General features: G+C 70.0%; 102 protein-coding genes and 1 pseudogene (1 of these 103 running past the window's edge). 64 read left to right on the forward strand and 39 right to left on the reverse strand.

The genetic code is table 11. The features are described 5' to 3' along the window. The 20 genes and pseudogenes from tkt to JOD31_RS19530 form a co-directional block, all read left to right on the forward strand. On the forward strand, positions 1-1,462 hold the 3' portion of the coding sequence (tkt, locus tag JOD31_RS13845; protein WP_204950922.1) for a transketolase. 527 nt of this gene lie to the left of the window's left edge; only the last 1,462 of its 1,989 coding nucleotides appear in the window; its start codon lies beyond the left edge, outside the window; the stop codon is at positions 1,460-1,462. A gap of 177 nt (positions 1,463-1,639) precedes the next feature. Further along, entirely contained in the window at positions 1,640-2,650 is a 1,011-nt protein-coding gene (gene gap / locus JOD31_RS13850) for a type I glyceraldehyde-3-phosphate dehydrogenase (RefSeq protein WP_204950923.1), read from the forward strand. 124 nt (positions 2,651-2,774) lie between these two features. Then, on the forward strand, positions 2,775-3,974 hold the full coding sequence (locus tag JOD31_RS13855; protein WP_204950924.1) for a phosphoglycerate kinase: 1,200 nt from the start codon (positions 2,775-2,777) through the stop codon (positions 3,972-3,974). A 51-nt stretch (positions 3,975-4,025) separates the two neighbouring features. Further along, positions 4,026-4,991 (forward strand): class I fructose-bisphosphate aldolase, encoded by a 966-nt coding sequence (locus JOD31_RS13860; protein WP_204950925.1) that lies wholly within the window; start codon positions 4,026-4,028, stop codon positions 4,989-4,991. Between the two features lie 199 nt (positions 4,992-5,190). Next, complete coding sequence (locus tag JOD31_RS13865; RefSeq protein WP_204950926.1) at positions 5,191-5,832, forward strand: thiamine phosphate synthase; 642 nt, start codon at positions 5,191-5,193, stop codon at positions 5,830-5,832. Next, entirely contained in the window at positions 5,829-6,944 is a 1,116-nt protein-coding gene (locus JOD31_RS13870) for a tetratricopeptide repeat protein (RefSeq protein WP_204950927.1), read from the forward strand. The genes JOD31_RS13865 and JOD31_RS13870 overlap by 4 nt, the downstream gene beginning before the upstream one ends. 87 nt (positions 6,945-7,031) lie before the next feature. Continuing rightward, the gene (gene efp / locus JOD31_RS13875) at positions 7,032-7,595 is read left to right on the forward strand and encodes an elongation factor P (protein WP_020186408.1); all 564 of its coding nucleotides are present in this window, start codon (positions 7,032-7,034) and stop codon (positions 7,593-7,595) included. A gap of 146 nt (positions 7,596-7,741) precedes the next feature. Next, complete coding sequence (locus JOD31_RS13880) at positions 7,742-8,320, forward strand: NADPH-dependent FMN reductase (RefSeq protein ID WP_204950928.1); 579 nt, start codon at positions 7,742-7,744, stop codon at positions 8,318-8,320. 54 nt (positions 8,321-8,374) lie between these two features. After that, positions 8,375-9,160 (forward strand): inositol monophosphatase family protein, encoded by a 786-nt coding sequence (locus JOD31_RS13885; protein WP_204950929.1) that lies wholly within the window; start codon positions 8,375-8,377, stop codon positions 9,158-9,160. Between the two features lie 14 nt (positions 9,161-9,174). Continuing rightward, positions 9,175-10,143, forward strand: coding sequence for a bifunctional riboflavin kinase/FAD synthetase (locus JOD31_RS13890; protein ID WP_204950930.1), 969 nt, complete (start codon positions 9,175-9,177; stop codon positions 10,141-10,143). A 364-nt stretch (positions 10,144-10,507) separates the two neighbouring features. Continuing rightward, positions 10,508-13,582: an isoleucine--tRNA ligase gene (gene ileS, locus JOD31_RS13895; protein WP_204950931.1), complete on the forward strand. Its 3,075-nt coding sequence runs from the start codon at positions 10,508-10,510 to the stop codon at positions 13,580-13,582. 193 nt (positions 13,583-13,775) lie between these two features. Further along, complete coding sequence (lspA, locus tag JOD31_RS13900) at positions 13,776-14,273, forward strand: signal peptidase II (RefSeq protein WP_204950932.1); 498 nt, start codon at positions 13,776-13,778, stop codon at positions 14,271-14,273. 55 nt (positions 14,274-14,328) lie between these two features. Further along, the gene (locus JOD31_RS13905) at positions 14,329-14,982 is read left to right on the forward strand and encodes a hypothetical protein (protein ID WP_204950933.1); all 654 of its coding nucleotides are present in this window, start codon (positions 14,329-14,331) and stop codon (positions 14,980-14,982) included. A gap of 289 nt (positions 14,983-15,271) precedes the next feature. Beyond that, complete coding sequence (locus JOD31_RS13910) at positions 15,272-16,663, forward strand: M16 family metallopeptidase (protein WP_204951418.1); 1,392 nt, start codon at positions 15,272-15,274, stop codon at positions 16,661-16,663. 59 nt (positions 16,664-16,722) lie between these two features. Continuing rightward, positions 16,723-18,066, forward strand: coding sequence for a M16 family metallopeptidase (locus JOD31_RS13915; RefSeq protein ID WP_210341493.1), 1,344 nt, complete (start codon positions 16,723-16,725; stop codon positions 18,064-18,066). Positions 18,067-18,140: 74 nt separating this feature from the next. Continuing rightward, the gene (gene mutL, locus JOD31_RS13920; RefSeq protein ID WP_204950935.1) at positions 18,141-19,943 is read left to right on the forward strand and encodes a DNA mismatch repair endonuclease MutL; all 1,803 of its coding nucleotides are present in this window, start codon (positions 18,141-18,143) and stop codon (positions 19,941-19,943) included. Positions 19,944-19,948: 5 nt separating this feature from the next. After that, positions 19,949-20,761: a hypothetical protein gene (locus JOD31_RS13925; protein WP_204950936.1), complete on the forward strand. Its 813-nt coding sequence runs from the start codon at positions 19,949-19,951 to the stop codon at positions 20,759-20,761. Positions 20,762-20,843: 82 nt separating this feature from the next. Next, positions 20,844-21,452, forward strand: a complete 609-nt coding sequence (locus JOD31_RS13930; RefSeq protein WP_204950937.1) for a hypothetical protein — start codon at positions 20,844-20,846, stop codon at positions 21,450-21,452. 22 nt (positions 21,453-21,474) lie between these two features. Further along, on the forward strand, positions 21,475-22,722 hold the full coding sequence (locus JOD31_RS13935; RefSeq protein ID WP_204950938.1) for a sensor domain-containing diguanylate cyclase: 1,248 nt from the start codon (positions 21,475-21,477) through the stop codon (positions 22,720-22,722). 820 nt (positions 22,723-23,542) lie between these two features. Beyond that, positions 23,543-24,019, forward strand: a pseudogene (locus tag JOD31_RS19530) (GGDEF domain-containing protein); the annotation flags it as partial. A 44-nt stretch (positions 24,020-24,063) separates the two neighbouring features. Here the strand turns inward: JOD31_RS19530 and rsmD are convergent. Beyond that, a complete protein-coding gene (gene rsmD / locus JOD31_RS19535) occupies positions 24,064-24,624 on the reverse strand; it encodes a 16S rRNA (guanine(966)-N(2))-methyltransferase RsmD (protein ID WP_204950939.1) in 561 nt (186 codons plus the stop codon). Next, positions 24,605-26,605, reverse strand: a complete 2,001-nt coding sequence (locus JOD31_RS19540) for a pseudouridine synthase (protein WP_204950940.1) — start codon at positions 26,603-26,605, stop codon at positions 24,605-24,607. The genes rsmD and JOD31_RS19540 overlap by 20 nt, the downstream gene beginning before the upstream one ends. A 123-nt stretch (positions 26,606-26,728) precedes the next feature. Between JOD31_RS19540 and JOD31_RS13950 the strand changes: the two genes are divergently transcribed. The 3 genes from JOD31_RS13950 (at position 26,729) to JOD31_RS13960 (ending at position 27,789) form a co-directional block, all read left to right on the forward strand. Continuing rightward, complete coding sequence (locus JOD31_RS13950; protein ID WP_204951419.1) at positions 26,729-27,175, forward strand: nucleoside deaminase; 447 nt, start codon at positions 26,729-26,731, stop codon at positions 27,173-27,175. Between the two features lie 75 nt (positions 27,176-27,250). Further along, a complete protein-coding gene (locus tag JOD31_RS13955; RefSeq protein ID WP_020186423.1) occupies positions 27,251-27,409 on the forward strand; it encodes a YqaE/Pmp3 family membrane protein in 159 nt (52 codons plus the stop codon). Then, positions 27,406-27,789 carry a DUF4112 domain-containing protein gene (locus JOD31_RS13960; protein ID WP_204950941.1) on the forward strand — a complete coding sequence of 128 codons (384 nt, stop codon included), beginning with the start codon at positions 27,406-27,408 and terminating at the stop codon, positions 27,787-27,789. Before JOD31_RS13955 ends, JOD31_RS13960 begins: the two co-directional genes overlap by 4 nt. A gap of 35 nt (positions 27,790-27,824) precedes the next feature. Here the strand turns inward: JOD31_RS13960 and JOD31_RS13965 are convergent, their stop codons facing one another. The 3 genes from JOD31_RS13965 to xseA all read right to left on the reverse strand — a co-directional run bounded on the left by JOD31_RS13965 (position 27,825) and on the right by xseA (position 31,101). Further along, positions 27,825-28,661 carry a patatin-like phospholipase family protein gene (locus JOD31_RS13965; RefSeq protein ID WP_204950942.1) on the reverse strand — a complete coding sequence of 279 codons (837 nt, stop codon included), beginning with the start codon at positions 28,659-28,661 and terminating at the stop codon, positions 27,825-27,827. Then, on the reverse strand, positions 28,658-29,572 hold the full coding sequence (locus JOD31_RS13970) for an alpha/beta fold hydrolase (protein ID WP_204950943.1): 915 nt from the start codon (positions 29,570-29,572) through the stop codon (positions 28,658-28,660). Before JOD31_RS13970 ends, JOD31_RS13965 begins: the two co-directional genes overlap by 4 nt. A gap of 65 nt (positions 29,573-29,637) precedes the next feature. Then, entirely contained in the window at positions 29,638-31,101 is a 1,464-nt protein-coding gene (gene xseA, locus JOD31_RS13975; protein ID WP_204950944.1) for an exodeoxyribonuclease VII large subunit, read from the reverse strand. A 244-nt stretch (positions 31,102-31,345) separates the two neighbouring features. Between xseA and JOD31_RS13980 the strand changes: the two genes are divergently transcribed. The 4 genes from JOD31_RS13980 (at position 31,346) to purD (ending at position 33,970) form a co-directional block, all read left to right on the forward strand. Continuing rightward, positions 31,346-31,708 (forward strand): cupredoxin domain-containing protein, encoded by a 363-nt coding sequence (locus tag JOD31_RS13980; RefSeq protein ID WP_204950945.1) that lies wholly within the window; start codon positions 31,346-31,348, stop codon positions 31,706-31,708. A gap of 283 nt (positions 31,709-31,991) precedes the next feature. Further along, positions 31,992-32,132: a hypothetical protein gene (locus JOD31_RS13985; protein ID WP_204950946.1), complete on the forward strand. Its 141-nt coding sequence runs from the start codon at positions 31,992-31,994 to the stop codon at positions 32,130-32,132. Positions 32,133-32,219: 87 nt separating this feature from the next. Continuing rightward, a complete protein-coding gene (locus tag JOD31_RS13990) occupies positions 32,220-32,591 on the forward strand; it encodes a cupredoxin domain-containing protein (RefSeq protein ID WP_204950947.1) in 372 nt (123 codons plus the stop codon). A 101-nt stretch (positions 32,592-32,692) separates the two neighbouring features. After that, positions 32,693-33,970 (forward strand): phosphoribosylamine--glycine ligase, encoded by a 1,278-nt coding sequence (purD, locus tag JOD31_RS13995; protein ID WP_204950948.1) that lies wholly within the window; start codon positions 32,693-32,695, stop codon positions 33,968-33,970. 122 nt (positions 33,971-34,092) lie between these two features. On the opposite strand, the gene JOD31_RS14000 is transcribed toward purD, so the two are convergent. Both JOD31_RS14000 and JOD31_RS14005 read right to left on the reverse strand, forming a co-directional pair. Further along, entirely contained in the window at positions 34,093-34,962 is an 870-nt protein-coding gene (locus JOD31_RS14000) for a TIGR01459 family HAD-type hydrolase (protein ID WP_204950949.1), read from the reverse strand. A gap of 31 nt (positions 34,963-34,993) precedes the next feature. Beyond that, on the reverse strand, positions 34,994-36,451 hold the full coding sequence (locus JOD31_RS14005) for an EAL domain-containing protein (RefSeq protein WP_204950950.1): 1,458 nt from the start codon (positions 36,449-36,451) through the stop codon (positions 34,994-34,996). Positions 36,452-36,596: 145 nt separating this feature from the next. Here JOD31_RS14005 and JOD31_RS14010 point away from each other — a divergent pair, with 145 nt between their 5' ends. The 3 genes from JOD31_RS14010 to JOD31_RS14020 all read left to right on the forward strand — a co-directional run bounded on the left by JOD31_RS14010 (position 36,597) and on the right by JOD31_RS14020 (position 39,516). Then, entirely contained in the window at positions 36,597-36,803 is a 207-nt protein-coding gene (locus tag JOD31_RS14010) for a heavy-metal-associated domain-containing protein (RefSeq protein WP_204950951.1), read from the forward strand. Positions 36,804-36,907: 104 nt separating this feature from the next. Continuing rightward, the gene (locus JOD31_RS14015; RefSeq protein WP_210341494.1) at positions 36,908-38,305 is read left to right on the forward strand and encodes a sigma-54-dependent transcriptional regulator; all 1,398 of its coding nucleotides are present in this window, start codon (positions 36,908-36,910) and stop codon (positions 38,303-38,305) included. Between the two features lie 83 nt (positions 38,306-38,388). After that, positions 38,389-39,516: a TIGR03364 family FAD-dependent oxidoreductase gene (locus tag JOD31_RS14020; protein WP_204950952.1), complete on the forward strand. Its 1,128-nt coding sequence runs from the start codon at positions 38,389-38,391 to the stop codon at positions 39,514-39,516. Here the strand turns inward: JOD31_RS14020 and JOD31_RS14025 are convergent, their stop codons facing one another. Together JOD31_RS14025 and JOD31_RS14030 are read right to left on the reverse strand one after the other, a co-directional pair. Then, positions 39,517-41,217 carry a TadG family pilus assembly protein gene (locus tag JOD31_RS14025; protein ID WP_204950953.1) on the reverse strand — a complete coding sequence of 567 codons (1,701 nt, stop codon included), beginning with the start codon at positions 41,215-41,217 and terminating at the stop codon, positions 39,517-39,519. Between the two features lies 1 nt (position 41,218). Then, the gene (locus tag JOD31_RS14030; protein WP_246482504.1) at positions 41,219-41,602 is read right to left on the reverse strand and encodes a TadE family protein; all 384 of its coding nucleotides are present in this window, start codon (positions 41,600-41,602) and stop codon (positions 41,219-41,221) included. 391 nt (positions 41,603-41,993) lie between these two features. Here JOD31_RS14030 and hisS point away from each other — a divergent pair, with 391 nt between their 5' ends. Beyond that, complete coding sequence (gene hisS, locus JOD31_RS14035) at positions 41,994-43,475, forward strand: histidine--tRNA ligase (RefSeq protein WP_204950955.1); 1,482 nt, start codon at positions 41,994-41,996, stop codon at positions 43,473-43,475. Between the two features lie 110 nt (positions 43,476-43,585). Here the strand turns inward: hisS and JOD31_RS14040 are convergent, their stop codons facing one another. The 8 genes from JOD31_RS14040 to JOD31_RS14075 all read right to left on the reverse strand — a co-directional run bounded on the left by JOD31_RS14040 (position 43,586) and on the right by JOD31_RS14075 (position 51,870). Next, complete coding sequence (locus JOD31_RS14040) at positions 43,586-43,861, reverse strand: hypothetical protein (RefSeq protein WP_204950956.1); 276 nt, start codon at positions 43,859-43,861, stop codon at positions 43,586-43,588. 105 nt (positions 43,862-43,966) lie between these two features. Beyond that, entirely contained in the window at positions 43,967-44,722 is a 756-nt protein-coding gene (locus JOD31_RS14045) for an aspartate/glutamate racemase family protein (RefSeq protein WP_204950957.1), read from the reverse strand. Beyond that, positions 44,719-45,546 carry an ABC transporter permease gene (locus tag JOD31_RS14050; protein WP_204950958.1) on the reverse strand — a complete coding sequence of 276 codons (828 nt, stop codon included), beginning with the start codon at positions 45,544-45,546 and terminating at the stop codon, positions 44,719-44,721. The genes JOD31_RS14045 and JOD31_RS14050 overlap by 4 nt, the downstream gene beginning before the upstream one ends. Before the next feature lie 127 nt (positions 45,547-45,673). After that, positions 45,674-46,522 (reverse strand): ABC transporter permease, encoded by an 849-nt coding sequence (locus JOD31_RS14055; protein WP_204950959.1) that lies wholly within the window; start codon positions 46,520-46,522, stop codon positions 45,674-45,676. A gap of 100 nt (positions 46,523-46,622) precedes the next feature. Then, positions 46,623-47,924: an ABC transporter substrate-binding protein gene (locus JOD31_RS14060; RefSeq protein WP_204950960.1), complete on the reverse strand. Its 1,302-nt coding sequence runs from the start codon at positions 47,922-47,924 to the stop codon at positions 46,623-46,625. Between the two features lie 31 nt (positions 47,925-47,955). Beyond that, positions 47,956-49,050 (reverse strand): ABC transporter ATP-binding protein, encoded by a 1,095-nt coding sequence (locus tag JOD31_RS14065; RefSeq protein WP_204950961.1) that lies wholly within the window; start codon positions 49,048-49,050, stop codon positions 47,956-47,958. A 151-nt stretch (positions 49,051-49,201) separates the two neighbouring features. After that, on the reverse strand, positions 49,202-50,164 hold the full coding sequence (locus tag JOD31_RS14070; RefSeq protein WP_204950962.1) for a GntR family transcriptional regulator: 963 nt from the start codon (positions 50,162-50,164) through the stop codon (positions 49,202-49,204). A gap of 161 nt (positions 50,165-50,325) precedes the next feature. Continuing rightward, a complete protein-coding gene (locus tag JOD31_RS14075) occupies positions 50,326-51,870 on the reverse strand; it encodes a UxaA family hydrolase (RefSeq protein ID WP_204950963.1) in 1,545 nt (514 codons plus the stop codon). A 278-nt stretch (positions 51,871-52,148) separates the two neighbouring features. On the opposite strand from JOD31_RS14075, the gene JOD31_RS14080 reads away from it, so the two are divergent. From JOD31_RS14080 to JOD31_RS14105, 6 genes are all read left to right on the forward strand, one after another. Further along, positions 52,149-52,832: an amino acid ABC transporter permease gene (locus tag JOD31_RS14080; protein WP_204950964.1), complete on the forward strand. Its 684-nt coding sequence runs from the start codon at positions 52,149-52,151 to the stop codon at positions 52,830-52,832. Positions 52,833-52,845: 13 nt separating this feature from the next. Then, positions 52,846-53,490 (forward strand): amino acid ABC transporter permease, encoded by a 645-nt coding sequence (locus JOD31_RS14085; protein ID WP_204950965.1) that lies wholly within the window; start codon positions 52,846-52,848, stop codon positions 53,488-53,490. A 13-nt stretch (positions 53,491-53,503) separates the two neighbouring features. After that, complete coding sequence (locus JOD31_RS14090; RefSeq protein WP_204950966.1) at positions 53,504-54,232, forward strand: amino acid ABC transporter ATP-binding protein; 729 nt, start codon at positions 53,504-53,506, stop codon at positions 54,230-54,232. Positions 54,233-54,312: 80 nt separating this feature from the next. Continuing rightward, positions 54,313-55,119 carry a transporter substrate-binding domain-containing protein gene (locus JOD31_RS14095; RefSeq protein WP_204950967.1) on the forward strand — a complete coding sequence of 269 codons (807 nt, stop codon included), beginning with the start codon at positions 54,313-54,315 and terminating at the stop codon, positions 55,117-55,119. Positions 55,120-55,398: 279 nt separating this feature from the next. Next, the gene (locus JOD31_RS14100; RefSeq protein WP_204950968.1) at positions 55,399-56,322 is read left to right on the forward strand and encodes a dihydrodipicolinate synthase family protein; all 924 of its coding nucleotides are present in this window, start codon (positions 55,399-55,401) and stop codon (positions 56,320-56,322) included. A 52-nt stretch (positions 56,323-56,374) separates the two neighbouring features. Beyond that, positions 56,375-57,952: an aldehyde dehydrogenase (NADP(+)) gene (locus JOD31_RS14105; protein WP_204950969.1), complete on the forward strand. Its 1,578-nt coding sequence runs from the start codon at positions 56,375-56,377 to the stop codon at positions 57,950-57,952. A 60-nt stretch (positions 57,953-58,012) separates the two neighbouring features. Here JOD31_RS14105 and JOD31_RS14110 read toward each other — a convergent pair whose 3' ends face one another. Continuing rightward, positions 58,013-58,699 (reverse strand): GntR family transcriptional regulator, encoded by a 687-nt coding sequence (locus tag JOD31_RS14110; RefSeq protein ID WP_204950970.1) that lies wholly within the window; start codon positions 58,697-58,699, stop codon positions 58,013-58,015. 112 nt (positions 58,700-58,811) lie between these two features. On the opposite strand from JOD31_RS14110, the gene JOD31_RS14115 reads away from it, so the two are divergent. From JOD31_RS14115 to uxuA, 6 genes are all read left to right on the forward strand, one after another. Further along, positions 58,812-60,332: a mannitol dehydrogenase family protein gene (locus JOD31_RS14115; RefSeq protein WP_204950971.1), complete on the forward strand. Its 1,521-nt coding sequence runs from the start codon at positions 58,812-58,814 to the stop codon at positions 60,330-60,332. Positions 60,333-60,399: 67 nt separating this feature from the next. Next, on the forward strand, positions 60,400-61,374 hold the full coding sequence (locus JOD31_RS14120) for a sialic acid TRAP transporter substrate-binding protein SiaP (protein ID WP_204950972.1): 975 nt from the start codon (positions 60,400-60,402) through the stop codon (positions 61,372-61,374). A gap of 157 nt (positions 61,375-61,531) precedes the next feature. Next, a complete protein-coding gene (locus JOD31_RS14125; RefSeq protein WP_204950973.1) occupies positions 61,532-62,113 on the forward strand; it encodes a TRAP transporter small permease in 582 nt (193 codons plus the stop codon). A 4-nt stretch (positions 62,114-62,117) separates the two neighbouring features. After that, on the forward strand, positions 62,118-63,524 hold the full coding sequence (locus JOD31_RS14130; RefSeq protein WP_204950974.1) for a TRAP transporter large permease: 1,407 nt from the start codon (positions 62,118-62,120) through the stop codon (positions 63,522-63,524). Next, complete coding sequence (locus JOD31_RS14135) at positions 63,521-64,573, forward strand: L-idonate 5-dehydrogenase (protein ID WP_204950975.1); 1,053 nt, start codon at positions 63,521-63,523, stop codon at positions 64,571-64,573. Before JOD31_RS14130 ends, JOD31_RS14135 begins: the two co-directional genes overlap by 4 nt. Positions 64,574-64,577: 4 nt before the next feature. After that, complete coding sequence (gene uxuA, locus JOD31_RS14140; RefSeq protein ID WP_204950976.1) at positions 64,578-65,756, forward strand: mannonate dehydratase; 1,179 nt, start codon at positions 64,578-64,580, stop codon at positions 65,754-65,756. 12 nt (positions 65,757-65,768) lie between these two features. Here the strand turns inward: uxuA and JOD31_RS14145 are convergent, their stop codons facing one another. Then, positions 65,769-66,494 (reverse strand): GntR family transcriptional regulator, encoded by a 726-nt coding sequence (locus tag JOD31_RS14145; protein WP_204950977.1) that lies wholly within the window; start codon positions 66,492-66,494, stop codon positions 65,769-65,771. 199 nt (positions 66,495-66,693) lie between these two features. Between JOD31_RS14145 and JOD31_RS14150 the strand changes: the two genes are divergently transcribed. From JOD31_RS14150 to JOD31_RS14190, 9 genes are all read left to right on the forward strand, one after another. Beyond that, positions 66,694-67,716, forward strand: coding sequence for a 4-hydroxythreonine-4-phosphate dehydrogenase PdxA (locus JOD31_RS14150; protein ID WP_204951421.1), 1,023 nt, complete (start codon positions 66,694-66,696; stop codon positions 67,714-67,716). A 196-nt stretch (positions 67,717-67,912) separates the two neighbouring features. Beyond that, complete coding sequence (locus JOD31_RS14155) at positions 67,913-68,413, forward strand: tripartite tricarboxylate transporter TctB family protein (RefSeq protein WP_204950978.1); 501 nt, start codon at positions 67,913-67,915, stop codon at positions 68,411-68,413. 12 nt (positions 68,414-68,425) lie between these two features. After that, entirely contained in the window at positions 68,426-69,964 is a 1,539-nt protein-coding gene (locus JOD31_RS14160) for a tripartite tricarboxylate transporter permease (protein ID WP_204950979.1), read from the forward strand. After that, complete coding sequence (locus JOD31_RS14165; protein ID WP_204950980.1) at positions 69,961-70,863, forward strand: NAD(P)-dependent oxidoreductase; 903 nt, start codon at positions 69,961-69,963, stop codon at positions 70,861-70,863. The genes JOD31_RS14160 and JOD31_RS14165 overlap by 4 nt, the downstream gene beginning before the upstream one ends. 67 nt (positions 70,864-70,930) lie before the next feature. Then, positions 70,931-71,926, forward strand: a complete 996-nt coding sequence (locus tag JOD31_RS14170) for a Bug family tripartite tricarboxylate transporter substrate binding protein (RefSeq protein WP_204950981.1) — start codon at positions 70,931-70,933, stop codon at positions 71,924-71,926. A gap of 114 nt (positions 71,927-72,040) precedes the next feature. Further along, positions 72,041-72,925 carry a helix-turn-helix domain-containing protein gene (locus JOD31_RS14175; protein WP_204950982.1) on the forward strand — a complete coding sequence of 295 codons (885 nt, stop codon included), beginning with the start codon at positions 72,041-72,043 and terminating at the stop codon, positions 72,923-72,925. Between the two features lie 188 nt (positions 72,926-73,113). Next, positions 73,114-73,767 (forward strand): aldehyde dehydrogenase iron-sulfur subunit PaoA, encoded by a 654-nt coding sequence (gene paoA / locus JOD31_RS14180; protein WP_204950983.1) that lies wholly within the window; start codon positions 73,114-73,116, stop codon positions 73,765-73,767. Continuing rightward, positions 73,764-74,753, forward strand: a complete 990-nt coding sequence (locus JOD31_RS14185; protein WP_204950984.1) for an FAD binding domain-containing protein — start codon at positions 73,764-73,766, stop codon at positions 74,751-74,753. The genes paoA and JOD31_RS14185 overlap by 4 nt, the downstream gene beginning before the upstream one ends. An 11-nt stretch (positions 74,754-74,764) precedes the next feature. Beyond that, positions 74,765-76,885, forward strand: a complete 2,121-nt coding sequence (locus tag JOD31_RS14190; RefSeq protein ID WP_204950985.1) for a xanthine dehydrogenase family protein molybdopterin-binding subunit — start codon at positions 74,765-74,767, stop codon at positions 76,883-76,885. Positions 76,886-76,912: 27 nt separating this feature from the next. Here JOD31_RS14190 and fhuB read toward each other — a convergent pair whose 3' ends face one another. The 3 genes from fhuB to JOD31_RS14205 form a co-directional block, all read right to left on the reverse strand. Continuing rightward, a complete protein-coding gene (gene fhuB / locus JOD31_RS14195; RefSeq protein ID WP_204950986.1) occupies positions 76,913-78,856 on the reverse strand; it encodes a Fe(3+)-hydroxamate ABC transporter permease FhuB in 1,944 nt (647 codons plus the stop codon). Then, a complete protein-coding gene (locus JOD31_RS14200) occupies positions 78,849-79,748 on the reverse strand; it encodes an ABC transporter substrate-binding protein (protein WP_204950988.1) in 900 nt (299 codons plus the stop codon). Before JOD31_RS14200 ends, fhuB begins: the two co-directional genes overlap by 8 nt. A 70-nt stretch (positions 79,749-79,818) precedes the next feature. Then, the gene (locus tag JOD31_RS14205) at positions 79,819-82,071 is read right to left on the reverse strand and encodes a TonB-dependent siderophore receptor (protein WP_309299053.1); all 2,253 of its coding nucleotides are present in this window, start codon (positions 82,069-82,071) and stop codon (positions 79,819-79,821) included. Between the two features lie 248 nt (positions 82,072-82,319). Between JOD31_RS14205 and JOD31_RS14210 the strand changes: the two genes are divergently transcribed. Then, a complete protein-coding gene (locus JOD31_RS14210; RefSeq protein ID WP_204950992.1) occupies positions 82,320-83,180 on the forward strand; it encodes an AraC family transcriptional regulator in 861 nt (286 codons plus the stop codon). 144 nt (positions 83,181-83,324) lie between these two features. Here JOD31_RS14210 and JOD31_RS14215 read toward each other — a convergent pair whose 3' ends face one another. The 13 genes from JOD31_RS14215 to JOD31_RS14275 all read right to left on the reverse strand — a co-directional run bounded on the left by JOD31_RS14215 (position 83,325) and on the right by JOD31_RS14275 (position 97,335). Next, a complete protein-coding gene (locus tag JOD31_RS14215) occupies positions 83,325-84,515 on the reverse strand; it encodes a calcium-binding protein (protein ID WP_204950993.1) in 1,191 nt (396 codons plus the stop codon). Positions 84,516-85,213: 698 nt separating this feature from the next. Then, positions 85,214-85,534, reverse strand: a complete 321-nt coding sequence (locus JOD31_RS14220) for a hypothetical protein (protein ID WP_204950995.1) — start codon at positions 85,532-85,534, stop codon at positions 85,214-85,216. A 165-nt stretch (positions 85,535-85,699) separates the two neighbouring features. Beyond that, positions 85,700-86,158: a Ros/MucR family transcriptional regulator gene (locus tag JOD31_RS14225; RefSeq protein ID WP_020186491.1), complete on the reverse strand. Its 459-nt coding sequence runs from the start codon at positions 86,156-86,158 to the stop codon at positions 85,700-85,702. 274 nt (positions 86,159-86,432) lie between these two features. After that, a complete protein-coding gene (locus JOD31_RS14230; protein WP_271206189.1) occupies positions 86,433-87,740 on the reverse strand; it encodes an MFS transporter in 1,308 nt (435 codons plus the stop codon). 34 nt (positions 87,741-87,774) lie between these two features. Further along, positions 87,775-88,575 (reverse strand): aldolase, encoded by an 801-nt coding sequence (locus JOD31_RS14235; RefSeq protein WP_204950997.1) that lies wholly within the window; start codon positions 88,573-88,575, stop codon positions 87,775-87,777. A gap of 99 nt (positions 88,576-88,674) precedes the next feature. Then, positions 88,675-90,150 carry an aldehyde dehydrogenase family protein gene (locus tag JOD31_RS14240; protein ID WP_204950999.1) on the reverse strand — a complete coding sequence of 492 codons (1,476 nt, stop codon included), beginning with the start codon at positions 90,148-90,150 and terminating at the stop codon, positions 88,675-88,677. A 58-nt stretch (positions 90,151-90,208) separates the two neighbouring features. Then, positions 90,209-90,943, reverse strand: a complete 735-nt coding sequence (locus tag JOD31_RS14245) for an alpha/beta fold hydrolase (protein WP_204951009.1) — start codon at positions 90,941-90,943, stop codon at positions 90,209-90,211. 2 nt (positions 90,944-90,945) lie between these two features. Beyond that, a complete protein-coding gene (locus JOD31_RS14250) occupies positions 90,946-91,764 on the reverse strand; it encodes a carbohydrate ABC transporter permease (protein ID WP_204951011.1) in 819 nt (272 codons plus the stop codon). A gap of 14 nt (positions 91,765-91,778) precedes the next feature. Continuing rightward, the gene (locus JOD31_RS14255) at positions 91,779-92,702 is read right to left on the reverse strand and encodes a carbohydrate ABC transporter permease (RefSeq protein WP_246482505.1); all 924 of its coding nucleotides are present in this window, start codon (positions 92,700-92,702) and stop codon (positions 91,779-91,781) included. Between the two features lie 70 nt (positions 92,703-92,772). Beyond that, positions 92,773-94,155, reverse strand: coding sequence for an extracellular solute-binding protein (locus tag JOD31_RS14260; RefSeq protein ID WP_204951029.1), 1,383 nt, complete (start codon positions 94,153-94,155; stop codon positions 92,773-92,775). 14 nt (positions 94,156-94,169) lie between these two features. Beyond that, positions 94,170-95,369, reverse strand: coding sequence for an ABC transporter ATP-binding protein (locus tag JOD31_RS14265; protein ID WP_246482506.1), 1,200 nt, complete (start codon positions 95,367-95,369; stop codon positions 94,170-94,172). Continuing rightward, complete coding sequence (locus JOD31_RS14270) at positions 95,369-96,469, reverse strand: ABC transporter ATP-binding protein (protein WP_204951037.1); 1,101 nt, start codon at positions 96,467-96,469, stop codon at positions 95,369-95,371. Before JOD31_RS14270 ends, JOD31_RS14265 begins: the two co-directional genes overlap by 1 nt. A 371-nt stretch (positions 96,470-96,840) precedes the next feature. Beyond that, positions 96,841-97,335, reverse strand: coding sequence for a MarR family winged helix-turn-helix transcriptional regulator (locus JOD31_RS14275; RefSeq protein ID WP_210341496.1), 495 nt, complete (start codon positions 97,333-97,335; stop codon positions 96,841-96,843). A 132-nt stretch (positions 97,336-97,467) separates the two neighbouring features. Here JOD31_RS14275 and JOD31_RS14280 point away from each other — a divergent pair, with 132 nt between their 5' ends. The 8 genes from JOD31_RS14280 (at position 97,468) to JOD31_RS14315 (ending at position 105,951) form a co-directional block, all read left to right on the forward strand. After that, complete coding sequence (locus JOD31_RS14280) at positions 97,468-99,036, forward strand: GMC family oxidoreductase (RefSeq protein ID WP_204951042.1); 1,569 nt, start codon at positions 97,468-97,470, stop codon at positions 99,034-99,036. Positions 99,037-99,142: 106 nt separating this feature from the next. After that, positions 99,143-99,802, forward strand: coding sequence for a hydrolase (locus JOD31_RS14285; protein WP_204951044.1), 660 nt, complete (start codon positions 99,143-99,145; stop codon positions 99,800-99,802). Between the two features lie 25 nt (positions 99,803-99,827). Continuing rightward, positions 99,828-100,112 (forward strand): XapX domain-containing protein, encoded by a 285-nt coding sequence (locus tag JOD31_RS14290; RefSeq protein ID WP_204951046.1) that lies wholly within the window; start codon positions 99,828-99,830, stop codon positions 100,110-100,112. Between the two features lie 101 nt (positions 100,113-100,213). Then, complete coding sequence (locus JOD31_RS14295; protein WP_246482541.1) at positions 100,214-102,085, forward strand: amidohydrolase; 1,872 nt, start codon at positions 100,214-100,216, stop codon at positions 102,083-102,085. 27 nt (positions 102,086-102,112) lie between these two features. After that, a complete protein-coding gene (locus JOD31_RS14300) occupies positions 102,113-102,949 on the forward strand; it encodes an alpha/beta fold hydrolase (protein WP_204951051.1) in 837 nt (278 codons plus the stop codon). Positions 102,950-103,053: 104 nt separating this feature from the next. Continuing rightward, positions 103,054-104,652 (forward strand): MFS transporter, encoded by a 1,599-nt coding sequence (locus tag JOD31_RS14305; RefSeq protein WP_204951053.1) that lies wholly within the window; start codon positions 103,054-103,056, stop codon positions 104,650-104,652. Between the two features lie 210 nt (positions 104,653-104,862). Continuing rightward, positions 104,863-105,324 carry a helix-turn-helix domain-containing protein gene (locus tag JOD31_RS19835; RefSeq protein WP_204951056.1) on the forward strand — a complete coding sequence of 154 codons (462 nt, stop codon included), beginning with the start codon at positions 104,863-104,865 and terminating at the stop codon, positions 105,322-105,324. A 96-nt stretch (positions 105,325-105,420) separates the two neighbouring features. Further along, a complete protein-coding gene (locus JOD31_RS14315; protein WP_246482507.1) occupies positions 105,421-105,951 on the forward strand; it encodes a flavin reductase in 531 nt (176 codons plus the stop codon). Between the two features lie 24 nt (positions 105,952-105,975). Here the strand turns inward: JOD31_RS14315 and JOD31_RS14320 are convergent, their stop codons facing one another. From JOD31_RS14320 to JOD31_RS14335, 4 genes are read right to left on the reverse strand one after another with little or no spacing between them, the layout of a single operon-like run. Further along, positions 105,976-106,776, reverse strand: coding sequence for a hypothetical protein (locus tag JOD31_RS14320; RefSeq protein ID WP_204951059.1), 801 nt, complete (start codon positions 106,774-106,776; stop codon positions 105,976-105,978). Between the two features lie 50 nt (positions 106,777-106,826). Next, a complete protein-coding gene (gene glpK, locus JOD31_RS14325; RefSeq protein WP_204951070.1) occupies positions 106,827-108,326 on the reverse strand; it encodes a glycerol kinase GlpK in 1,500 nt (499 codons plus the stop codon). Then, a complete protein-coding gene (glpD, locus tag JOD31_RS14330; protein WP_204951073.1) occupies positions 108,323-109,837 on the reverse strand; it encodes a glycerol-3-phosphate dehydrogenase in 1,515 nt (504 codons plus the stop codon). Before glpD ends, glpK begins: the two co-directional genes overlap by 4 nt. Beyond that, the gene (locus tag JOD31_RS14335; protein WP_204951076.1) at positions 109,834-110,631 is read right to left on the reverse strand and encodes a DeoR/GlpR family DNA-binding transcription regulator; all 798 of its coding nucleotides are present in this window, start codon (positions 110,629-110,631) and stop codon (positions 109,834-109,836) included. Before JOD31_RS14335 ends, glpD begins: the two co-directional genes overlap by 4 nt. A 242-nt stretch (positions 110,632-110,873) precedes the next feature. Here JOD31_RS14335 and JOD31_RS14340 point away from each other — a divergent pair, with 242 nt between their 5' ends. The 3 genes from JOD31_RS14340 (at position 110,874) to JOD31_RS14350 (ending at position 113,884) form a co-directional block, all read left to right on the forward strand. Next, the gene (locus tag JOD31_RS14340; RefSeq protein WP_204951077.1) at positions 110,874-111,920 is read left to right on the forward strand and encodes a GntR family transcriptional regulator; all 1,047 of its coding nucleotides are present in this window, start codon (positions 110,874-110,876) and stop codon (positions 111,918-111,920) included. A 111-nt stretch (positions 111,921-112,031) separates the two neighbouring features. Further along, positions 112,032-112,868 carry a MipA/OmpV family protein gene (locus tag JOD31_RS14345; RefSeq protein WP_204951087.1) on the forward strand — a complete coding sequence of 279 codons (837 nt, stop codon included), beginning with the start codon at positions 112,032-112,034 and terminating at the stop codon, positions 112,866-112,868. A gap of 377 nt (positions 112,869-113,245) precedes the next feature. Next, positions 113,246-113,884 (forward strand): TetR family transcriptional regulator, encoded by a 639-nt coding sequence (locus tag JOD31_RS14350; protein ID WP_204951089.1) that lies wholly within the window; start codon positions 113,246-113,248, stop codon positions 113,882-113,884. Positions 113,885-113,932: the final 48 nt, after the last annotated feature.

The raw sequence follows: 113,932 nt of genomic DNA on the forward strand, positions 1-113,932 counted from the left end.
CAAGCTTGTGTTCCTTTACGACGACAACGGCATCTCGATCGACGGCGAGACCTCGCTGTCCGACTCGGTCGACCAGATCGCCCGCTTCCAGGCCTGCGGCTGGAACGCCGTCCGCATCGACGGCCACGACGCCGAGGCGATCGAGGCTGCGATCAAGGCGACCGAAGGGTCGGACAAGCCGACGCTCATCGCCTGCAAGACCACGATCGGCTTCGGCGCGCCCAACAAGGGCGGCACGGAGAAGGTCCACGGCTCGCCGCTCGGCGCGGAGGAGATCGCCGCCGCCCGTAAGGAGCTCGGCTGGGAGTATCCCCCGTTCGTGATCCCGGACGACGTGAAGCAGGCCTGGGAAAAGGCCGGCTCGCGCGGCGCCGGCGCCCGCGCCGAATGGGAAAAGCGTCTCGCGGCGCTCGGCGCCGACGAGAAGGCCGAGTTCCTGCGCCGCCAGCGCGCGGAGCTTCCCGCGGGCTTTGCGAAGGCGATGGCCGACTACAAGGCGAAGCTCTACGCCGAGCCCAAGGAGATGGCGACGCGCAAGGCCGGCGAGGCCGCGCTGACCGTCGTCTCGCAGGCGCTGCCGGAGTTGGTCTCCGGCTCGGCCGATCTTACGCCGTCGAACAACACCTTCACCAAGAACATGACGGTGGTCTCCCCCGGGTCCTACGGCGGCACCTTCGTGCACTGGGGCATCCGCGAGCACGGCATGGCGGGCGCCATCAACGGCATGGCGATCCACGGCGGCCTGCTGCCGGTGGGCTCGACCTTCCTCGTGTTCTCCGACTATTGCCGCCCGTCGCTGCGCCTCGCCGCGCTGATGAAGCTGCGCGTGGTGCAGGTGTTCACCCACGACTCGATCGGCGTCGGCGAAGACGGCCCGACCCATCAGCCGGTGGAGCACGTCGCCTCCCTGCGCGCGATCCCGAACCTCAACGTGTTCCGCCCGGCGGACACGATCGAGACGGCGGAGGCTTGGGAGCTTGCGGTCTCGAGCCTGGAGCGCCCGAGCCTGCTGGTGTTGACGCGCCAGAACCTGCCGCAGCTCCGGCTCGAGGATAAGGGCAACCTGACCGCCAAGGGCGGCTACGAGCTCGCCGCCGCCGACGGCCCGGCGAAGGTCAGCCTGTTCGCCACCGGCTCGGAGGTCAGCCTCGCGATGGAGGCCAAGGCCAAGCTCGACGCCGCGGGCGTTCCGACCCGCGTGGTGTCGATCCCCTGCTTCGAGCTGTTCTTCGACCAGCCGGGCGCCTACCGCGCCGAAGTGATCGGCACGGCGCCGGTCAAGATCGCGATCGAGGCCGCCATCCGGCAGGGCTGGGACGCGATCGTCGGCTCCGACGGCGGCTTCGTCGGCATGTCGAGCTTCGGCGAGAGCGGCCCCTACAAGGAGGTCTACGCGCACTTCGGCATCACGACCGAGGCCGTCGTGGCGCTCGCCAACGCGATGGCCGAGACCTCCGCATAATCACGGGCGTGAATGGCGGTCTACGCCAAAACTCATGCGCATTTTTTCCCGCGAGGCCCCATATAGGGGCCCGCGGCGGCCCGCGATCCCTCAGGATCGCAGGCCCGCGTCGACAGGGATGACAATCGGGGCGTCGGGCGGACAAGCGCGGCGCGACAGGGAAGGGAAGACACGACAATGGCGGTGAAGGTCGCGATCAACGGCTTCGGGCGCATCGGACGGCTGGTGCTCCGGGCGATCGTTGAGTCCGGGCGCAAGGACATCCAGGTGGTCGCGATCAACGACCTGGGGCCGGTGGAGACCAACGCGCACCTGCTGCGCTACGACTCGGTCCACGGCCGCTTTCCCGCCGAGGTGACCGTCAACGGCGACGTCATCACCGTCGCGGGCCACGGCGACATCAAGGTCACCGCGATCCGCAACCCGGCCGAGCTGCCGCACGCCGAGCTCGGCGTCGAGATCGCGCTCGAGTGCACGGGGCTGTTCACGGCGAAGGACAAGGCCGCAGCGCACCTGCAGGCCGGCGCGAAGCGCGTCATCGTCTCGGCTCCCGGCGACGGCGTCGACCTGACGGTCGTGTTCGGCGTCAACGAAGACAAGCTGACGAAGGACCATCTGATCGTCTCGAACGCGTCCTGCACCACGAACTGCCTGGCGCCCGTCGCCAAGGTGCTGAACGACGCGATCGGCATCGACCACGGGTTCATGACGACGATCCATTCCTACACCGGCGACCAGCCGACGCTCGACACCATGCACAAGGACCTCTACCGCGCCCGCGCGGCGGCCCTCAGCATGATCCCGACCTCGACCGGCGCCGCGAAGGCCGTCGGCCTCGTGCTGCCGGAGCTCAAGGGCAAGCTCGACGGCGTCTCGATCCGCGTGCCGACCCCGAACGTCTCGGTCATCGACTTCAAGTTCGTGGCCAAGCGTCCGACCAGCGTGCAGGAGGTCAACGACGCCGTGAAGGCGGCGGCCGCCGGCAAGCTCAAGGGCATTCTCGACGTGGTCGACGCGCCGCTGGTGTCGTCGGACTTCAACCACAACCCGCACTCGTCGAGCTTCGCGCTCGACCAGACCAAGGTGCTCGAAGGCACCTTCGTCCGCGTGCTGAGCTGGTACGACAACGAGTGGGGCTTCTCGTCCCGCATGTCGGACACCGCGACCGCGCTCGCGAAGTTCCTCTGAGGCCCGACGCGGCCGAACCGCCGCCGTGCGTCCCGGCCCTCGGCCGGGGCGCACGTTCGAGGACTTGCCCGGGTTCTCTGACGACCAATAAAGGCCGAACGGCCGCGCTGGGGGACACAGCCTGATGACCGACTTCAAGACCCTCGACGACGTCGACGTCGCCGGAAAGCGCGTGCTCGTGCGCGTCGACCTGAACGTGCCGATGGACGGGGCGCGGGTGACCGACGACACCCGGCTGCGGGCGATCCAGCCCACGCTGAACGAGCTCGCCCAGAAGGGCGCCAAGACCGTCCTGCTCGCCCACTTCGGCCGGCCGAAGGGCAAGCGCGACGACAGCCAGTCGCTGAAGGTCGTGATCCCAGCGCTCGAAACGGCGCTGATGCAGGACGTCGGCTTCGTGGACGACTGCGTGGGCGAGGCCGCGGAAGCGGCCGTCGCGCGCATGACGCCGGGCGACGTGCTGCTGCTGGAGAACGTCCGGTTCCACCCGGGCGAGGAAAAGAACGACCCGGCCTTCGCCGCCGAACTCGCCAAGCTCGGCGACATCTACGTCAACGACGCCTTCTCCGCCGCGCACCGCGCGCACGCCTCGACCGAAGCCCTCGCGAAGCTGCTGCCGGCCTACGCCGGCCGCTCCATGCAGGCCGAGCTCGACGCGCTGACCAAGGCGCTCGGCGCGCCTCAGCGCCCCGTGGTCGCAGTCGTCGGCGGCGCCAAGGTCTCGACCAAGCTCGACCTGCTCGGCAACCTCGTCGCCAAGGTCGACTACCTCGTGATCGGCGGCGGCATGGCCAACACCTTCCTCGCGGCCGACGGGGTCGACGTCGGCAAGTCGCTGTGCGAGCGCGACCTGCTCGACACCGCGCGCGAGATCACGGCCAAGGCCGCCGCGGCGGGCTGCCGGATCGTGCTGGCGAGCGACGGGCGGCTGTCGAAGGAGTTCAAGGCCAACGCCGAAAACCGCGTCGCGCCGGTGACCGACGTCGCCGCCGACGAGATGATCCTCGACATCGGGCCGGACGGCGTGGCGGAGGTGTCCGCCGTGCTGGAGACGGCCAAGACGCTGGTGTGGAACGGCCCGTTCGGCGCCTTCGAGATCGCGCCGTTCGACGAAGGCACGGTCGCGGTCGCCCGCAAGGCCGCGGAGCTGACCGACGAAGGCCGTCTTCTGTCCGTCGCCGGCGGCGGCGACACTGTGGCCGCCCTCAACCACGCGGGCGCCGCGGAAAGCTTCACCTACGTGTCGACCGCGGGCGGCGCCTTCCTCGAATGGCTCGAGGGCAAAGATCTGCCGGGCGTGAAGGCGCTCGCCGCGACAAAATAAGCGTTCTGTTCTATATCAGGCGCAAACCGCGAACCGAACTTCGAGAGGCCCATGAACGCTCAGACCAAGATCACCCCCGCGACCCATTCGCTCATCACGCCGCGGGTCAAGGAAATCCTGTCCTGGTACGAGAGCGACAACCCGGGCACGAAGGCCAACCTCTACAGGCTGCTGATGACCGGCCGCCTCGCCGGCACCGGCAAGCTGGTGATCCTGCCCGTCGACCAGGGCTTCGAGCATGGCCCGGCGCGGTCCTTCGCGCCGAACCCGGCGGGCTATGACCCGCACTACCACTACCAGCTCGCGATCGACGCCGGCCTCAACGCCTACGCTGCGCCGCTCGGCATGCTGGAGGCGGGCGCCTCCACCTTCGCCGGCCAGATCCCGACCATCCTCAAGATGAACAGCGCGAACTCGCTGTCGCGCCTCAACGAAGACGCCGACCAGGCGGTGACCGCGTCGGTCGCGGACGCTGTGCGCCTCGGCTGCTCGGCGATCGGCTTCACGATCTATCCCGGCTCCGACGCGGCCTACGACCAGTTCGAGGAGATCCGCGAGCTGTCGGCCGAGGCCAAGTCGGTCGGCCTCGCGGTCGTGGTGTGGTCCTACGCCCGCGGCGGCACGCTGACGAAGAAGGGCGAGACCGCCGCCGACGTCATCGCCTACGCCGCCCACATGGCGGCGCTGCTCGGCGCCCACATCATCAAGGTCAAGCCGCCAACGGACCACCTCGAGCTCGACGCCGCGAAGAAGGCCTACGAGAAGGCCAAGATCCCGGTCTCGACGCTGTCCGAGCGCATCCAGGACGTGGTCAAGAGCTGCTTCGGCGGCCGCCGCATCGTCATCTTCTCGGGCGGCGAGACCAAGAACGACACCAACGCGCTGCTCTCCGAGATCAGCCAGATCGCGGCCGGCGGCGCCTTCGGCTCGATCATGGGCCGCAACGCCTTCCAGCGCCCGCGCGACGAGGCGATCGAGCTGCTCGGCAAGATCATCGACATCTACGCCAAGGCGTGATCGACGTCTGACCTCATCCCGGACGTCGCGGCGCGAGCCGCGGCGATCCGGGATCGTCTTTTCGGGATGGCGTTCGTCCGTCCGACGATCCCGGCTCCGCGCCGACGACGCGCGGTCCGGGATGACGACGCCCCGCCCCGCTTTCGCCACGCTCGGGCGTGAGACAGCGTCCACGCCATTCCCCGCCCGTCCGAGCCCCATGACCCTTCCCCATCGCACCCGCCTGATGCTCGTGACCCCGGAGCTCGCCGAGACCGAGGCCTTCGCGCCCGTCTTCGCCGCGGCGCTGGCGGCCGGCGACGTCGCCGCCGTCGTGGTCCGGCTCGCGGCCGCCGACGACCGCACCCGGATCGCGCGCGCGAAGCCCCTGATCGCGACGGCCCAGGAGGCCGGGGCCGCGGTGCTGCTCGCCGGCGACGGCGTCGAGGACATCATCGGCAAGGCCGGCGCGGACGGCGTTCATCTCGTCTCCTCGGCGCTGCTGCCCGACATGGTCGAGCGCTTCAGCCCGGAGAAGATCGTCGGCTTCGCCGCCCCGCGCTCCCGCGACGCCGCAATGGAGGCGGGCGAGGCCGGAGTGGACTACCTGCTGATCGGCCTCGACGGCGCTGAGCCGTGGGACGCCGAGACCACCCGCGACCGCACCGAATGGTGGGCCGAGATCTTCGAGGTGCCCTGCGCCGGGTTCGCCGCCACGATCGATGACGTCGCGGCGATCGCCGCCGCGGGCGCCGAGTTCGTCGCGCTGGGCGACGCGGTGTGGCGCCACGTGGACGGCCCGGCGGCCGGCGTCGCCGCGGCCGGCGCGCAGATCACGCTCGGCCGGGCCCCGACGCCGTGAGCCCGCGCGCCGCAGGTCTCGCGGCGCTGCTGACGGCTTGTCTCGGGGCCGTCGGGCCCGCGATCGCGCAGCAAAAGCCGCGGCAGGGCGAGGTCCCCGCGCCGGCCGAGCTTCCGGTGCCCAGCCTGCGCGACATGATGATCACGACGCCGACCCCCTCGGGCGTGCCGAACGCGCCCGAGGCGAAGAAGGCGCCGGAGCCGCCGGTCGACCCGAACGCCGATCTCGCCTACGGCGCGTTCCAGCGCGGGCATTACATCGCCGCCATGGCGGAGGCGCGCAAACGCGTCGAGGGGCGCCGCCTCGACCCCGCCGCGATGACGCTGATCGGGAAGCTCTACGCCGACGGCCTCGGCGTCGGCCGCAACGAAGCCGAGGCCGCGCGCTGGTTCGAGCGCGCCGCGTCGCTCGGCGACCGCGAGGCGATGTTCGCGCTCGGTCTCGCGCGGCTCCAGGGCGTCGGCGGCGAGAAAGACCCCAAGGAGGCCGCCGACTGGTTCGAAAAGGCGGGCGAGATCGGGCAGTCCGAGGCGCTCTACAATCTCGGCGTGATGCGCCTGCAGGGCGAGAACGGACGTCCCGACTTCAAGGGCGCCGCCGAGGCGTTCAAGGCGGCGGGCGACGCCGGCCAGGCCGACGCCCAGTACGCCTACGCCGCGCTCCTGAAGGAAGGCCGCGGCGTCGACAAGAACGTCGAGGAGTCCGTGCGCTGGCTCGCCCGCGCTGCGGCGCAGGACCAGATCGCCGCGCTGGTCGAGTACGGCATCGCGCGCTTCAACGGCTCGGGCGTGGAGAAGGACGAGGCCGACGCCGCCCGGCTGTTCGAGCGGGCGGCCGAGCGCGGCAACGCCATCGCCCAGAACCGTCTCGCCCGGCTCTACGCCTACGGCCGGGGCGTCGGCCGCGACCCCGCCCGCGCCGCGGCGTGGCATCGGATGGCCCGCGCCCAGGGCCTGAGCGACGCCTGGCTGGAAGGCTTCGTCCAGACGCTGTCGGAGGCCGACCAGGCCAAGGCCGACGAGTTGTCGAAGCGCTGGGAGGCGAGGCTCGGCCCCCTGCCGGCGGCGGAGGCGGCGGTTGTGGGCTCCGGGTCCCCCGCCCCCAAACCTTGACGGCGGGCGTCCGCGGGGGCAAACGAGCGCAACCTTTTTTAAACGCCGCGTCCCACGCGCCGCGGCGCTCGTCCGGAAGACAGCTCCATGAAGATCAACGGCAACCAGATCACCCCCGGCATGGTGCTCGAGCACCAGGGCGGCCTCTGGGCCGCGGTGAAGACCAACGCCGTCAAGCCCGGCAAGGGCGGCGCCTTCAACCAGGTCGAGATGAAGAACCTGATCGACGGCCGCAAGCTCAACGAGCGCTTCCGCGCCGACGAGACGGTGGAGCGCGTCCGCCTCGAGCAGAAGGACTTCCAGTTCCTCTACGCCGAGGGCGAGGACCTGGTGTTCATGGACACCAGCACCTACGAGCAGATCACGCTCGCGACCGAGTTCGTCGGCGAGCGCGCGGCCTTCCTGCAGGACGGCATGCAGGTGACAGTGGAGATGCACGAGGAGCGCCCGATCGGCATCAAGCTGCCCGACCAGGTGACGCTCGAGATCGTCGAAGCCGATCCGGTGGTGAAGGGGCAGACCGCCGCCTCCTCCTACAAGCCGGCCAAGCTTGAGAACGGCCTGCGCGTGATGGTGCCGCCCTTCATCGGCTCCGGCGAGCGCATCGTGGTCGACACCAACGAAGTGACCTACCTGCGCCGGGCCGACTGACGGGCGCCAAGGGCCGCGTCGTCCCGGACAAGCGCCGCCAGGCGCGCAGATCCGGGACCGCACCCAATCGTCCATCCGAGGCGCGATCCCGGCTCAGCGCTTCGCTGCGGCCGGGATGACGGCTTGAGACCAAGGAGCCCCAGAGCATGCCCCTGACGCTTCCCGTGCTCTACGGCTCCGTCCGGACGGAACGCCAGGGCGTCGTTCTCGCCCGCTGGATCGCCGAGGCGCTGCGGGCGCGCGGGCATGACGCGCCTCTGATCGATCCGATGGAGCGGCGCCTGCCGCTGCTCGACCGGATGTACAAGGAATACAAGCCCGACGAGGCGCCGCCCGTGCTTCGGGAGCTCGCCGATCTCTACGGGCAGGCCGACGGCTTCGTGCTGGTCACCGGCGAGTACAACCACGGCGTCCCGCCGGCGCTGAAGAACCTGCTCGACCACTTCCTCGAGGAGTACTTCTGGCGGCCGTCGGCGATCGTCAGCTACTCGGCCGGCGGCTTCGGCGGCGTCCGCGCCGCGATGCAGCTCAGGGCGATCGTCGGCGAACTCGGCATGCCGTCGATCCCCTCCATCTACGCCGTGCCGAAGATCGGCCAGGCCTTCGACGACGCAGGCCAGCCGACGGACGCGAAAGTCGCGACGCGGTTCGACCGCTTCGCCCGAGAACTCGAATGGTACGCCGAGGCGCTGAAGACCAAGCGCGCCGGCGGCGTGCCGTACTGACCTGACCATCCCAGCGCCCTCCCCGGCGGCGCCGACCTGAAAGCGAACTTCCCCATGGCCCGCTCGCCCGTCCTCAACGTCATGGTCCAGGCCGTCATGAAGGCCGGCCGCTCCATGCGCCGCGACTTCGGCGAGGTCGAGCAGCTGCAGGTCTCCGCCAAGGGCCCGGGCGACTTCGTCACCGCCGCCGACCGCAAGGCCGAAGACATGCTGCGCACCGAGCTGCAGCGCGTGCGGCCGGGCTACAGCCTGGTGATGGAGGAGAGCGGCGTGATCGAGGGCACCGACCCCGACCACCGCTGGATCGTCGACCCGCTCGACGGCACCACCAACTTCCTCCACGGCATCCCGATCTTCGCGATCTCGGTGGCGCTGGAGCGCGCCGGCCAGCTGGTCGCAGGCGTCGTGTTTAACCCGATCACCGACGAGCTGTTCACCGCCGAGCGCGGCGGCGGCGCCTACCTCAACGACCACCGGCTGCGCGTGGCCGCCCGCCGCGACATCGTCGAGGCCGTGATCGGCTGCGGCGTGCCGCACCTCGGCCGGCCGAAGCACGACCTGTTCCGCGAGGAGCTGTCGCGCGTGCAGGGCCGCGTCTCGGGCGTGCGCCGCTTCGGCGCCGCCTCGCTCGACCTCGCCTATGTGGCGGCGGGCCGTCTCGACGGCTTCTGGGAGCGCGACCTGAAGTCCTGGGACATCGCGGCCGGCATACTGCTCGTGAAGGAGGCTGGCGGCTTCGTGACCGACGCGACCGGCGGCGACGCCATGCTGAAGAACGGCTCGGTGGTCTGCGGCAACGAGCACATACATCCCGAGCTGCTCAAGCTCGTGAAGGGCTGAGCGGCGCGGCGGCGATGACCGGTCGGACGCCAGAGCCGCTGATCGACCCCGCGACGCTGCCGGAGCCTTTGCGTGACGGCCACGTCGTCGTCGGCAATTTCGACGGCGTCCACCGCGGCCACGCCGCGGTGATCGCTCAGGCCGCCGAACCCGCCCATGCCGCGGGCCGCCCCGTGGTGGCGCTGACCTTCGAGCCGCACCCGCGCACCTTCTTCCAGCCCGACCGCCCGCTGTTCCGGCTGACCGACTCCCGCGAGAAGGCGCGCCTGCTGGCGCGCGCAGGCGCCGACGCCACCGTCGTGCTGACCTTCGACGAGCGCCTCTCGCAGATCGAGGCGGAGGACTTCGTCGCCGAGGTGCTGGCGCGCCGGCTCGGCGCCCACACCGTCGTCGTCGGCTGGGATTTCCATTTCGGCCGCGGCCGGCTGGGCTCGCCCGCCTTTCTCGCGGAAGCGGGTCCCCGGCACGGCATGTTCGTGGAGGTGGTCCCGCCCCACGGCGGCGCGACGCCGGTCTCCTCCAGCGCGATCCGCGACCTGCTGGCGGCCGGCGACCTCGCCGCCGCGAACCGCCTGCTCGGGCGCCGCTGGACGGTCGAGACCGAGGTCGTTCACGGCGACAAGCGCGGCCGCGAGCTGGGCTTCCCGACCGCCAACCTCGTGCTGCCGCCGGAGACCCGGCTGGCCTACGGCATCTACGCCGTGCGCGCGCTGGTCGACGGCGCGATCGTCAACGGCGTCGCGAGCTTCGGCAGCCGCCCCCAGTTCGACGACGGCGCGCCGCGGCTGGAGGTGTTCCTGCTCGACTTCTCCGGCGATCTCTACGGCAAGCGCCTGCGCGTCGAGCTCGTCGCCTGGCAGCGCGCCGAGGCGAAATTCGAAAGCGTGGAGGCCCTGATCGCCCAGATGGAGCGCGACAAGGCCGAGGCCCGCCGTCTGCTGACGCAACCGGAAGACCCGCTCGCGCCGAGCGCGCTGGTCTGACGTCGAGCGCTGCGGCGCCCCGGCCTCCGAGCCGGGGCCGAGATGCGCCTGGAGCGGAATGCCGGGCGTCCGTCCCGACCAGCCTATGCTTGCTCCGTCGGCGGCTATTGGTCCCGGCTCGGAGGCCGAGACAAGAACGAGCGCCTTCCGCCCACCCTTCACTTGTCAGCAAGCCCGACCCTGCTACAAGGCGCGCAACCTCTTCGCCTGAGGCTTGGATCCATGCGCCTGCGTCTGTCTCCCACCTTCCGAATTACCGGCCCGGCCTTCGCCTGAGCCGCGCGGGTCGCGCGTTGCTCACGCGACGGGCCGGGAGACGACACGCCGCCTGACCGACGCCTCACGAGACACCCGGACGCGCCCCATGCCCTCCGACGTTAAGTCCTCCGACACGACGCCCCGCGACTACTCCGAAACCCTGTACCTGCCGCAGACCGATTTCCCCATGCGCGCCGGCCTCCCCCAGAAGGAGCCGGAGCTGCTGAAGCGCTGGGAGCGCATCGGGCTCTACGAAAAGCTGCGCGCGTCCAGCGCCGGACGGAAGAAGTACGTCCTGCACGACGGCCCGCCCTACGCCAACGGCCACCTGCACATCGGCCACGCGCTCAACAAGATCCTGAAGGACGTGGTGGTGCGCACCCGCCAGATGGCGGGCTTCGACTCGAACTACGTGCCGGGCTGGGACTGCCACGGCCTGCCGATCGAGTGGAAGGTCGAGGAGGTCTACCGCGCCAAGGGCCTGAACAAGGACGAGGTGCCGGTCATCGAGTTCCGCAAGGAGTGCCGGGAGTACGCGCAGAACTGGATCGGGATCCAGTCCGCGGAGTTCCAGCGCCTCGGCGTCACCGGCGACTGGAAGGACCCCTACACCACCATGAAGTTCTCGGCCGAGGCGCAGATCGCCCGCGAGATCATGACCTTCGCCAAGTCCGGCCAGCTCTACCGCGGCTCGAAGCCGGTGATGTGGTCGGTGGTGGAGCGGACCGCGCTCGCCGAGGCCGAGATCGAGTACCAGGAGTTCACCAGCGACACGGTGTTCGTGGCGTTTCCGCTGTCTTCCCCCTCCCCCCTTGCGGGGGAGGGTCGGGGTGGGGGGTGGTCCAGAACGGAGCGCGACGGCGACGCCGCGAGCGGCGCCATGGGCGCCACGTCCGGCGCCACCCCCACCCCTAACCCCTCCCCACAAGGGGGAGGGGAACTGGAGAACGCCTCCGTCGTCATCTGGACGACCACGCCCTGGACCCTGCCCGGCAACCGCGCCGTCGCGTACTCGCACAAGATCGCCTACGGCCTCTATGAGGTGACCGAGGCGGCCGAGGACAACTGGGCGAAGGTCGGCGCGCGCTACCTCCTCGCCGACGCGCTGGCCGAGGGCGTGTTCAAGGCCGCCAAGGTCACCGGGTTCTCGAAGGTCCGCGAAGTTTCGGCCGAAGAGCTCGAGGGCCTCGTCGCCGCGCATCCGCTCAAAGAGCACGGCTACGACTTCGCCGTCCCCCTGCTGCCCGGCGACCACGTCACCGACGACGCCGGCACGGGCTTCGTGCACACGGCGCCCGGCCACGGCCGCGAGGACTTCGAGCTCTGGATGGACCATCGCTTCGATCTGGAGAAGCGCGGCATCAGCTCGAAGATCCCCTACACGGTCGACGCCGAGGGCTTCCTCACCAAAGACGCGCCGGGCTTCACCGGCCGCTCGGTCATCACCCACAGGGGCGACAAGGGCGACGCCAACCAGGCGGTGATCGACGCGCTGGTCGCGGGCGGCCGCCTCGTCGCGCGCGGCAAGCTGCGGCACCAGTACCCGCACTCCTGGCGCTCCAAGAAGCCGGTGATCTTCCGCAACACCCCGCAGTGGTTCATCCACATGGACCGCGACATCGCCGGCCCCGCGGACACGCTGCGCTCGCGGGCGCTGGCCGCGATCGAGGCGACGGCGTTCTACCCGCCCCAGGGCAAGAACCGCCTGCGCGGCATGATCGAGGGTCGGCCGGACTGGGTGGTCTCGCGCCAGCGCGCCTGGGGCGTGCCGATCACCGTGTTCGTGCACAAGGAGACCGGCGAGATCCTGCAGGATCCGCGCGTCGACGCCCGCATCGCGGAGGCCTTCGAGGCCGAGGGCGCCGACGCCTGGTTCGCCGACGACGGCTCGCGCTTCCTCGGCAACGACCACGCGCTGTCGGACTACGACAAGGTGCCCGACATCCTCGACGTCTGGTTCGATTCGGGCTCGACCCACGCCTATGTGCTGGACCGTCGGCCCGACCTCAGCCCGACGCGCATCGTCGACGGCGGCGAGGACCAGGTGCTCTACCTCGAGGGCTCGGACCAGCACCGTGGCTGGTTCCACTCGTCGCTGCTGGAAAGCTGCGGCACGCGTGGGCGGGCGCCCTACGACGCGCTGCTGACCCACGGCTTCGTGCTCGACGAGCAGGGCCGCAAGATGTCGAAGTCGCTCGGCAACATTGTCGCGCCGCAGAAGATCATCGAGCAGTCCGGCGCCGACATCCTGCGCCTCTGGGTCGTGCTGTCGGACTACGCCGACGACCTGCGCATCGGCCAGGAGATCCTGAAGACCGCGAGCGACGCCTACCGCAAGCTGCGCAACACGCTGCGCTGGATGCTCGGCGCGCTGGCGCACTTCCAGGACGGCGACGTCGTCGCGGTCGAGGACATGCCGGAGCTGGAGCGCTACGTGCTGCACCGGCTGGCGGAGGTCGACACCGAGGTCGAGGCCGCCTACGAGGCCTTCGACTTCAAGCGCGGCTTCGCGAGCCTGTTCACCTTCCTGACCAACGACCTCTCGGCGTTCTACTTCGACGTCCGCAAGGACGCTCTCTACTGCGACCCGGCGTCGTCGGTGACCCGCCGCGCCTGCCTCACAGTGATCGACCGCGTGTTCCGCACGCTGGCGACGCGGCTCGCGCCGCTGCTGCCGTTCACCGCCGAGGAGACCTGGCTGTCGCGCTTCCCCAGCGAGGACGGCTCCGTTCATCTCGAGCTCTACGCGCTGGCCGACAACGCCTGGCGCGACGAGGCGCTGGCGGCGAAATGGGAAAACGTCCGCAAGGTCCGCCGCGTGGTGACCGGGGCGCTGGAGATCGAGCGCGCGGCGAAGCGCATCGGCTCGTCGCTGGAAGCCGCGCCGGTGGTTCACGTGACCGATCCGGAGCTCGCCCTGGCGCTGAAGGGCGTCGACCTCGCCGAGGTCGCGATCACCAGCGCCATCAAGGTCGTCTCCGACGAGGCGCCGGCCGACGCGTTCCGTCTTGCGGACGTGGCCGGCGTCGCCGTCGTCCCGGCGCGGGCGGAAGGCCGGAAATGCGCCCGCTCGTGGAAGGTGACGCCCGACGTCGGCGCGGACGCCGACTACCCCGACGTCACCCCCCGCGACGCCCAGGCGCTGCGCGAGTGGGAAGCCGCCCGGAGCCGCGCGGCGTGAGGCGCGTCAAGCTCCTATCCCTCCCCTGGGACAGGGGAGGGTGGCCCCGCCGCACGGCGGGGTCGGGCGGGGTGGGCCGCAGGGTGGAGCCCCACCCCCAAGGCCCCACCCGACCCTTTGCTCCGCAAAGGGCCACCCTCCCCACGCCTTCGGCGCGAGGAGGGATCCCCGCGCCCCGTCCGGCGATCGCAGCATGACCCTCGCCTCCCCCGCCCGCCGCGCCTATGCGCTCGCGATCGTCGTCTTCGTGCTCGACCAGGCGCTGAAGCTCTGGGCGCTGTTCGTGTTCGACCTCGCCGCCAAGGGCCGCGTCGCCGTCGCGCCGCTGTTCGACCTGGTGCTCGTCTGGAACACCGGCGTCTCCTACGGCCTGCTGCAGCAGGACAGCGATTTCGGCCGCTGGGCGCTGGTCGCGCTCCACGTGGTCGCCTCGATCGCGATCACGATCTGGATAGCGCGCGAGAAGGACGCGCTGTCCGCCTGGGCGCTCGCGCTCATCCTTGGCGGCGCGGTGGGCAACGGCGTCGACCGGGTCGCCTACGGCGCCGTGGTCGATTACGCGCTGCTGCACTGGGGCGAGGTCACCTGGTACGTGTTCAATCTGGCCGATGCGGCCATCGTTGCGGGGGTCCTGCTGCTTCTGTATGGTGCGCTCCGCGGCTCGAAGGGCGCCACGGGGGTAACTTCGTAGAGCGTCACGTCCTCAGGACAGGAGCCGCCCGGGTCTCGGCTGCAAGGACACGTCGATGAAGCGTCAGATCAAAGCCCTCGTCGCGCCTGCCGCGTTTGCGGTCGCCGCGCTCGGCTTGGCTCATCCCGCCCAGGCGGCGGACGACATGGGCTCCAACCCCATCACCGAACTGTTCGACGCGTTCGGCATGGGCGACAAGGAAAAGCCCGACATCGACTACCGCGAGCGTCCGGCGCTGGTGCCGCCGCCGGCGGTGGGCCAGTTGCCCCCGCCGCAGGCGAAGGGCGCCGTCGCCCAGTCGACCGGCCAGTGGCCGCTCGATCCCGACGCCGAGCGCCGCGCCCAGCGCAAGGCCCTCGCCGACGTGCCGCGCACCGAAGAGCGGGACTACCTGCTCGACCGCAATTCGCGCCTGTCGCCGAGCGAGCTGAACCGCAAGCGCACGGCCGAGCCGGACGCCGCGGGCGTCGCCGGCTATTCGTCGCCGACCTACGACAACACGAACGACCGTCTGAGCCCGAGCGAGCTCAAGGCGCGCAAGACGCAGACCGCCGAGGCGGTCCCCGCCGGCGCCGAGCCGAAGCGCGCGCGGCTGACCGACCCGCCCTCGGGCTACCGCACCCCGGCCTCGACCGCGCCCTACAAGGCGCCGGAGGCCGAGGCCTCCTGGTACAAGAAGATCAATCCGTTCTCGAGCGAGGGCCACTGAGGCCTCTCCTCGTTCCGACCGGAAAAAGGCCGGCCGCTCCTGCGGGCCGGCCTTTTTGTTACGGCGATTTAACCGCCTCATCGGGTCGTGACGTCGACCGCCGCTCGTGGCGGATCGCCGGTTCGTCTATATATGCAGGCGACGCGCCTGCGTCGTCGCGGGCCTCCCGCGGCGATCTCGCGCCCCGGACGCCAACTCTCCCCGGCCGCTTCGCCCGACAAAGGACGCCGCCCGCCTGATGACCGGCCCCCGCCCGTTCACCCGCTTCTTCGGAGGTTTCGCCGCAACCATGGCCGCTGCAACGCTCGTCGCCTCCCTCGCCGGGCTCAAGCCCTCCGCCGCCGCGGCGGACCCCGCCCGCGCGTCTGGTCCCGAGGTCTCGACCTTCGCCCTCGCCAACGGCCTCGAGGTGGTGGTGATCCCGGACCACCGGACGCCGGTCGTCACGCACATGGTCTGGTACAAGGTCGGCTCGGCGGACGAGCCCGCGGGCGTCTCCGGCATCGCGCACTTCCTCGAGCACCTGATGTTCAAGGGCACGGCGAAGCACCCCGCCGGCGCGTTCTCGAAAGTGGTCGCCGAGCTCGGCGGCCAGGAGAACGCCTTCACCTCCTACGACTACACCGCCTATTTCCAGCGCGTCGCCAAGGAGCACCTCAAGGAGGTGATGTCCTTCGAGGCCGACCGCATGACCGGGCTGCAGCTCACCGACGAGGTGGTGAACCCGGAGCGCGACGTGATCCTCGAGGAGCGTCGCTCGCGCGTCGACGGCGATCCCTCGTCGCAGCTCTCCGAGGCCGTCGCCGCGGCGCTGTTCGTGAACCACCCCTACGGGACGCCCATCATCGGCTGGGAGCATGAGATGGAGACGCTGTCCCGCGCGGACGCGATCGCCTTCTACGAGCGCTTCTACACGCCGAACAACGCCATCCTGGTGGTCGCGGGCGACGTGGAGCCCGCTGAGGTCAAGGCCATGGCCGAAGAGACCTACGGCAAGGCCCCCCGCCGCGCCGACCCCGGCGCGCGCAAGCGCCCGACCGAGCCGGAGCCGCGCGCGGCGCGCCGTGTTTCGCTGTCCGACCCGCGGGTGACGCAGCCCTCGATCTCGAAGCAGTTCCTCGCGCCCTCCTACGAGACCGCGAAGGGCGACCAGGCCTACGCGCTCGATCTGCTGGCGCAGCTGCTCGGCGGCGGCCCCACTAGCCGCCTCTACAAGGCGCTCGTCGTGGAGAAGGGCGTCGCCGCCAACGCCGGCGCCTGGTACCAGGGCGACGCGCTCGACGACGGCCGCTTCGCGGTCTACGGCAGCCCGCGCGGCGGCGCCTCGCTCAAGGAGATCGAGACGGCGCTCGACGAGGAGATCGCCAAGATCGTGGCCGACGGCCCGACGCCGGAGGAGCTGGTCCGCGCCAAGACCCGCCTCGTCGCCGACACGATCTACGCGCAGGACAACCAGGCGACGCTCGCCCGGATCTACGGCGCCTCGCTCGCCACCGGCGGCACGGTCGCCGAGGTGCAGGGCTGGCCCGACAAGATCCGCGCCGTGACCGCCGATCAGGTGCGGGACGCCGCGCGCGCCGTGCTGCAGCCGCGCCGGGGCGTCACCGGCGAGCTTCTGACCGCAAAGCCCGCCGCCGTTCCCGTCACCGCCGAGACGGCCGCGCCGGGGGCGCGCCCGTGACGGGCGGCCTCGCCGCCCCTCGCCTGTCCCGCCGCCTGTCCGGAGTCTTCGCCGCCGTCATGACCGCAGCCGCCATCGCTCTGCCGACCGCCCCCGCCCGCGCCACCGAGATCCAGCGGGTCCAGACGCCGGCGGGCGCGGAGGCCTGGCTCGTCGAGGAGAACACGGTCCCGGTGGTCGCCGTTGAGCTCGCCTTCAAGGGCGGCGCGGCGCAGGACCCCGAGGGCAAGGCCGGCCTCGCCCACCTGATGTCGGCGCTGCTTGACGAAGGCGCGGGCGACCTCGATTCCGAAGCCTTCCAGCAGACGCTGGAGGACAAGGCGATCGAGCTCAACTTCTCCTCGAACCGCGACGGCGTGACCGCGAGCCTGCGCACGCTGCCGGAGAACATCGACGAGGCGTTCCGGCTGCTCGGCCTCGCGCTGTCGAAGCCGCGCTTCGAGACGGCGGACGTCGACCGCATGCGCGGCCAGCTCTCCGCGCAGATCCGCCGCGCCGTGCTCGACCCCGACGACATGGCCGGCCGCACCTTTTTCGCGGAGGCGTTCCCCGGCCATCCCTACGGCGTTCCGCCGCGCGGCACGGTCGAGACCCTCGGGGCGATCAGCCGCGACGACCTCGTCGCCGGCCATGCGCGCCTGATCGCCCGCGACAACGTCGCGATCGGCGTCGTGGGAGCGATCACGCCCGAGCGTCTCGCCGGACTGATCGACGGCGTGCTCTCGGGTCTCCCCGCGAAGGCCGGCCTCGTCCCGGTTCCGACCGTGCAGCCCAAGGGCGTCGGCCGCACCGAGGTGGTCGAGCTGGACGTGCCGCAGACCTCCATCATCTTCGGCCGCGCCGGCCCGCTCCGGAACGACGACGACTTCATCCCGGCCTATGTGGTCAACCACATCCTCGGCGGCGGCTCGTTCTCGTCGCGGCTGTTCACCGAGGTGCGCGAGAAGCGCGGCCTGGCCTACGGCGTCTACAGCTACCTCGCGCCCTACGATCACGCCGGCATGGTGCTCGGCGGCGTCGCGACCCGGAACGACCGGGCTGGGCAGTCGGTCGACCTGATCCGCGCCGAGATCACGCGCATCGCCAAGGACGGACCGACGGCGGAGGAGTTGGCGAGCGCCAAGAAGTACCTGATCGGCTCCTACGCGCTGCGCTTCGACACCTCGGCCAAGATCGCGAACCAGCTGGTCCAGCTGCAGCTCGACGACCTCGGCATCGACTACATCACGCGCCGCAACGCGCTGGTGGAGGCGATCACGCCCGAGCAGGTGAAGACGGCGGCGGCGAAGCTGTTCGGCGACGGTTCGCTGCTGATCATCGCGGTCGGCAAGCCGCAGGGCCTCGGCGACGTCAACGTGCGCGCGCCGGAAGCCGCCCCGGCCACCCCAGGCGCTCCAGGCTGAGACCCATCGCCCGCCGCGCGCCGTTCCGCGCACGATGCTAGAGTGACGGCCCGACTCGCGAGCCGTCACATCTGATGCCCGTCCGCCTCCTCACCGACACGGTCGCGAACCGGATCGCCGCCGGCGAAGTGGTCGAGCGCCCCGCCTCCGTGGTGAAGGAGCTCGCCGAAAACGCGCTCGACGCCGGCGCGCGGCGGATCGAGGTGGTGCTCGAGGGCGGCGGCGCCCGGCTCATCCGCGTCTCCGACGACGGCTGCGGCATGGACCGCAACGACCTCGTCCTTGCGGTCGAGCGTTTCGCGACCTCCAAGATCGCGTCCGACGACGATCTCGTCGGCGTCGCCACCATGGGCTTCCGCGGCGAGGCGCTGCCCTCGATCGGCGCGATCGCCCGGCTCGATATCGCGACCCGCACGGCGGACGCGCCGCACGGCTGGCGGCTGACGGTCGAGGGCGGCGCGAAGGGCGAGGTCGAGCCCGCGGCCCTGCCGCACGGCACGCGCATCGAGGTGCGCGACCTGTTCTTCGCGACCCCCGCCCGCGCCAAGTTCCTGAAGTCCGAGCGCGCGGAGGCGCAGGCCGCGGCCGAGGTGGTGCGCCGGCTGGCGCTCGCCGCGCCGCAGGTCGACTTCACGCTGGTGGTGGCCGAGCGCACCCTGCGCTTTCCGGCGGTCGCGCCGGACGCCGCCGGCTTCGCGGAGCGCCTCGCGCAGGTGCTCGGAGCCGAGGTCGCCGAGGCGGTGATCCCGATCGACGGCCTGCGCGAGAGCGCGCGCCTCGTCGGCCATGTCGGCCTCAGCCACCTGCACCGGGCGACGGCAGGCGCGATCTACCTCTCCGTCAACGGCCGCCCCGTCCGCGACCGCCTGCTGGTGGGCGCGCTCAAGGCCGCCTACCAGGACGTCATGCCGCGCGACCGCCATCCCGTGGCGGCGCTCGACGTCCGGGTCGGCCCCGGCGAGGTCGACGTCAACGTGCATCCGGCCAAGGCGGAGGTGCGGTTCCGCGATTCCGGCCTGATCCGGGCGCTGCTGGTCTCGACCGTCCGCAGCGCGCTCGCGGCCCACGGCCCCGCGCCTTATGCCGCGGGCGGCGCCGAGATCGCGCGCTTCGTCACGCGCGGCCCCGCGCCGTCGCCCGCCTATCGGCCGACCGCAGCGCCCGCGCCGCGGTGGAGCGCGCCCGCCCGCGGCTTCGGCGAAAGCGCGCAGGCGGCGTTCTCGGTCGACCTCGTCGACCTCCCCCCGCAGGCCGCACCGCACGTGGCCGACGCCGCGCCCGACGGCGCCCGTGACCGCCCGCTCGGCGCCGCCAAGGCTCACCTCCACGACACCTACGTGCTGGCCGAGACTCGAGATGGCGTGGTCCTGGTCGACGCCCACGCCGCGCACGAGCGCCTGGTCTACGAGGAGCTGAAGCGGTTGCGGGCGACCTCGGGCGTGCCGCGGCAGGAGCTGCTGGTCCCCGACGTGGTCGATCTCGACCCGGCGGACGCGGAGCGCGTGCTCGCGCACGCCGAGACGCTCGCGACGCTCGGCCTCAGCGTCGAAGGCTTCGGCCCCGGCGCGCTGCTGGTGCGCGCGACGCCCGCCCCGCTCGGCCCCTGCGACGGCGCCGCGCTGCTGCGCGACGTGGCGGAGGCGCTGGCCGAAGGCGACGCCGAGGCCGCGCCGCTCGCCCGCAGGCTCGATCACATCCTGGCGACCGTCGCCTGCCACGGCTCAGTGCGCTCGGGCCGCAAGCTCAAGCCCGACGAGATGAACGCGCTGCTGCGCGCGATCGAGGCCGAGCCCGCCGCCTCCACCTGCAACCACGGCCGCCCCACCTTCGTGCGGCTCAGCACCGCCGATCTCGAAAAGCTGTTCGGACGGCGGTGAGCGGAATGAGCGCCCCTGCCGTTCGCGCTGTCCTCATCGGAGTTCTCATCAGCGTTGCGGCGGCGACCTGGTTCGATCTGACGTATCCCCCTGTTCTGGGGCGGCTTAAGAACGCCAGCGGTTGGCAAACCTTCAAGGTTTGGTCGTTCTCGTTCCTTCTCCTCGCTGCGCTTCCGCTCTCTGCGCTCGCGCTCGTGGTTCGGCGTCGTTGGACGGCTCAAACCTTGGGCGTGCATCTGGCGATGTTCGCGGGACTACTTTTCCTGGCGACGATCGCCAGAAGTCCGAGCCGAAGCTCTCCGGCCGACCTGATAGCGTGCTTGTCCGCGCTAGTGAGCTTCGGAGTTCTTGTTCTCGAGGTTCTCGCCTTCGTGTGGGCTCTGGCGCTTGGAAAGCGGGCTGGAAGAGCGGCGCCCGCCGTCTCGAGCGTCTGGCTGCTGTCGGCAATTCTGGGCGGCGCCGCGTCAGGAGCGACGCTTTGGTCACTTCTCCTTCCCCCAACCATCATCGCCGCCGCCGAGGCTGCCGCAGGAGACGATCCGTATTGTGTAATCAATCGCGTCGGCGCTGCAGGCAGCAACCGCGATCTCACTGGTTTTAGTATGGTGTCTCAGGACGGCTTTGATCCCCACGCGATGCTGGTGATCCGCCGGAGCGACGGCGACGAGATACGGCACTGGTCCTATCGTCTGGGGCGCTTCGAGCCATTGCCGGAGACGATCAGCCGAAACGTCCTGGTGTCCGAACGCGCGGCATGTCGCCCGCGGTCTCACGCCACACGGGATTTTGGCTGGGTTCGTTCGCTCGGAAGCGATTGATCCGGCGCAAGCGGGTTGATCCTCCGGTTACGGTCACGCACACAGGACGCGTCGACGATCAGATCGAAACGGACAGGCCGCCATGCTTCAACAGACCGCCACCGATCTCGCCCTGCGGCTCGCCGCGGTCTATGCGCTGGTCGGCGTGTTCGTCGCGCTCACGCTCATCGTCGCGCTGACCATGGCGCGGATCGTGAAGACGCCGCGGGTCATGCGCACCGGCCTCTACGGGCTCTATCTGCTGTCGATCCTCGGCCTGATCACGGCCTACGCCGCCGGCGCGCTGACCCCGCCTGGCGACGCCGCGAGCCGCATCGCCGCGACCGCGGAGAGCGCGAAGGCCTTCGACGCCCGCAACGCCGCGATCACGCCCGGAGACGCCGAGGCGGCGACGGCGCCTTCGACCGTCGGCACGGTCTACATCCAGGCGCCCGACATGGACTCCCGCTTCGCCGCCGAGGACCTTTGGCGCGACCTGCGAGCGGCCGGCTTCCAGTCGCCCGGCATCGAACTGGCGCCGGGCCGCGCGCCCTCGACGCCGGAGGTGCGCTACTTCAATGACGCCGACCGCCCGCTGGCCGAGCAGGTGGCGGCGATCGCGGCCAAGCGTGGGCTTCAGGGTTCGGTGGTGAAGACCATCGCGTCCTACAAGGCGCCTCCGGGCCAGATGGAGTTCTGGTACCCTCGCTGAACGAGGTGAGGGGGGAGCGACGATGGCGGCGATCCGTCGACCGCTTTCGATCCGGGAGAGACGTCTTCTCGACGCGATCGCGAGCCCGGTGCTCGTGGTCGCAGGCGACGACGTCCCCGTTCTGGTCGCCATAAACCCGGCCGCCTGCCGCCTGCTCGGGCGATCCTCCGCGGGACGGCCGACTTTGGAGAGCGCGATCGGCCCCGAAGCCGCGGCGACGCTCGCCAAGGCGATCGCGTCGATGGCGCTGGGCGGGCCGGGGCCCAGCGTCACGCTCGCCTGCGGCGCGGCGGGGATGATCCGCTTCGATCTCGGCCGGGATCCCCACGACCCCGGCCTGGTCATGATCGCGCTGCGCAGCGCGACCGATCCCCTGAGCGCGATCGAGGAGCTGGCCCAGATGCGCTCCGTGCTGGAGTCGCTCCCGGTCGGGGTGGAGATTTACGACCGCGACTTCAACGCGCTGTTCTACAACGGCGCCTCCGACGCGCTGTTCGACTACGAGGGCGCGGCGGTGCTCAGCCACGACGCCTGGTGGCGGCACGCCTTTCCGGACCCCGCCTTGAGGCGCGCCGCGCGGGAGGACTGGCGGCGCACCGTCGCCGCCGCCAAGGCCGACCCGTCGCGCGCCCATATGCGGGAGTGGACGGTGCGGGCCCGGGATGGCTCGATCCGGACGGTGCAGTTCTACTACCGGTTCCTCGGCGACCGCTTCGCGCTCGTGCTGTGGGACGTCACCGAGCAGCGCCGGCTGGAGTCGGAGCTGCGCGCGGCGGCCCGCACCGACGCGCTGACGGGGGTCGCGAACCGGCGCCGCTTCGCGGAGAGGCTCGCCTACGACATCGCGGCGGCGCGCTCCAGCGGCAAGCCTCTGGCGCTGATCGCGCTCGACATCGACCACTTCAAGGCGATCAACGATCGGTTCGGGCACGCCGTCGGCGACGAGGTCCTGAAAGCGGTGGCGAAGCGGGCGTCGGGCGCGCTTCGCCACGACGACATGATCGCGCGGGTCGGCGGCGAGGAGTTCGCCGCCCTGCTGCCGAGGACGACCGGCGAGGAAGCGAAGCTGATCGCGGACCGCCTGCACAGGGCGATCGTCGGTTCGCCGATCGTCCTCGAAGAGCTGACGCTCGGGGTAACGATCAGCCTCGGCGGCGCCCTGCTGCGGGCCGAAGACGCCACCCCGGAAACACTGATGGCCCGCGCGGACGCAGCGCTCTATGCGGCCAAGGCCCGCGGCCGCAACCGCGTGTCGTTCGAAGGCGACTGACGACCCCGAGGCGCGGCGCCAGAGAGCCACAGGCGCCTTCGCCCGACGGTCCGCATCGCCAAGCCGAACGGCGCCGGCGCAAAAGAGGCCGCTGGCGTTTTCCGCCACGTTTGCTGGTATACGTAATTTTCCAAATGTCCCAGAGCAGAGCCGTCACCGCTTGATGCGCCTCGACGTTCCAACGATGATCGCCTGCTCGGCGGTGGTCCTCGCTCTGCTGGGCGCGTCCCTGCTGTTGTCCTGGGCGGGCTCCGGGCGGCCCAAGCGGCTGTGGTGGTGGGCCCTGCCGTTCCTGTTCGCCGTCGCTTCGGCCGCCCTGCTGGTGGGCGACGGCTTTCTCCTCAACGAGTGGCAGGAGCGGATCGCCGTCGCGGGCGTCCTCCTCGCGCACGGTTTCGCCTGGCAGGCCGCGCGCGCCTTCGATCGGCGCTCCAACGTCGTCGGAACGGCGTTGGCCATCGCCCTCGGCTGGATCAGCGTCGACGTCGCGGCGCAGGCCCTCGGCCTGCCGGCCGCCGGCGGCGTGACCCGCACGCTGTGCGTCGCGGCGCTGAACGGGTTGATCGCGTGGGAGTTCTGGCGCGGGCGCGACGAGGCCCTGCCGTCGCGGCGCCTCATCGTGTCGCTGATGGCGCTCTTCGCCGGCCTCAGCGCGGTCCGCGCCCCGTTCGTCCCGTTCCTTCCCGCGCCGCTCGGCCTCGGCTCGCCGGAGGTGTGGGCGGTCGTGATCTACAACGCCGCCGTCGTGGCGCAGGCCTCCGCGACCGTCGCCCTCGTCGTCGCCATGTCCCGGGAGCGCGTCGCGCTCGCAAACTACGAGATGGCGCTGCGCGACCACCTGACCGGCGCGCTGAACCGGCGCGCCTTCGACCAGGAGTTGCTGCTGCTCGAGAACGAACGCTCCTCCGAGGCCGTGGGCGTCGCGGCGCTGGTGTTCGACATCGACAACTTCAAGGCGATCAACGACCGCTACGGCCATGACGTCGGCGACGTCGTCATCGTGCAGGCGGCGGCGGCGGCGCAACGCTCGATCCGCGCGCGCGACGCGCTGTTCCGGATCGGCGGCGAGGAGTTCGTCTGCCTGCTGCCCGGCGCGACGCTGGCGCAGGCGGAGACGGTCGCCGAGCGGCTGCGGCGGTCGTTCGCCGAAACCCGGATCAGGGCCGGCGAGCACGTGGTCCGCGCCACTTTGAGCGTCGGCGTGTCCTCGACCGAGCTCGACTGCGTCCATGTGGCCGAGATCGTCTCCTTCGCCGACGAGGCGATGTACGCCGCGAAGAGCGCGGGGCGGAACCGCACGATCGTCTCCGATCGGCCGAAGATCCGGCGCAGCGACCTGCGTCAGGCCGCGCGCAGCAACGCGATCCGGGTGTCGCCGTACGTGCGGATCTCAAGCGGATCGAATCCGGCCAGCGCGATGGCCGCCACGTCCGCCGCCTCTTCCCAGACGACCAGCGCGCCGGGCGCCAGCCAGCCGCCGTCACGCGCCGAGGACAAGGCGCGCTCGCCCAACCCGCGCCCATAGGGCGGATCGGCGAAGACCAGATCGAACGGAGCCGTCGCGCCGACCGGGCCCATGCGGGTGGCGTCGCGGCGCGCGATGCGCGTCTGCCCGCCGAGGCCGAGCGTCTCCACATTGGCGCGCAGGCAGGCGCGGGCCTCGGCCCCCTCGTCCACGAACAGCGCGAACCGCGCCCCGCGCGACAGCGCCTCGAAGCCGAGCGCTCCGGTGCCCGCGAACAGGTCCAGCACGCGCGCGCCGTCGGCCGGATCGCCATAGGCGTGGGCGAGCACGTTGAACACGGCCTCGCGAAGCCGGTCCGTCGTGGGACGGATCGCGCGCGAGTCCGCGGCCGGGCCCTTCAGGGCGCGGCCCTTGAATTTACCCCCGACGATCCGCACCGCCCGGCCGTCCCCTGCCGCCGCCACCGCCCGACGGCTTGAAGCCGCCCGGCTTGCCGCCGGGGCGTCCGCCAGGCTTGCCCGACGAACCGCCCGGCTTACCCCCGAAGCCGCCCGGCTTGCCGCCCGACCTGCCGGCCGGCTTGCCGCCAGCGCCGCGCGGAGCGTCGCTGCGAGGCGGCCTGCTTCCCTGCGGGCGGTCGCCCTGAGGGCGCTCGCCGCGGGGCTTGTCGCCGTACGGCCGGTCGCCGTCGCGGCGCGGCGGACGATCGCCGAACGCCTTTCCGGCGCCGGACCGCTCCGTCCGCGGGCGGTCGCCCTGCGGACGCGCGCCCTGGGGGCGATCACCTTGGGGACGATCACCCTGGGGCCGGTCGCCGCGAGGCCGCTCGCTGCGCGGGGCGTCCTCGGAGCGCCAGCGCGGCTCGGACCGGCGGCCGCCCTCTGCGGTCGCCGCAGGCCGCGGCCGGTCGCCGGAGGGCGCACGCGCAGGCCGATCTCCAAAGCTCCGCGCCGGGCGCTCGCCACGGTCGGGACGATCGCCGGACGGCGCACGCGCGGGGCGATCGCCAAAGCTGCGCGCCGGGCGCTCGCCGCGGTCAGGACGATCGCCGGATGGGGCGCGGGCCGGGCGGTCTCCAAAGCTGCGCTGCGGACGATCGCCACGGTCGGGGCGGTCGCCGCGCGAAGGTCCGCGGCGCTCGCCGTCGGCGCGCGGGCCGCGGGGGCCACGGGCTTCGTCGCCCTCACGCGGCTTGAAGCTCCGGCCGGCGGGCTTGCCGTCGCGGGCTCCGGGCTTCGCACCGGGACGCGGTGGCCGCGGGGCGCGGCCGGGCGCACCGAAACGTTCGGCGGCCTCGGGATCGGCCTTGCGGGCGCGCCGGGGCGCGGGCTCGTTCTCGGCGCGGGCCACCCGCTCGACCTTGACGGCGCGGCCCTTGCGATCGGCGACGGCCGGGGCGCGCTTGGTGCGCGTCGGCCGCTCCTCGGTCTCGCCCTCGGCGAGGGTCGGCGGCGCCGGCACGTCGCGCGGACGCGCCAGCGGGGCCTTGCGGCCGACGCGCTGCGACGGATCCTTGAGACGGCTCTGGTCGGCGGCGGCGCGCTTGTCCGGCGTCTTGCGCCCGGCGCCGCGACCGCCGGTGACCACCGGCGCGTCCTCGCCATGGCTGACCGCCTCGGCCTCGAAGTCGCATCCGGCCTCGTCGATCAGACGCTTGCCGAGCTGATCCTGAAGCACGCGCGTGCGCACCTCCTCGACCGCGCCTTCGCCGAGGTCGCCGAGCTGGAACGGACCGAAGGACACCCGGATCAGCCGGTTCACGGCGAGGCCGAGATGCTCGGCGACGCGCTTGACCTCGCGGTTCTTGCCCTCGCGCAGCCCGATCATCAGCCAGACGTTGTCGCTCTGCTGGCGCTCGATGGTCGCTTCGATGCCGCCGTAGGCAAAGCCGTCGATCGTCACGCCGTCCTTCAGCGCGTCGAGCTTGTCCTGGGTGGTCCGGCCGAAGGCGCGCACGCGGTAGCGGCGCAGCCAGCCGGTCTCCGGCAGCTCCAGAACGCGGGCGAGGCCGCCGTCGTTGGTCAGCAGCAGCAGGCCTTCGGTGTTGATGTCGAGCCGGCCGATGGTGACCACCCGCGGCATCGCCGGCGGCAGGATCTCGAACACCGTCTCGCGGCCTTCGGGGTCGTGGGTGGTCGTCACGTAGCCGCGGGGCTTGTGGTAGAGCCAGAGCCTCGTGCGCTCGCGGGCCGGGAGCGGGCGGCCGTCGACGGTGACGGCGTCCTCCCCGGTGACGTTGCGCGCGGCGCTGTCGATGGTCTGGCCGTTGACCGCGACGCGGCCGGCCTCGATCCAGGCTTCCGCCTCGCGGCGGGAGCCAAGGCCGGCGCGGGCGATGACCTTCGCCACGCGCTCGCCCGGAGGGGGCGTCGCGGCGTCGTCGGGACTGGCGTCGGGGCGGTCGGTCGAGTCTGTCATGATCGCCGGGCGATAGCACGCGCAGGCGCGGTTTACGAGCGGTTATCGTCCTGTCGACAGCGGGCGCCCGCGGAGGTTACCTCTCGTGCGCACGCGAACCCGCAGGAGACGTCCGTGACCCCGATGGAGCGCGCCCTCGCCGAGGCGCGGGCCGCCGCCGCCCGCGGCGAAGTGCCCGTGGGCGCCGTCGTCACCCGCGACGGCCAGGTGATCGCCGCGGCCGGCAACCTGACCCGCGCGCGCAACGACCCGACCGCCCACGCTGAAATCGTCGCGATCCGCCTCGCCTGTGAGGCGCTCGGCGCGGAGCGCCTCACAGGCTGCGACCTGCACGTGACGCTTGAGCCCTGCCCGATGTGCGCCGGCGCGATCTCCTTCGCCCGCATCCGCCGGCTGTATTTCGGCGCGGAGGACCCCAAGGGCGGCGCCGTGACCTCCGGGGTGCGGCTCTACGACCAGCCGACCTGCCACCACGCGCCCGAGGTCTACCCCGGCATCGCGGAGCGCGACGCGGCCGACCTGCTAAGGGTCTTTTTTCAGGGCCTGCGCGATCCCATCTCGGACAGGTGAACGAAACGCCGCCCGCGGCGTTTCCGACCCGAAGCCGTCGGCCGTTCCGACGCGCGAGACCCGAGGTGAAACCGCATGGACGTCGTCCGCATCCTGATCGCCATCCTGCTGCCGCCGCTCGGCGTGTTCCTGCAGGTCGGCATCGGCCTGCATTTCTGGCTGAACATCCTGCTGACGCTCTGCGGCTACATCCCGGGCATCATTCACGCCATCTGGGTGATCATCCGCAAATGACCGCCAAGGCCGCCGCCGGCTTCGCCGGGCGCATGGAGCCGCCGTCGCGTCAGACGTCGCTGGACGATCTCGACCGGCTCGCCGATCTGCTCGACACGCGCTGGCGCATCCCCGGCACCAACTGGCGCTTCGGGGTCGACGCGATCGCCAGCATCGTGCCGGTGGCGGGCGACCTGTCGACGGCGGTGGTCTCGGCCTACATGATCAAGCGCGCCCACGACCTCGGCGCGCCGAACCACATTCTGGCGCGGATGGTCGGCAATGTCGCGATCGACACGGTCGTCGGCAGCGTGCCGTTGATCGGCACGGTGTTCGACTTCGCCTTCAAAGCGAACCGCCGCAACATGACGTTGCTGAAGAAGCACTTCGCGGGGCGGTAGACCGCGATCGGCCGCGCTGAAGTCGGGTGGCCGCCTTACCCCAACACAGCCTCGATCGCCCGCTTGGTCTCGTCCTTGGCGGCCTCGCTCGCGCGCAGCACCGCGGTGGTCTTCAGGAAATCCAGCAGCGTGATCGCCTCGACGTTGGGGCGGATCAACGCCTCGGGCGGCCGGCGCATGAGCTTTCCCGCGACGATGGTCGTCTGCATGATCTGAAGCGAGCCCAGCGTCGTCTCGAACGCGTTCGGGACGCGGCCTTCGCTCGCGACGGGGCCGCCGGTGACGTCGACGGCGATGACCGCGTCGAGATCTTCCAGAACGTCGAACGGCAGCGGGTTGGTCATCGCGCCGTCGATCAGCGTCCGGTCGCGATGGACCACCGGTCGGAACAGCCCAGGGATCGCGATCGACGCCGCGACGGCCGGCCGCAACGGCCCGTCGTCGAAGCGGATCTCAGCGCGTCCGAAGAAATCGGTGGCGACAGCGGTGAAGGGGATCTGCAGCGCCTCGAAGGTCTCGGGCACGCTCTCCGGCAGGAACTGCGCGAGCAGCCGTTCGGCGTCGACCAGCACCGGGTTCCGCGAACCGGCGCCGAACAGGTCGGACAGCCGGCCGACCCGCGCCTTCATCAGCTTCGAGAACACCGAGCCGCGGTCGCGCAGCATGGCGGCGGTATGGGCGCGAAGCTCCGCGGCGGACAGGCCCGCAGCGTAGGCGGAGCCATAGATCGCACCGATGGAGACGCCGGCGATCGCGGCCGGCCGCACGCCCAGTTCGTCGAAGGCCTCGAGCGCATGAAGATGGGCGAGGCCGCGGGCGCCGCCGCCCCCAAGCGCGAGGCCGATCCTCCGGCCCGTCGGACTGTCCGTCACGCGTGATCTCCAAAGAAGGTCAGGAGCGCCTTGGCGGTGGCCTGCGGCGCCTCCTCCGGCAGGAAGTGGCCGCAGGCCAGCGCCTCCCCGCGCACGTCGTCGGCCCAGTCCCGCCAGACGTCGATCGGCCGCCCGCCGCCCTGGCCGGGAAAGCCGGTCTCGCCCCACAGCGCCAGGACGGGCGCCACGATGCGTCGACCCGCGGCGTGGTCGGCCTCGTCGGCGGCGACGTCGAGCGTCGCGCCGGCGCGGTAGTCCGCGCAGGTCGCCGCGACGCGGCCGGGGTCGGCGAAGAACGCGCGGTAGTGATTGAGCGCCTCGCAGCCGAAGGCGTCGAGCGTCTTCGCCGCAGTCCAGCTCGCGAGCGTCCATTCCAGGAAATAGCTGGGGTCGGCGGCGATCAGCGTCTCGGGAAACGGCGCCGGCTGGGCGAGGAAGGCCCAGTGGTAGGCCGACAGCGCCCGCGCGCGGCCGAAGCCGGCCCACATCCGCTCGGTCGGCACGATGTCGAGCACGGCGAGCGTCGCGACGCGCTCGGGGTGGTCGAGCGCCAGGCGATAGCCGACGCGGCCGCCGCGGTCGTGGCCCGCGACGGCGAAACGCTCGTGGCCGAGCGCCCGCATCAGGCCGACCATATCCTCCCCCATCACGCGCTTGGCGTAGTTCTCCGGCGTCGGGGGCGGAACGGAGGACCAGCCGTAGCCGCGCAGGTCCGGCAGCACCACGGTGAAGCGCTCCGCGAGCAGGGGCGCGACATTGCGCCAGCACACATGCGTCTGGGGGTAGCCGTGCAGCAGCAGAAGCGGCGGCCCCTCCCCGCCGACGCGCGCGAACAGCCGGACGTCGTCCGCGACGTCGACCCAGCGCGGCGCAAAGCCTGGAAACAGGTCGGCGAGCGCGGCCTTGGCCATCGTCCCCTCCTCCAACACCCCATCCTCCAGTCTAGCGCGTCGCCCGCGCCGTCAGCCGCCCGCTTTCAGCCGAACAGGTCCGACTGCGGCGCGGGCGCGGGCTTGCGCGGCTTCGGCTCCTTGCGCGGAGCGGGTTGCGCCGCCGGGGCGGTGGGCGGAGGCGGCGTGGCGCCCTCGCCGGCGGTCGCGGCGCGCTCGCCGTCCTGGAACTTCAGGCGCACATGCTCGCCGTCGCCCACCTCGGCGGCGCGGCGCAGCACATGGCCCTCGGCGTTCAGCACCAGTGCGTAGCCGCGCTCCAGCACGCCCTCGTAGCTGAGGCTGCGCACGAGCTTCCAGACCGAGGCCAGCCGGTCGCGACGCTTCTCTGCGAGCGCCGTCGCCGCACGCTCCAGCCGGGCTGAAAGGCCTTCCGCCCGTTCGCGCCCCAGATGCACGCGCTGGGTCAGGGCCGCTGGCTGGAGCCGCGCCGAGGCGGCGGCGAAGCGGGCGCGGTGGCGGCCGGCGTTGGCGGTGAGCGCCGGGCGCAGCCGGGCCGCGGCGTGGTCCAGCCGTTGGCGCGGGATCTGGATCAGCGTCTCAAGCGTCGGCAGGGCGCGCGCGGCCGAGCGCAGCTCGGTCCGGCGCGCCTCCATGCCGCGCAGCGTCGCGGCGCGCAGCCGCGCCCCGCGCTCGGCGGTCGCGGCCAAGAGCTCGGCGCGCACCGGCGTCACCATCTCGGCGGCGGCGGTCGGCGTCGGCGCGCGGCGGTCGGAGACGTAGTCGATCAGCGTGGTGTCGGTCTCGTGCCCGACGGCGGAGACCAGCGGAATGGCGCTTTCGGCCGCCGCGCGCACCACGATCTCCTCGTTGAAGCCCCAGAGATCCTCGAGGCTGCCGCCGCCGCGGGCGACGATCAGCACGTCCGGCCGCGGGATCGGGCCGCCCGCGCCAAGCGCGTTGAAGCCGCGGATCGCGGCCGCGACCTCGGCCGCGGCGGTCTCGCCCTGGACCCGGACCGGCCACACGATCACCCGCCGCGGAAACCGGTCGGACACCCGGTGGAGGATGTCGCGGATCACGGCGCCGGTCGGCGAGGTGACGACGCCGATCACCTCCGGCAGATAGGGGATCGGCCGCTTGCGCTCGGCCGCGAACAGTCCCTCGGCCTGGAACTTGCGCTTGCGCTCCTCCAAGAGCGCCATCAGCGCGCCGACGCCCGCGGGCTCCAGCGTGTCGATGACGATCTGGTAGGCCGACTTGCCGGGATAGGTGGTGAGGCGGCCGGTGGCGATCACCTCCATGCCCTCCTCCGGCTTGAACCGGAGCTTGCCGAACGACCCGCGCCAGACCACGGCGTCGATCTTCGCGCCCTCGTCCTTCAGCGCGAAATAGGCGTGGCCCGACGAATGCGGCCCCCGATAGCCGGAGATCTCGCCGCGCACGCGGACATAGCCGAAGGTGTCCTCGACCGTCCGCTTGAGCTGCTGGGACAGTTCGGAGACCGAGACTTCGAGGGCGTTGCTGGCGGCGGCGTCGGGCGGGGGCATGGGCCTCGTTGGGATCGGAGCGGTCGAGAGCGTGCGCGACGTTAGCCGCGTTCGGCGCACAAGGCGACGGCGGCGGTCACGTCTGCGTCAGCCCGGCAAAACTTCCTTGTCTGTCTTGCCGGCCCTTCTACCTGCCGATCATCGCACGCGGCGTGGGCCTATCCGAGGCCTTCCGCCGCGCGAGGACGGGGCCGCGCCGCGGCGGCCGCCGACCGCCAAAAGCATCCGCGGCTGAGGACGCCCCATGCGCACGCTCCTGCTCGCCGCCGCCCTGTCCCTCGCCCTGCCCGCCGGCGCCGCCTTCGCCCAGGCCATCACCGTCGTCGAGCAGGCGCCCGCCGACGCCGTCAAGGTTTCGATCGCCAGCATGGCCTTCGCGAACGAGGAGGTGAAGGTGAAGAAGGGCGGCAGCGTCACCTGGACGAACGACGACGAGATCGCCCACAACGTCCACTTCCGCAACGGCCCGGCCAAGGGCGACCCGAAGGCCCAGGGCAAGATGCTGAACAAGGGCGAGAGCTACACCGTGACCTTCGGCGAAGCCGGGACCTATGACTACATCTGCACGCCGCACCCGATGATGAAGGCGAAGGTCATCGTCGAGTAAGCCGCATCCGCCGCCCCAACCGCGCCGTTCCTTGCGCCCCGTCGCCGCCCGAGAGCCTCTCGGCGCGGCGGTGGGGCGCTCTCGTTTCAGCCGCCCGGCCATGTCGTTCACGGCCTGCCGATCCGATGACTGCAGATTGGCCCTCTAATAAGAACTAATACAAATAGTAGAACGATCCTATTTTATCATTGAACAAGACCACCTAAGTCCTTATTCGCTTATTTCATGATCTCGTGAGCGTTCACCACGAGATTTACATTAGAGTGATTAAGGATTGAATATCATGATTGAGATGGACGCGCTGTTCATGCTGCCGCTCGTCCCCGCCGGCGGCTTCGTGGCGTGGAAAGCCTGCTCGGCCGTCCGTCGCACGGTCGCGTCCTGCGGTCATCGCCTGCAGGCCGACTGGATCGGCCTCGGCTGAGCCTCGAGCCGCGGCGCTCGAGGCCTTCCGCGGAGCGCCCGCGGCCCCCGTCTCTCCCCGCGGAAGATGTTTCGAGGACATCCCCACATGCGCGCACTTCTGCTCGCGGCGCTTTGCGTCGCGTTTCCGCTCGCCTACGCCCACGCCGCGGCGCTGGAGCTCGTGGCCGACCCGGCGGCCGCCAACGGCCCGGTGACCGAGGTCGACATCAAGGACATGGCGTTCGCGACCCCCGAACTGACCGTGAAGGCCGGCTCCACCGTCCGCTGGAAGAACCTCGATCCCATCGCCCACAACGTCCACTTCCGCGGCGGCCCGGCCAAGGGCTGGGACAAGGCGCAGGGCCCGATGCTGAACGAGAACGAGTCCTACGCGATCAAGTTCAACGATCCGGGGACCTACAACTACATCTGCACGCCGCACTCGATGGTGATGAAGGGCAAGGTCGTCGTCGAGTAAGGTGTCGGCGGAGGTCGGCCCCTCGGCGGGGCCGTGACCTCCGCGCCCGCCTCCGCTAGAAGGGCGCCGACCTCCCCCGTCGACGCCCCTGCGAGGCCTTTATGATCGTCCTTCTCCTCGGCTCCGGCGGCCGCGAGCACGCGCTGGCCGCGACGCTCGCCAAGAGCCCGAAGCTCACGCGGCTGATCGCGGCCCCGGGCAATCCCGGCATCGCCCGGTACGCCGAGCTGCGCGACGTCTCCGTCGACGACCTCGACGGCGTCGTGCGGCTCGCGACCGACGAAAAGGTCGATCTCGTGGTTGTGGGCCCCGAGGCGCCGCTGGTGGCGGGCGTCGTGGACCGGCTGAAGGCGGCCGGGATCAAGGCCTTCGGCCCGAGCGCCGCGGCGGCCCGGCTCGAGGGCTCCAAGGCCTTCACCAAGGAGCTGTGCGCCGCGCAAGGCATCCCGACCGCAGGCTTCCGGCGCTGCCGTTCCGGCGAGGAAGGCCACGCCGCGATCGACGCCTTCGGGGCGCCTGTGGTGATCAAGGCGGACGGCCTCGCCGCCGGCAAGGGCGTCACGGTCGCCATGACGCTCGAGGAGGCGCACGCCGCCGTCGACGACGTGTTCGCGGGCGGCTTCGGGGAAGCCGGCGCCGAAGCCGTGGTCGAGGAGTTCATGGAGGGCGAGGAGGCCAGCCTGTTCGCGCTCTGCGACGGGACCACCGCCCTCGTGTTCGGCGAGGCCCAGGACCACAAGCGCGCCTATGACGGCGACGAGGGCCCGAACACCGGCGGCATGGGCGCCTACTCGCCCACGCCGATCCTGACGCCGGCGCTGGTCGAGAAGGCCATGGCGCAGATCGTGCGCCCGACGGTGAAGGCGATGGCCGAGGCCGGCGCGCCCTTCACCGGCTTCCTCTACGCCGGGCTGATGATCGAGGCCAACGCGCCGAGGCTCGTCGAATACAACGTCCGCTTCGGCGATCCAGAGGCCCAGGTGGTGCTGCCGCGGCTGAAGGAGGACCTGCTCGACCTGCTGGTGGCGGCGGTCGACGGCCAGCTCGCGGGCCGGAAGGCCACCTTCAAGAGCGACGCGGCGCTCACCGTGGTGATGGCCGCGAACGGCTATCCCGGCGCTTACGAGAAGGGCTCGGAGATCCGCCACCTGGCCGAGGCCGAGGCGCGCCACGACGTCACCGTGTTCCACGCCGGCACCACGACCGACGGCGAGCGGCTGCTCGCGAACGGCGGCCGTGTGCTCGCCGTCACCGCGACCGGCGCCGACGTGCGCGAGGCCCAGGCCCGCGCCTACACCGCGATCGACGACATCGACTGGCCCGGCGGCTTCTGCCGCCGCGACATCGGCTGGCGCGCGGTGGCGCGGCTGGAGGAGTAGGTCCGCAAACGGACGTCATCCCGGACGGCCGAAGGCCGAGCCGGGATCGTGATCCGGGGAGAGCGCCGTTCAGAACGATCCCGGCTCTGCGCGGCTGCGCCGCTTGGCCGGGATGACGCTCCTCACCACGTCAGCTTGGGCGTGACCGCGACCGGCGTGTCGCCATGCTCGGCGAACAGCGCCGCGAGCTTCTCCGGGTCGGGAGCGCCGGGGCCGAGCTCCTCGGCGTGGATGCCGTCCGCCACGAACAGGCAGTCGATGCCCGCCGCCGCGGCGCCCGCGAGGTCGGTGCGCACGGCGTCGCCGATCGCGATGATGCGGGAGCGGTCGACAGCGCGCTTGCGGATGTCGGAGGCGACGGCGATCGCGGCGTCGTAGATCGGGGCGTAGGGCTTGCCGGCGTAGTGGGTCTCGCCGCCCAAGTCGCGGTACATGTCGGCGATCGCGCCGGCGCACCAGATCAGGTCGTCGCCGATCTGCACCACCAGGTCGGGGTTGGCGCAGATCAGCGGCATGCCGCGGTCCTTCAGCTCCTCGAGCAGCGGGCGGTAGTCCTCCGGCTCCTCGGTCCGGTCGTCGAACAGGCCGGTCACCACAGCGAGCGGCGCCTCCTCCACGCTCACGCGCGCGATGCGCTCGTCGCCGAACAGCGGCACGTCGCGCATCGGCCCGATGTGATGGACCTTCGCCACGCCCCGCTCCGCCAACATGTGGTGGGTGACGTCGCCCGAGGTGATCACCGCGTCCCAGGCGCTGCGCGGCACGCCGTAGCCGTCGAGGTGGTCGATCACCCACTCGCTGTCGCGGGGCGCGTTCGAGATCAGCACCACGACGCCGCCCTGCGCGCGGAACCGCGTCAGCGCGTCGCCGGCCTCCGCATGGGCCGCGACGCCGTTGTGCAGCACGCCCCAGACGTCGCACAGCGCGACGTCGTAGGCGGAGGCGAGCGGCGCGAACCGCGCGAAGACGGGGGAGTCGGAGATGTCGGTCATGAGGGCGCCCTAGAGCCGCGGCGGAGCGCCGTCAAGCGCGGCGGGGAAAGGCATGAGGGGTGAACGCGCGGGTGACGCCGTCCGATCCCGCCTCGCCAGCCTCTCCGCCCTCGCCGCGCACTGGCCGCGGCACGCCGAACAGGAAGCCCTGCGCGGCCTTCACGTCGAGGTCGAGCAGCTCCGGCGTCGTGCGCTCCTCCTCCACATGGGTCGCGATCAGGTCGACGCCGTCGCGGGCGAGCAGGTTGGGCAGGTCGGCGGGGTGCACCGGCAGGTTCCGCGCCGTGTCCGGGTCGAGCAGCGTCGCCGCCGGAACCTTGACGAAGCGCACGCCGCGGGCGGCGAGGTCGCGGCCGTCGAGCCGCAGGTTCGAGACCTGGTCGATGGAGAAGCGCACGCCCTTCGCCGCCAGCGCGTCCCGGTTCTCGCGCTCGAGCGCCCCGAGCCCGTCGAAGGCGGACTGGGTGAGCTCCAGCACGAGCAGCCGCGTGAGCTCCGGCGAGCCGTCGATGTAGGTGGCGACGTCGCGGGCCACGCGGTCGTCGGCCAGCGTCTCGGCGGCGATGTTGACGAAGATGCGCACGCCCCGCCCGCGGGCGTTGAGGCGGTGGGCGACGCGGGCGGCGCGCTCGATCGCGCGGCGGTCGATCTCGACCAGCCTTCCTTCCGCGGCCGCCGCCGGCAGGAACTCCTCGGGCAGCACCAGCCCGTCCGGCTCCCGCAGCCGGGAGAAGCCCTCATAGTGCAGGATCCGGCGGTTCGGCAGCGCCACCACGGGCTGGAGGTAGAAGTCGACGCGGTCGTCCCGCAGCGCCAGCTCGACGCGCGCCGCGAGGCCGCGGTCGGCCGCGCCGGCGTAGCCCTGGGTCTCGTCCTCGGCTTCGGCGGGGTCGAACGGGTCCGGGGCCTGCGGCTTCGAGGGCGGGGCCGCAGCCTCCGTCCGGCGCGCCTTGCGCGGCGGCGCGGGCGGCGGCGGGATCAGCGGGCGGCCCTCGGCGAGGGGATGAGCCGCCGGCTCGGAAACCCGGGCCGGCTGCGCGGGAAGCGCCTCGGCGGGCGTCGCGAGGGTGGCGACCGGCGCCGGCCGCGGCGTCTTCAGCCGCAGCAGCGCCGCATCGTGCTTGGCGACCTCCTTGGCGACCGAGGTCACCAGGCCGCCCAGCGCCGCGATCTCCTCCACCAGCGGCCGGGTCGCGGCCTTGGCGCGGTCGGCGACCGCCGCGTCGAGGGTCGAGAGCCGCACGTCGAGGGTCTCGATCCGGCTCTGGAGCTCGGTCACCACGCGGTCGAGGTCGTCGATGCGCTCGAGCTCCGCCCCCGGCGCCCGCGCGAAGGCCATGTGGAGCACGGCCATCCCGGCCAGCGCCGCGAGCCCGACGAGCATGCCCTCGGCGAGGCCGAAACCGAGGCCGAAACTCGCCATGACGGCGACGCACGCCGCCGTCACCGTCATGGCGACGGCGACGAAGACATCGGCGGGCTTGAACATTGGCGTCATCCGGGCAAAAGGCCGTGGCGACCATTGCAGATTCGCGATTCCGCAGCCAACCCGTCGTCGCCCGGGAGGCGGTTCCCCACATGATGTGGCGAAGACGGCCGACGGCGTCGGCCAAACGCCCCGAGAGGAGAGACCCATGATCGTTTTGGATGTGTCCGGCATGACCTGCGACGGCTGCGCGAAGTCCGTCCAGTCCGCGCTCTCGGCGCGCGATCCCGACGCGGTCGTGGTCGTCCACCGCGTGGCCGGCCGGGTGTCCGCCGACACCACCCTCAGCGCGGAGGAGGCGATCGCCGCCATCGAGGCCGCCGGCTACGACGCGCAGCTCGCCGTCACAGGCTGAAACGTGGCTCGCGCTCACCTTTCGTTTACCCTGTTTCGCCAAGGTGACGCATCGGCGCGCCGCTTCGTGCGCGCTCCAGCGGATCGAGGTTTGCAGGGCATGGCATGGCTGAGCCGCGCTTAAGCGACTGGAGCGGCGGCCGCCCTCAGGCTCGGCCCGAGGTGCTGCTCGTCGACGACGACGCGGCCTCGCTGCGGGTCGCCACCGTCGCGGTCGCCACCGCCGGCGGCGAGGTGACCGCCGCGATCGGCGCGCGGGATCTGCCCGCCGCCCCCGGACGCCGGGCGCCCGCCTACGCCGTCGTCGACCTTCCGAACCGCGACGCGCTCGACGTCATCGACGCCCTGGTGGCGAGCGGCGTGACGGTGATCGCGACCAGCTGCGCGGGCTCCGTCAGCCTCGCCGTCGAGGCCATGCGCCGCGGCGCGGTCGACTTCGTCCTCAAGCCCTACACGCCCGACGGCTTCGCCCGCAGGCTCGCCCTGCGCTTCGCCGAGCGCAAGGAGGCGCCGCCGCCGGCGGCCGCCGTTCCGCAGACCGCCCACGGCTTCGTCGGGCAATCGCCCGCCATGCGGGAGATCTACGGCCAGATCGATCGCATCGCGCCCTCCCGCGCGCCGGTGTTCATCCTCGGCGAGAGCGGCGTCGGCAAGGAGCTCTGCGCCGAGGCGATCCACGCCCGCTCCGGCCGCGCGCAGAAGCCCTTCGTGGCGCTGAACTGCGGCGCGATCCCGCGCGAGCTGATGGAGTCGGAAGTCTTCGGCCATGTCCGCGGGGCCTTCACCGGCGCGACCGAGGACCGGATCGGCGCGGCCGAGGCCGCCAGCGGCGGAACGCTGTTCCTCGACGAGATCGGCGAGATGGAGATGGCGCTGCAGGCCAAGCTCCTGCGCGTGCTGCAGACCGGAGAGTTCCGCCGCGTCGGCGAGGCCCGGGCGCGCCGCGTCGACATCCGCATCGTCTGCGCCACCCACCGCGACCCGCACGTCGAAATCGCGGCCGGCCGATTCCGGCAGGACCTGTTCTACCGGCTGCACGTGCTGCCGATACGCATGCCGGCCCTGCGCGAGCGCGGCGACGACGTCGCGCTTCTCGCGGAGACCTTCCTCGCGCGCTTCGCCGCGGAAGAGAGCCGCCGCTTCACGGGATTCGCCCCCGAGGCGCTCGACCTCATCCGCGCCTATCCCTGGCCCGGCAACGTCCGCGAACTGCAAAACGTCGTCCGCCGCGCCGTGGTGCTGGACGACGGCGACATGGTGACGCCCGACATGCTGCCGGCCGAGGTGCGGGCGGCGACGCCCCTGCGCGCGTCGGCCTCCGCCGGGCCGGTGGCCGACGCGCCGATCGAGCCGTTCCACATCACCGAGCGCCGGATCATCGAGCGCGCGATCGACGTCTGCGGCGGCAATCTCGCCAAGGCCGCGGCCGCCCTCGAGCTCAGCCCCTCCACGATCTACCGCAAGCGCGAGCGCTGGGCGGCCGAGGGTCAGGCTCCGGCGTAAGAGGCGGGTCGGCGCCCGGCGCCGGCTTGACGCGCGATCCGGGATGGGGCCAGCGTCGCCGGCGTCTCACCGGATCCCCACCAATGCCCGACACATTCGATCTCGCCGTCGTCGGCGGCGGCGTTCTCGGCCTCGCCCACGCGCTCGCGGCCGCCCGCAGCGGCCGGCGCGTCGTCGTCGTCGACCGCGAAGGCCGCGCCAACGGCGCCTCCGTGCGCATGCCGGGCATCGTCGGCGTCACCGGCCAGCCCTCGGGCGCCGCGTGGCGGCGGGCGAAGCGCTCCCGCGACGTCTGGGCCGACGTCGCGGCCCAGGCCAGCGTCCGCATCGAGCACGAGGGCCTGGCCATCGTGGCGCGGCGTCCTGAGGCCGCCTCGGCGCTCGAGGCGTTCATGGCGACCGAGATGGGCGAGGACTGCACGCTCTACACCGCCGAGGACGGCCATGCGCTGTTCCCGCAGTTCAAGGGCGCGATGTCGGCGGTGTTCTGGAGCCCGCACGAGCTCCGCGTGGAGGCCAAGAGCGCGATGCCCAAGATCGCGGCGTGGCTGGCGGAGGCCCATGACGTCGCCTTCCGCTGGGAAACGGCTGTGACGGCGATCGAGGGAACGCGGCTCACGACCTCGCGCGGGACGATCGAGGCCGAGGCGATCGTGGTGTGCCCCGGCGACGACTTCCGGTCGCTGTTCGGCGAGACGCTGGCCAAGGCCGGCCTCGTGCGCGCCAAGAGCCACATGCTGCGGGTGCGCCCCGAGGAGGGTTTCGAACTGCCCGGCGCGGTCGCGACCGACCTCAGCCTCATCCGCCTGCCCGGCTTCGCCGAACTGCCGGAAGCCTCCGCCCTGCGCGCGCGGCTCGAGACCGAACAGCCCGAGCATCTGGCGCACGGCGTCGCCCTGATCGCGACCCAGTCGGCCGACGACACGCTGGTTCTCGGCGCGAGCCGCCAGGTGGACGCGACGCCCGACCCGTTCCAGACCCAGGCGATCGACGAGCTGATCCTCGAGGAGTTCGCAGCGGTGTTCGGCAAGCGCCCGAAGGCGGTGCTGTCGCGCTGGACCGGCACCTACGCCTTCAACCCCGAGCGCCCCGTGGTCGTCGAGGCGCCGGCGCCGAACGTGCGCGTCGTGGTGGCGGCCTCCGGCGCGGGGGCGACCGGGGCCTTCGCGATCGGCGAAGAGACGATCGCCGACCTGTTCGGCAAGGGCTGATCAGCCGACCAGCGTCGAGCCGTCGCAACGGACCCCGCGCACCTGCACGTCCGCCTCCCCGACCGACACGCCGAGCAGGTCGAGCACCGTGTTCAGAACGGGGTCGACCAGCCCCGCGACCGGCGCGAGAAGGCCTTTGAGCAGCGTCTTCACGGAGGATTCCGAGCCGAAGGGCGACAGCCCGATCCCGAGGAGTTTGACCGTGGGATCGAGGCTGGTGATCAGGCTCGACAGCGTCGACTTCGCGACGTCGGTCGTCTTCACCGTCTTCACGGTCTGCGCCGCGATCGCTTTCGCGTCGAACGGGACCGCCGTCTCGCTGAGGTTGGTCGCCGCCACATGAGCCGAACCGGTGACGCTGAGCAGCAGCAGCACGTTGACGAGCGTCGCCTCGCCGATCGCCGGCGGCTTCAGCGCGTTCCAGTTCGACAGACTCGTCGGCTCCCCGACCCAGAGATCCGCGGCCGAGGGCGTGACGCCCAGCGTGACCGTCGCGTCGGTCGCCGGGTTGGCGCCGCAGGACACCGTCGACAGTCGGGCCTTGCCCGAGGCGATGTCGACGGCGATCGGAAGCCGCACCCCGACGCCAAGGAGGCCGCCGCCGACCTGCGCGATGAGCCGCAGGCGCGTCTGCGCCGTGCTGACCGTCACGTCCTTCTGCCCAATCGAGAGCCAGGGCGAGGACTGCGGCCGCTCCCCCATGACGAGCGAGGCGGTGAGGCCGAGAAGCCCCGGAACCTGCGCCCCGAGGTCGAGGTCGACCACGTTCGTCCCGTTCGCGATCTGGGCGGAGGTCGAGAGGAGGTCAAGCAGCGAGACGCTCGTCGCCAGCGCGGACGCTGCGCCGGAGCCCACGGCGAGCGACCCCAGCGGGCCCAGCGACGCCAGCTGGTTCAGCTTGACCACGGCCGAAATCTTCGCGTTGGCGAGCCGCGTCAGAGTCGCCTTGGTCGTGACGCCGCCGCCTCCCACGTCGGCGAGCGCGCCCGCCACCTGGCTGATCGTGGCGTTGGCGGCGAGAACCTTGTCGTAGGACCCCGCGGTCGCTCCCGTGCGGATGGCGAGGGCGTCGAGGAAGGTCAACAGGTCGACCTTCGCCGTCGCCAGCGCGTTGTAGTCCATCACGCTGAGCGAGACCGACCCGCCGACCAGCGACGACAGCAGCGCGTTCGCCACGCCGCCGTTGAGCGAGGCCAGTCGCGAACCGATGGAGAAGGAAGCGTACTGCGTGCTCGCCGCGACCGCGGAGGCGCGCACGCGCAGCGCCGAGGCCTTGACGAGCCCCCTGCCGAAGAACAGCCGCGCGTCCGCGCCGAGATCGACTTTGGCGGCGTTGATCGGAGCGACATTGGGCCGGAAGCGCTTCTCCGGAGGCAGGGCGGCGTCGGGCGTGTAATTGCCGAGCGTGACCGAGAGCGTCTGCGGGACGACCTTGTTCGCAGCGAGCGTAGCCCGCGCCGCGCTCTCGGGCCGGTCGAGGTTCTGGGCGGCGGCGATGGCGGCGAGATCGACCGCGCCCTGCGCCGTCCGCCGGTCGAGATAGACGCTCGCGAGATCGATCCCGATCGCGAGCGAGGCGACGGCCGCGAGGCCGAAGGCGCCGGCGAGGATCGCGGCGACGCCGCGTTCGTCCCCGCGGAACGCGCGCAGACGCGCCGCGGCGCGTCGCGCCAGATCCTTCGCCGAAGCCCGCCGGGCCATGTCAGAAGCCCCCACGCTGCACCGCCGCGGTGCGGGTGATCGTCTTCGACGGCAGCGGCAGCAGCCCGTCCAGTCCCCAGATCGTGAGCCGGCTGGCGTCGTAGGACACCGCAACCTCGAACAGGTTCGGATCGGAGGTCGACGGTTTGGCGGTCACGCTGGTCCTTGACGCGTCGATCAGCACGAAGCTCGGCGCGGCGGCGATCACATGCTGGCGGGCGATCGCCACGCGCTCCGCGTCGCTCAGCCCTGCAATCGAGGCGCGCGCCGCATCCGCGGCAAGCTGTTGGACGCTGTTCGCCGCGCCGAAATAGACGCCATAGAACACCACGCCAGCAACGATCGAGATAAAAACCGGCGCGATGAGCGCGAACTCGACGGCCATCGACCCGCCCGACTCCCGACCGAACCGGCGAACGGCATGCTGATCTGCGCTCATAGGCCCCCACCCACAGCGAACATTTACCCGCGGCCGCGCAGCGCGCGCTGTTCATCCACCGTGACAGGTTGATTACAATTCTATAACGAAACCTTTCTTTGCATGATAAATTTTAGCGTACCGCGATTTTTACTGACACGAAAAAGGTCGTGGACTGAGTATTCCCCGCTGATCCGGCAATATCGACCCGCGAGGTATCGTGAGACCTATTGCACCGTCAAGTTGTTCGGCGGTGCAACCTGCTCCGCCGCGGCCGAACCTCGTCCGTTGCCGCCGGACCCAGGCTGCGCTAGGGAGCGGGTCCGTTTCGCGCCCTTCGCCTTGCTGGACACGCCCGATGAACGCCCGCCGCACCGACCTCACCCAGGCGCGCACCCCGCGCGGCTTCGCCGACCGCGGCGCGGCCGAGCTTGCGGCGACCCGCGCCATGGCGGACCGCATCCGCGAGACCTATGAGCTCTGGGGCTTCGAGGAGGTGGAGACGCCGTTCTTCGAATACACCGATGCGCTGGGCAAGTTCCTGCCGGACCAGGACCGCCCCAACGCCGGCGTGTTCTCGCTGCAGGACGACGACGAGCAGTGGATGTCGCTGCGCTACGACCTGACGGCGCCGCTCGCCCGCCACGTGGCCGAGAACTTCCAGAAGCTCGCCAAGCCCTACCGCAGCTATCGCTTCGGCCCCGTGTTCCGCAACGAGAAGCCGGGCCCGGGCCGCTTCCGCCAGTTCCTGCAGTTCGACGCCGACATCGTCGGCGCGCCGTCGGTCTCGGCCGACGCCGAAATGTGCATGATGATGGCGGACGCGCTCGAAGCCGTCGGCGTCAAGCGCGGCGACTACGTCATCAAGGTCAACAACCGCAAGATCCTCGACGGCGTGATGGAGGCGATCGGCCTCGGCGGCGAGGAGAACGCCGGCCGGCGGCTCACCGTGCTGCGCGCGATCGACAAGCTCGACCGGCTGGGTCCGGACGGCGTGCGGGCTCTGCTCGGAGACGGCCGCAAGGACGAGAGCGGCGACTTCACCAAGGGCGCCGGGCTGGATGAGGCAGGCGCCGCGCGGGTGCTGTCGATCCTCGAGGCCAAGCGCTCGACCAACGCCGAGACGGCGGAAGCGCTCGCCGCCGAGTTCGCCGCCACACCTGTCGGCGCCAAGGGCGCGACGGAGCTGAAGGCGATCGCCGATCTTCTCGCCGCCGCTGGCTACGACGGCCGCGTCTCGGTCGATCCCTCCGTCGTCCGCGGCCTCGAATACTACACCGGCCCGGTCTACGAGGCGGAGCTGACGTTCCAGATCGCCGGCGACGACGGCAAGCCGATCCAGTTCGGATCGGTCGGCGGCGGCGGGCGCTACGACGGGCTGGTGGGCCGCTTCATGGCCGAGAACACGCCGGCGACCGGCTTCTCCATCGGCGTCTCCCGCCTGCAGGCGGCGCTCCGCGCTCTGAAGGGCGAGACCGCGGAGGCCTCGACCGGCCCCGTCGTCGTGCTGGCGTTCGACCGTGACCGCATCGGCGACTCGATGGCGCTCGCCGCCCGGCTGCGGGCCGCGGGGATCAAGGCCGAGGCCTACCTCGGCGGCTCCGGCATGAAGGCGCAGATGAAATACGCCGACCGCCGCAAGAGCCCCTGCGTCGTCATCCAGGGCTCGGACGAGCGTGACAAGGGCGAGGTCACGCTGAAGGACCTCGTCGAGGGAGCCAAGGCCGCCGCCGCCATCGCCGACCGCGCCGAGTGGACCGAAAGCCGCCCGGCGCAGGTGACCGTGCCCGAGGCGCGGCTGGTTGAGGAAGTCCAGGCGATCCTCGCCCGCCACCGCTGAGCGGCGGAAGGCTCGACGCTCACATCAGCCTGCGGAAGCAGCGGGTCTCCGCGCTATTGGAATGGCTCGTTCCCCTCCCCCTTGCGGGGAGGGGAACGAGCGAACGTCCCCTACGCCGTCCCCTTCGCGAGCGCCGCGGCCACGTCCTCTGCGGTCGCCTGCGCCATCGGCATCATGAGCTTCACGGCTTCGGTCTTGGCGCCGGCGCGCATGATGAGGATGACGGTCTCGGCGCCGCCGCAGGCGGGATCCCCGCAGGCGATCTCGCTCACCGTCACCGCGTCGTCCTCGCCGAGCCCCAACGCCTCGCGGGCGTAGGCGGCCACGCGGCGGGAGGCGTCGGCGCGGGCGGGATCCTCGGCGCGGGAGCGGAAGAACAGGGCCATGGCCGCCTTCTACGCCAGGCGCTCATCCGCGGCCAGAGCCGAAACGGAAGGAGCGGCCTTGCGGGCCGCCCCGCCCGCTCAATGCCGCAGGGGCGCCTAGAGGATCTAATCGGAACCTAAGATCTCGCGCGCCGCCGGCGGGGCGAACGGCGACATGACGCCCGCATAGGGCTTGGAGCGCGGCGTCGCGTAGGCGCCGCGCCTGCTCGTCCTGAGGCCGAGCGCCACGAGAGCCTCGGCCTGTTTCACAGCGGCCGCCACCCCGTCGACCACGGGCGCGCCGAAGCGCTCCGACAGGGCGGCCGCGAGGTCGGCCATTCCCGCGCAGCCGAGCACGATCGCGTCCGCGCCGAGGCCGAGCGCGCGGTCGATCTCCGCCTCGAGCCTCGCGCGGGCGTCCGAGCCTGCGTCCTCGAGCGCCAGCACCTCCACGTCGCAGGCCGAGACGCGCGCGCGGGCAGCGTAGCCGTAGCGGGCGACGATCTCCTCCAGCGGCACGACCGAACGCTCCAGCGTGGTCACGACCGCGATGCGCTTCGCGATCTGGCCGGCCGTGACGAGGGCGGCTTCGCAGATGCCGACCACGGGGATCGCGACCGCCGCCCGGGCGGCGTCGAGCCCGGTGTCGTCGAAGCAGGCGATGATCGCGGCGTCCGCGCCGGCGCCTTCGCCCTCCCGGATCGCCGCGATCAGGCCGGGAACCGCGAAGGCCTCGTCGTAGTAGCCCTCGATGGACGCCGGCCCCATGGCGGAGGTGGCGGCGACGATCTCCGTGCCCGTGGCCGCCGCTGTGCGGGCCGCGGCCGCGATCTTGGCCGTCATCGAGGCGGTGGTGTTGGGGTTGACGACGAGCAGCTTCATAGCGGCTTCAAGGTCTTGCGCCGCCGCGCCATGGCCGTCACGGCGACAAGCGCGGCCGCGATCGCGGTGAACGAGACCAGCGTGGTGACCGCGCCCAGCGCGTAGAGCACCGGCGTCGTGACGTTGGTGGTCATGCCGTAGATCTCGAGCGGAAGGGTGTTGAAGCTGCCGGCGGTCATCAGGGTGCGGGCGAACTCGTCATAGGACAGCGTGAAGCCGAACAGGCCGACGCCGACGAGGCTCGGGGCGATGATCGGCAGCACCACATGGACGAAGGTCTGCCAGTTCGAGGCGCCGAGGTCGCGCGCGGCCTCCTCGTAGGCTGGCGAGAAGCGGTTGAACACCGCGAACATGATCAGCACGCCGAAGGGCAAGGTCCAGGTGAGATGGGCGCCGAAGGCCGAGGTCCACCACGTCGGCTGCACGCCGGCCACCTGGAACGCCAGGCCGATGCCGAGGCTGACGAGGATCGACGGCACGACGAGGCTCGCGACCGTCAGGTAGAACAGCGCGGTCGAGCCGAGGAACCGGCGGCGGAAGGCGAGGCCGGCGCACAGCGACACCGCGACAGTCGTCAGCGTCGTCATCACGCCGAGCGCCAGCGAGCGCGCGAAGGAGCCGCCGAAGTCGCCCACCGCCTGTTGCTCGAACAGGTTCTCGAACCAGCGCGTGGAGACGCCGTTCATTGGAAAGGTCAGGCCGCCGCCCGGCCCCTGGAACGACAGGATCAGGATGGTCGACAGCGGGCCGTAGAGGAACAGGACGAACAGCGCGAAGAACGCCGCCAGCGCATAGAATTCCAGACCGCGCTTTTCGGCGTTCATCGCGCCCGCCCCTCGCGATCCGTCATGCCCCGGCTTGTCCGGGGCATCCAGCAGCCCGCGGGGCGGCGCCCAACGATCTGGCCTGGATCCCCCGGCCGCGCGTTTTCCAAACGGGTCCGGACCATCCTCACAGCTCCTTGCGGATGTCGACGATGCGCAGCATCGCGGCCACCATCAGCAGCACGAGCACGAGCACGGCCACGGCGTTCGCCGCCGCCGCGGGGTACTGCAGCAGCGAGATCTCGTTGGCGATCATCAGCCCGACCGAGGCCGACTGCCCGCCCGACATGAAGCGCACGGTGACGAAGTCGCCGAGCACCAGCGTCACCACGAAGATCGAGCCGATCGCGATCCCGGGCTTGGCGAGCGGGATCACGACGTTGGTCAGCGTCTGCCAGCCGTTGGCGCCGGCGTCGCGCGCGGCCTCGATCAGCGCGCGGTCGATGCGCATCAGCGAGTTGAAGATCGGCGTGACCATGAACAGCACGTAGAGGTGCGCCATCGCGAGCACGACGGCGAACTCCGAGAACAGCAGGAACTCCAGCGGCGCCGGGACGATCCCGAGTTCGATGAGCGTCGTGTTCAGCAGTCCGTTGCGGCCGAGAAACGGCACCCAGGAGATCATGCGGATGATGTTCGAGGTCAGGAACGGCACCGTGCAGATCAGGAACAGGACCATCTGCATGGTCGTGCTGCGGACATGGAACGCGAGGAAATAGGCGACCAGGAAGCCGACGACGGTCGTGATCGCCCAGACGATCGCCACGAATTTCAGCGTGTTCAGATAGGTCTTCCACGTCACCCAGGAGCCGAGCGTCTCGGCGTAGTTGAGGGTGATGAAATCCGGGTAGATCTGGACGCTGTCGTAGTCCCAGAAGCTCACCGCGACGATGGCGGCGAGCGGCAGCAGCAGGAAGGCGCCGAGGATCAGCGCGAGCGGCGCGGCCTGCAGGTAGGGGGCGAGACGGCCGGTCATGAGCGCGCGTCGGGGCGCGCGCGGACGGCGCCCCGCGGTCGAGCCTGGCCTTGCGTGGTCCCGGCGTTCCCCGGAACGCGAGGGCTGCGCGGCGCGGCGCTCACGCGGCGATGAACTCGTTCCACTTGCGGACCATGTAGCGATCCTTGTCCATCACGGCGTTCCAGCACGCGACCTTGCCCATCCGCTCCTCGAACGAACCGCCGTCGCGCACCGCGCCGGCCTTCTCCAGCACCTTGCCGTCGGGCGACAGGATGTCGGAGACCGCGGGCTTGCCTTCCATCCAGAAGCCCCACTCGTCCGCCGACATGTGCTGCTTCGCGGTCGACAGGCAGGCGGAGTAGTAGCCCTGGCGGTTGAGATAGGCGCCGCACCAGCCGGACAGGTACCAGTTGATGTATTCGTAGGCCGCGTCGAGCACGAGGCCCTTGACGTTCTTGCCGATGCCGAGGCCGCCGCCCCAGGCGCGATAGCCTTCGGCGAGCGGCTGGTAGACGCAGGGCACGCCCTTCGACCGCACGGCGGTGACGGCCGGCGACCACATCGACTGGATGACGACCTCGCCGGAGGTCATCAGGTTCACGCTCTCGTCGAAGGTCTTCCAGAACGCGCGGAACTGGCCGGCCTTCTTGGCCTCGATCAGGGTGGCGATCGTCGTGTCGATCTCCGCCTCGGTCATGTTGCCCTTGTCGCCGTATTTGAGGATGCCCGCGCTCTCGCAGATCATCGCAGCGTCCATGATGCCGATCGAGGGGATATTGAGGATCGACGTCTTGCCCTTGAACTTCGGGTCGAGAATGTCCTTCCAATTCGTGATCGGCCGGCCGACGAGGTCGGGCCGGATGCCGAGCGTGTCGGCGTTGTAGATCGTCGGGATCAGCGTCATCCACTCGGTGGGCGCTTTCGCGAAGGTCTTCGCGCCGGGGCCTTCCACGAAACCGACCGTGCTGGGCGCCGTCCCTTGGGCGACCACGCTGTCGGGCGTCAGCTTGCCGGTGGTGAAGATCGGGACGATCTGGTCGTAGTACTTGATCTTCTTGACCTCCATCGGCTGCAGCGCGCCGCTCGGAAACACCTTCTTGGCGATCCAGTACTCGATGTCGGCGATGTCGTAGCTGTCGGGCTGGGTCACCGCGCGCTGGGTGACGCTGTCGCTGTCGAGCGCGGTCATGCGCAGGGTGAAGCCGAGGTCCTTCTTCACCTGGTCGGCGATGGCATTGAGGTTCGAGACGCCGGTGCCGAACTGGCGCAGCGTCACGTCCTTGATGTTCTGGGCCCAGATCGCCGGGAACCCGGTCACCACGCCGGAGCCGGCGGCGGCGCCGACCGCGGCCGCCGCGCCTTTCAGAACGGCGCGACGGTCGAAGCCGGTCGTCGGATCGATGGTCTTAGGATCAGTCATGGGCCGGTCCTTGCGTCATGCGGGGTCGGGATCACTGCAGCGAGGGGCGGAGCACGTGGACGTCGGCGAGGCTCCAGGCGAGCGGCGCGGCCTGACCGATCTCGTGCGGCGCGGCGTCGAAGGCGACCTCGTCGGCGTAGACGGTGAAGTCCTCCACCCCCGGGGCGTCGAGGGTCATCTTCATGGACCCGCCGCGGTACTCGACGTTGCGGACATGGCCGGTGAAGCCGAGGCCGAGAGCCGCCGCCTCGCCGATCCGGATGCGGTCGCGTCGCACCGCGGCCTGCGCGGGGCCGCCGAGCTCCAGATGCGCGGCCGCGGGCAGCCGGAACGCCGCGCCGCCCGAACAGGTGAGGGTCGCGCCGACCTCGTCGAGGGCGGTGACCTTGCCGGACAGCACGTTGTGCTCGCCCATGAAGCTCGCCACGAAGGCGGTGGCGGGCCGATGGAAGATCTCGCGCGGGGCCGCCGCCTGCTCGATCCGGCCGTTCGACATCACCACCACCAGATCGGCGAGCGCCATCGCCTCCTCCTGGCTGTGGGTGACGTGGACGAAGGTGACGCCGAGGTCGCGCTGCAGGCGCTTCAGCTCGGCGCGCATGCGGACCTTGAGGAAGGGGTCGAGCGCCGACAGCGGCTCGTCGAGCAGCAGCGCCTGCGGGCTGGTGATCAGCGCCCGGGCGAGCGCGACGCGCTGCTGCTGGCCGCCGGAGAGCTGCGCGGGCCGCCGCGAGGCGTACTGATCCATGTGCATCAGCTTGAGCATGCCGAGCGCCCTCTCCCGCCGCTCGGCCTTCGCCACGCCCTTCATCTTCAGCGAGAAGGCGACGTTGTCGACGAGGTCGAGGTGCGGGAACAGCGCGTAGGACTGGAACATCATCGAGGTCGCGCGCCGGGCGGGCGGCAGATCCGTCACCACGACGCCGCCGAGGCGGATGTCGCCCGAGGTGACGCTCTCGTGGCCGGCGATCATGCGCAGCGTCGAGGTCTTGCCGCAGCCTGAGGGACCGAGCAGGCAGCAGTAGGTCCCGGCCTTGATCTTCAGGCTGATCGCGTCGACTGCGACGGCGTCGTCGCCGTAACGCTTGGTGATCGAGGCGAGGTCGATCTCGGCGGCTTGCGGCATCTGGGCTCCGGGCTGGGCCGCAGACGAGCAACGGCCGTGCCAGACGCGCATCGCTCGGACCGGACGGGGCCTGCCGCCCGGCAGAGGGACGAGCAGCCTAAAACGGCGTCAACCGCCCAATCGACAAGCAGACGTCGACGGCCACTTGCGCTCACGCCATCAGGAACGCCGGCGCGGAGGGGCCGCCTTGCGCCCGGAACGCCTCGATGCGCTCCGCCGCCTTGCGCATGCTGGAAAGCAGATGGTCGCTGAGCGCCGCGGCGGCGCGGTCGCCGTCGTTCGCCTCCAGCGCCGCGAGGATGGCGAGATGCTCGTCCATGAACGGATCGATGCGCGGCGCCTTGGCGATCGCGGCCTGGATGTGCTTGCCGACGACGAGCAGGCAGCGCGTGCGCTCGAGCGCGGCCCGCGCCTCCGCGTTGCGGCCGAAGCCGAGGCACGTGACGTGGATGTCCGCCTCGAGCGCGTCGAGTTCGGCGACGCCGTAGTCCGGCGCCGCCCGGTTCGCGGCGGCGTGCCGCGTCATCATCTCGCGGAGCTGGGCGCCCGGAACGCGGCCGGCGGCGCTCTTGATCAGGGGCGGCTCCAGCATCAGCCGGAGCTCGTAGAGATCGCTGATGCGGGCTTCGTCCATCGGCACGATCTGCCAGTGGCCGCTGTCGGTCTTGACCGCGATCCCCGCGCCCTGCGCCCGCAGCAGCAGGTTGCGCGCGACCGTCCGCCCGACGCCGAAGTGGCGCGCCAGCGCGAGCTCGTTGATGCGGAAGCGGCCGAAGACGGAGGCCTCGATGACCGCCCGCTCCAGCGCGTAGTACAGCGTGTCCCACGCGTCGTCGCGCGCGGCGCCCGTCGCAAGCCCCAGGATCTCGGCGGTGAGCGCGACCCGCTTCGGCGGCCCGTCCCCGACGAGAACGCCGCGCCCGTCGAACCGCCGCACCAGCTTTTCCGCCTCGAGCTGCGCGAAGGCCTGCTTCACCGGCGAGCGGCTGGCGCCGAACAGGCTCGCCAGCACGCCCTCGGCGAGCACCGCGCCTGCCGGCAGCCGCCCCGCGACGATGGCCTCGCGCAGCGTGTCCGCGATCAGGACGTAAGCCGGGCGCTTGCGTTCGAACATGTTCCTACCGACTCACGGGACGATATAGATCGCGCGCGGAACCGTCGCGTCATGCCCGCCTTCGGGCATCCCCGACGTCCTTCCCATGCGCCCCACGTCCAAATCGTGGATGCCCGCGAAGACGGGCATGACGACGCCGTTCGACGTTTTAACGTCCAGCTTCAGGTCACGGCGCCGAGCGGCCAGGGGACGAACTCGTTGTCGCCGTAGTCGAAGGTCTCGCTCAAGGACGGCTCGCCGGAGGCCACGGCGATGATCTTCTCGAAGATGCGTTCGCCCGCCGCTTCGATGGTGTCGGCGCCGGTGACGATCCCCCCGCAGTTCACGTCCATGTCCTCTTCCATGTGCTCGTACATGGCGTCGTTGGTCGCGATCTTGATGCAGGGCGCCGGCTTGAAGCCCGAGACCGAGCCGCGCCCGGTGGTGAAGCAGATGACATTGCAGCCGCCCGCGACCTGGCCCGTGACCGCCACTGGGTCGTAGCCCGGCGTGTCCATGAACACGAAGCCCGTGCGGTCGATCGGCTCGGCGTATTCGTAGACGGCTTCGAGCGGCATGGTGCCGCCCTTGGCGACCGCGCCGAGCGACTTCTCAAGAATGGTCGTCAGGCCGCCAGCCTTGTTGCCGTGCGAGGGGTTGTTGTTGAGCTCCGCGTCGTTCTTCGCGGTGTAGTCGCGCCACCACTCGATGCGGTCCATCAGCTTCTGGGCGACCGCGGGCGTCTGCGCCCGGCGCGTCAGCAGATGCTCGGCGCCGTAGATCTCGGGCGTTTCCGAGAGAACCGCCGTGCCGCCGTGCCGAACGATCAGGTCCGCGGCGTGGCCGAGCGCCGGGTTCGCCGAGATCCCGGAGTAGCCGTCCGAACCGCCGCACTGGAGCGCGAGCTTGAGCTTCGACAGCGGCTGCGGGGTGCGCTCGGCCGCGTTCACGGTGTCGAGCATGCCACGGATCGCCTCCGAGGCCGCCTCGATCGACTTGCGCGTGCCACCCGTGCGCTGGATCGTCATGGTCTTGAGGAACGGCCCTTCCGCGAGGCCCGAACGCTCCAGCAGCATGTCGATCTGGTTGGTCTCGCAGCCGAGCCCGATCATCAGGATGCCGCCGAAGTTCGGGTTGCGGGCGTAGCCCGCGAGCGTCCGGATCAGGAAGCGGTAGCCCTCGGAGGCGGTGTTGATCGCGCAGCCGCCGCCGTGGGTCAGCGCGACGACGCCGTCGACGTTGGGATGAGCTGAAAGCCCGCCCTTGTTGTTGAAGTGGTCGGCGACCGCCTTGGCGACGGTCGCGGAGCAGTTCACGGAGCTCACGATCCCGATGTAGTTGCGGGTGCCGACGTCGCCGTTCGCGCGGCCGAAGCCCAGAAAGGTGCGCCGCTCGCCCTCCGGCAACAGCGGCGTCGGACGGGCGTCGGCGGCGAAGTGGTGCACCACCTCGCTGTCGTGCATCGCCATATTGTGCAGATGCACATGATCGCCCGCCGCGATGTCGCGCGTCGCGTAGCCGATGGTCTGGCCGTACTTGATGACCTCCGCGCCGCTGGCGATGAACCCCACGGCGACCTTGTGGCCGCGCGGCACCTCGCCCGAGGCCACGACGCCGGCGACGCCGACGGGCGTTCCCGCCGCGACGCCGGAGCGGACCACGGCGACGTTGTCAGCGGGATTCAGACGGATGGCCTGGGCCTGACGATCAAGGGTTTCCACCGGCATGTGCGCGCCTCCTCGGGACGATGCGCCGACCCTGGGTCGCGCCGGGTCGATCAATTTATTGGCTATTGCGTGCAATGTACGACCATGATAGGCGATGAAAGTCAACAGCGACGTCAGAGCGCTGATCATGAGGAAACCGGACGGATCGATCATTTCGACCGTCTTCACGTTCTTTCGGCTCGTATTCGCGCCCCTCTGACACAAGACTACGTCGCCATGCGACTTGTCCTGAAGACGAACCGTGGATTGACGACAGCCAGTCTGGAACGGATCAAGGAATGGGCTACGAGTTCGACTTCAGTTTTCTGAGCGAGTACGCCCCCGACCTGTGGCGCGGGGTGTGGCTCACGCTCTGGATGACGGTCGTCTCGATCGTTCCCGGCTTCGTCATCGGAACCCTGTGCGCCATCGGCCGGATCTACGGCTCCACGCCGGTGCGGCGCGTGGCGACGGTCTACGTCGAGGCGATCCGCAACACCCCGCTCGTCATCCAGGTGTTCTGGCTGTTCTTCGGCCTCGCGGTGCTCGGCGCACGTCTCGACGCCTTCACCGCCGCGATCATCGCGCTCTCGATCAACGTCGGCGCCTACACCGCCGAGATCATGCGGGCGGGCTTCGAGAGCATCCCGCGCGGCCAGCGCGAGGCCGCCTCCTGCCTCGCGCTCAGCGGCCCCCAGCGGGTGCTCTACGTCGAGCTGCCCCAGGCGGTGGAGCGGGTCTACCCCGCGCTCGTCAGCCAGTTCATCCTGATGATGCTCGCGACCTCGATCATGTCGCAGATCTCGGCCGAAGAACTGACTGGCGTCGCCTACCAGATCCAGTCCTTCACCTTCCGCGGCTTCGAGGCCTACCTCGTCACCGCCGTGATCTACCTCGCCCTCGTCACCACGCTTCGCCTCACCCTGCACGGGGTCGCGCTCGCCGCGTTCCCGCGGCGGCGGCGGCTTGGCACGCCGCTTTAGAGGGATCGGCACGATGCTCGGACTGACCATCGACCAACTGCTCTTCCTCGTCCGCGGCGCCGGCTGGACCCTGGTGCTGTCTCTGCTGGGTTTCGTCGGAGGCACGATCCTCGGGCTGCCGGTGGCGCTCGCCCGCTCGTCGAAGCTCAGAGCGCTACGGATGGTCGCGAGCGCCTATGTCCAGCTGATCCAGGGCATTCCGCTGCCGGTGATCATGTTCGTGGTCTACTTCGGGCTGTCGATCGGCGGCTTCGAAGTGCCGGCGCTGGTCGCCGCCGGGCTCGCGATGACCGCCTACTCCAGCGCCTATCTCGGCGAGATCTGGAAGGGCTGCATCCAGTCGGTGCCGAAGACCCAGTGGGAGGCGGCGGAGTGCCTCGCCCTGACGGGCACGCAGCGCTTCGTCCACGTGATCCTGCCCCAGGCGCTCAAGATCGCGGTGCCCCCCACCGTCGGCTTCCTCGTCCAGATCGTCAAGAACACGTCGTATTCGGTCGTGATCGGTTTCTTCGACCTGACCTACTCGGCCAAGGTCCTGAACAACTCGACCTACAAGCCGTTCCTCGTCTTCTCGATCGCCGCCGCGCTCTACTTCGTCATCTGCTACCCGCTGTCGCTGCTCGCCGGTCGGTTCGAGCGCAAGCTGAAACGCGTCTGAGGAGACAACTTCCATGGAGCCCATGGTCCGCTTCCAGGACGTCCACAAATCCTTCGGCGCGGTCGAGGTGCTGAAGGGGATCACGCTCGACGTCCCCCGCGGCGACGTCGTCGTGCTCGTCGGGCGCTCCGGCTCCGGCAAGAGCACCGCGCTCCGCTGCATCAACGGGCTCGAGACCGTGAACGGCGGCGAGCTGCACGTCTGCGGCGAGAAGCTCCACGACGGCAAGACCGACCTGCGCAAGCTGCGCCAGGAGGTCGGGATCGTGTTCCAGAGCTACAACCTGTTCCCGCATCTCACCGTCGAGCAGAACGTCACGCTCGCCCCGCGCAAGGTGATGAAGGTCGGCGCGAAAGAGGCGAAGGAGCTCGCCGCCCATGTGCTGGCCCAGGTCGGCCTGTCGGAAAAGGCGCAGAGCTATCCCGAACAGCTGTCCGGCGGCCAGCAGCAGCGCGTCGCGATCGCCCGCTCGCTCGCCATGAAGCCGAAGCTGATGCTGTTCGACGAGGTCACCTCGGCGCTCGATCCCGAACTCACCGGCGAGGTGCTGCGCGTGATCGAGCGGCTCGCCAAGGACGGCATGACCATGGTGCTGGTGACCCACGAGATGGGCTTCGCCCGCGGCGTCGCCGACCAGATCGTCTTCATGCACCACGGCAAGGTCTGGGAGCGCGGCGGCGCGGAGATGCTGCGCGCGCCCCAGACCGCCGAACTGCAGCAGTTCGTCGCCACCGACCTCTGACGTCTCGCGACGTCTTTGACGCGTCGCGCCTTCATTCAATCGGCCGCGGTAAGACGGCCCACCCTCGAGAGGAACCACCCATGACCTTCGCCACCGTCTCTCGCCGCTCCGCGCTCGCGCTGGCGCTCGGCCTCGCGGCGTTCGCCGCCCCCGCCCACGCCGGCACGCTCGAGACCATCAAGGAGCGCGGCGCGCTCCTGGTCGCGATCGATGTGAGCCACCCGCCCTACGGCATGCTCGACTCCTCCGCCAAGGAGACCGGCTCCGACGTCGAGACCGCGAAGCTGCTCGCCGACGACCTCGGCGTGAAGCTGCAGGTCGTCCAGGTGTCCGGCGCCAACCGCGTGCCCTTCCTGCTCTCCGGCAAGGCGGACGTCGTGATCGCCTCGTTCTCGATCACCGAGGAGCGGAAGAAGGTCGTGGCCTATTCGAAGCCCTACGGCGTCGTGCCCGTCGTCGTCTCCGCGCCGAAGGACGCGACGATCGCAAAGCCCGAGGACCTCGACGGCAAGACCATCGCGGTCGCCCGCGGCACCACCGCCGACATCGAACTGACCAAGGTGACGAAGGCCTCGGCCCCCGGCGCCCGCGTCGTCCGCTACGAGGACGAGGCCACGGCCAACGCGGCGGTCGCCACCGGCCAGCAGGACATCCTGGCGGCGGCGCTCTCGACCGCGAACGCCGTGCGCGACGCCAACCCGGGCAAGAACCTCGAGGTGAAGCTGACCATGGCCGCCTACCCGATGGCGATCGGCCTGCGCAAGAACGACGAGGCGTTCCAGGCCAAGCTCGACGAGTGGGTGTCGGCGAACCTCAAGAACGGCAAGCTTAACGGCATCTACCAGAAGTACTTCGGCATGGCGCTGCCGGCCGAGTTCACCAACTGATTTCATGACGCCCTGAACCCCGCGTCATTCCGGGCGAAGTCCCGGACTCCATCAGCCCGCCGGCGAAGACCGATCTCGACCGGCGGGCTGATGGGCCCCGGGACAAGCCCGGGGCGACCATGGAGAGCGGATGACCGCGGGCTCACTGCGCGGCGGCTCCAGCGCAGGGTTATCGCCGGCCGGGGGCGGCCGTCCCTGCAATCACACGTCCGGCTTCCCCTCTCCGGCGCATTCCGCTATCTCACCCTCGAACAAATGTTCGATTGAGGATCATTTGATATGGCCAGCTCCGCTCCCTATCGCGGCGTGTTCCCCGTCGCCCCGACCGTGTTCGACGCCGACGGGCGGCTCGATCTCGACGGCCAGCGCCGCGCGGTCGACTGCATGATCGACGCAGGGTCGGACGGCCTCTGCATCCTCGCCAACTTCTCCGAGCAGTTTGTGCTGACCGACGCTGAGCGCGACCAGGTGCTGGACTGCGTGCTCGAGCACGTCGCCGGCCGCGTGCCGGTGATCGTCACCACGACGCATTTCGGCTCCCACGTCTGCGCCGAGCGCTCGAAGCGCGCGCAGGACGCGGGCGCCGCGATGGTCATGGTGATGCCGCCCTACCACGGCGCCACCTTCCGGGTGCCGGAGCCGCAGATCTACGCCTTCTTCAAGACCGTCTCGGACGCGATCGACATCCCGATCATGGTGCAGGACGCGCCGGTGGCCGGCACGCCGCTTTCTGTGCCGTTCCTCGCGAAGATGGCGAAGGAGATCGAGCACCTCTCCTATTTCAAGATCGAAGTCCCCTTCGCCGCCGCGAAGCTCCGCGCGCTGATCGAAGAGGGCGGCGACGCCATCGTCGGCCCGTGGGACGGCGAGGAGGCGATCACCCTGATGGCCGACCTCGACGCCGGCGCGACTGGGGCGATGACCGGCGGCGCCTACGCCGACGGCATCCGCCAAATCATCGACCCCTATGTCGCCGGCGACCGCGAGGCGGCCGCGACGGCCTACGAACGCTGGCTGCCGCTGATCAACTACGAGAACCGCCAGTGCGGGCTCGCCGCCTGCAAAGCGCTCATGAAGGAGGGCGGCGTCATCAGGCACGAGACCTTGCGCGCGCCGCTTCCGCCGTTACATCCCGCCACGCGGGCCGGCCTGATCGAGATCGCGAGGCGCCTCGACCCGGTGGTGCTGCGCTGGGGCAAGTGACGCCGGTCTCCTGAACGATCGCGCGCTCCCGAAACGTCCGAAGGAAAACCACATGTCCATCACCGGCGAGAACCTGATCGGCGCGAGCGCCGTCCGCGGAACAGGCGAGAGCTTCCAGGCGATCGAGGCCGCGACCGGCGAGCCGATCGCGCCGGCGTTCGGCGGGGCCTCGCTGGAGGATCTCGACCGGGCGCTGACGCTCGCGAGCGAGGCGTTCGGGACCTACTCCGAGACGGATCTCGAGACGCGCGCGAAATTCCTCGAGACCATCGCCGACGAGATCCTCGCGATCGGCGACGAGCTGGTCGAGCGCGCCATGGCGGAGAGCGGCCTGCCGCGCCCGCGGCTCGAAGGCGAGCGCGGCCGCACCGTCGGCCAGCTCAAGATGTTCGCCGGCGTCGTGCGCGACGGCGCGTTCCTCGACCTCCGGATCGACCCCGCCCTGCCCGAGCGCAAGCCGATGCCCCGGCCGGACCTGCGCCTGCGCAACATCCCCGTAGGCCCCGTCGCGGTGTTCGGCGCGTCGAACTTCCCGCTCGCCTTCTCGGTCGCCGGCGGCGACACCGCCTCGGCGCTCGCCGCGGGCTGCCCCGTGGTGGTGAAGGCGCATCCCGCGCATCCCGGCACGTCGGAGCTGGTCGGCCGCGCGGTGCAGAAGGCGGTCGCAGCCTGCGGGCTGCCGGAGGGCGTGTTCTCGCTGCTGTTCGACGCCGGCCGGATCATCGGCCAGGCGCTCGTCGCCGACGCACGCGTCGCGGCGGTGGGCTTCACCGGCTCCCGCGCCGGCGGTCTCGCGCTGATGAAGATCGCCTCGACGCGCGACGTGCCGATCCCGGTCTACGCCGAGATGAGCAGCATCAACCCGGTCGTGCTGTTCCCCGGCGCGCTCGCCGCCCGCGGCGACGCGATCGCCAAGGCCTTCGCCGGATCGGTCACGCTTGGCGCCGGCCAGTTCTGCACCAATCCCGGGCTGATCCTGGGACTTGAGGGCGACGCGCTCGACGGTTTCGTCGCAGCAGCGGGCGCGGCGCTGTCGGAGACGCCGGCCTCCACCATGCTGACGCCCGGAATCCATGCGGCCTACGAGAAGGGCGTGGCGAAGCTCGCCGGCCATGCGGCGGTGAAGGAGATCGCGCGCGGCAAACCCGGCGCCCCGACGGCGGGACAGGCCGGCCTCTACGAGGTCGACGCCGAGACCTTCCTGGCCGACCCGGCGCTGCAGGAGGAGATCTTCGGCGCGACCGGTCTCGTGGTGCGCTGCGCAGACCTCGATCAGCTCAGCCGCGTGCTTGCGAGCCTCGAAGGCCAGCTCACGGCTGCGATCCACATCGACGAGACGGACCACGACGCCGCCCGTTCGCTGCTGCCGCTGCTGGAGCGCAAGGTCGGCCGCATCCTGGTCAACGGCTTCGGCACGGGCGTCGAGGTGGCGCACGCCATGGTGCATGGCGGGCCCTTCCCCGCGACCTCCGACGGCCGCACGACCTCGGTCGGCAGCCTCGCCATCAACCGCTTCCTGCGGCCGGTGAGCTACCAGGACCTGCCCGACGATCTGCTGCCGGCTCCGCTGAAGAGCGACAACCCGCTCGGCGCGCCGCGCCGCGTCGACGGCGGCGCCCCGGCGCGCTGACCGCCGACGACGAGACCGACGCGACCGTTCGCCCGCCGTCCACCGGCGGGCGAACGCGCGTCAGGGCTCGAACAGCTCCGCATGGGCCGCCGCCAGCCGCGGCATCGACTCGAGGATGAGCGTGAGGTGCGCGCGCATCGCGCTCTCCGCCGCGTCCGGATCGGCCGCGATGACCGCCTCGGCGATCGCCGTATGGTGCGCCGCCACGATCGCCATCGGGACGGCCTCGGCCATGTCGATGAAGCGGACGCGGTCCATCTGGGCCTTGACGTCCTCCAGGACGTCCCAGGCCGCGGTGCGGCCGGCGATGTCCGCCAGCAGGCGGTGAAAATCCTCGTCCAACGCGAACAGGGCCGCGCCGTCGCCCGCCGCGACCGCGGAACCCTGCCGTTTCAGGCTCGCCTTGAGCAGGGCGCGCGCCTCCCGGTCGACGCGTTGGGCCGCCTCCCTCACCACGGCGCATTCGATCGCCTCGCGCACGAAGCGCGCGTTCTCTACGGCCATGCGCGAGATCTTCACCACCAGCGTTCCGCGCTGCGGACGGATTCTCAGCAGCCCTGCGTCCCCGAGCCGGATGAAGGCTTCCCGAACCGGCGACCGGCTCACGCCGTATCGGGTCGCGATCTCCTGCTCCGAAATCATCTCGCCCGGCCGCAGCCGCATGGTCACGATCGCGCTGCGCAGCGCGCGGGTGAGCTGCCGGGTCACGGGCACGGCGTCGTCGAAGGCGAAGCCCAGAGCGTTCATCACAGGGCCTGGGATAGATAAGTTCGAGAGGCGAACATTTGCATCCGGTGGTGGTTGCCGTTGATAAACTACCATACTAGCATAGCGAAAAGCTCTCTCTGGGAGGAGCGTCATGACGCCGAATACGGCGCATAAAATCGACGGCGGCGCTGCGCCGAAGGCGCGGCTGAACGCCGACGCGCTCGCCCTGCTGCCGGCGCAGGTTGGGCGGCCCTCCTACGAACGCCGCGCCGTGTCGACAGGCATCGTCCATCTCGGCGTCGGCGCGTTCCACCGCGCGCACCAGGCGGTTTATACGGACGACCTGCTGGCGCGGGATCCGAACTGGGGCATCACCGCCGCAAGCCTGCGCAATCCCGACACCCGCGACGCCCTTGGGCCCCAGGACGGGCTCTACACGCTGCTGGTCCGCGACGGGGCGGGCGACGCGCCGCGGGTGATCGGGTCGATCACCCGCCTGCTCGCCGCTCCCGACGACCGCGAGGAGCTGCTCCGGACCATGGCCGACCCCGGCGTCCGGATCGTCAGCCTGACCGTCACCGAGAAGGGCTACTGCCATCGGCCCTCCACGGGAGAACTCAACGAAGACCACGCCGACATCCGCCACGATCTCGAAAATCCGCACGCGCCGCGCTCGGCGCCGGGGATCATCGTCGAGGCGCTGCTGCGGCGGCGGAAGGCGGGCGCGGCCCCGTTCACGGTGCTCGCCTGCGACAACCTTCCGTCGAACGGGCGCGTGGCGAAGCGCGTGATCGCGCGGCTCGCGGCCTTGCGCGACGCCGGTCTCGGCGCCTGGGTCGAGAGCGAACTCGCCGCGCCCTGCACCATGGTCGACCGCATCGTGCCCGCAACGACGGACGCGGACCGCGCTCGCGTGGCCGAGGCGCTCGGGGTCGAGGACGCCTGGCCGGTCACGGCCGAGCCGTTCTCGCAGTGGGTGATCGAAGACCGCTTTCCGACGGGGCGCCCGGCGTGGGAGACGGTGGGCGCGGAGATCGTCGCCGACGTCGAGCCCTACGAGAACATGAAGCTGCGGCTGCTCAACGGCAGTCATTCGATCATGGCCTACCTCGGCTACCTCATGGGCTACGAGACCATCGCGGAGGCCGCATCCGACGAGACCCTCGCGGCCCTCGTCGGCGCCTACATGGACAACGAGGCGACGCCGACGATCGCCGTGCCCGCCGAGGCGGACGTCGAGGCCTACAAGCGGGCGCTTTTCAAGCGCTGGCGCAATCCGGCGCTCCGGCACCGCACCTGGCAGGTCGCCATGGACGGCTCGCAGAAGCTGCCGCAGCGGCTTGTCGCCGTGGCGCGCGAGCGCCTCGCGGCGGGCGCGCCGATCGACGCCTCCGCCCTCGGGCTCGCCGCCTGGATGCGCTACGCGACCGGCGTCGACGAGCGGGGCGCGCCGATCGACGTGCAGGACCCGCTCGGGCCCCGGCTCCGCGCCATCGCCGACGCTGCGGGTCCGGTCGCGGAACGGCTCGCGCCCGCGATGATCGGCGTGCGCGAGGTGTTCGGCGACGACCTGCCACGCGATCCACGCTTCGTCGAGGCCGTCACCCGCGCCTTGGCCCGGCTCTACGACCGCGGCGCCGCCGCGACCGTCGCGGCTTACGGAGGCGCCTGACCTTCCAGCTTCGCTTCACGCGTCAACGAACGCGGCAGACCAAAAAAGAACACCTGAGGGAACGCCAATGATGAAACGCACGCTCGCCGCGCTCGGCGCGGCCTTCGCCATGCTATCGGCCGGGCCGGCCACGGCCCAGACCGCGCTGAAATGGGCGCATGTCTACGAGTCCACGGAGCCGTTCCAGACCGAGTCGGTCTGGGCCGCGGAGGAAATCAAGAAGCGCACCAACGGGCGCTACACGATTACGGTCTATCCCGCTTCTCAGCTTGGCAAGGAAGCAGACATCAACCAGGGCCTCACGCTCGGCACTGTCGATATCATCATCTCCGGCTCGAGCTTTGCCGCCAAGGAGTACAAGCCGATCGGGGTGACCTACTACCCCTACATCTTCCGCGATCCGGCCCATCTCATCGCCTACACGAAGAGCGACGTCTTCCGGAAGCTCGCCGCGGGCTACGAGGAAGCGACCGGCCACCACATCCTGGCCGCCACCTACTACGGCACACGCCAGACGACGACCTCGAGCCGGGTGGTCAAGACCTGCGCGGACCTCAAAGGCCTGAAGATCCGCGTGCCGGACGCGCCGGCCTACCTCGCCATGCCGCGGGCCTGCGGCGCCAACACCGCGCCGATCGCCTTCGCCGAGGTCTACCTCGCGCTGCAGAACGGCACGGTCGAAGGGCAGGAGAACCCGCTGACCGCGATCGACGCCAAGAAGTTCTATGAGGTCCAGAAGAACGTCATCCTGACTGGCCACATCACCGATCACCTCAACATCATCATCTCCCAGAGCCGCTGGGCTTCGCTCTCGGACGAAGACAAGAAAATCTTCACCGAGGTGACGCAGCAGGCGGCGGAGCGGGCGACCAAGATCGTCGAGGAGCGCGAGGCCAAGCTGCTGACCGCCTTCAAGGAGCGCGGCCTCAACATCGTCGAAGTCGACAAGAAGGACTTCGAGAAGACGGTGCTCGAGAAGGCGCCGGTCGAGATGTACGGCTACCGGAAGGAAGACTACGACGCGATCCGCGCTGTGAAGTGAGGGGCGTCCCCCCACCTCCGTCATGCCCGTCTTCGGGCATCCACGACTTTCTTGAGCGCCCGCTCGACGCCGAAGTCGTGGATACCCGCGAAGACGCGGGCATGACGGATTCATGCATCCGCCTACGCCGAGCCTTCTGCCCTCCCGGATCCCGCCCATGTCAGCCGATCTCGCCCAGCCTCACACGCCCGTCACGGCGGAAGAGCTCGCCCACGCCTTCGAGGACCAGCCGGCCGTCGTCGATCTCTCGAAGTACGCCTTCGAGGACTGGCTGACGCTGGCCCTGTTCGTCGGCATGGCGGGCTGCGTCGTGCTGCAGTTCGTCACCCGCTACGTGCTGAACGACAGCCTCGCCTGGACGGAGGAGATCGCGATCAACGCGCTCGTCCTCGTGGTCTTCCTCGGCTCGGTGATGTGCGTGCGCATGTCCCGGCACATCCAGGTCGACGTGCTCTACCACTACGTCGGCGCGACGACCGGCCGGGTGCTGGCGACCGGCGTCGATCTCGTCCGGATCGGCTTCTTCGCCTACGGCACGTACCTGATGTTCCGCTACGCCCGGCTCGTGGCGCGCGAGCGGATGACCACGATCGACCTGCCGCGCAGCGTCGTCTTCTACCTGATCCTCGCAGCCTTCGCGCTGATGCTGGCCCGCGCGATCCAGGTCGCGATCGCCAACTGGCGCCGCGGCTATTCCGTGCTCGAGCGCCCCGGCGCCTTCGACGGCTTCGGAGACTGACCCGATGCTCCTCCTCCTCGGCTGCTTTCTCGTGCTGATGATCGTCGGCGTCCCCGTCGCGATCGCCATGGCGGTCTCGTCGGTGCTCTACATCGTCGTCTTCGGCGCCGCGCCCGACATCATCGTCGCCCAGCGCATGATCGCTGGCGTCGAGAGCTTCCCGCTGCTCGCGGTGCCGTTCTTCATCCTCGCCGGCAACCTGATGAACATCGCCGGCGTCACCGGACGCATCTACTCCTTCGCGGTCGCGCTCGTGGGCTGGATGAAGGGCGGACTGGCGCAGGTGAACATCATCGGTTCGGTGATCTTCTCCGGCATGTCCGGCACGGCGCTCGCCGACGCGGCCGGCATCGGTACCATCGAGATCAAGGCGATGAAGGACCACGGCTATCCGACCGAGGTCGCGGTCGGCGTCACCGCCGCCTCCGCCACGCTGGGGCCGATCTTCCCGCCGTCGCTGCCCTTCGTGATCTACGGCATGATGGCGAACGTCTCGATCGGCGCGCTGTTCATGGCCGGCATCCTGCCGGGCATCGTCATGACGCTGCTGATGATGATCACCGTCGCGGTCTTCGCCTACAAATACGGCTGGGGCTCCGACACGCCGTTCGCGATCAGGAAGCTGTTTTCGGCGACGGTCGAGATCGTCGTGGTGTTTGCGTTCCCGTTCGCGATCTACCTGATGACGCTCGCCGGCGTGTCGCTCAACGTCGCCGTCCTGGTCGCGCTGGCGGCGCTGCTCGCGCTCGACTGGTGGTTCGACTTCGAGGCGGTGATGGCGCTGATGACGCCGGTCATCCTGATCGGCGGCATGACGCTCGGCTGGTTCACGCCGACCGAAGCCGCGGTCGCGGCGGTGATCTGGTCGCTGTTCCTCGGCCTCGTGCGCTACCGCACCATGACCTTCAGGACGCTGGCGAAGGCCGGCTTCGACACGATCGAGACCACGGCCTCGGTGCTGTTCATCGTGACCGCCGCTTCGGTGTTCGCGTGGCTGCTGACGGTGAGCCAGGCCGCGGCCCTGCTCTCGGAGGCGTTCCTGTCGATCACCGAGAACAAGTGGGTGTTCCTGATCCTGGTAAACCTGCTGGTGCTGTTCGTCGGCTGCTTCCTCGACACCATCGCGGCGATCACCATCCTTGTGCCGATCCTGCTGCCGATCGTGCTGAAGCTCGGGATCGATCCCGTGCATTTCGGCCTGATCATCACGCTCAACCTGATGATCGGCCTGCTGCACCCGCCGCTCGGCATGGTGCTGTTCGTGCTGTCGCGGGTGGCGAAACTCTCGGTCGAGCGCACCACCATGGCGATCCTGCCGTGGCTGGTCCCGCTGTTCGCGGCCCTGCTCGCGATCACCTTCATCCCCGAGCTCAGCCTCTGGCTGCCTCGGCATATGGGACTGCTGAAATGACCGCCGCCACAGCGCTCGCCGCCACCCTCTACGCCCCCGAAGACCTCCGCATGGTCGACCGGCCGCTGGATGACCTCGCGCCCGGGATGGTCCGCATCCGCTTCGGCGCCGGCGGGATCTGCGGCTCCGACATGCACTACTTCCGCCACGCCCGGACCGGCGATTTCGTCGTGACCTCGCCGCTCGTGCTGGGCCATGAGGTCGCTGGCGAGATCGTGGAGATCGCAGGCGACGCGCCGGGGCTTGCGGTCGGGGACCACGTGGCGGTCAACCCGTCGCGCTGGTGCGGAACCTGCGTCCGTTGCCAGGAGGGCCGGCCGAACCTCTGCGAGAACATCTATTTCATGGGCTCGGCGTCCAAGACGCCGCACATGCAGGGCGGCTTCGCGAGCCTGTTCGACGCGACGCCGGCGCAATGCGTGAAGGTGCCTGTCGACTTACCCTTCGCGGCCGCAGCGCTCGCAGAACCGCTGGCCGTGTGCCTGCACGCCGTCCGCCGCGCGGGCGATGTGGCGGGCCGCAACGTGGTGATCTTCGGGGCGGGACCGATCGGCCTGCTGACGCTGCTGGCGGCCAGGCGCGCCGGGGCAGCGGAGGTCGCCATGGTCGACATGGCCGCGGCCCCGCTCGCGTTCGCAACGAGGCTCGGCGCCGACCACGCCATCGATCTGTCGAAGGGCGACGCGGCGCTCGACCCGTTGGCGAGGGACAAGGCGTTCGACGTCGCGATCGAGGCCTCCGGCACGGCCGCAGGCCTCGCCTCCGCCATCAAGGCGGTGCGGCGCGGAGCGACGATCGTCCAACTCGGCAATCTGCCGGGAGGCAAGATCGAGATACCCGCCAACGCCATCATGGCGAAGGAGCTCGACCTCAAGGGCACGTTCCGCTTCGATGCGGAGTTCGCGGAGGCGGTCGACCTCATCGTCGCCGGCGACGTCGACGTCATGGCGCTGGTGACCGCCGAGCGCCCGCTCTCCGACGCTCCCCAGGCGTTCCGCCTCGCGCTTGACCGCTCGCAGAGCGTCAAGGTCGTGCTGACGGCGGGGTGACGCGATGCGGGAATCCTGGCGCTGGTTCGGACCGGACGACCCGGTCAGTCTCGACGACATCCGGCAGGCTGGCGCGCGCGAGGTTGTCACCGCGCTCCATCAGGTCCCGATCGGCGAGGCCTGGACCGTGGCGGAGGTCGAAGAGCGCAAGCGGATCATCGAGAGCGGTCCGCGGTCGCGGCTGGACTGGACGGTGGTGGAGTCGATCCCGATCCCCGACGACGTCAAGCGAACCGGCGCCGCCGCGACGCGCTCGATCGCGGCGTGGATCGCGAGCCTGGAGGCGCTCGCTGCCTGCGGCATAAGGATCGTCTGCTACAATTTCATGCCCGTCGTCGACTGGTGCCGCACCGATCTCGAATGGGAGCTCGCGAACGGCGCCAAAGCGATGCGGTTCGACCTCGCGCGGTTCGCAGCCTTCGAGCTGCACATTCTCAAACGCCCGGGGGCTGAGCGCGACTTCGACACGGCGACGCGCGCGCGGGCGAACGCCGTGTTCGATGCCATGAGCGAGGACGACGTCGCGGAGCTGGTCGCCAACATTGCGAGCGCCCTGCCCGGCTCCACCACCGAGCCGCTGACGATCCCCGCCTTCCGGGACAAGCTCGCGGCCTACGGCCGCGTCGACGCCGCGGTTCTGCGCCGGCATCTGGTCGAGTTCCTGGAGGCGGTCACGCCGCGCGCCGAGGAGCTGGGCGTCACGCTGACGCTGCACCCCGACGACCCGCCGCGCCCGCTGTTCGGCTTGCCGAGGATCGCATCCTCAGGGGAGGATTACGCCGCGCTGTTCGACGCCGTCTCGTCGCCGGCGAACGGCATGTGCTTCTGCACGGGATCGCTGGGCGCGGGTCCCGCGAACGACCTTCCCGCCATCGCCCGGCGCTTCGGCCCGCGCATCGCCTTCGCCCACCTCCGCGCGACGCGGCGCGAGGCGGACGGCTCGTTCTTCGAGGCCGACCATCTCGACGGCGACGTGGACATGGTCGCGGTGCTGAAAGCGCTGCTCGCCGAGGACCGTTCGCGCGCCCCGGACCGAAAGATCGTGTTCCGTTCCGATCACGGGCACCGGATGCTGGACGATCTCGGCCCGAGCAAGCGCACCAATCCGGGCTACACCGCGATCGGCCGCCTGCGGGGCCTCGCCGAGCTTCGCGGCGCCATCCGCGCGCTCGAGGCGGACTGACCCGTCAGCCGCTTAGGACGCGAGCGGCTCCTCCGCGGGGGCCGCGGACGCGCGCTCGGGCAGAGCGTCCTGCACGCGCACCCAGGTGCGGTCGATGTGGCGACCGATGACCTCCGCAAGCGCGTCGCCGTCGTGGGCTTCGAGCGCGACGATCATCTCCTCGTGCTCGGCGACCGCCGCCGCCCACTTGTCCTCGCTGCCGTTGCCGACGAAGCGGATGCGCTTCATGCGCGCCTGAATCGACTCGTGCGCCCAGAGCAGCGTGGCGTTGCCGGAGATGCGGGCGAAGCCGGAGTGGATGTCCTGGTTGAGCTTGAAGTAGTTCAGCCGGCTCCGGACGGCGTAGAGCTGCATCATCCGGTCGTGCACCGCGCGGAGGGAGGCGATGTCGGCGTCGCTCGCCCGAGCGCAGGCGAGGCGTCCGGCCTCCTGCTCGATGATCTTCAGCGCCTCGAGCATGTCGAACACGTCGTCGCGGGTGAACGCGCGCACCACTGCGCCGCGGCCGGGCACATTCTCGATCAGCCCCTCGGCCGCGAGCGTCTTCAGCGCCTCGCGCATGGGCGTCCGCGACACGCCGAGACGGCGGCCGACGTCGCCTTCGTTCACCCGATCCCCAGGCGCGAGCCGGCCGTCGATGATCATGTCGCGCAGCCGGGCGACGGTCTCGTCGTGCAGCGACCGCCGAAGGATCGGCGACTCCGCCGCGCGGTCGTCGAAGGAGGTCTCATCGGTCAACGGTCTGGTCCTCCGCCTCGCCCGCCCGGCGCAAGAGTGACCGGCGGCGCGGCGCGTCGGCAGCATGGCCAAGCCCGTTCCGGAGGTCAATTCTGCATCATGCAACATGCTGTATGCAGCATACTTGATCTTGCCCGGAAGCGCGGCTACCGTTCCCGCAACAACGAAAAGGAACGAGGGAGCGACCGTGACCGCCGCCATGCAGACCTCACAGAAGCCGCTTATCGCGCTCGCCATGGGCGATCCCGCTGGAATCTCGCCGGAGTTGGCCGCCAAGGCGCTCGCCCTCCCCGAGGTGCGCGACGCCGCCGACTTCATCGTGTTCGGCGATCTGCGCGTCCTGCAGCAAGGCGCCCGTGTCGCCGGCGTCGATCTCGATCTCGATCTCGCCGACGCGCCGCGCCCGCCTGAAGGCAAGCCGGTGTTCGTCGACCTCAAGAACCTCGACCCGGCGAGCGTCGCCCTGGGCAAGGTCTCGCTCGCAGGCGGCGAGTTCGCCTCGCAGAATTTCCGCGCCGCGCTCAAGCTCGGCCGCGAGGGCGTGGCGGACGCCGTCGCCTTCACCCCGTTCAACAAGCAGGCGATGCGGCTCGCGAACCCGGGCTACGACGACGAGATCAAGTTCTCGGCGACCGAACTCGGCGTCGACGTGGTCGCGAGCGAGTTCAACGTCCTGCCCGAATTCTGGAACGCGCGCGTCACCAGCCACGTGCCGCTGTCGGGCGTCTCCGAGCGCATCACGAAAGAGGCGGTCCTGAAGGGCCTGATCCTCACCGACGCCTCGCTCAAGGCCTCCGGGATCGCCCGTCCGCGCATCGCGGTCGCGGGCCTCAACCCGCATGCAGGCGACGGCGGCAACTTCGGCTCCGAGGAGATCGAGCAGATCGAGCCGGCGGTGCGCGAAGGCAAGGCGCGGGGCATCGCCTGCGAGGGCCCCTACCCCTCCGACACGGTGTTCGTCCGCGCGTTGGCCGGCCACTTCGACGCGGTCCTGACGATGTACCATGACCAGGGCCAGATCGCGATGAAGCTCATCGGCTTCGACAAGGGCGTGACGCTGCTCGGCGGCTTCCCTGTGCCGATCTGCACCCCGGCGCACGGCACGGCCTACGAGATCGCGGGTCAGGGCGTCGCCAACATCGGCGCGACCCGCGAGGCGCTGCTGCTCGCCGCCCGCATGGGCGCGACGCGAAAGGCCGCGAAAGACCAGAAGGCGGCGTGAGGACGACCGTCGTCCCGGCCGAAGCGTCGCGTAGGACCGGGATCGCGCTCGGCGTGACGCGCTGCCGGGACATCCGCGGATGACGATCCCGGATCGCCAGCTCCGCCGCCGGCCGGGATGACTCTGTGAGACTAAGCGGAGAGCCGCCGCAAGACGCGGCCCCGCTCCTGAGGAAACGGCTCGAGGAGGGGCGTCCATGTCCGCCGAAGACCGCACGATCGTGTCGCGTTTCACCATGGAAGTGGCGACGGCGCTCGGCGCAGCCGCCATCGGCGCCTTGGTGATCTACGGCGCGAACGAGCACTCGATCGGCTGGGGCGACGCGGGCCCCGAGCCCGGCTACGTGCCGTTCTGGCTCGGTCTCATCATCGTGGTCGCGAGCCTCGCCGTGCTGGTCCAGACGCTGGTCCAGCGGGTCGGGGCCGGTGAGACCTTCATCACGCGCGAGCAGGGCAAGCGCGTCGCCGCCTTCGCCGTTCCGGTCGCGCTGTTCGTGCCGGTCAGCCTGTTCCTCGGGCTCTACGTGGCGACCGCGATCTACCTGCTGGCGACCACGACGCTGCAGGGCCGCTTCCCGCTCGTGAAGGCGATCCCGATCGCGATCGGCGCGCCGGTCGTGATGTTCATCCTGTTCGAACGCTGGTTCCAGACCCCCTTGCTGAAGGGTCCGCTCGAAGCGGCCCTCGGCCTTTACTGAGGAGCGGCTGGCATGTTCGACAACGTTCCGCTGCTGCTCCACGGTTTCGAGATCGCGCTGAGCTGGCATCACGTCGCGCTGATGATTGGCGGCGTGCTGCTCGGCATCCTGGTCGGCGTTCTTCCCGGCCTCGGCGCGCCGAACGGCGTGACGCTGCTGCTGCCTCTGACCTTCTCGATGGACCCGGTCTCGGCCATCATCCTGCTGACATCGATGTACTGGGGCGCGCTGTTCGGCGGCTCGACCACCTCGATCCTGTTCAACATTCCAGGCGAGCCCTCCTCCGTCGCGACCACCTTCGACGGCCACCCCATGGCCAAGAACGGCCAGGCGACCGAGGCGCTCACCTACGCCTTCATGTCCGCCGGCTTCGGCGCGATGGTCGGCGTCATCGTCATCACGCTGCTGTCGAGCGCGGTCGCGGACTTCGCGCTCAAGTTCTCGTCGCCGGAGTTCTTCGCGGTCTATCTGCTCGCCTTCGCGAGCTTCGTCGGCCTCGGCGGCGGCAACCCGTTCAAGACGATCGTGTCGCTGACCCTCGGCCTGGCTTTCGCGACCGTCGGGCAGGACACGATCTCGGGCTCGCTCCGCCTCACCTTCGGCTTCGACGAACTGCTGCGCGGCATCTCCTTCCTCGTCGCCGTGATTGGCCTGTTCGGCCTCGGCGAACTGGTGCTGACCATGGAGGAAGGGCTGCGCTTCAACGCCGTCGCCTCCCGCATCTCGCCGAAGAAGGTGTTCCAGACGATCGCCAAGATGCCGCGCTACTGGTTCGCGCTGCTGCGCGGCAGCCTGATCGGCGTGTGGATGGGTGTAACGCCCGGTGGCCCGACCGCGGCCTCGTTCATGAGCTACGGCGTCGCCCGCCGCTTCTCCCGGCGCTCGGCCAACTTCGGCAAGGGCGAGCCGGAGGGCGTGGTGGCGCCCGAGACCGCCGACCACGCCGCCGGCTCCTCCGCCATGCTGCCCATGCTCGCGCTCGGCATCCCGGGTTCGGCGACGGCGGCGGTCATGCTTGGCGGCCTCATGATCTGGGGCCTGACGCCCGGCCCGACACTGTTCGTGGAGCGTCCCGACTTCGTGTGGGGCCTGATCGCCAGCATGTACCTCGGCAACGTCGTCGCCGTGGTGCTGGTGCTTGCCACCGTGCCGCTGTTCGCCGCGATCCTGCGGATTCCGTTCGCGGTGGTCGCGCCGCTGATCGTCTCGGTGTGCTTCATCGGCGTCTGGACGGTCGCCTCCGCGGAGTTCGACCTCTGGCTCGTGCTGGCCTTCGGCGTGATCGGCTACCTCTTCAAGAAGCTCGAATACCCGATCGCTCCGCTCGTGCTCGCGATGGTGCTCGGCGACAAGGCCGAGGACGCCTTCCGGCAATCGATGCTGATGTCGGGCGGCTCGCTGGGGGTGTTCTTCTCGAACCCGCTCGCCGGCACGCTCACCGCCATCGCCCTCATCCTGCTGGCCTGGCCGATCGTCGCGATGATCCTTGGCCGTCGCCGCGCCAGCGCGGCGGCCGTCGCAGCCGCCCACGTCGAACGGAGCCCGTCATGACCGCCGCCAAACCCGCCGTCGCGTTCCTCGGCATCGGCTTGATGGGGCGCCATCAGGCCGCGAACCTTCTGAAGGCCGGCTACCAGGTGACGGCCTGGAACCGCTCCCGCGCCAAGGCCGAGACGCTCGAAGCCCTGGGCGCGCGCGTCGCCGACAGCCCCGCGGAGGCGGTCGCCGACGCCGACGTCGTGGTGGCCATGCTGGAGAACGGCCCGATCGTCGCCGAAGTGCTGTTCGCCTCCGGCGCGGACGCGGCGTTGAAATCCGGCGCGGTCGTGGTCGACATGAGCTCGATCAAGCCCGCGGAGGCGCAGGACCATGCGACGCGGCTCGCCCGCCGCGGCGTGGCGCATGTGGACGCGCCGGTCTCGGGCGGCACGGTCGGCGCCGAAGCCGGCACGCTCGCCATCATGGCCGGCGGCGAGCCCGAGGCCTTCGCCCGCGTCGAGACGCTGCTCAAGGCCATGGGCCGGCCGGTTCACGTCGGGCCCTCGGGCGCGGGACAGCTCGCGAAGCTCGCCAACCAGATCATCGTCGGCGTCGCCATCGGCGCCGTCGGCGAAGCGCTGATGCTGGCCGCCAAGGGCGGGGCCGATCCCGCCAAGGTCCGCGAGGCGCTCCGCGGCGGTTTCGCCGAGAGCCGCGTGCTGGACCTGCACGGCCAGCGGATGGTCGAGCGCGACTTCGTCACAAAGGGACGCTCGATCACCCATCTCAAGGACATCGACAACGCGCTTTCGGCCGCCGAAGGGCTCGGGCTCGACCTGCCGTTCTCAGGGCTGCTGGCGGACCTGTTCCGCGGCCTGCTCGCGAACGCCGGCGACCTCGATCACTCCGGCCTGCTGGTCGAACTCGAGCGCCGCAACGGACTGGACGGCGCGGACAACCGCGCCGCCTGACATCGCAGATCCGATCAACGCCCACGCCAGAGGGGCGCGACGGACTTCAGGACTGGAGGAAAAGCTGATGCCTGCATTCGCCGCCAAGATCGCTCTCGGCCTGCTCGCCACCGCCGCCGTCGTCGCGCCCGCCGCAGCCGAATGGAAGCCGGTGAAACCCGTCGAATTCGTCGTCGCCTCCGGCGCCGGCGGCGGCACCGACCAGTTCGCCCGGCTGATCCAGTCGATCATCCAGAAGCACGAGCTGATGCCCGTGAACATGATCGTCACCAACAAGGGCGGCGGCGCGGGCACCGAGGCCTTCGTCTATGGCAAGCTCGCCGGCGCCGACCCTCACAAGCTGGTCTTCGGCACCAACAACGAGTGGCTGCTGCCGCTTGTGACGAAGTCGGGCTACCAGCCGGACGACCTGCGCCCCGTCGCCGCCATGGCGGTCGACGAGTTCCTGCTCTGGACGCACAAGGACGCGCCCTACAAGGACGCGGCCGCCTTCGTCGCCGCGGCCAAGGAGAAGCCTCTTCAGGTCGGCGGCAGCCAGTCGAAGGACACCGACCAGATCCTCTCGAAGAAGATCGAGTACGCGACCGACGCGAAGTTCACCTACATCCCGTTCAAGTCCGGCGGCGAGGCCGCGACCCAGCTCGCCGGCGCGCACATCGAGGCGAACTTCAACAATCCGCAGGAGAACGTGGGCCAGTGGAAGGGCGGCCAGGTCCGGCCGCTCTGCGTGTTCTCGCCCCAGCGCATGTCCTACGACCAGAAGGTCACGGCCGACATGTCCTGGGCCGACATCCCGACCTGCAAGGAAGCCGGGATCACCGTCGAGCAGTACCAGATGCCGCGCACGGTGTGGCTGAACGCCAAGGCGACGGACGAGCAAGCGGCGTACTACGCCGGCGTGATGGCCAAGGTGCGCGAGACGCAGGAGTGGAAGGAGTGGCTCGCCCGCACCTCCCAGACCGACCGCTTCGTCACCGGCCAGGCCTTCGCCGACCAGGTGAAGAAGGAGCAGGCCGAGGCCCGCACGCTGTTCGAGAAGGCGGGCTGGCTCGTCACCAACTGAGGCCGGACAGAAGGGCCGCGCGTCGGCGCCCCCCGGCGCGCGGCCCGGCTCCGCTTCTCGCTCGCGCTTCGGCGCCCTACCTTCGGCCCGACGATCCGGCGGAAGGGTAGGACGATGCGGCCTCTGGTCGGCCACGGCAGGGTGACGGAACGGGGCGGCGCGGTCAGCGCGCCGGTCGAGCGACGCTGGGCCGGCGGCGCCGTCGCCTTCGACCGCCGCGCCTGGGTCTGCGACGACGCCACGTTGGACTGGACCTCGCCCTCGCACCTTATCGTCCTCACCGAAGCGGGCGGCACCGGCGCGACCGAAGTGCGCGTCGACGGCGGCGGCCCCTACGCCGGCCGCGACGCCCCGGGCGCCCTGAGTTTCGTGCCGGCGGGCGTGCGCCGTCGCGGGTCCTACCGGCGGGCGGACCTGTCCTACGCCGCGCTCTGGATCGACCCCGCCCTCGGCGAAACCCTGTCGGGCTGCGCAGGGCTCTCCGCGCCGCAGGCCTTCGTCAACGGCGAGGATCCGGTGATCGCCGCGCTGCTCACGGGTCTCCGCGACGCCGTCGGTGATGGGATCGATCCGGGAGCCGCCTACGTCGAGCACATGACGGCGCTGATCTTGCTGCGCCTGTCCGCGCTTGGCGGCGGCCCTCCCCCGACCGACGCCGGCGCCGCGCTCTCCCGCCGGGCGCTGGCCCGGATCGTCGACCACGTCGAAGACCATCTCGGCGACGACATCGCGCTCGTCGACCTCGCCGGGCTGCTCGACATGCCGGTGGACCGGTTCGCCCGCCGCTTCCGCGCCGCGATGGGCGTCGCGCCCTACGCCTATGTGCTGGAGCGGCGCGTGCGACGCGCGGAGAGACTGCTGGGCGAACGGCGGCGGAGCCTGGCGGAGATCGCCCTCGCCTGCGGTTTCTCCAGCCAGAGCCATTTCGCGACCGCCTTCCGGGAGCGCACCGGCCGCACGCCGGGCGCCTACCGCGCGGAGATCGCCGCGCGATCCTGAAATTTGCGCCCGGATCCTGGAAGCCGGCGCGGACCGTCCGATTTAGAACCGTTATGGACAGCGCCCGCACCCCGATGGGGGTCGGAACGCGACCGCATCCGCACAGGCGTCGCACGCGGCGTTCGCCCGGATGATTCCGATCGCGCTTCGCGCGGGCGGCCCGCACCGATCCGCGAGGACGCCGCAAGATGACCGAGACCGATTTCCTCCGCCTGTCACGCCGGGAGGTGCTGGAGGCGTCCGTGGCCGCCGCCGCCCTGGGCGTCTGCACGTCGGCGGCCGCCGCCCCTCCCGAGGCCGCGCCGGCGTTGGAAGGGGCGGCGCAGCCGACCTTCGAGGTGCGCTTCACTGTCAACGGGACGCCGAAGACGCTGAGCCTCGATCCCCGCACGACGCTGCTCGACGCGCTGCGCGAGCACCTCCACCTCACCGGCTCCAAGAAGGGCTGCGACCATGGCCAGTGCGGCGCCTGCACCGTGATGGTCGGCGGGCAGCGCATCAATTCCTGCCTGACGCTCGCGGTGATGCACGAGGGCGACGAAGTGACCACCATCGAGGGCCTTGGGGCCGCCGCCGACCTGCACCCGATGCAGGCCGCCTTCCTCCGCCACGACGGCTTCCAGTGCGGTTACTGCACGCCCGGCCAGATCTGCTCCAGCGTCGCAATGCTGAAGGAGGTCGAGGCGGGCTGGCCGAGCCACGTCACCGAGGACCTGGGCATCGCGATCGACCTCACCGACGCCGAGATCCGCGAGCGCATGAGCGGCAACCTCTGCCGTTGCGCCGCCTATCCCAACATCGTCGCCGCGATCCGCGACGCATCCGAGGGAGGCGCCCTGTGACGCCCTTCACTTACGAACGCGCCATCGACGCGGCGGCCGCCGCGAGGGCGGTCGCGGAGCGTCCCGACGCGGCCTTCATCGCCGGCGGCACCAACCTCGTGGACCTGATGAAGCTCGGCGTGGCGCGGCCAAAGCACCTCGTCGACGTCTCGCGGCTGAAACTCGACACGATCGCCGAGTCCGAGGACGGCGGCCTCTTCATCGGCGCGCAGGTGAAGAACTCCGCGCTCGCCGCGGACGCCCGGGTGCGCGGGGCCTATCCCCTGCTGTCGCGCGCGCTGTTGGCCGGCGCTTCAGGACAGCTGCGGAACGCAGCCTCGACCGGCGGCAACCTGCTGCAACGGACGCGCTGCCCCTACTTCACCAACACGGCGACGCCCTGTAACAAGCGCTCGCCCGGCTCCGGCTGTTCGGCGCTCGGCGGCTTCAACCGCATCCACGCCGTGCTCGGCGCGAGCGACGCCTGCATCGCCACGCACCCCTCCGACATGGCGGTGGCGATGACCGCGCTCGACGCGCAGGTGCGTACGGTGACCGGCGACGGCGCCACGCGCGAGATCCCGATGTCCGGGCTTTATCGCGACCCGGCGCAGGGGCCCGAGGCGGAGACGGTGCTGACGCACGGCGAACTCATCACGGCGGTCAGGCTGCCCCCGCCGCCGCCCGGCCGGCAGGTCTACCGGAAGGTTCGCGACCGGGCGTCCTACGCCTTCGCGCTGGTGTCGGTGGCGGCGGTCGTCGACGCCCGCGACGGCCAGGTGCTGGGCGGCCGGCTCGCCCTCGGCGGCGTGGCGCACAAGCCGTGGCGCGTCTCCGAGGCCGAGCAGACGCTCGGCGCCGAGAGCCGGCCCGAGGCGAGCTTCGCTGCGGCGGCGGACGCGGCGCTGAAGGGCGCGCACGGCTACGGCGCGAACGACTTCAAGATCGATCTTGCGAAGCGGACGATCCGGCGCACCCTCGCCGACGCCGCCGGCGTGTCGTCGTGAGGAGGCCGGACATGGCTCTCGATATCTCCGCCAATCCCATCGGCCAGCCCGTCGACCGCATCGACGGCCGCCTGAAGGTTACGGGCGGCGCGCCCTACGCCTACGAGCACAGGCTCGAGCGGGCGCCGGCCTATGGCGTCATCGTCCCCGCGACCATCGCCAAGGGACGCGTCCGCGCGATCGACGCGGCGGGCGCGGAAGCTGCGCCCGGGGTGCTGCTGGTGATGACCCACCGCAACGCGCCGAAGCAGCCGGCGTTCGGCCCGCCGCGGGCGTCCGCGCGCTTCGCCCGCGCCAGGCCCTATCTCGGCGACGACCGCGTCCGGCACTGGGGCGAGCCGGTCGCCTTCGTCGTGGCCGAGACCTTCGAAGCCGCCCGCGCCGCGGCCGCGCTGGTGACGGTCGAGTACGAGGCCGAGACGCCCGCTCTGGGGCTGGAGCGGCATCTGAAGGCGGCCTATGCGCCGGAGACCATCAATGTCGGCATGAAGACCGACACGTCCGAGGGCGACTTCGAGGCGGCCTTCGCCGCCGGCCCCGTCACTGTGGACGCCACCTATCACGTCGCCCAACAGCACCACATGGCGCTGGAGCCGCACGCCGCGATCGCCTCCTGGGACGGGGACGAGGTGACGGTGCGGACCTCGGCCCAGAACGTCGCCAACACCCGCAAGGCGCTCGCGGCCACGCTCGAGATCCCGCTCGAGAAGGTGCGGATCATGAGCCCCTACGTCGGCGGCGGCTTCGGCGGCAAACTCGGCATGCGCGCCGAGGTCGTGCTCGCGGCCTTCGGCGCGCGGGCGCTGAAGCGGCCGGTGAAGGTGGCGCAGACCCGCCAGCAGGTGTTCTCGAACGTCGGCCATCGCCCGGAAGCCATCCAGAAGGTACGCCTGTCGGCGACGCGGGACGGCAGGCTGACGGGGGTGTCCCATGAGGTCTGGATGCAGTCCTCGCCGATCGAGGAGTTCGCCGAACAGACCGCGAGCTCCACCCGGGCGCTCTACGGCGCGCCGTCGATCCTGACGCGCCACCGGCTGGTCAATCTCGACATGCAGGGCGGCGAGCCGGTGCGGGCGCCGGGCGAGGCGCCCGGCCTCCTGGCGCTCGAAAGCGCCGTCGACGAACTCGCCCACAAGCTCGGCCTCGACCCGGTCGAGATGCGCATCCTGAACGACACGCAGATCGACCCGGAGAAGAAGGTCCCGTTCTCGTCGCGCAAGCTGGTCGAGTGCCTGCGCGAGGGCGCGGCCCGCTTCGGCTGGAGCGACCGTCCCAAGGCGCCGCGCGAACGCCGCGACGGGCCGACGCTGATCGGCTACGGCGTCGCGGCCGCGATCCGCCCGAACTACCTCGGCCCCTGCGCCGCGACCGTGCGCGTCGCCGAGGACCGCACCGTCCGGGTGCGCACCGACATGACCGACATCGGCACCGGCACCTACACGATCCTGGCGCAGGTGGCGGCCGAAGAGCTCGGCGTGCCGCTCAAGGCGGTGACGGTCGAATTGGGCGACAGCCGCTTCCCCGTGAGCCCCGGCTCCGGCGGCTCCTGGGGCGCGGCGAGCTCCGCCTCCGCGGTGCTGGACGCAGCGCGCAAGGTCAAGGCCGAGATGGCGCGCACCGACGAGGCGCGGGTGTTCGAGGCGACGGGCTCGGTGAAGGGCATGCGCGAGACCCAGTCCTACAAGGACTTCTCACAGTACTGCTTCGGAGCGCATTTCGCTGAGGTCGCGGTCGATGAGGACACCGGCGAGATCCGTCTGCGGCGGATGCTCGGCGCCTTCGCGGCCGGCCGGATCCTGAACGCCAAGACCGCCCGCTCCCAGATGATCGGCGGGATGATCTGGGGCGTGTCCTCGGCGCTGTTCGAAGAGGCGGTGGTCGATCCGCGCTTCGGCCACGTCGTCAACGGCGATCTCGGCGAGTACCACGTCGCCGCCCACGCCGACGTGCCGAACGTCGACGCCTTCTTCGTCGACGAGCACGACGACAAGGCGAACCCGCTGGGCGCCAAGGGCGTGGGCGAACTCGGCATCTGCGGCGCGGGGGCGGCCGTCGCGAACGCGGTGTTCAACGCCACCGGCGTGCGGGTGCGGGAGTTCCCGATCACGCTGGACAAGGTGCTTATCGGCTGACCGGGGCGAAGGCTGGATGCGCCGGCCTCACCGCGTGCGCAGCAGCCAGACGAGATAGGCGCCGCCGAGCAGCGACGCAAAGAGCCCGAGCGGCAGCTGGTAGGGGAAGATCACCGTGCGGGCCAGAAGGTCGGCCGTCACCATCAGGATCGCGCCGTTGAGCGCGCCGCCGGCGAGATGGGCGCTCGGCCGCGTCAGGCCGCTGGCGTAGGCCGCATGGGGCGCGACCAGCCCGACGAAGCTCAGCGGCCCGACGATGAGCGCCGCCGCGGCGGCGAGCAGGGCTGCGAGCGCGGTGAGCGCGAGGCGGGCGGGCTGCAGGCCGAGCCCGAGACTGCGGGCGACCGGCGCCCCGAGCGGCAGCACGTCGAGCCAGCGGCCGACGAAGGCGAGCGGCAGCGCGAGCGCAACCGCCGCCGCGCAGGCGACCAGCGCCTCATCCGGCCCGATGGCGCTGGTCGAGCCGGAGATCCAGCCGAGCAGCGCGAAGGCGCGGGTCGACGCCGTGGCGATCACCGCGTTCAACGCCGCGAGGCAGAGCGCGGAGAGGGTCGCGCCCGCGAGCAGGAAGCGCTCCGCCCCGACGCCCCGCGCTCCGGACATCGCCAGCATCAGCACGAGCGCCGCCAGCGCGCCGCAGGCGGAGCCCGCGAACCGCAGCGGCAACGCCGTGCTGGTGGCGAGCAGCATCACCACGGCGAGGCCAAGCCCGGCGCCGGCGCTGACGCCCAGCACCTCGGGGCTCGCCAGCGGGTTTCCCGTCATGCGCTGCACGATCACGCCCGCGGCCCCCAGCATGGCGCCGGCCGCCGCCGCCGCGGCCGTGCGCGGCCAACGGAACGGCCAGAGTTCGGCGAAGCCCGCGCCGGTCGCCGCATGCCAGCCGTCCGGCGCGCGGCCGAGGGCCACGGCGGCGAGCAGCACGAGGGCCGCGAGCGCGAGGAGCACGGCGAAGGTGCGCGCAGCCGGCCGGGACGACGCGCGCACGGGCCTTTGCGGGCGGTCGGCCATCTTGAGGCGCGGCAGCAGCCGCAGCATCAGCGGCGCGCCGAGCAGCGCGGTCGCGGCCCCGGTGGGGATCTGGTCGAAGCCGGCGGGCAGGCTCTGCACCGCGCCGTCCGCAAGCCACAGCAGCATGGCGCCCACGGCCGGCGAGGCGAGCAGGACGGCTTTTGTCGTCCGCGCCCCGGACAGCCGGGCGAGCGCCGGGCCGGCAAGCCCCACGAAGGCGATCAGCCCGACCTCCGCCGCGACCGTCGTCGCCAGCGCCACGCCAACGCCGAGCGCCGCAAGCCGGATCGCCGCGACCGGCGCGCCGAGGCCGCGCGCGCCGGCGTCCCCCGTCGCGATCACGCCGAGCGGCCGCGCCAGAAGCGCCGCGGGAAGGGCCGCGAGGGCGAGCGCCGCCGTGATCGCGCCGGCCGGGCCCCAGCTCTGCTGGCTGAGCGAACCGCCGCCCCAGATCAGCAGCGCGAACAGGTATTCGCCCTGCGACAGGATCAGCGCGGCGCTGAGCGAACTCGCGATCATCGCGACGATCATGCCGGTGAGGACGACGGAAACCGGATCGAGGCCGCGCCGCCAGGTCAGCGCCAGCACGGCCGCCACCGCTCCCGCGCCCCCCGCGAAGGCCGCCGCCTCGCGGCCCAGGCCGCCGAGCCCCGGCGCCAGCAGCGCGGCCAGCGTCAGCGCGAGCTGCGCGCCGGCGGAGACGCCGAGCGTCGCGGGCTCCGCCAGCGGATTGTCGAGCGCGGACTGCAGCAGCGCGCCGGCGAGCCCGAGCGCGGCGCCGGCGAGCAGCGCCGTCGCGGCCCGCGGGATCAGGCTGTAGAGCAGCAACAGGCGGTCGAGCTCGCTCGACGGCGTAAGTCCGGCGCCGAGATGCCGGCCGAGCGTCGCCGCCCACAGGGCCGCCGCGACGAGGCCGAGCAGGAGCCAGGGCGCCCATCCCCGGAGGCCCGCCTCACGCATGGTCGCGGCCCGCCAGAGCCTCGTCGAGCAGGCGCGCGAACCGGAGCGCCGCGGGCAGCGCGCCGAACGGATTGACCGGGCCGAGATCGATCACGCGCCCGCCCGCGACCTGGGGCATCGCGCGCCAGAACGCGCTCCCGTTGAGGCTCCTCAGAACGTCGGGCGGCGTCGGCCCGACGATGACGATCCAGGCCTCGGGCATGGCGGCGAGCGCTTCCAGTCCGACGCTCGCGACCGCCCCATAGGCGCTGCCACCCGCCCAGGCGGAGCGCAGGCCGAGCCGCGCCAGCACGTCGGCGAACAGGCTGTCGGCTCCGAAGGCGCGGAAATGCCTGATGTCACCGAAGTTCGTCATCAGGAATGGACGGTCGGCGAAGGGCGCGAGCCGCGCCCTTCGTTCGCCAAGCGCGGCGTCGGCCCGAGCGACCAGCGCCTCCGCTTCGGCCGCGCGGGACAGCCGCGCGCCCAGCGCCCGGCTTGCGGCTTCCGCCGCGGCGTAGGGCGACCGTCCGGGCTCGTAGATGGAAAAGCTCTCGACCGGCGCGACGCGCTCAAGCTGGGCGCGGTACTTCTCGTACCAGGGCGAGCTCAGGATCAGCTCCGGCCGCGCGTAAAGCAGCATCTCGGCGTTGATCTCGCCCCGCAGCCCGAGGTCCGCCACCTCGGCGGGCACGGCGGGTTCGATCGCGGCCCGGCGGAACAGCTTCAGTTCGGTCGCCGCGACGGGCGTGACGCCAAGCGCCAGCGCCGTCTCAAGCATCGCCCAATCGATCGCCGCCACTCGGAGGTTCGCGGCGCCGGCGGGAGCGACGAGGGAGCCGGCCAGACCCGTCGCCGCGAGCGACGTGATCAGCGCGCGCCGCGTGAGGCCTAAGGAGTATGGTCCGTTCAAGCGCCAAGCTCTTTCAAACGCACGAAGGGGCCGGCGAGCCGGCCCCTTCCACAGATAGCAGACGTTCAGCTCACCACGTGTAGCTCGCCTTGACCAACGCCCGGCGGCCCTCGCCATAGGAGCAGACGTTGATGCCCTGGCACCCCGACACGTAACGTTTGTCGAACAGGTTCGTCACGTTGAGGCTGACCTTGTAGGCGTCCCACTCGTAACGCGCCGCGACGTCGAACAGCGTGGCGGACGGGACCTTCACCGTGTTCGGCTGGGTGGCCTCCGACTTGCCGAGGTAGCGAACGCCGCCGCCCAGGCTCACGCCCTTCATCGCGCCAGTTGTGAAGGTGTAGTCGAGGAAGGCGGAGCCGATGATTTCGGGGACGAGATAGGGCTGTTCGCCCTTGAGCGACGTGCCTGTGTCTGACTGGCCCTTTAAGATTTTCAGCTGATAAGCCGTAAATGCGCCGATAAACTTCCAGTTCTCAGTCAGGTTCGCCTGCGCCTCGATCTCAAAACCGCGCGAGCGGACCTTACCAAGCTGGGTCTGCGCTTGGAACGGCCCGTTGACGACGTTCTCTTTCTCAAGGTCGAAGATCGCTGCGCTGACGAAGATCGGCAAAGTGCTCGGCGCATACTTTACGCCGACCTCATACTGCACGCCGGTTTCGGGCTTGAACAGCGTGCGGCGCGTTCCGCCAGTCACTGCGGTGATGTTCGAGCCAAGCAGTGGATTGAAGGTGCTTGCGACACTGACGTACGGGACGAGACCGCTGGAGAACTCATAGCCAAGCCCCGCACGCCCGCTGAACCGGCCCTTTTCGTAGGTCTTGTCCTCGCCAGTGTCGTTTAAGCCGCCGAAGGGCGAAGGCAGCCTTTTGAAGTTCGCGTCGGTCCAGATGCGATCATAGCGACCGTTCAGGGTCGCGATGAAGCCGCCGCCGAAACGGACTTGATCCTGCGCATAGACGCCGACTTGATGAAGGCTGGTGTTCTCATCGATGTAAGGGAAGGTACCGGGCTGAGCGTCGTTCAGATCGGGATTATGAACGTCGACCGACGTCGCAAAGGAGTTCGACGCCTGCACTTGGTCGATGTGATAGAACTTATAGTCGACGCCGAAGAGGAAGGTGTGATCGAGGCCGCCGGTCTCGAACTTGGCTGTCGCGCTATTGTCGGCGGTAAAGCTGACGGCCTCCGTATCGTGGTCAAAGCGGATGCGAGCGAGCTGCGTATTGCCGGCGCTAGGCCGATCGGCGAAGCCGTAGCCGAAGGGGTAGAGCTGGTCTTCCTTGACATGACCGTAGGCGAACCGAGCCTTGGAGTTCACGGTCCAAGTCGGATTCACCTCATGTCGGAGGTCGTAACCAAGCATAACTTGGCGGCGATCGAACCGGTCGATATCGGGATCGGAGTAGTTTTCCTTCCGGTTGATTCGTCCGAGGTCAATCGCGCCATCCAGGGAAGTTGCCCGCTTTACAGTCCCATAGTACGGCAAGAAATCGCCGCCGCCGTGGTTCTGGTCCATGTGCTGGTAGTTAGCATATACGGTCAGATCCGTGCCGGCATCAGGCGAATAGGTCGCGGAGCCTTGAATGACGCCGCGGATGCCGTCCTCATGCTTGCTGTAGCCGTCGCCGCCCTCCAGTTTGCCCGTGACACGGTACTTCCACACCGGCGGCAGCGGCGCGATCTTGCTTACGATTTCGTTCGGAATGGCTCTGTTGACGTCGAAGGCGACGAAGCCGGTAGGGTAGTTGTCGATCCCGACTTCGACCTCGTTGAAGTCGTAGTCCAGGGGGCGCTTGCTGACGTAGTTGATGATGCCGCCGATGTTGCCGCCGCCGTAGAGCGAAGACGACGCGCCGCGCAGCACTTCGACCCGCTCCAGTAGATAGCTGTCGGTGTAGAAATTGCCGAAGGCGAAGTTGGACAATTGCATGCCGTCGCGATAGACGCCGGTCTGCGTCGCGTCGAAGCCGCGGATGTAGAACCAGTTGTTGTCGCTGTCTTCGCCGAAAGGCTGGGCAAACACGCCGGCTGAATAGCGCACCGCCTCATCGGCCTTCTGGGTGCCAAGATCGTCCATCTGGCTACGTCCGACCACGCCGATCGACTGCGGGATCAGCTGAATCGGGGTGTCGGTCTTCGACCCCGTCGTCGTTGCGCGCGGGACGTAGCCGTCGACCGGGCCGGTTCCCGTCTGCACGCCGCGGCCGGTGACGGTAAGTTCGTCGAGGGCGACCGTCCCGCCGTCGGCGGCCTGCTGCGCGACGGCGGGAGCAACGAGGAGCGCGGACGCTGCAACCCCGATCAACAGTGCGCTCTTCAATCCAGCGCCGCGGCTCTTTCTCATCGTACGCCCATGTATTGTTAGTTTAGAGCGACTATAAAGAGCTAGATTAGAACTCTTAAAACAGATGCCGCCCATGGAGATTGTGTCCTAACAGCGGCATCTAGATTTTTATTGATCGTTTTTGCTTGAACGTTGTCGCCTTTTGGGCAGTTTCGCTGAATGCTGCGAAAGCGTCGCTGAGCGATGCCGCGCCGCAACAGTGCGGGCGCCAAAGGAGACGGGCGATGGCGGCCTTCCGACCGCGGATGGAGTCGCGGCGCGACGGGATCGAGGTCGTGGACGGCTGGCGACGCTCCGGCGCCTCAGGCTGCGTCGAGCTGTGGCGCGCGAACTGCGCGTCGGGCGCCAGCGGCGACTACGTTTCGCAAGACCCCCGACTGTTCGTGGTGCTCGAGCCGCTCGCGGCCCCGATGGCGTTCCGGGACGCAGGGCGGCAGGTCGCGGTGTCGACGGGCTCCGGCTTCAGCTTCGTGCCCGCGGGCGTGCGCCTGTCCTCCTGCTTCGCCGGCGCCACCTCGATCCTCCATCTCGACGTGCATCTGTCCGCCGAGTGGCTGCGCGAGATGATCGGAGAGGACGGCGCGCTCGCCGAACCCCGGCTGATGGCGAGCGACGAGCGCGCGCTCTCCCTGGCGCGGATGCTCGCCGCGGAATGCGCGAGCGCCACGCCCCTGCCCCCGCTCTACGGCGACAGCCTGACGGCCGCGCTGATCTCCGCCGCGATGGGCGCGACCGTCCCGGTCGCCCGCAAGCGCAGCGGCCTGCCTAAGCGCAAGCTCGACGCCGCCATCGGCTACATCGAGGCGAACTGCGGCCGCCCCATCCGTCTCCAGGAGCTCGCCGACCTCACGGGCATGACGCAGAGCCACTTCAGCCACGCCTTCAAGGCGGCGACCGGCGTGCCGCCGCACCGCTGGCAGATGCAGGCGCGCATACGCAAGGCGCAGGACCTGCTGAAGCGCAGCGACGCTTCGCTCACGGAGATCGCCGCCGAGACCGGGTTTTCGGACCAGCCGCATTTCACCCGCGTTTTCCGTCAGATCATCGGCCGGACCCCCGCCGCCTGGCGCGACGCCCCGGGCTGAGCCCAATCCCCGGGGCGCGCGCAGACCTCTCGACGCAATCGACGCCCCCTCGGCGCGCCGCCGCGGCCAAGCGAAAACGCCCCGCTCGGCCGAAGCCGGAAGCGGGGCGCCCATTCACCGGGGTTCGTTCGGTCTCGACGAAGACTAGAGGATGAAGTCGTCGGCGGTGACGCTGCCCAGGCCCGCGAGCTTGACCGAGAAGTCGGCCACGCGGTCGCCGTCGACGTCCGTGAACACAACAAGCGCGTTCTGATAGACTTGGTAGCGCACTTCGTCGCCGGCGCCGGTGAATTTCCCGGTGCCGATGAAGCTGAGGTCGTTGTTCGCGTCGAGGGCGCTGAGATTGATCTTGTCGCCCTCCGCCGAGCTGAAGTCGCTGATCGTGTCCCGGGTATCCGACGTCACGCCGCTGTCGGCGATGTTGTTGAAGATGAAGGTGTCGGCGCCCGTCTTTCCGAAGAGCACGTCGACGCCCCTGCCGCCTGTGAGCGCATCGTCGCCGGCGCCGCCCACGAGGCGGTCGTTTCCGCCGCCGCCCCGCAACTGGTCGTTGCCGGAGCCGCCGTGGAGGGTGTTGGCGCCCGAGTCGCCGACCAGCGTATCGTTGAACCCGGAGCCGACGACGTTCTGGATGTGAGTGTAGCTGTCGCCGGCGGCATGCCCGCCCGAGGCGGAGCCGGTCGTCAGGTTGATGCTGACCTTCGCGTTCGACGCGGTGTAGTCGAGGGTGTTCGACCCCGCGCCCCCGTCGATGGTGTCCGCTCCGGCGAGACCCGAGATCACGTCGTCGCCGTTGTACCCGAGTAGATGGTCTCCGCCGGAGCCGCCGCTCAGGTTGTCCGCGCCGCTGAAGGCCTGCGCGGGCAGGCTCGGCGTGGCGTCGAGATGAAGGTTGCCGATCGCCTCCGTGCCTTCGCCGCCGATCAGTCCGCTGACGAGGTCGAGCAACCCTGTGACCGTGCCGATCACCCCGCTCGCCTCGCTGCCGAAGTCGACGGTGACGGCGTCGCCGGCATAGCTTGCGACGACCCCGCCGCTGGCGTTGGTCACCGTGATCTGGTCGTAGTAGCCGCTGGCGCTCACCGTCCCTGCCAGCAGCGACCCGGTGAAGCTCGCGGTAAACTCGCCGATGTAATGATAGGTCAGACCGTTCGCCGTAAACGTGTATTCCGAGTACGTATCTTGAGCATTACCGGTCAGTATGCTCCCAGATGTACTTGTCCGATTGGCAAATGACTCCCCCGTCGACTGACCTGTGTTATCGATCCACAGATTTCGATTGTCGAAACCGGTTGAGCCTCCCGAAGTGTACGTTGACATTCTGCCCATCCCCATAGTTGTGCACTAATGTTGATCAGCAGATCACTAAGCGAATGATCGATTTCCTTATATGAAAGATGGCATTTGAATCGAAGTTGGAGGGAACTCGGGGGCGCTCAAAAAAGGGTGGGAGCGGAACCAATTACGCTGTTCGCTACACGATTGAATAATAAGGATTTTGGGGACCGCGAATTCCCACTGGGGTGCAATTTCCGGGCGGTTCAACTGCACAATCGCTGGCAAAGTTAGACTTTATAACTAGTCATTTGATCACTAGAACTGCGCGCGCGCCTTTGAAAAGTCGCCCTCGCCAAATGCCAAGTAAGATTTATCGGTCTGGATCGAATATTTAGATATTTACATAAACCAAAGCGAATTCAGCGCCTCGCATCACCCCGCCGCGATGAACCTCGAGCGGTTTCGGGTCAGATGAACGCGACGGTGTTTCAGGCTCCGCGGTCGCCCCGGGCTTGTCCCGGAACGACGGCGGGTTCAGTGGGTCAACGAGGCTCGAAACCGCTCTGATATACGTCAATATACGTCATCGAGACGATCTTAACGATCGACCGGCGCGCGTGCCGTCGCCTAGAGCCATGCCGGCCGCATAGGAGCGTAGCTTGTCGACAGTTGGGAATTGTCGTCGCCGGGCGACGCTTATCTCCAGTCGTCATCGGAACGGCGGCGTTCGCGGCGCATCTTCGCGCAAGAAATACTCAGGCGGCCAAGTCCAGCCGCTTATGGAAGTGATCCGCCAGGGCCGCGAAGAACAGCCGCTGCCGCTGAAGTTCGTCTTCCGTCGGCTGGCCGCGCTTGTTCTCGTCGACCGCCGCCAGCGAAACCGCCGCGGCGTCCAGCCGTTCGAACAGAGCTTCAAAGTAGCGCGGCACGTTGACCATCGGCGCGTTGATCAGCGGCTCGAGTTCATCCGCCAGCGTGGACACGCGGTCTTCGAGGTCCGCGGCGCCGCCAGCGGCGTAGGCGGCGGCCCGCGCCGCGACGAGTTCCATAGCCTCGCCGACGCTGATCGTGCCCATGGAGCGCTCCTCTATCGTGTTCATCCGACCACGATCGAAGCGCCTTCATGGTTTACGATCCGTTAACGCCCGGCCCGCCGGACGCCTGCGCCCGGCGGGAACAGCGGTCCGCCCAAAGGGCGACGGGCGAGCGCCGCGAGGGCGCTCGCCGACGCAGGACGTGGATTACGCCGCCTTCGCAGCGGGCTTGCGGCCGCGCTTGGCGGGAGCCGGCGCAGCGGCCGCGGCGGCGCGCTGCTGCCCGAGGCCCATCTTCTTCGCCAGTTCCGACCGTGCGGCCGCGTAGTTCGGGGCGACCATCGGATAGTCGGCCGGAAGGCCCCACTTCGCGCGGTAGTCCTCGGGGCTCATGTCGTACTTCGTGCGCAGGTGGCGCTTGAGCGACTTGAACTGCTTTCCGTCCTCGAGGCAGATGATGTAGTCCGGGCTGACGGACTTCTTCACCGGAACGGCGGGCTTCAGCTCGACGACCGGCTCTTCGACCTTGCCCTTCGCCGTTGCAGTGAGCGCGGCGTGAACGGACTGGATCAGGGCGGGAAGGTCGGCGGACGGCACAGAATTGTTGCCGACGTAAGCGCTCACGACATCTGCGGCGAGCGAAACGAAATCGGTCTCGTATTCCATTTTGGGGGAACTCCATATGAGATGGTGGTGAGATGATCCATCGGCGGCGCCAGCGCAATAGATATCTTTCGAACCGTTTGTCGCACAGCAAGATAATTGACTGATTCTGACGCGGCCTGCACTCGCAAATCGCCGTGACGTCCTGCCCGCACGCGACGACTGCATTGCGTTCGGCGCTTTCCAGGGCCGGCTTCCGCCAAACATCGCGTCGTTTGTTTCCGCAGATGTCCGGGGGAACTCTGCGCGTTCACGAGACGACGGCTTGCCGCGCCGATCAGTCGAGAGCGGCTGCTCGCAGACGTCCGTCCGACGCGGTCGCCGGCGCCTTCAACGTCATCAGGACCGGCAGCACCACGATCGCAACGACGCCGATCATCGCGCCAGGCGCCATCGCCCAGCCGGAGCGTTCGGTGAGAACATGCGCGAGATAGGGGGTGAGGCCGCCGAACACGGCCGTGGCCGTCGTGGCGCCGAGCGCGAGGCCGGTCAGCCGTCCCTCGCCCGGGAACTGCTCGGCGGTCGCGACCGCTCCGACCGCGCTGACCCCGCCCGCAAGGCCCGCCAGCACGACCGCGCCGAGGAGCGCCTGCGCCCCCGAGCCGCTGGCCATGAGCGCGAACAGAACGATCGGCAGGACCGCGCTGCCGACGCCCAGCGCCGTCAACACCGGCCTTCGCCCCCACCGGTCGGAGAGAGCGCCTGCGAGCGGCGTCACCAGGATCACCACCACGGCGGCGATCGTGGACAGCCACAGCGAGGCGCCCTCTGCGAAAGCTCCCGTCGAGGTGAGGAACGAGGGCACGTAGGTGATGCCGACGTAGTAGGTGATCGAGCCGAGCGCCGAGATCGCGAAGCCGCGGAAGATGCCGGCGCGATGATGGGCGAGCGCGTAGCGCAGCGGCTGCGCCGGGGTGCTTCCCAAGGCGCGCTGGCGTTCAAAATCCGGCGACTCGTGCATGGCCGAGCGCGCGATCCAGACGCTCCCCGCCAGCGCCGCGCCGACGAAGAAGGGGATGCGCCAGCCCCAGGCGTCGAGGTCGGCCGGGCTGAGCCAATGCACCGTCAGGGCGGACACGCCGGCCGCGAGCAAGGCGCCGATCTCGCTCGCCGCCGAGGCCGACGAGGTGATCAGACCGCGCCGCTCCGGAGGGGCGCCCTCTAGGAGGTAGGCCACGACGCCCACGTACTCGCCGCCGACGGAGAAGCTCATCACGCAGCGCAGCGCCAGCAGCATCCACGCCGCGGCGGGGCCGATCTGGGCGTGCGTCGGCAACAGGGCGGTGGCGAGCATCGCCGCCGTCATGACGGCGACCGACAGCAGCATCGCCCGCCTCCGCCCGAACCGATCGCCGATGTGGCCGAACACGACCGCGCCGAGCGGCCGCAGCAGATAGGCCACGGCGAAGCCCGCCAGAATGGCGGCCAGCGAGCCTTCGCCCGACCCGACGAACACCCGCGACAGCACCGTCGCGAAATAGAGGTAGAGCGTGAAGTCGTACCACTCGACGACGGTCGAGAACGCCGCGATCGCCATGGAGCCGCGCGACAGGGTTCGGGGCTCCACGTCGGCGGAGGCGGTCACGCCGGCGCTCGTCGGTAGCCTCTCGACCGCGGCGTCAACTCTTGTACTCCGGCTCCTGGCGGTCGAGCGTCCGCCGCACGGCCGCGAGGTGGAGCCGCGCCGACTCCGGATCGCCGTCGCGCATCTGGCGGTAGGCGGCCTCGGCGATCTCGGGGGCGACGGGCAGAACCGGCCGCCCCGTCGAGAGCGCGAGCGTCTGCGCTTCGCAGGCGCGCTCGAGGTAGTAGAGATCGTCCCAGGCCTCGGCGATCGTCGGTCCCAGCACCATCACGCCATGGTGCTTCATGAAGACGATGTCGGCGTCGCCCACCGCGGCGGCGATGCGGTCGCCCTCGCGCTCGTCCAGGGCGAGACCGTTGTAGTCCCGGTCGACGGTTGTCCGGCCATAGAACTTGAGCGCCGTCTGCCCCGCGAAGATCAGCGGCTCGCCCTCTGTCATGGAAAGCGCCGTGGCGTAGGGCATGTGGGTGTGGAACGCGACCCTGGCCCTCGGCACGCGCTTGTGGACGCGGGCGTGGATGTAGAAGGCGGTCGCCTCCGGCGCGCCCTCGCCCGACACCACGGCGCCGTGGAAGTCGCAGACGAGCAGCTTGGACGCCGTCAGTTCGCTGAAGGCGTAGCCGTAGGGGTTGACGATGAAGAGGTCGTCGTAGCCGGGAACGAGCGCCGAGAAGTGATTGCAGATGCCCTCCTCGAACCCGCACCGCGCCGCCATGCGGAAGCACGCCGCGAGATCGGCCTTGGCCTCCCAGACCGCCTCCGAGTCGAGGTCGGGCTGGTTGGCGCCGGCCTCAGACGCCTGAAGCGAACCATCGTGCGACAGCGAATGCGCCATGGGCATCGTCTCCTCCCGGCCAGAATGTCCCGCAGAGGTTCTGGGGCCGAGCCGCGGGGTTTCGAGTGCGCGCAAGGTTCCGTCGCGCCGCGGCGCGCTTTAGAACGGGAACTGCCGCTTGCCCATCTGCAGCGTCACCCACTTCACTTCCGTGAGCTCCTCGAGCGAATAGCGTCCGCCCTCGCGGCCGAAGCCGGAGTTCTTGACGCCGCCGAAGGGCACGTGGGGCTCATCCGAGATGGTGGTGTCGTTGACGTGCACCATGCCGGATTCGAGCCGCATCGAGAGATCGAGCGCCTTCTGCATGTCGTTGGTGATCAGCGCGGCGGAGAGGCCGTACTCGGTGTCGTTCGCGATGCGGAGCGCGTCCTCGGAGTCCTCGGCCCTGATGAGCGAGACCACGGGGCCGAAGCTCTCCTCGTGGTAGATCCGCATCTCGGGCGTGACGCCGGTCAGCACCGTTGGCTGGTAGAACTGCCCCTCGTGCGTGCCGCCGTACACGATGGCGGCGCCCTTCTCCGTGGCGTCCTTGAGCTGGCTGTCGATGAAGTCGCACTGGCGGGCGCGGATGAGCGGCCCGATGACCGTCTCCGGATCGCGCGGGTCGCCGACCTTGACGCCCGCGGTCTTGGCCTTGAACTTCTCCGCGAAGGCGTCGAACAGCGGCGCCTCGACGATGACCTTCGAGCTCGCCATGCAGACCTGCCCCTGGTGCAGGTAGACGCCGAAGGCCGCGGCGTCGACGGCGTAGTCGAGATCGGCGTCGGCGAGCACGATCAGCGGGCTCTTGCCACCCATCTCCAGGGTGAAGCGCTTGAGATGCGTCGCCGCCTGCACCGCGAGGTGGCGCCCCGTGCGGGTGGAGCCGGTGAAGGTGATCATCTTGACCCGCGGGTCGGCGATCAGCCGCTCGCCCACTTCGGCCGGAACGCCCGGCACGACGTTGAGCAGGCCGGCGGGAAGACCCGCCTCGTCGAACAGGTCGGCGATGATCGCGCCCGAGAGCGGGGTCTCCTCCGACGGCTTGAGGATGAAGGCGTTGCCGACCGCGAGCGCGTAGGCGATCTTCTTCATCGACAGCAGGAAGGGCGAATTGAACGGCGCGATGCCGGCGATGACGCCGAGGGGCTTGCGCACCGAGATCGATATCTGGCCGGGCATCGTCATCGGCATGGTCTCGCCCATGACGTGGCGGGCGTCGCCGGCCGCCACCCGCAGGGCGTCAACCACGTAGTCGATCTCCCACAGCGCCTTGGAGAACACCGAGCCGCACTCCTCGATCAGCAGGTCGCGGATCTCCGGCGTGCGGCGCACGATGACGTCGGCGGTCTTGAGCAGGATCGCCTCGCGCTCGCCCACCATCGCCGCGCCCCACTTCGCCTGGGCCGCGTGGGCGGAGGCGATCGCGGCGTCGACCTCTTCGACGCCGGCCTGCTGGGTGCGCGCGAAGACCTCGCCGGTCGCCGGGTTGACGTCGTCCGCAAGCATGTTGCGGGACGAGTCCGTCCACTTGCCGTCGATGAACAGCTTGTAGTGCGGCACGCCGTCGATGACGTCGAAGGCTGCGGGGTTCATGTCGGTCTCCTGCGAAGGTCACGGCCGATCCGCCGCGCGGAAGTGAAGATTAGCGCCGTCACGACGCGGCGACCTGTTCGAGAACAGCCGCGAGCATTTCGGGCGCGGATAGAAACGGAGAATGGTCGCCATCGAGATCGAAGACGCGCTCGCAGGGCGTATTTCCGAGCATCGCATCTTGATAGGCGAGCGATACGGCATTGTCCTTGAGGCCGCGGACATAAGCGCGCGGCACAAGCCCGAAGCGCTCGGGCGTCAGCCTGAGCGGCTCCCCATAGATCTTAGTGCGTTGGGGCCCAAGCCGCGCTGCGGCCCAGGCAGCGTCGTGGACCGCACAGGTGTTGTAGAAGACTTCGCGAGCCTTCTCGGCCGGGAAGCGCGCTTCGGCGCCATCGACCGAGACCACCATGTTCTTTAGCACGAGGTCGTCGACGTCGAGATGAGCGTTGGCGTCCAGGAAGCTTCCGAGGCTCTCGCCGTCGCGCAGCATTAAGCCGTTGACGTAGACGAGCGCCGAAAGCCGATGCGGACGGAGCTCCGCGACCTGCGCCGAGACGATGCCGCCCATGCTGTGTCCGACAAGGATCACGGGGCCCGCGATCCCGTCGATGACACCCGTGACGCGGGTAGCGTAGGACGCGAGATCGGCGTTCTCGATCGGCGAGGAATCTCCCCCACTGCCTGGAAGATTTGGCGTGATCGTTTCATGGCCGGCGGATTCCAGCAGCGGAGTAAGTCGCTCCCAACACCAGGCGCCGTGGAAAGAACCGTGGACGAGGACGAAGCGCGCCATCGTCACCCTTTCACGGCGCCGAGGGTCAGGCCGCGGACGATGTGCCGTTGCAACAGAAGAACCACCGCGAGCACCGGGAGCAGCGCCACGATGCCGACCACCGCGACCTCGCCCCAGCGCACGCCCTGCGCGGTGATGAGCTTCGGGATGGCGACGGGGAGCGTCTGGATGCGGTCGCCGCCGAGCATGAAGGCGAACAGGAACTCGTTCCACGCGAAGATGAAGCACAGCACCGCCGTCGCCACGATGCCGTTGCGCAGCAGCGGGAACACCACGCGCAGGAAGATCTGCGGCCGCGACCAGCCTTCGAGCGCGGCGGCTTCCTCGAGTTCGACCGGCAGGTCGCGGCAGAAGCTGCGCAGCACCCAGACGTAGAACGACAGGTTGAACGTCATGTAGGCGAGCGTCAGTCCCGCGAAGGTGTCGAGCAGGCCGACCTTGGTAAAGATAAGGTAGAACGGGATGACGAGGCACACCGGCGGCCCCATCCGGCTCGCCAGGATGAACAGGAACAGGTCGTCCTTGCCCCTCATCTCGAAGCGCGCGAAGGCGTAGGCCGCGGGCGTCCCGATCAGCACCACGAGCAGCGTCGAGACCGTGCACAGCACGAACGACGTCAGCAGGTTCCAGGCGAAGCCCTCGGCGATGACGTAGTCGAAGTTCGCGAGCGTCGGCGTGAACAGGAACTCGGTCGGCCGCGCGAACATCACGTCCGCCGGCTTCACCATCATCGTGGCCATCCACAGCACCGGGAACAGCAGCACCAGCGCATAGAGCACGGCGACCGTCGTCCAGAGCAGGCTTGTCTTGTTCGCGTTCATGGTCGTTCCGTCTCTCAGAAGGCGTTCAGCTTCTTCTTGGCGATCTGGTAGAACACGTTGCAGAAGACGAAGAACGCCGCCCAGACCAGCACGGCGAGCGCGGACGCCTCGCCGATGTTCCAGAACTCGAAGGTCATCTTGTAGGCCAGCACGCTCGGAGACTGCGTGGCGACGCCCGGGCCGCCGCCGGTCAGGATGAAGATCGTGTCGAACACCTTGAAGGCGTCGATCAGCCGGAGCAGGCCGATCACGGCCAGCAGCGGGACCATCATCGGCAGCGTGATCTTGAAGAACACTCGCAGCGTCGAGGCGCCGTCGACGGCCGCCGCGCGGTAGGGTCCGAGCGGCAGGGCCTGCAGCCCTGCGAAGAACGCCAGCATCATGAACGGCGACCACTGCCAGATGTCGACGAACATCAGCGCGTAGAGCGCAAGGTCGGGCGAGGCGAAGATCGACTGATCGCCGAGCCACCCGAACCGCTCCAGCAGATTGTACGAGATCAGGCCCCAGGAGCCGGCCAGCATGATCTTCCACAGCAGGCCGACGACCACCGGCGCCATCATGGTCGGGATGAACAGCAGCGGCACCAGCACGGAGCGACCGCGGACGCCCGAGTTGAGGATCAGCGCGCCGCCGAGGCCGATCATGAACTCGATCGGCACAGCGATCCCGACGAACAGCCCCGCGACCTTCAGCGAGTTCCAGAACTGCGGGTCCGCCAGCAGCTTCGCGTAGTTGTCGAAGCCGATGAAGTCGCCGACGCGGCCGTACTTGGCTTTATGGAAACTGAGGTAGATCGCGTAGACGAACGGAACCAGCGAGACCAGCAAGAGCGTGATCATCGTCGGCGCGATCAGCAGGTAGGGGTACCAGACTCCCCGGCCGGAGCGCCGCCTTTCGCGGGCCGGCGCGACGGCTGTGTCGGAGATCACGGACATGGCGAAGGTCCCGTTCGGGTCTCGGACCGAGGCCCCGGGCGACGCGCCCGGAGCCTCACGCGTGGCGCGTTCAGAGCGTGCACTTGTCGCCGCAGACCCGGACGAGCGCCTTCTGCCCCTCGGCGGCGCCTTGCTCCGGCGTCAGCCGGCCCATGCCGACCTGCTGCACGACCGTCGACAGCGCGTCCGACAGCTCGAGATACTTCGGCATGCGCGGCTTGGCCTCGGCGACGGACAGCGTGTCCTTCATGGCCTTGAACAGCGTGGGGTTGGCGGAGGCCTTCAGCACGGGAAGCTCCCACGAGCTCTCGCGGATCGGCACGCCGCCCTGGCCGGCGTTCAGCAGGGCTTCCTGCTGCTTCTTCTCAGTCAGCCACTGGATGAAGAGGAACGTCGCTTCCGGATGCTTGCTGCTCGCGCCGATCGCGACCAGCGAGGGCTCGGCTTCGGCGGAAGCGAACTTCGGGTCGACGTCGGCCTTCACCGGGATGCCGGCGTAGACGAACTTGCCGGCGAAGGGCGAGGCGCCGGGCTTGTCGACGCCGAGCACGAAGTCCGAGAACGCCATCGACTGCGCGGCGATGCCGTTGCCCATCACGGTCGGCACGTCGAGCAGCGAATACTCGGCGGTTCCGGGAGGCGCGAACTTCCACAGGTCTGCGTACAGCTTGAGCGCGGCGACGGTGGCGGGGGTGTCGAAGTTCGGCTTGCCCGAAGCGTCAACGATGTCGCCGCCGTAGTTCTTGAGGATGTTGTTCACGAAGGAGAACAGCGAGGCTGAGCCCTTCACGCCGTCGAACACGACGCCGTAGAAGTCGCTCTCGAGCGGCTTGCCGGCCAGCGTCGCGCCCTTCTTGCGTGTGAAGAACTCGGCGATGTCGCGGAGCTGCTCGAGCGTCTTGGCGGGCGCGAGATCGTAGCCGTATCTGGCCTTGAACGCGGCTTTCTCGCCCTCGTCGTTCAGAAGGTCGGCGCGGGCCCAGTAGACGTGGTTGTAGTTCCAGTTGACGAAGCCGTACTGCTTGCCACCGAAGAAGGCGACGGTCTTGTACGGCCGCTCGATCAGGTCCGCGGTCTCGAGGTTGGGATTCGAGAGCTTCTTGTCGGCGACGAGGCTGTCGATCGGCAGAAGCGCCTCGGCTTCCAGCATCTGGCCCATCTGGAAGCCGTGCAGCATCACCGCGTCGAAGTAACCTCGGCCGGACAGCATGTCGGCCTGGCCGCGGTTGATGACCTCCATGTGGCCGAGCAACTGGTAGTCGACCTTGATGCCGGTCTCCTGCTCGAACCCGGGAACGAGCTTCGCCAGCACCTCCTGCAGCGGCGTGACCTCGTCCAGCACGCGGATCGAGACGCCCTTGTAGGGCTTCGCCGCCTCCGCGTAGGAAAACTCCGCGGCGTGCGCGCTCGCTCCGAGCCCCGCCGCCAGAAGGGCGGCCGAAGCCGCAGCCATGAACGTCCTGCTCGTCATCGTCCCAAGTCCCCCGTCGTCGCCACGGCCGCTTGGGGCCGGGCGTGGTCGCGTGTGTCGTGTGTCGTGTGTCGTGCGGCCGAGGCCGGCAGCGCGCGGCCGGTCTCGGTGTCGAACAGCGCCAGCGCGTCGGGCGGGCAGATGAGCCCCGCCGCCTCGCCGATGCGCACCCGGGCGGCGGTTCGCGTCTTGATCTTGATCTGCGCGCCGCCCGCGACGCTGAAGGTGATGATCTCGTGCTTGCCGAACGGCTCGTGCGAGTAGATCTCGCCGCGCGCCGCCCCCGCCGCATCCTCGGCGGCGAGGCTCAAGGCGCCGGCGCGCAGGCCGAGCGACACCCGCCGGCTCGTCGCCCGCGCGGCGTCGGCCGCGAGCCCGGCGGGAAGCGGCAACCGGAGCCCCTCGCGCGCGAAGACGAGCGCATCGCCTTCGCCCTCGAGCTCCCCGCTCAGCACGCTCATGGGCGGATCGCCGATCAGCCGCGCCACCGTCATGGTCGCCGGGCGCAGCCAGATGTCCTCCGGCGCGCCGATCTGCTCGATCCGACCGCGGTCGATCACGGCCACCCGGTCGCCGACCGACAGCGCCTCGAGCCCGTCCGGCGTGCTCCAGATCGACGGGCTCTCGCGGGTCATCAGCCGCTGCCGGATGGCGCCGCGCAGCTTGTGCCGCAGCTTGGCGTCGAGGTGCGAGATCGGCTCGTCCAGAAGCAGCGCGCGCGGCTGCTGGACGAGCGCGCGGGCGAGCGCGGCGCGCTGCTTCTGGCCGCCGGAGAGCGCGCCGGGAAGACGATCGGCCAGATGCGCGATTTCGAGCAGTCCGAGCGTCTCGTCGACGATCGCCCGGTGACGCTCGCGCGGGATCCCGCCGCCCGGCGCGCGCAGCGGGGAGAGCGCGTTGTCGCGCACCGAAAGATGGGGATAGAGCGCGTAGGACTCGAACATGAAGGCGACGCGGCGCCGGCCCGGGGCTACGTCGTCCATCGGCTCGGACCCGTACCGCACCGACCCCTCGTCGGGCGTTTCGAGGCCCGCGACGACGCGGCAGAGCGTGGTCTTGCCCGCGCCGGAGGGACCAGTGATCGCGAGCACCTCGCCCGGCCCGACCGACAGCGTGACGCCGTCGAGGGCGAGCGTGGCGCCGAAGCGTTTGCGGAGGCCCGTGAGCGCGAGGACCGACCGTGCGAGCGAGGTCATCACAGAACCTCCACGTTGCGCTCGGTGACCTGGTCGAACAGGTGGACCCGCTCCGGCGCGACCGACACCATGACCGGGTCGCCCGGCCGAAAGGCCGAGGGTCCCGGGATCTCCACGAGGATCTGGACCTCGGGCGTCGCGCGGGGCGTCAGGATCAGCGAGTCTGCGTCGCCGCGGCATTCGCGGTAGCTCACGACCGCGTCGGCCGGCCCGCCGTCCGACGGCGCGATGTCGAGATGCTCGGGCCGAATTCCGACGATGAGCGCGCCGCCGGTCCGCTCGGCCCGGGCGCCGCGCAGCGGATCGACCGCCACCGCTCGCGCGAAGGCCTCCACATGGACGGCGCCCGCGCCGGCCGGGCGGCCCGCCAGCATGTTCATCGGCGGCTCTCCGATGAAGTTCGCCACGAACACGTTTGCAGGCCGCTCGTACATCGCCGCGGGCGTGTCGACCTGCTGCAGCACGCCGTGGCGCATCACCGCGATGCGGTCCGCCATCGCGGTCGCCTCGGTCTGGTCGTGGGTGACGAGGATCGAGGTGACCTGGCGCGTCTTCTGCAGCCGCTTGATCTCGGTGCGGAGTTGCACGCGCTGGTCGCCGTCGAGATGGGACAGCGGCTCGTCGAACAGGATGAGGCGCGGGTCGCGCACCAGCGCCCGGCCGATCGAGATGCGCTGCATCGCGCCGCCCGAGAGGCCGGTCACGGGGCGGTCGGCGATGTCGTCGAGACCGAGCAGTCCGAGGGCGTCGTCCACGCGGGCCCGCGCCGTGGTCCGGTCGACGCCGCGCGCCGCGAGCGGAAAGGCGATGTTCTCGCGCACCGTCATGCGTGGGTAGAGGCTGTAGTCCTCGAACACCATCGCGACGTTGCGCGCGCCGGGCTCGAGCCGGGCGACCGGCTCGTCGTCGAAAAAGATCTCGCCCGCCGACAGGTCCTCGAGGCCGGCCGCCATCTTCAACGTGGAGCTCTTGCCGCAGCCGGAGGGGCCGAGCAGCGCGATCATCTCCCCGTCGCCGCAGACGAGGTTGAGGTCGGCGACGGCCGGCGCCTCGACGCCCGCATATCGCTTGGACACAGCCTCGAACCGGACCACGGTCATCAGTGTACGTCCTATTTCGCTGCGAGGCCCTCACGCCAGGTTCGCCCTGTGGATCGGCCGTCGTTTCGCTTGGCTGCGTCTGCTTCGGAGATGGCAATCAAATTGCATGCCAGATGGAGAGTTTCCTTGGACCTGTTCTGAAATCGCGAGACGCCGTCCGGCGCTCCGTGCCGGCTGCAGGGCGATCTGCTCGCAGCCGGCGCACCGGCGCCTCAACCGAAGGCAATCGTCATGGTACTGACGATTTTGACGTCGCGGAGCCGCGTGCGGCGGGGCGAGTCCCACAGCGCCGGAGATCAACAAGGCTTGGTCGCGCGGGGCTTACGCCGCCGTGCTGCGGGCCGGCGTGGTTGGGGCCGGCCCGCTTGGTGTCAGCCCGTGACCGGCGAGCGGCTGATGGCGTTGTTGCTCTCGACGAGCAGCGCCAGATCGTCGAGGAAGCTCTCGCGCCGGGCCTCTGGAAGCGCCGCCAGCGTGCGCTCGTGCGCGCGCGCTGCGCCTTGCTCCACACGCTTGAGTACGGCGCGACCGAGCTCCGTCAGCACGGCGAGCTTCTTGCGGCCGTCGTCCGGCGACAGGCGCCGGCGCACGAAGCGGCGGCGCTCCAGCCGCGCGATCACTTCGGCGACGTTGGTGCGGTCGACGCCGACCGCGCGCGACAGGGCGGCCTGTTCGACCTGGCCCATCTGGTCGAGCGCCGTCAGCACGCTGTACTGCACCGGCGTCAGCCCCTCCGAGGCGCATTCCTCCAGGAACAGCGCGACGTGGATCTGGTGCAGGCGGCGGATCAGGAAGCCCGGCCGCGACTGCAGCGGCCGCAGGCGCCAGTCGCCTGGAGCGTCGTCGTCGCCCGTCGTGGCGCTCATGTCGGCTGATGTCACCTTGGTTCGCCCCTTCGCGCAGGTCCGCAGCGACCTCGCCACGCCACGGTACGGCGATCAAGCTAGCAATCGGCGCGCCACCGCCGTTCCGTTTTTCGCACATCGGACCCGAACGCCATGACCGCACGTGACATCCCCGCCTTCGATGTCATCATCTGCGGCGGCGGCGCGGCCGGATGCGTCGTCGCGGGACGGCTCGCAGCCCATCCCGAACTCCGCGTGCTCGTGGCGGAAGCCGGCGGGTGGGGCGACGTTCCCGAGGTCCGCGACCCGACGATCTGGATGCGCAACATCGGCTCGGAGCGCGACTGGGCCTTCGCCTCGGAGCCCTGCCCCGGACTGAACGGTCGTCGGGCGGCGCTGCCGATGGGCCGGGTGCTCGGCGGCGGATCGGCCGTCAACGGCCTCGTCTGGGCGCGGGGCCACAAGGCGGACTTCGATCTCTGGGAGGAGGAGAGCGGCGACGCCGGCTGGGGCTACGCCGCGGCGATCGACCTCTACCGGCGGATCGAAAGCTGGGACGGCCCGGCCTCTCCTCTGCGCGGCGTCGACGGGCCGATGGCGATCACCCTGCCGAAGAATCCCGCGCCGGTGGTCGGCGCGCTGCTGGAGGCGACGTCGGCGCTTGGCGTACCGCAGGTCGCCGACCACAACGCGGAGGCGATGGCGGGCGACGGCTGCTGCGCGGTCGCGAACGTCAACGTCGCGAAGGACGGAACGCGGGTCTCGACCGCGGTCGCCTATCTCACGCCGCGCCTCGACCAGCCGAACCTCACGATCCTAACCGGCGCAACGGTCCGCCGGGTGGTGATCGAGGGCAAGCGCGCCGTGGGCGTCGAATTCGAAGTCGACGGCGAGATCCGGGTCGCCCGCGCGGACCGCGAAGTGGTGCTGTCGCTCGGCGGCGTGAACACGCCGAAAACCCTTATGCTGTCGGGCGTCGGCGACGAGCGCGAGCTGAAGCGCCACGGGATCGACGTGGTCCAGCACCTGCCCGGGGTCGGCCGGAACTTCCAGGATCACATCCTGGTCGCGGGCTGCGTGTTCGAGTACCGCACGCCGGAACCGCCGCGGAACAACTCGGCGGAGTTCACCTTCTTCTGCAAGAGCGACGCGTCCCTGCCCTCGCCCGACCTCCAGCCGATGCTGGAGGAGACCGCCTTCGGCTCCGAGATCACCCGCCCGGCCTACGACCTGCCGGTCGATCCCTCGCTCGCCTTCACGCTCGCGCCCGGCTTGATCCGTCCGAAGAGCCGCGGCCATCTGGAGCTGACCGGTCCGCGGCCGGAGGACCCGGTGCGGATCCACGCGAACTTCCTGAGCGAGGAGGCGGACGTGCGCGCCCTCATGATCGCGCTCGAGCTCTGCCGCGAGATTGGAAACTCGGAGGCCCTGCGCCCCTTCGTGAAGCGCGAATTGATGCCAGGCGCCCTCCCGGACGCCGCCCGGCTCGACTTCCTGCGCAACGCCGCCGGGACCTACTTCCACGAGACCTGCACGGCAAAGATGGGCCGCGACGCGCTGTCGGTCGTGGACGGAGCGCTCAAGGTCTACGGGATCGAGGGCCTTCGCGTGGCGGACGGATCGATCATGCCGGCGATCGCGGGCGGCAACACGCTCGCCCCTTGCGTGCTCATCGGCGAACGGGCCGCCGACCTGATCGGCGCCGATCTCAAGCTTCGCTGATCCGCTCGTTCAAAATGGGGATCAAACGTTCAAGACGAGGCGCCCGTCCCGGACGACAGTGCCCCCGCGTCGGACGCCGTCGAGGCGCCGCAAAGGGGGATTTGTCATGCCTGCGACCGCCACGCCCACGCCCGGCTCACTGCTGATTTCGCCGACCGACCATGCGCTGGTCCTGATCGACTTCCAGTCGCAGATGGCGTTCGCGACGCAGTCGATCGACGCCGTGTCGCTGCGGAACAACGCGGCGCTGATCAGCCGCGCGGCCAAGGGCTTCGGCGTTCCCACCATCCTGACGACGGTCGCCGAGAAGAGCTTCTCCGGCCCGATGTTCTCCGAGATCACCGAAGCGTTCCCGGGCCAGCAGATGCTCGACCGCACCTCGATGAACACCTGGGAGGACGCCGCCGTCATCGAGGAGGTCAACCGCATCGGAAAATCACGGCTGGTGTTCGCGGGACTGTGGACCTCGGTGTGCATCGTCGGCCCGACGCTCTCGGCGCTCGACCAGGGATTCGAGGCTTACGTCATCGCCGACGCCTGCGGCGACGTCTCCGACGAAGCGCATCAGCGCGCCATGGAGCGCATGATCCAAGCCGGCGTCCGCCCGATGACCTCGCTTCAGTATCTTCTCGAACTGCAGCGCGACTGGGCGCGGACCGAGACCTACGAGTTCACCACCGGCGTCGCGAAGCAGTACGGCGGCGCCTACGGCCTCGGCGTGACCTACGCCAAGACGATGTTCGGCGCCTCCGAAGGCGGTCACTGACGATCGGCCGGCGGGAGCTCGTCCCATGAAGATGTATCTCATGGCGGTCGGCGCCGGGCTCCTCGTCGGCGTCATCTACAGCCTGCTGCAGGTCCGCTCGCCGGCGCCGCCTCTGGTGGCGCTGGTCGGGCTGCTCGGCATCCTCGTCGGCGAGCAGATCGTGCCTGTCGGCAGGCAGATGCTCGGCGGCCTCGGTCTTCAGGCCGCGTGGATCGAAGAGAAATGCGCGCCGCACCTGTTCGGCGCGCTGCCGGGCCGCCACGCGGCGACAGATCCCTCCAAGTCCGAGGACGAAGGGGCCGGCTCATGAGCCCCACCCGCCGTGAAACCACGCTCGGCGCAGCCGCCTCCGCGCTCGCCGCCGGATTCGCCGCGCGCGCACAGGCCGCGAACGGCCGAAGGACGGACGACATGACCGCCGACCTGATCCTGCTCAAGGGCCTCGTCACGACCCTCGACCGCGCCAATCCAACCGCCGAGGCCATCGCGATCAAGGACGGCCGGTTCCTCGCCGTCGGGCGCGAGAGCGAGGTGATGGTCCATGCCGGGCCCGAGACCAAGATCGTCGACCTCAAGGGCCGCCGCGTTCTGCCGGGCTTGATCGACAATCACCTGCACATCATCCGCGGCGGGCTGAACTTCAACATGGAGCTGCGCTGGGACGGCGTGCCGTCGCTTGGCCAGGCCATGGAGATGCTGCGCCGGCAGGTCGAGATCACCCCGCCGCCGCAATGGGTGCGCGTCGTCGGCGGCTTCACCGAGAACCAGTTTTCGGAAAAGCGCCTGCCGACGATCGACGAGCTGAACCAGGTCGCGCCCGAGACGCCGGTGTTCATCCTCCACCTCTACGACCGGGCGCTGCTGAACGGCGCGGCGCTTCGGGCCGTGGGCTACACCAAGGATACGCCGAACCCGCCCGGCGGCGAGATCACCCGCGACGCCAAGGGCGAGCCGACCGGCCTGCTGCTGGCGAAGCCCAACGCGGGCATCCTCTACGCGACCCTCGCCAAGGGACCGAAGCTGCCGTTCGAGTACCAGGTCAACTCGACCCGCCACTTCATGCGCGACCTGAACCGGCTGGGCGTCACCGGCGCGATCGACGCCGGCGGCGGGTTCCAGAACTACCCCGACGACTACGCGGTCGTGCAAAAGCTCGCCGACGACGGCCAGCTCACCATCCGGCTCGCCTACAACCTGTTCACGCAGAAGCCCAACGCCGAGCGCGAGGACTTCCTGAACTGGACGAAGACGTCCAAGTACAAGCAGGGCGACGACTACTTCCGCCACAACGGCGCCGGCGAGATGCTGGTGTTCTCCGCCGCCGACTTCGAGGATTTCCGCGAGCCGCGGCCCAACATGGGGCCCGAGATGGAGGGCGACCTCGAGGGCGTAGTGCGGGTGCTGGCGGAGAACCGCTGGCCGTGGCGCCTGCACGCCACCTACGACGAGACCGTCAGCCGCGCGCTCGACGTGTTCGAGAAGATCGACCAGGACATCCCGCTCGCAGGGCTGAACTGGTTCTTCGACCACGCCGAAACCATCTCGGAGCGCTCGATCGACCGGGTGGCGGCGCTCGGCGGCGGCGTCGCGGTGCAGCACCGCATGGCCTATCAGGGCGAGTACTTCGTCGAGCGCTACGGCTACGGCGCGGCCGAAGCGACCCCCCCGTTTGCCCGGATGCTCGAGAAGGGCGTCAGGGTCTCGGCCGGCACCGACGCCACCCGCGTCGCATCCTACAACCCCTGGGTCTCGCTGGCCTGGCTCGCGACCGGCCGCACCGTCGGCGGCCTGCAGCTCTACCCGACCCGCAACCGCCTCGACCGCGAAACCGCGCTCCGGATGTGGACCGAGAACGTGACGTGGTTCTCGAACGAGGAGGGCAAGAAGGGCCGGATTCAGCCCGGCATGCTCGCCGACCTGATCGTGCCAGACACGGATTTCTTCGCGTGCCGCGACGAGGAGATCGCCGGGATCACGTCGGACCTCACCATGGTCGGCGGCAAGGTGGTGTTCGCGAAGGGCGACTTCGCCAAGCTCGACGAAACCGACGTCCCGCCGGCGATGCCGGACTGGTCGCCGGTCCGGGCCTTTGGCGGCTACGGAGCCTGGAAGGCGGAGGCGAAGAAGGACCATGCGCTTCGTCTTCAAAGCGTGGCCTGCGCCTGCTCCAATGCCTGCGGCGTCCACGGCCACGAGCACGCGCGTGCGGCCTCTGACCGCTTGCCCGTCGGCGACCTTAAGTCATTCTGGGGCGCGCTCGGCTGCGCCTGCTGGGCGGTCTGACCTTTCCCTTCAACCGAGGACAAAATCATGCCCTTCGTCACCACGAGCGACGGCGTCGACATCTTTTACAAGGACTGGGGACCGAAGGACGCTCAGCCCATCGTGTTCCATCATGGGTGGCCGCTGTCGTCGGACGACTGGGACGCGCAGTTGCTATTCTTCGTGCAGAAGGGCTATCGCGTCGTCGCCCACGATCGCCGGGGCCATGGCCGCTCGGCGCAGGTGAGCGAGGGGCATGACATGGCCCATTACGCCGCGGACGCGTTTGCGGTGGCCGAGGCGCTCGACCTCAGGAACGCGGTCCATATCGGACATTCCACCGGCGGTGGCGAGGTCGCGGCTTACGTGGCGAGGCACGGCGAGCCGGCCGGGCGCGTGGCCAAGGCGGTGCTGGTCTCCGCCGTGCCGCCGCTGATGGTCAAGACCGAGGCGAACCCCGACGGGCTCCCGATCGAGGTGTTCGACGGCCTGCGTGCGGCGCTCGCCGCCAACCGCGCACAGTTCTTCCTCGATCTGCCCACCGGGCCGTTTTACGGGTTCAACCGCGAAGGGGCGACGGTCCATCAGGGGGTGATCGAGAATTGGTGGCGTCAGGGCATGATGGGCTCCGCCAAGGCGCACTACGAGGGCATCAAGGCGTTCTCGGAAACCGACCAGACCGAGGACCTCAAGGCGATCAGCGTGCCGACGCTCGTTCTGCACGGCGACGACGATCAGATCGTCCCGATCGGCGCCGCGGCTCTGAAGTCCGTCAAGCTGCTCAGGGCCGGCACGCTCAAGACCTATCCGGGCTACCCGCACGGCATGCTGACGACCAACGCCGACGTGCTCAACGCCGATCTGCTGGCGTTCGTCCAGGGCTGAGCTCTGGACCAGCGCATTCCTTCACCTCTTCCCTCCCGATGGGGAGAGGTGAAGGAGCGGCTCCTCCTCCTGCCCGGAGGGCCATCCCCGATGAAGGCGGACATATGACCCAGCCCCCCTCCGCCTCCGGCGCCTTCGCTCCGCTCCGGCGGCCCGCCTTCGCGGTGCTGTGGGCCGCGACGATTCTCGGCAACACCGGCTCGTTCATGCGCGACATCGCGAGCGCGTGGATCGTGACGGATCTCGCCGCCTCGCCGGTCGCGGTCGCGCTTGTGCAGGCCGCCGGCACGCTGCCGATCTTCCTGCTGGCGATCCCGGCCGGCGTGCTGTCCGACATCCTCGACCGCCGCAAGCTGCTGATCGCAATTCAGGTCCTGCTCGGCCTCGTCAGCCTGACTCTCGCCGTCATGGCCGCGTCGGGCGCGCTCACCGTCGCCACGCTCGTCGGGCTGACCTTCATCGGCGGCGTCGGCGCCGCGCTGATGGGACCGACCTGGCAATCGATCGTCCCGGAGCTCGTACCCAAGACCGAACTGCGCGACGCGGTCGCGTTGAACTCGCTCGGCATCAACGTGGCGCGATCGATCGGACCGGCTGCGGGCGGGCTTCTGCTGGGAGCGGTCGGCGCGGCGGCGACCTACGGCGTCGACGTCGCGTCCTATCTGCTGGTGATCGCGGCGCTGGTCTGGTGGAACCGGCCGGCGTCCGCCGACGACGCCCTGGCGGAACGCTTCCCCGGCGCCTTCCGGGCGGGCCTGCGCTACGCCCGCGCCAGCCGCGAACTGCACCGCGTGCTGTTCCACGCCCTCGTGTTCTTCACCTGCTGCAGCGCGATCTGGGCGTTGCTTCCCCTCGTCGCCCGCGGGCTTCTCGGCGGGACCGCGGGCTTCTACGGCTTCATGCTCGGCGCGGTGGGCGTCGGCGCGATCTGCGGCGCCCTCGTGATGCCCCGGCTGCGCGCGCGCCTTGGCGCGGACGGCCTGATGCTGTTCGCGGCGATTCTTGCGGCGCTGGTTATGGCGGGGCTTGTCCTCGCGCCGCCGAAGCCGGTCGCGCTCGTCGCGCTGCTGGCCCTCGGCCTCGCCTGGATCGTCGCGCTGACGACGCTGAACGGCGCGGCGCAGGCGATCCTGCCGAACTGGGTGCGGGGGCGCGGGCTCGCCGTCTACCTCACCGTGTTCAACGGCGCGATGACCGGCGGCAGCCTGCTGTGGGGCCTTGTGGCCCATCACATCGGCGTCGCTCCCGCCCTGCTGGTCGCAGCCGCAGCGCTGCTCGGCGCAGGCCTCCTGCTCCGCCGCCGCACGCTGCCGGTGGGCGAGGCCGACCTGGCGCCCTCGAACCATTGGCCGGAGCCGCTGCTCGCCGCGCCGTTGGAGAACGACCGGGGACCGGTCACGGTTCTGATCGAATACCGCATCCCCGCAGCGGACCGGCCTGGGTTCCTGGCGACGCTCCATCGCCTCGCCGAAGAACGCCGTCGCGACGGCGCCTTCGAATGGGGCGTGGCGGAGGACGCCGCCGAGCCGGAGATCGTGGTGGAGTGGTTCCGGGTGGAATCCTGGGCCGAGCACCTTCGCCAGCACCGCCGCGTCTCCAAGGCCGACGCGGACGTCCAAGGCGCCGCGCGGGCGTTTCACAAGGGGCCGGCGGAGCCCGTGGTCCGGCACCTGATCGGGGGGCTTGCGGGGACGCCGCGCTAGCTCGATTTACGGAAACAGTATGTTTCTATAGTTTCTATTTTTGCACCCGTTGTGACGACTTAGGTTCGTTCTCGTGACCCTCGTCACCGGAACCCCGACGTCACTCTTCGGATCCCACGAACGTCAGGCGTCAAGCTGACGACGTGAGCCGCGCGAGCGTGTCCCAAGCCCTTCCGGTCGACGCCAGACCTCGAACCAGAGGCGCCGCCCATGACCACGCTTGAACGACCGTCCGCGCGCGGACCCGGCGAAAGCCGCCCCGACCCCATAAACGGATCGACCGCCGCCGAGAGACTGCTCCGCGCCGGCGGCCTCTCGCCCGCCCGCGAACGACTGGCGACCGCAGCGCTGGCCGACGGCGACGCCTCCGTCGCCGACGTCGCCGCCCTCTGCGGTCTGTCGCGGAGCTATTTCATTCGCGCGTTCCACGCCACGACCGGCCAGACGCCGCATCGCTGGGCCCGAGAGCGGCGGCTTCGGCGGGCGCGGGATCTTGTCGCCGACACGTCGGAGCCGATTGCCGCCATCGCGGCGAGCTGCGGCTTTGCCGATCAGAGCCACTTCACCCGGGCGTTCCGGGCGCGCTGGGGGGAAAGCCCGGCGAACTACCGACGTCGGTCGGCGGAGCAACGGCCCGCTGCGTCTTGCGGCGGACGGCGACGATGCGCCTGATCGATAAGCGCTGCGTTTGCGCACGTCCTCGCCTATATGGGATCGAGCGGCCGCCATTCTCGGCTTCCCCGCAGGTGATCCCCGGAGCAGCGCGCTTTGACCGTCAAGGATAAGAACGCCACGCGTTACCGCGAGGCGATGTCGCGGGTGGCGATGCCGGTGCATGTGGTGACGACGGACGGCCCCGGCGGACGGCACGGCGCCACGGCGACAGCTGTCGCGAGCGTCACGGACTCGCCGCCGACCCTGCTTGTCTGCCTGAACCGCGCCAGCACGATCCACACCCGCGTCACCGAAAACGCCGTGCTGGCCGTCAACGTGCTGTCGGGCGACCAGGAGGCCGTGGCCCGCGCCTTCGCCCGATCGTCCGGCGGCCGCGAGGACGATCGCTTCGCCACGGGCGAGTGGCGCGCCCTGTCGACCGGCGCCCCGACGCTGATCGACGCCGTGGCCGTGTTCGACGGACGGGTGGTCGAAGCGCGCGAGATCGGCACGCACACCGTGCTGATCGTGGAGTTGGACGCCGTCGACGCCTCCGACGACCATCGCGACGGCCTGCTCTACCACCGCCGCGGCTATCGCCGCGACGGGGCGACCGTCGCGCGCGAGCCGACGCCGGCCGCGTGAGCCGGCGCCTCGTTCCAAGCGCGTTCAGGCGCTTGCGCCCTCTTCGACCATGACGGTCGCGCCCGGATAGAACCGGTCGTAGAACGGCTTGAAGCGCTGCAGGAAGTCGGCCTGATCCGCCGCGGACATCTGGCGGCGGTGGCGGTGCGGCTTGGCGACGTTGACCTTGCGGGCCATCCGCTTCGTGGCCCGCTCGAAGATCACGCCGTAGCTGTCCCGCGGCGCGTCAAGGCCGAGCTGTCCGCAGATCGCGTCGAGCGTGACGGTGTGATCGAACGCCGTCTGCTCGTAATTGAGGACCAGACCACCGGGAATGTCCGCCCACGAGGTGATGCGCGCGATGTTGACCTCGATGGTCTTCAGCGTGCTCGACAGGTCGCCGACCCTGATCATCGGATGCGAGCGCCCCTTCTGCTCTGCGAGCCGCATGACGACGTCGAGCATGGAAAGCGCGATGTCGCGCGGATCGCGAATCCCGACCATGTGCTTGGCGGCGCCGCGCTCGATCAAAGACGCGATCGCCGGCGAAGCGCCATGGTGCGAGCGAAGCAGCAGGATCGTGTCGGCGTGTTCGGCCGCCTCAACGGCGGCGACGACCTCCGGCGTGAAGTCCCGAATGGTGTTGGTGTAGTGCGTCTTGCCGCTATGGTCGCCGCGCGCTTCGGCGGACAGCACGATGGGCTTGTAACCCAACACGTCGAACATCGCTCGCGTAAGTTCGAATGTCAGACTTGATCCTGATTTTGGCGCGCCGTAATTGATATAGATCATATTTGCATCCCCCGCGTGCAAATAGATTTCGTTTTCTTGCGCAGGGCAACACAAAATATTCTCAGTATGTCCGCTTATTCCACGCGTCGTTCATTCTATAATTTTTAGCGTAAATCTGTTTTGGTGCGGCGGACAGCGTCTCGCCAGCCGGCGATCTTTCGGCTGCGGCGGGCGGGGTCCATCTGCGGCGCGAAGCGGCGCTCAAGACGCCAGGCGGCGGCGAAGTCCGCGGGCTCTGGGCAGACGCCCGCCGCGAGGCCGGCGAGATAGGCGGCGCCCAGTGCAGTCGTCTCCGGCGCGATCGGCCGGTCCACCGGCGCGTCCAGCACGTCGGCGAGGAACTGCAGGGTCCAGTCGCTCGCCGCCATGCCGCCGTCCACCCGCAACACGGTCCGCACGCCGGCCGCCTCCGGCCAGTCCGCCTGCATCGCCTCCAGCAGATCGCGCGTCTGGTAGCCGACGCATTCGAGCGCCGCGCGGGCGATCTCCGCCCGGCCCGCGCCGCGGGTCAGCCCGAACAGGGCGCCGCGCGCCTCGGCGTCCCAGTGCGGCGCGCCGAGGCCCACGAAGGCGGGCACCAGATACACGTCCTGATCGGGGTCCGCCGCTTCGGCGAGCGCCTGCGTCTCGGAGGCTTCGCGCACGAGGCCGAGCCCGTCGCGCAGCCATTGCACCGCCGCGCCCGCCACGAAGATCGCGCCTTCGAGGGCGTAGGTGCGAACGCCGCCGAGCTGGTACGCGACGGTCGTCAGCAGCCTGTTGCGCGAGATCACGGGCCGCTCGCCGACGTTCAGCAGCGCGAAGGCGCCGGTGCCATAGGTCGCCTTCGCCATGCCGGGCTCGAAGCACGCCTGGCCCACGGTGGCCGCCTGCTGGTCGCCCGCGACGCCGAGGATGCGGATCGAACCGCCGAAGACGTCCGGGGACGTGGCGCCGAAATCCCCCGCGCAGTCGAAGACCTCCGGCAGCATCGCGCGCGGCACCTCGAACAGCCTGCAGAGATCGTCGTCGAACCGCCCCGCGTGGATGTCGTAGAGCGAGGTGCGGCAGGCGTTGGTCGCGTCGGTCGCATGCGCGGCGCCGCCGGTGAGGCGCCAGATCAGGTAGCTGTCGACCGTTCCGAACAGAAGCTCGCCGGCCTCCGCCCGGGCCCGCGCGCCGTCCACGCGGTCGAGCAGCCAGCCAATCTTGGCGGCCGAGAAATACGGGTTGAGCAGCAGCCCCGTCTTGGCCGCGACCTCGCTCCCGGCGCCCTCCGCCTCGAGACGCGCGCAGACCTCGGCGGTGCGCCGGTCCTGCCAGACGATCGCGTTGTGGATCGCCCGGCCCGTAGCGCGCTCCCACACCACCACGGTCTCGCGCTGGTTCGCGATCCCGAGGCCCGCGACGTCCGCCGCGTGGAGGCCCGCGCGCGCCAGCGCCTCCGAGACGGTCGCGACCGTCGTCGCCCAGAGGTCCTCGGGGTCGTGCTCGACCCAACCCGGTCGCGGATAGATCTGTCGGAACTCCCGCTGCGCCGAAGCCACGGGCGCGAGGCCGGCGTCGAACACGATGGCCCGCGTCGACGTCGTGCCCTGATCGATCGCGAGAAGATGCGTGCTCATGCCGGGCCGTTCTCCGACAGGGTGTCCATGAACGCGGCGAGCCGCTCCGTCTGGAGCGCGCTGAACCGCAGGCCGAGCTTGGTCCGCCGCCAGAGCACGTCCTCGGCGGTGCGCGCCCATTCCGCCGCGAAGAGATGACGCGCCTCGCGTTCGGTAAGCCCCGCTCCGAAGTCTTCGCCGAGGTCTTCGATCGTCGTCGCATCACTGAATATCGCGAGGGCCTCACCGCCATAGAGCCGCACAAGACGCTGCGCGGTCGTCGGCGCCAGAAACGGACAGGCGCGCGTAAGCTCGTCGACGAGCGTCGCCATGGTGTGGCCCCTGAAATCGCCGCCCGGTAGCGGGGCGGCGGCGGTCCACGCCGGCGCGGTCAGCCCAAGCGGCGCGGCGAGCCGGGCGAGCGCCGCCTCTGCCAGCTTGCGGTAGGTCGTCAGCTTGCCGCCGATCACCGTCAGCAAAGGCGGCCTCCCCTGGCCGGCGTCGAGCTCCAGCGCGTAATCCCGGCTCGTCTTCTGGGCGGCGTCCCGCCCTTCGTCGCGCAGCGGCCGGACGCCTGCGAAGCTCCACACCACGTCGGCGGGCTGCACGGGAGCCGCGAAATAGGCGCTGACGGCGTCGCAGAGGTAACGGACCTCCTCCGCGGTCGCGACGGCCGCGGCGGGCTCGCCGTCGTGATCGCAATCGGTCGTGCCGATCAGCGTGAAATCCTGCTCGTAAGGGATCGCGAACACCACGCGGCCGTCGCGGTGCTGGAAGACGAACGCCCGGTCGCCTTCGAACAGCCGGCGGGTGACGATGTGCGAGCCGCGGACGAGCCGCACCGGAGGTTCGGCGCCGCCCCCCGCGATCCGGCCGGCCATCGCGGCGACCCAGGGACCTGCGGCGTTGATCAGCGCGCGCGCCGCGATCTCCCGTTGGCCGGCCCGGTCCCGCAGCGTCAGTCGCCAGAGACCGTCGTGGCGCGCCGCCGCGACGACTTCGGTGCGAGGGGCGATCGTCGCGCCGCGCGCGCGGGCGTCGACCGCGTTCAGGACGACGAGACGGCTGTCGTCGACCCGGCAGTCCACGTATTCGAGCGCGCGGCGGAAGTACGGCTTCAGCGCGGCGCCCTCGGACGTGTGCGCGAGATCGAGCGCGCGCGACGCCGGGAGCGTCGTCCGGCCGCCGAGCCGATCGTACAGGAACAGGCCAAAACGGAGCAGCCACCACGACCGCAGGCCGGGATGATGCGGCAGGACGAAGCTCATCGGCCGGACGAGGTGGGGGGCGAGGCCGAGCAAGACCTCGCGCTCGGCGAGCGCCTCGCGCACGAGCCGGACCTGGAAGGTCTCGAGGTAGCGCAGGCCGCCATGGACGAGCTTGGTCGACGCCGACGAGGTCGCGCCGCCGAGATCGCCCGCTTCGCTCAGATGAACGCGAAGGCCGCGGCCGGCCGCGTCGCGGGCGAGGCCGCAGCCGTTGATCCCGCCGCCGACGATCGCGAGGTCGAAGACGCCGGCCGCCGGGATCACTGGGCCGCTTCGCTCTGGACCTCGTCGCGCAACCCGGTCTCGACCACCCGCACCTCGTGGCGCCGGCACAGCTCCGCGAGCTCTTCGCTGTCGATGCGATCCGTCACGAACGTGTCCACCTGCGACAGGCGACCGACCCGGATGGGCGCGCTGCGGGCGAGCTTCGACCGGTCCGCGACCAGCACGATCTCGCGAGCGTTCTCCATGATCGCCTGGCTGACCATCACCTCGCGGTAGTCGTAGTCGAGAAGCGCGCCCTCCTCGTCGATCGCGGACACGCCGATAACGGCGTAGTCGACCTTGAACTGCTTGATGAAATCGACGGCGGGTCCGCCCACGATGCCCGCGTCGGAGCGGCGGACCGGTCCCCCCGCGACGATCACGTCGACCCCGGGATGGCGATAGAGCAGGGTCGCGACGTTCAGGTTGTTGGTGATCACGAGCAGCTCTTCGTGGCGGCCGAGCGCCCGGGCGACCTCCTCGGTCGTCGTCCCGATGTTGATGAACAGCGACGAGCCGTTCGGAATGATCCGCGCGGCCGCCTCGCCGATCGCTCTCTTCTCGTCCTGCGCGATGAAGCGGCGGGCGTCGTAACCGACGTTCTCGACCCCGGACGCGATCGTCGCGCCGCCATGGACGCGCGACAGCATCCGGCGCTCGCAGAGCTCGTTCAGATCCTTCCGGATGGTCTGCGGCGTTACGGAGAAGCGCGCGGCGAGATCCTCCACCACCACGCGCCCCACCGAACGCGCGAGCGCCACGATCTCGTGTTGCCGCCCATTGAGCTGCTCCATGCGCTTCCTCCGTCTTGTTCCAACGGTTTCAGCGAACATCGCATGGACGGCCGCCGGGCGAACGACCTCCTTAAGATTAAGACACACACGGTTGTATGACCCGAAAACGCCATCTGTGATTGTGTGATTTTGGATCATACGCAAAGGTGCGGATCGACAGCCGACTTAAGACTGCATTAAGCAATCGGCGACCGTTGGTATTGCGGCAGCGCGCTGCGTTAGGGCCAAGAGTGTCTTCAAGCTTGCACTTCCGCATCAGGGGCGTCATCGCCGAGGCGATCGTCGCCGGTTGGCTTGTCCCCGGCGACGTCCTGTTCGAAGCCACGGTCGCGGAGGCTCTGCTGACGAGCCGCACCCCGGTCCGAACGGCGCTCGAACTGCTGCGCGAAGAGGGGCGGCTGGTGAAACTGCCCGGCCGCGGCTACGGCGTGATCGGCCGCGACGGCGCGGCGCCCCAGAGCCAGCGCCGCATCGGCCGCGAGGCCTTCGTCGCGCTTCCCTCCGCATCCGAATTCGGCGGACGCGCGCCCGCGGCCTGGTCGCGGATCTACGCCGAGGTGGAGGCGGAGGTCGGTGGCGGCGCCATCTTCGGCCCTTTGCGGATCATCGAGCTCGAGATCGCGAAGATCTATGGGGTCTCGCGGACGGTCGCCCGCGACGTGCTTTCGCGGATCGAACGGGTGGGGCTGATCTACAAGGACGAGCGCAACTTCTGGCGCGTGACGCCGCTCACCGCCGAGCGCGCTTCGGACCTCTACGAACTTCGTCGCGCGCTCGAGCCGGTCGCGCTGCGCCGCGCCGCCGAAGGCGGGCGCTACCACGCCGCGCGGGACATGCGCGATCGCCTCGCGAGGGCCTACAACCGGCTTCCCTATGTCACTCCGCTCGAAATCTGCGCGTTCGAACGCGAATTGCACATCGACCTGATTTCGCTGTGCGACAACCCTGAGATCATTCAGGCTCTTCGCGTCGGCCAACTGCAACTGGCGGCGAACCGTCAGCTCTTCGCGAAGATGCCCCACGGCTTCCGGCAGATCCTTTCCGAGCATCTGGCCGTCGCCGACCGGCTTGCGGAGAACGACATCGGCGGCGCGGCCGAGGCTTTGCGGCGCCACCTGAGCGAAGCGAAAGTCGCCTACATCGAGCATGCCGCCGAGATCGCGGCGCTGACGCCGGCGACGCTGCCGCCCTATCTCCAGTTCGACTCCGACGACGGCCTCCCCTATGGAGGGTATCGTCGCACCTGTCTGAGCGAGATCGACGCAGTGCGGCCTTTCCGCCACGCCTGAGATCTCTTCGCGGCGAAAGGGTGTTCGACCGATCGTTTCACGCCATACTTGCCGCCAAGATCAGGACGTCGCGTTTGCGGCTTCCGACGCCCTCCCCCGGAGCTTTCTAAGATGCACATCCGTTCGTCCGCGAGCCTGCTCGCACTAGCGCTCGCAACTGCCGCCGTCGCCGCCCCCGCCTTTGCAGCCGATATCGCAGTGGACGGCGTCGCGATCGCCCCGACCGTGGTGGATGAGAGCGGCTGGCGCGTCACGCTCAAGGCGACCGGCGTTGTCCAGCCCAAGTTCGAAGGCGTCGACAAGTACGGCGTGTCCGGCTTCCCGGGCTTGAGCATCCGCCGTCCCGGCCAGCCCTGGAAGTTCGGCGCCCCGGACGACGGGTTCGGCTTCGCGCTCTACGACGGCGACTTCTTCCAGTTCGGCCCGGTCGGTCGTCTGCGCTCCGAGCGCAACTCGAGCGACGTCAAAAAGCTCCGCGGTCTCCACGACGTCGATTGGGGGATCGAGCCGGGCGTGTTCCTCGAGGTCTATCCGACCGAGAAAATTCGCGTGCGTGGCGAGCTGCGCTATGGCGTGACGGGCCATGACGGCTTCGTCGGCGACATCGCAGCGGATTGGATCGAACGCCAGGGTCCGTGGACCCTCTCGTTCGGCCCCCGCGTCGCCCTCGGCGACTCCGATTTCATGAACGAGTACTTCGGCGTCACCGGCCGCGACTCCAGGCGCACCGGCCTGTCGCGCTACAAGGCCAAGGGCGGCGTGAAGTCGGTCGGCGTGGCCGGCGCCGCGACCTACGACTGGACGCCGAACTGGAGCACGACCGTGTTCGGCGGCTACAACCGCCTCGTGTCCGACGCCGCCGACAGCCCGATCGTGAAGCGCGCCGGGTCGAAGGATCAGTTCACCGTCGGTCTTGGCGTGGCCTACTCGTTCGACGTCAACTGGTGAACCAAGCCGGCCGGACCGGTCGGATAGAAGATCGAAGGCGCGCTTCTCGGAGCGCGCCTTTTTAGTTTCGCCGACGCCAGCTTGACGACGCAAGCGCGACCGCGCCAAAGCCGGGGGCCCTCATCAGCCGCGGGGTCGCGCGTTTGCGGTCGATCTTCGCCGCCCGCATCGCCCGGACCACGACATCTAAAACAACGCGGCTCGGCGACGCCCCCGGCCCCACGCGACGCTGTCGCCCGGCTCGCTCGAGGTCGAGAGCCGCAATCGCCCCGCTCCCGGCGCACCAAGCCGTGATCGAATGCACGAACCACTCCGCACACACACGGCTCTTTACATACATTCATGTATGGATAATGGTCGCGGCAGGCGGGAGCGACATGCGCAAGACCAGAGCGGACGCAGAGCGGACGCGCGACCAGATCCTCGATGCGGCGGAAATGACGTTCTTCGAGCGCGGGGTCGCACGCTCCTCGCTCGACGACATTGCGCGCGCGGCCGGCGTCACCCGCGGCGCGGTCTACTGGCATTTCGCCAACAAGGTGGAGCTTTTCCTCGCCATGCAGGATCGCGCGTGGCTGCCGCAGGAAGACCTCTGCGAACAGCTCGCCGACACCCCGGAGCGCGACCCGCTGACGACCGTCGCCGACGTCGTCTGCGATATGTTCCGCCGGATCGCAACGGACGAAAGCCAGAAGCGGGTGCTCGCGATCCTGCTCCTGCGCTGCGAGTACACCGACGAGATGGCGGACGCGCTCCGACGTCGGAAAGACGCGGACTGTTCGCTGGACGCGCGGTTCGGCGCTCTGTTCGCGGCGGCCGGCGATCGCGGGCTGCTGCACCCGGCCTTCACGCCGGCGCTGGCCCAAGGGGCGTTCCGGGCGCTGGTGTTCGGCGTGTTTCGCCGCTGGCTGGAGGCGCCCGAAGAGATGGACCTGACGACGCAGGGCTGCGCCATGGTGCGGGCCTTCATCCAGGTCCTGGGGGACGCCCCCAGCTTGAAGGCGGCGAGCGCCTGACGAATCGCGGCGGCCGGATGGCTCCGGCGGCCGCTCCCTCGCTCCACC

It is taken from the genome of Methylopila capsulata (assembly GCF_016907975.1).
In the GTDB taxonomy this organism is placed as follows: Bacteria; Pseudomonadota; Alphaproteobacteria; order Rhizobiales; family Methylopilaceae; genus Methylopila; species Methylopila capsulata.

Coding starts and splice junctions, on each gene's coding strand:
- gap (WP_204950923.1), top strand. CDS start 1,640: ATGGCGGTGAAGGTCGCGATCAACGGCTTCGGGCGCATCGGACGGCTG.
- JOD31_RS13855 (WP_204950924.1), top strand. CDS start 2,775: ATGACCGACTTCAAGACCCTCGACGACGTCGACGTCGCCGGAAAGCGC.
- JOD31_RS13860 (WP_204950925.1), top strand. CDS start 4,026: ATGAACGCTCAGACCAAGATCACCCCCGCGACCCATTCGCTCATCACG.
- JOD31_RS13865 (WP_204950926.1), top strand. CDS start 5,191: ATGACCCTTCCCCATCGCACCCGCCTGATGCTCGTGACCCCGGAGCTC.
- efp (WP_020186408.1), top strand. CDS start 7,032: ATGAAGATCAACGGCAACCAGATCACCCCCGGCATGGTGCTCGAGCAC.
- JOD31_RS13880 (WP_204950928.1), top strand. CDS start 7,742: ATGCCCCTGACGCTTCCCGTGCTCTACGGCTCCGTCCGGACGGAACGC.
- JOD31_RS13885 (WP_204950929.1), top strand. CDS start 8,375: ATGGCCCGCTCGCCCGTCCTCAACGTCATGGTCCAGGCCGTCATGAAG.
- JOD31_RS13890 (WP_204950930.1), top strand. CDS start 9,175: ATGACCGGTCGGACGCCAGAGCCGCTGATCGACCCCGCGACGCTGCCG.
- ileS (WP_204950931.1), top strand. CDS start 10,508: ATGCCCTCCGACGTTAAGTCCTCCGACACGACGCCCCGCGACTACTCC.
- lspA (WP_204950932.1), top strand. CDS start 13,776: ATGACCCTCGCCTCCCCCGCCCGCCGCGCCTATGCGCTCGCGATCGTC.
- JOD31_RS13905 (WP_204950933.1), top strand. CDS start 14,329: ATGAAGCGTCAGATCAAAGCCCTCGTCGCGCCTGCCGCGTTTGCGGTC.
- JOD31_RS13910 (WP_204951418.1), top strand. CDS start 15,272: ATGGCCGCTGCAACGCTCGTCGCCTCCCTCGCCGGGCTCAAGCCCTCC.
- JOD31_RS13915 (WP_210341493.1), top strand. CDS start 16,723: ATGACCGCAGCCGCCATCGCTCTGCCGACCGCCCCCGCCCGCGCCACC.
- mutL (WP_204950935.1), top strand. CDS start 18,141: ATGCCCGTCCGCCTCCTCACCGACACGGTCGCGAACCGGATCGCCGCC.
- JOD31_RS13925 (WP_204950936.1), top strand. CDS start 19,949: ATGAGCGCCCCTGCCGTTCGCGCTGTCCTCATCGGAGTTCTCATCAGC.
- JOD31_RS13930 (WP_204950937.1), top strand. CDS start 20,844: ATGCTTCAACAGACCGCCACCGATCTCGCCCTGCGGCTCGCCGCGGTC.
- JOD31_RS13935 (WP_204950938.1), top strand. CDS start 21,475: ATGGCGGCGATCCGTCGACCGCTTTCGATCCGGGAGAGACGTCTTCTC.
- JOD31_RS19540 (WP_204950940.1), bottom strand. CDS start 26,605: ATGACAGACTCGACCGACCGCCCCGACGCCAGTCCCGACGACGCCGCG.
- JOD31_RS13950 (WP_204951419.1), top strand. CDS start 26,729: ATGGAGCGCGCCCTCGCCGAGGCGCGGGCCGCCGCCGCCCGCGGCGAA.
- JOD31_RS13955 (WP_020186423.1), top strand. CDS start 27,251: ATGGACGTCGTCCGCATCCTGATCGCCATCCTGCTGCCGCCGCTCGGC.
- JOD31_RS13960 (WP_204950941.1), top strand. CDS start 27,406: ATGACCGCCAAGGCCGCCGCCGGCTTCGCCGGGCGCATGGAGCCGCCG.
- JOD31_RS13970 (WP_204950943.1), bottom strand. CDS start 29,572: ATGGCCAAGGCCGCGCTCGCCGACCTGTTTCCAGGCTTTGCGCCGCGC.
- xseA (WP_204950944.1), bottom strand. CDS start 31,101: ATGCCCCCGCCCGACGCCGCCGCCAGCAACGCCCTCGAAGTCTCGGTC.
- JOD31_RS13980 (WP_204950945.1), top strand. CDS start 31,346: ATGCGCACGCTCCTGCTCGCCGCCGCCCTGTCCCTCGCCCTGCCCGCC.
- JOD31_RS13985 (WP_204950946.1), top strand. CDS start 31,992: ATGATTGAGATGGACGCGCTGTTCATGCTGCCGCTCGTCCCCGCCGGC.
- JOD31_RS13990 (WP_204950947.1), top strand. CDS start 32,220: ATGCGCGCACTTCTGCTCGCGGCGCTTTGCGTCGCGTTTCCGCTCGCC.
- purD (WP_204950948.1), top strand. CDS start 32,693: ATGATCGTCCTTCTCCTCGGCTCCGGCGGCCGCGAGCACGCGCTGGCC.
- JOD31_RS14000 (WP_204950949.1), bottom strand. CDS start 34,962: ATGACCGACATCTCCGACTCCCCCGTCTTCGCGCGGTTCGCGCCGCTC.
- JOD31_RS14005 (WP_204950950.1), bottom strand. CDS start 36,451: ATGTTCAAGCCCGCCGATGTCTTCGTCGCCGTCGCCATGACGGTGACG.
- JOD31_RS14010 (WP_204950951.1), top strand. CDS start 36,597: ATGATCGTTTTGGATGTGTCCGGCATGACCTGCGACGGCTGCGCGAAG.
- JOD31_RS14015 (WP_210341494.1), top strand. CDS start 36,908: ATGGCTGAGCCGCGCTTAAGCGACTGGAGCGGCGGCCGCCCTCAGGCT.
- JOD31_RS14020 (WP_204950952.1), top strand. CDS start 38,389: ATGCCCGACACATTCGATCTCGCCGTCGTCGGCGGCGGCGTTCTCGGC.
- JOD31_RS14025 (WP_204950953.1), bottom strand. CDS start 41,217: ATGGCCCGGCGGGCTTCGGCGAAGGATCTGGCGCGACGCGCCGCGGCG.
- JOD31_RS14030 (WP_246482504.1), bottom strand. CDS start 41,602: ATGGCCGTCGAGTTCGCGCTCATCGCGCCGGTTTTTATCTCGATCGTT.
- hisS (WP_204950955.1), top strand. CDS start 41,994: ATGAACGCCCGCCGCACCGACCTCACCCAGGCGCGCACCCCGCGCGGC.
- JOD31_RS14040 (WP_204950956.1), bottom strand. CDS start 43,861: ATGGCCCTGTTCTTCCGCTCCCGCGCCGAGGATCCCGCCCGCGCCGAC.
- JOD31_RS14045 (WP_204950957.1), bottom strand. CDS start 44,722: ATGAAGCTGCTCGTCGTCAACCCCAACACCACCGCCTCGATGACGGCC.
- JOD31_RS14050 (WP_204950958.1), bottom strand. CDS start 45,546: ATGAACGCCGAAAAGCGCGGTCTGGAATTCTATGCGCTGGCGGCGTTC.
- JOD31_RS14055 (WP_204950959.1), bottom strand. CDS start 46,522: ATGACCGGCCGTCTCGCCCCCTACCTGCAGGCCGCGCCGCTCGCGCTG.
- JOD31_RS14060 (WP_204950960.1), bottom strand. CDS start 47,924: ATGACTGATCCTAAGACCATCGATCCGACGACCGGCTTCGACCGTCGC.
- JOD31_RS14065 (WP_204950961.1), bottom strand. CDS start 49,050: ATGCCGCAAGCCGCCGAGATCGACCTCGCCTCGATCACCAAGCGTTAC.
- JOD31_RS14070 (WP_204950962.1), bottom strand. CDS start 50,164: ATGTTCGAACGCAAGCGCCCGGCTTACGTCCTGATCGCGGACACGCTG.
- JOD31_RS14075 (WP_204950963.1), bottom strand. CDS start 51,870: ATGCCGGTGGAAACCCTTGATCGTCAGGCCCAGGCCATCCGTCTGAAT.
- JOD31_RS14080 (WP_204950964.1), top strand. CDS start 52,149: ATGGGCTACGAGTTCGACTTCAGTTTTCTGAGCGAGTACGCCCCCGAC.
- JOD31_RS14085 (WP_204950965.1), top strand. CDS start 52,846: ATGCTCGGACTGACCATCGACCAACTGCTCTTCCTCGTCCGCGGCGCC.
- JOD31_RS14090 (WP_204950966.1), top strand. CDS start 53,504: ATGGAGCCCATGGTCCGCTTCCAGGACGTCCACAAATCCTTCGGCGCG.
- JOD31_RS14095 (WP_204950967.1), top strand. CDS start 54,313: ATGACCTTCGCCACCGTCTCTCGCCGCTCCGCGCTCGCGCTGGCGCTC.
- JOD31_RS14100 (WP_204950968.1), top strand. CDS start 55,399: ATGGCCAGCTCCGCTCCCTATCGCGGCGTGTTCCCCGTCGCCCCGACC.
- JOD31_RS14105 (WP_204950969.1), top strand. CDS start 56,375: ATGTCCATCACCGGCGAGAACCTGATCGGCGCGAGCGCCGTCCGCGGA.
- JOD31_RS14110 (WP_204950970.1), bottom strand. CDS start 58,699: ATGAACGCTCTGGGCTTCGCCTTCGACGACGCCGTGCCCGTGACCCGG.
- JOD31_RS14115 (WP_204950971.1), top strand. CDS start 58,812: ATGACGCCGAATACGGCGCATAAAATCGACGGCGGCGCTGCGCCGAAG.
- JOD31_RS14120 (WP_204950972.1), top strand. CDS start 60,400: ATGATGAAACGCACGCTCGCCGCGCTCGGCGCGGCCTTCGCCATGCTA.
- JOD31_RS14125 (WP_204950973.1), top strand. CDS start 61,532: ATGTCAGCCGATCTCGCCCAGCCTCACACGCCCGTCACGGCGGAAGAG.
- JOD31_RS14130 (WP_204950974.1), top strand. CDS start 62,118: ATGCTCCTCCTCCTCGGCTGCTTTCTCGTGCTGATGATCGTCGGCGTC.
- JOD31_RS14135 (WP_204950975.1), top strand. CDS start 63,521: ATGACCGCCGCCACAGCGCTCGCCGCCACCCTCTACGCCCCCGAAGAC.
- uxuA (WP_204950976.1), top strand. CDS start 64,578: ATGCGGGAATCCTGGCGCTGGTTCGGACCGGACGACCCGGTCAGTCTC.
- JOD31_RS14150 (WP_204951421.1), top strand. CDS start 66,694: ATGCAGACCTCACAGAAGCCGCTTATCGCGCTCGCCATGGGCGATCCC.
- JOD31_RS14155 (WP_204950978.1), top strand. CDS start 67,913: ATGTCCGCCGAAGACCGCACGATCGTGTCGCGTTTCACCATGGAAGTG.
- JOD31_RS14160 (WP_204950979.1), top strand. CDS start 68,426: ATGTTCGACAACGTTCCGCTGCTGCTCCACGGTTTCGAGATCGCGCTG.
- JOD31_RS14165 (WP_204950980.1), top strand. CDS start 69,961: ATGACCGCCGCCAAACCCGCCGTCGCGTTCCTCGGCATCGGCTTGATG.
- JOD31_RS14170 (WP_204950981.1), top strand. CDS start 70,931: ATGCCTGCATTCGCCGCCAAGATCGCTCTCGGCCTGCTCGCCACCGCC.
- JOD31_RS14175 (WP_204950982.1), top strand. CDS start 72,041: ATGCGGCCTCTGGTCGGCCACGGCAGGGTGACGGAACGGGGCGGCGCG.
- paoA (WP_204950983.1), top strand. CDS start 73,114: ATGACCGAGACCGATTTCCTCCGCCTGTCACGCCGGGAGGTGCTGGAG.
- JOD31_RS14190 (WP_204950985.1), top strand. CDS start 74,765: ATGGCTCTCGATATCTCCGCCAATCCCATCGGCCAGCCCGTCGACCGC.
- fhuB (WP_204950986.1), bottom strand. CDS start 78,856: ATGCGTGAGGCGGGCCTCCGGGGATGGGCGCCCTGGCTCCTGCTCGGC.
- JOD31_RS14210 (WP_204950992.1), top strand. CDS start 82,320: ATGGCGGCCTTCCGACCGCGGATGGAGTCGCGGCGCGACGGGATCGAG.
- JOD31_RS14215 (WP_204950993.1), bottom strand. CDS start 84,515: ATGGGGATGGGCAGAATGTCAACGTACACTTCGGGAGGCTCAACCGGT.
- JOD31_RS14220 (WP_204950995.1), bottom strand. CDS start 85,534: ATGGGCACGATCAGCGTCGGCGAGGCTATGGAACTCGTCGCGGCGCGG.
- JOD31_RS14225 (WP_020186491.1), bottom strand. CDS start 86,158: ATGGAATACGAGACCGATTTCGTTTCGCTCGCCGCAGATGTCGTGAGC.
- JOD31_RS14235 (WP_204950997.1), bottom strand. CDS start 88,575: ATGGCGCATTCGCTGTCGCACGATGGTTCGCTTCAGGCGTCTGAGGCC.
- JOD31_RS14240 (WP_204950999.1), bottom strand. CDS start 90,150: ATGAACCCCGCAGCCTTCGACGTCATCGACGGCGTGCCGCACTACAAG.
- JOD31_RS14245 (WP_204951009.1), bottom strand. CDS start 90,943: ATGGCGCGCTTCGTCCTCGTCCACGGTTCTTTCCACGGCGCCTGGTGT.
- JOD31_RS14250 (WP_204951011.1), bottom strand. CDS start 91,764: ATGAACGCGAACAAGACAAGCCTGCTCTGGACGACGGTCGCCGTGCTC.
- JOD31_RS14255 (WP_246482505.1), bottom strand. CDS start 92,702: ATGTCCGTGATCTCCGACACAGCCGTCGCGCCGGCCCGCGAAAGGCGG.
- JOD31_RS14260 (WP_204951029.1), bottom strand. CDS start 94,155: ATGGCTGCGGCTTCGGCCGCCCTTCTGGCGGCGGGGCTCGGAGCGAGC.
- JOD31_RS14265 (WP_246482506.1), bottom strand. CDS start 95,369: ATGACCTCGCTCGCACGGTCGGTCCTCGCGCTCACGGGCCTCCGCAAA.
- JOD31_RS14270 (WP_204951037.1), bottom strand. CDS start 96,469: ATGACCGTGGTCCGGTTCGAGGCTGTGTCCAAGCGATATGCGGGCGTC.
- JOD31_RS14275 (WP_210341496.1), bottom strand. CDS start 97,335: ATGAGCGCCACGACGGGCGACGACGACGCTCCAGGCGACTGGCGCCTG.
- JOD31_RS14280 (WP_204951042.1), top strand. CDS start 97,468: ATGACCGCACGTGACATCCCCGCCTTCGATGTCATCATCTGCGGCGGC.
- JOD31_RS14285 (WP_204951044.1), top strand. CDS start 99,143: ATGCCTGCGACCGCCACGCCCACGCCCGGCTCACTGCTGATTTCGCCG.
- JOD31_RS14290 (WP_204951046.1), top strand. CDS start 99,828: ATGAAGATGTATCTCATGGCGGTCGGCGCCGGGCTCCTCGTCGGCGTC.
- JOD31_RS14295 (WP_246482541.1), top strand. CDS start 100,214: ATGACCGCCGACCTGATCCTGCTCAAGGGCCTCGTCACGACCCTCGAC.
- JOD31_RS14300 (WP_204951051.1), top strand. CDS start 102,113: ATGCCCTTCGTCACCACGAGCGACGGCGTCGACATCTTTTACAAGGAC.
- JOD31_RS14305 (WP_204951053.1), top strand. CDS start 103,054: ATGACCCAGCCCCCCTCCGCCTCCGGCGCCTTCGCTCCGCTCCGGCGG.
- JOD31_RS19835 (WP_204951056.1), top strand. CDS start 104,863: ATGACCACGCTTGAACGACCGTCCGCGCGCGGACCCGGCGAAAGCCGC.
- glpK (WP_204951070.1), bottom strand. CDS start 108,326: ATGAGCACGCATCTTCTCGCGATCGATCAGGGCACGACGTCGACGCGG.
- JOD31_RS14335 (WP_204951076.1), bottom strand. CDS start 110,631: ATGGAGCAGCTCAATGGGCGGCAACACGAGATCGTGGCGCTCGCGCGT.
- JOD31_RS14345 (WP_204951087.1), top strand. CDS start 112,032: ATGCACATCCGTTCGTCCGCGAGCCTGCTCGCACTAGCGCTCGCAACT.
- JOD31_RS14350 (WP_204951089.1), top strand. CDS start 113,246: ATGCGCAAGACCAGAGCGGACGCAGAGCGGACGCGCGACCAGATCCTC.